Genomic DNA, 115,343 nt, shown 5'->3' with positions numbered 1-115,343 from the left:
AACAGGCTTAACTCGAGTAAATAACCTTCGTATAGGAGAAGCCATTTTTTTAGGCTGTGAGCCTTTAGAGCACGAAAATATCAAAGGCTTACATACGGATGCGGTTTCTTTGACCGCTGAAGTGATTGAATCCAAGACTAAACCGACTTTGCCTTGGGGGAGTCGGGGGTTAAATGCTTTTGGTGAAAAAGAAAGCCTTCAAGATAGAGGGGAGGTCTCACAAGCTATTGTAGCATTAGGCCGCCAAGATGTTTGTGTCAGCGGGCTTAAGGCTCCGAATGGGATTAAGATCATGTCTTCAACCAGTGATCATCTTGTCCTTGAATCCTCACAAAAACCACTATTTGTAGGGGAAAAAGTCACATTCGGTTTAGATTACAGTGCGCTCTTATCTTCTATGTCTTCACGTTATATCAATAAATATTTTAAGGCACCTAAAGGGAGAAGAAAGCAAGAAGGAACGCATAATGCTAAGAACAGCCGTAATTATTTCCGTCAGTGTCATGCTTAACGGTTGTCAGATAAGCCCAATGAAATCTAGTGGGCTTGCCGATTATAGAGCGACGGTTATCTCAAGCCAACTGCCACAAGAGTTAGGCTTAATCACACTCGTAAATGCACAGTCAGAAGGCAATAGTGTCACTCTTGTTTTCGTAAAAAAGAAAACGTTGAATATGGACAGCTTAGTAGAAAAAGTCGCCGTTAGTTTTTGTGATAACATCGAAATAAGGCCACTATTAGAGAGTGGGATCTCTTATCGAATCATTACCTTAGGAAAAAATGAGAAAGTAGAAAGCCTTAACGTCATTTCTCTAGCTAACTGCTCTAATTGAATGCTTAGCAGTCGAATGGATAAAAGCCAATACGAGTTGTTCAATGTACTCAATGACATTATTTTATTGAAGTTTGACCGTCTTACGCCTTGGGAAAAAAACTTTATCACGGACCTACACCACAAAGCTTTAACTAAGCAAGTCATTTCAACTAAACAAGAACAACTTGTGTTGAAAATTTCAATGAAAGCTTACAAGTCAAAGAAAAAAAACGCACATTCCAAGATTTAATTTAAGACTGTATATACCTAATCTGTTCAAGGTCCTCTAAACCTTGGACAGATTAGTAGTATTTGCACTTAAAGTATTGAAAATAATCAAGTGTAGAGGTGAATGGGTAACAACTTTCAGCGTAATGGCAATTGAAACACCTAAGTATTAGGTTCCTTTTCGATTAACACTCAGTACCTTCTGAAAGCAACAATGCATCTTCTAATTCAACCCCAAGATAGCGGATTGTATTATCTACCTTGGTATGACCAAGTAGTAGCTGCACCGCTCGGATATTTTTCGTTTTTGCGTAGACTAACGTCGCTTTTGTTCGCCTCATCGAGTGAGTGCCATACAAGTTAGGATCCAACCCCAGATTAGAAGCCCATCTCCTCACTAAGTATCGATAGTACGAATAGCTAATCGGTTGTTGCTTTCGCCTTTGGCTTGGGAAAAAAAATATCCGCCTTCTTAGAAGGCGGTTTTGCTTTATAACCCCCTAAAAGGGGGCGTCCGCGCTATCAGTTCTTCAATAACTGTAATTGTTGTTCATACTCTATGTCCTGCTTATATTGGTGTCGTACATATCGCCGAATGACTTCTTCATTCACACCGACCGTATCTACAAAATACCCTCTAGCCCAAAAGTGATTTCCCCATAATTTCTTACGTATATGTGGGAATCTATTGAAAAGTCGAATTGCTGTTCGGCCTTTTAAAACTCCTAACAAACTCGATACTGATAACTTGGGAGGAATAATGACAACAAGATGAACATGATCTGGTTGAACGTTTAATTCTAAAACTTCGCAGTCTTTCATATTGCACAAAATATAGATTGAACGATAAAGCTCCTTTCCTACCTTATCTTTCAAAATCTTATATCTGTACTTTGGAGTCCAAACTATATGGTATTTGCAACGCCAATAGACATGTGATGAACTTCTGTAATCGCCCATGTGGTTGTTTCCTCTTACTTGTGGTGAATAAGAGGTTACTTCTAACATGGGCACTTCTTCAGGCTATAGCCTCAAGGAACAATCACCACCGCCCTAGGCGGTGGTTTTGAGGAGCCAATAAAATTGCTGTCATGTAGCGAAGCGACATCTGAGTGCTTTGACTTGTTAGATTTCATCTCTCAAATTTTCGCAAGTATCTTGAAAAAACCCAACCCTGAGTTATCAAGCCAGTGTCTTGATATTCTACAAAAGACCAACTTTTAGATTTGCTAATCAGTCTTACAGTTTTGCCGAAATGCAGCTCGCCTATAATTGCAGAATTTATACTTCCTAATTCTCGGACATTTAGTATTGTTGCATGCACGAAGCGAAAATCTTTAAGCTCTTGGTGGCTGTAAATATCATTTGCTTCTCGAATAATTTCCTTTTTTGCAGACCGTTGGTCGAGCTGCGTATACTCCTTCCACCACTCCTCATAAATTGGGGTTGTAATATTTGCCACAATAGCGAGTATGTAGGGAAAAATAAGATATATGAATACTGTTCTGGCTCTTTCAGAAAGCCTCCCCAGCAAGCCGAATAAATGCTCTAAAAAATCGTCAGTACTAGAAAAACCCCCTTCAAGGCTAGTAATACTTTCACTAATTATCTCTGGATCAACCACATCATTTGAAACCGTAATCATCCCATGATCACTAACAGCAATCTGACTCATGAGTGTACTGGATAGGTAATCACTCAAAGGGTTTAAATATTTCTCTATTTGCTTGTGCTGCAGACTATGTGGCGTTAGGTATTTCTCCATTTGCTCTTGCAGCGCACGTTGTGGAGCCAGATATTTCTCCATCTGCTCTTGCAGCGCACGTTGTGGAGCCAGATATTTTTCCATCTGTTCTTGCAGCGCACGTTGTGGAGCCAAATATTTTTCCATCTGTTCTTTTAGCGCACGTTGTGGAGCCAGATATATCTCCATTTGCTCTTGTAGCGCACGCTGGGGCGCAAGATATTGCTCCAACTGCTCTTGAAGACGACGTTGCGGCGCCAAGAGCCTATCAATTTGTTCTTGCCACTTCCGCTGAGGTTCCAAGATTTGGTCAATTCGTTCTAGAGCAGTTTTTTTGTCTTTTTCCATTCTGAGGACTCTATACCCTAATCATTAAATCTAACAGTTTATTAGTGCGCATAAGCGTTTTTCAAGCCTATTATCTAACCCATAGGTTTTATAATCACATGATTTTAAGAATATTTATTCATATTGGAATGTGAAAACGCGCACAAAGTTAGGATAAAAATCGTCATAATTTCAATACAACTGTATGCCTGTCCAGTTTTTAAGCACTGCAAAGAATGGCAATATTTGAGTGGAATGGATGATAATTTGTAAGCGAGAAAGTCTGCGTTTGACTGCGTCACAGACAATGAGTTAACTCGTTTTGGGGTAGATCTGAGCTAGCTGGCACTTTTTGAGAAAAGTGCCACGAGTAAAATTTCAGGTCTATAAAGCCTCTGGACAAAATGCGTTTGTTATCGATGCCATTTAGCTAACCTTTGGACAAAAACAAAAGCTTGTTCGCTGCTTCGGTGAGGGCGTTCATATTTATCATTCTGATAACCTTTTTGAGCTTAAAAAACGATAGTTGGTAACTCTATGTGCAGCTTGTTAAAGCTCATGAACAACAAATTTTGGTGTTTATAAATTAATTTCTCTCGATATCAACCAATTATAATTTGCTTAAGAGGTCATCTTGATAGATTTAGAAACCTCTCTGATGTACCCCAATATAACTTGAACAGCTTCGTTTGACGCACTCGTCTCTGGAGACATCATTCTTAATGAGCAACCTAAGAAAGGTGTCATTGGTTGTCGCATCACCTGCTTATTCCAATCATTAGGAAAAGCTAGCCCAGGGACAAGCGATACTCCGTAGCCTGAAGAAACAATAGAAAACAAGGCGCCGATATCAGACACCGTTGCTTTGACGTTGAGTTCTTGATTTGACTGCTCAAAGATTTGTTGTATAAACGGCTCACAGCCAGATGAAGACATGACAAAGCCTTTGTCACATAGATCAGATAATGCTAGGTTTGTGCTTGAAGATTTCCCTCGTTCTTGAATAAGATAAAACTGATCTTCAATTAGTAACTCACTACTTTTGGCTTGCAGATTGTAGGCTATGCCAATATCAGCAATCCCACTTTTAACCCACTGCTCGACTTCCTGATCTGTCCCTATTAAGAGCTTAACTTCAATATTTGGATAATTTCGACGTGTGTGAACCAAAACTTCTGGAAGAATAGCTCGAGAGACACTATTCACTGTTGCTACTTGAATCGTGCCCGAAACAACGGTCGTCGCTAACTGTAAAATATCATTGATGGCCGAAAGAGCCACATTCGCCGATTCACTCGCACTCTTGCCTGCCGCTGTTAAGGTAACACCCCGAGCTTCCCTTACCAGAATCTGTGTATCTAGAGTACTTTCTAAAGCCTTTACAGTATGGCTAATGGCAGATTGAGTAACATGCAGTTGCTCGGCAGTGCGACTAACGCTTCCTGTATCTCTAAGTGACACCAGAACTTTAAGCATTTTTACATTGATATTATATTTTTTCATATGTACATATATTATTAGTCATTTTACTCATGTCAAGCCAATCCCGTATTCTCTAAGTTAAAACGTATTGACTTAATTTGAGGCTTATTATTATGACGTCGGCTATTCATTCTATGAACACAAAAGTATGGGGCATGCTCATTTTACTCTCCATATTATGGGGCGGCTCTTTCTTCTTTGTGGGCGTAGCGGTCTATGACCTTCCTCCATTAACCATAGTGACACTTAGAGTAGGAATTGCGGCATTTACACTATGGGGGATAGCTTTGATGCTTGGCTTACGCCCGCCAAAAAGTATAAAAGTCTGGGGGGCATTCTTAGGGATGGGATTGCTGAACAACGTTATCCCTTTTGTTCTGATTGTATGGGGGCAAACGCAGATTGCATCAGGCCTGGCCTCGATTCTGAATGCCGCAACACCGATATTCACCATAGTGGTAGCAGGAATTCTATTGCCTGATGAGCGGCCAACGCCGTTAAAACTAGTCGGTGTTGCTCTCGGCTTCGTGGGTGTAGCGGTAATGATAGGCGTACCCACGTTAGGTAGAGATAGTAATTTGTTAGCACAACTTGCCATTGTTGGCGCAGCCATATCTTATGCATTTGCGGGAGTATATGGACGTAGATTCAAATCATTGGGGGCAAACCCTGTAATTACGGCGGCAGGACAGGTAACAGCTTCAACGCTTATTTTGTTGCCGATTTCGTTATTTGTTGACGGTACTATCGATGTGAGCGAGGTACACACGAGCACATGGATAGCTATATTAGGACTTGCAGTTGCGTCCACTGCGATAGCGTATGTTCTTTATTTCGAAATTCTTGAACTTGCAGGCGCAACAAACGTATTGCTGGTCACATTACTCGTACCAGTGTCTGCTGTTCTCCTTGGCTGGCTATTTCTTAACGAATCTCTCGAACTCATTCATGTTTTGGGAATGGCATTAATAGCATTAGGATTATCTGCAATTGACGGCCGCCTGTGGCATCGTTTGAAATATATCTTGTCCTAATAAGTGACATACTATGAACAGAAGTCTTAATAGTAACTAAATCAGTCACAGCAGACGTAGCTTAATCTGACAGTTAATCAACTAAGCACATATCTATTCATTATAAATGACATATTCAAAGACAGATTAATGAAACCAGGATGAATAATCACTCTATACACAATAGGGCATTTTTGATTTTCAATATGTCACTGCACCAGAGTATTAAACGCCCAACTTTTCAGTTAGTTCTATAAAGGATGTTTCGATATTCTTACCTGAAGTGTCGATTTTAATAACTTCTGTTTTCCATTCCTCATAGTGACGGTTCTCTACTTGTTGCCAATCAGGTAGCTTTAGGCTTTCTACTTCACTTTGTCGAGCGTTGACCCTTCTTTCATGCTCATCACTATCAGAGCAACTAACTTCAATATTGACGAACCTAGTACCAACACTTTCCGCGACCTCTTGCCACTCGTTTCTCGTTAGCTCAATAGGGTTACAAGAGTCAGAAATGCAGCTAATACCAAGCTCTAAATTATCTTTAATAATTCGGTAACTTAAACGATAACCTTCCCCTTCAACTTTGAAGCAACAAAGATCTCTAAGCCCTTGCTCTACAGTATCAATGCGAACGTACATCGCCCCCATTTTCTCTGCTAACAACTTCGCCAGTGTCGATTTTCCTGTAGCTGGAAGACCCGAAAATATGTATAAAATAGGTTGATTCAATTGATTTTCGCCTTTTGCATAAATTTCTTTCTGTACAGCTATTCTCTGCATTTTACGTCCAGATAATTTTAGATTCTATACAACACCCCAATTAATAACCAACAAGTAGCATTCCAGTCTAGATATCGGACTATTCAGTAAACCATAATTTCTAGGGATGTTAAAATCGGATAACATTTGATATGGGGGATGTACATTAACAGAATGTGAATGAGTAGAAGAGCTAACTGGAAAAGGGGCAGAAACGAGCTAGACCTCCTAATGACTAACCGACGTCGAAAACAGGTTGATAATCACCACACCTGCCAGAATCAAAGCGATGCCAATGATCGCGAAGATATCGAGCTTTTGCCCGTAGACTAGCCAAGACAAAGCTGCGACTAGCACGATCCCTGCCCCACACCAAACCGCATACGCCACGCCTAAAGACATGGTTTGCACTGTGAGAGACAACAAATAAAAGGCACAACCGTAGCTAGCCAATACTGCGGCAGTGGCCGGTAAAGAAGTAAATTGCTGCGTTTTAGGTAATAGAGAAGTTGCGACAACTTCAAGCACGATGGCGAGTGACAGCATCACTGGAGGTGGGAGAGATAAAAGCATGTTTGAGTCCACAACAATAAAATACGGCGCTCAGAATATTGTAGTTTTATTTCCAATTCATGCGATTTGCAGTAAGCAATTATTATGACGTACCCTAAAAATTCTTAACCAGAAAACCCCATGAATAGGTCTAAGACGACTCATTCTCGTGCAAAATAAAAGAGCCCACTAACTCATGGTTAACAGGCTCTTTTCAATCGAGCGATAAGACGCTTATTCTTTTAAAAACAAATCCATAACGCTTAGTTTGCTGATATAGAGTCTCTTAAAATATCGCGCTTAACTTCACCTTTCAGATCCGTCAGGGTTTGTTGTTCGATATCAATCAAAAAGTGATCACTCGCTTGGCCTGTTGCGAATTTCTCAAGAATCACGAACAAGCTGCCAAAACGAGAGCGGAATACCTCGCCTACTGTATATTGGCCAAGGTCACCCAGTTCAGAGTCCACGGTGCCGTCAAACTCGGCAAGCTCGCGGCTTAGCAGTTCATATTGGCGAAGCTGTGTTTCACCAATATCACGGAATGCCAGTTCGTCTGCATTACGCAGTCGGTAGAAATCTGTCGCTAGTAGCTCACCGCTCCACTCAGCAAAATCAGCTAATTCTAGTCCTTCTAAAGAAGCCAACTTTTCAGCAACAACCTTAGCCGTCTCCCAATCGCGTTGAAACTGTTCGTAGTCATCAACACCATTTTCAACGCAAGTACCTACATCATAGCCAAGTTCATTGGCTAGCTGACAGACCGTGAAATTAGTTTCTAGCTGAGACATGATCATCATCTCTTCACCATTCATTTCCATGATCATAGCGCGCATTTCTAGCGGCCAGTCATCCGGAAGGAATCGCAGACGCGTTAGTTCACGGATATGCCAGTCGGTGAGTTCGTAGTAGCTCTCTGAATCTAGAATCTCTTTGTTCCAAATCTTAGCTTCTGCATCAGGATCTCCATTCGCAGCTTGAGTAAGGTATTCATGCTCTTCTGCATAGTGGCTAAACAGTTCGTTGTAACGTTCGACTTGATCGATCACTACGGTTTCGACTTCGATTTGGTTATCAGGGCGAATGTTCAGCAGCTTGTACGCAGGAATGTAACCCGCTAGCGATGGTGCTTGAATATTGAAGAGTGTGTGCTGTACGCCATCGATATTGAAGCTCTTCTTACCCGTATCGTTAAAGTGCATGTGGCCACCAACGTGGATATTTAGGCCAGTAGCAGCTAATGCTCGGCTGGTATTGTCATCTGGTTCACGAGCCAGTTGATGGCTTCCTTCACCAAACAAGTCTTCGATCTCTTCAGAGGCACCGTTGTAGAAGTCGGTCATTGGGAAGTGCGAGAAGGAAACAAGCGTCTTGTTCTGCTCTTTCGCCGCTTTTACCACATCAGAGATCCAATCGATCACATGTTCTTTGTGAGTCAGCATCATGTTGTAGCCAGCGCTGCTTGAACCATCGAACGTGTTTCCTTCTACAGAGCTATCAGATGAGTTTTCTTTAGGTCGATAAACATTCGCGTCGATTGCCAACAACCACAACCCTTTTACTGGCTCGACTAAATAGCTTGTATCAGGCACTTCAGAACAGCTTGAGTAACCACTCTCTTTGTAACTGCCGCCCGTACCTTCGTAACAGATCTCGTACATGCGCTTATCAAACGCCGCTTCTCCTTTAGCTAAGTCATAGCTGTAGTTAGTACGAGCTTGTTCGCTGCTGTAAGGGGTTTCAAAGTAGAGGTAATCTTGTTGAGGGTAGAAGCCGTGAGTGCCAAGGATACTCATGATCTCTTCATAGCCCCATTCACGTACTTCTTCAGTGCATATGGTTGCTAGGTTGTCGTCTTCACCGGGAATGGTTGTCCACTCTCCTTCATAGCCAACACACTCTTCTTTACCGCGGCTATAGATACGCTGATTCTTACCACCTTCGCCTAGGTAATCAGATTTACCTGCTGGGATTGTAAATGGACGCACTGGATCGTGGTTGCCTGGGGCTGCGAAAAACTCAAGGCCGTACGTGTCGCGATAGTGATCAAAAATGCTAACTAAGCCACGCATATGAATCGGCTGGCCGTCGTCACTGAAGTCACCCGGCAGGGCTACGTATTTCACGCCACGCTCAACCACATCATCAAGCGCTGCGATCATCGCAAAGTAGTTTTCATTGAACAGACGAGTAGAGTTCATCTGCGACTCCATCGTTCTGATCGTTGCATTCTTACCACTGATTGCATTCGGCAACCCTGCGAACGAGCCGTCCTGAAAATCACCGTAAACATCATGGAAATGGATATCTGGCATGAACGCAACTTGTACTGCGCTCTCTAGATTTCCGTCGTCGTCACTTGGTGAACTTGAATTACAACCAACCAGCGTGGCTGCTATCAAGCCTGACAGTACGGTCAATGTACTCTTTTTCATTTTCTCTTCCCAAAAAGTTAGAACTCAAAATTTGGCGAGGAGATTAGGTGAGAAAAATGACACTATTGTTTCTGATATCTTACAAAACGTCGCATATAGAGTGCTTATGCGACCTTGCTTCAATCCTTAAAATTCAATTAGTTAATTGACATTACAAGCATCAATGATTTCATAATATAAATCAGATGTAAGTATACAAACCATCACACATCGAGCGACCGAACATCAATGGTAGCAATGCATCCCAGCGGTTCAAGAATGTCACTCCTTTCCTAAAAGTGGCTTGTTGGTCTCAAGGTTTACGACCACTAAGTCGGGCAGACCCCCAACACCAATTATTACATATATGTAATAATAATTTTCAATTTCAGGGTATTATCAAAACTCGCACTCGCACCTATACTAGCTCCAACAAAACGAGAGAGCGGAAACAATTAAGCTCAACTACGCTTAACGGGTTGAATTTAATTGCACGGTTATCCGCAGTACTGACATATATAGGAAACATCCAATGACAATCGAAATTAAACCTGGTCAAACTCATATCAAATCAAAAGCAATGGTTGCATGGGCAGCTGGCGAGCCACTAAAAATGGAAGAAGTTGATGTACAACTTCCTAAAGCTGGTGAGGTTCTAGTTCGCATCGTTGCTACTGGTGTTTGTCACACTGACGCATTCACATTATCAGGTGACGATCCAGAAGGTATCTTCCCTTCTATTCTTGGTCACGAAGGTGGCGGTATCGTTGAGATGATCGGCGAAGGCGTTACAAGTGTTGAGATTGGCGACCACGTTATCCCACTTTACACAGCTGAATGTGGCGAATGTAAGTTCTGTAAATCTGGTAAAACTAACCTATGCCAAGCGGTTCGTGAAACGCAAGGTAAAGGCCTAATGCCAGACGGTACAAGCCGCTTCTCTATCAATGGCGAAACAATTTTCCATTACATGGGTTGCTCTACTTTCTCTGAGTACACAGTACTTCCAGAAATCTCTCTAGCGAAAGTAAGCAAAGAAGCACCACTTGAAGAAGTTTGTCTTCTAGGTTGTGGGGTAACAACGGGTATGGGCGCTGTACTGAACACAGCTAAAGTTGAAAAAGGCGACAACGTTGCTGTATTCGGCCTAGGTGGTATCGGTCTTTCTGCAATCATTGGTGCTCGTATGGCTGGTGCTGACCGCATCATCGGTGTAGATATCAACGAGAGCAAATTCGAGCTAGCAAAACAGCTTGGCGCGACTGACTGCATCAACCCAACTAAATTCGACAAGCCAATCCAAGACGTTATCGTTGAGATGACAGACGGCGGTGTTGAGTACTCGTTCGAGTGTATCGGTAACGTAAACGTGATGCGTCAAGCACTTGAGTGCTGTCACAAAGGTTGGGGCGAATCAGTAATCATTGGTGTTGCAGGTGCAGGCCAAGAGATCTCAACTCGTCCATTCCAACTAGTGACTGGTCGTGTATGGCGTGGTTCTGCTTTCGGTGGTGTTAAAGGCCGCTCTGAGCTTCCAGAAATCGTAAACCGTTACATGGCGGGTGAGTTTGGTCTTCAAGAGTTCATCACTCACACTATGGGTCTGCAAGACGTAAACGAAGCATTCGACCTAATGCACAAAGGTGAATCTATCCGTACTGTTCTACACATGGATAAGTAATTCTCCTTGGTCTCTATACTTAGGTGTCGAGACCACAGTTCTGAGTTAAACATCAGAGCGAAACTGTCTTCATCACCTCCTGCCCGGTGGGTGGTGAAACCTCTAGTTTAAGCTATAGAAAATCAAATACATTAATTCCGAAACCATCAACCTAACGGAGCACAATAGATGACAATCGAAAACATTAGCCAAGCAAAGGTTGCTGGTGGTTGGCACAAACAATACACCCACTTTTCTGCAACGCTTGACTGCAACATGCGTTTTGCGATTTTCTTGCCACCTAACGCAAGCAAAGAAAACCCAGTTCCTGTTTTGTATTGGTTATCAGGCTTAACCTGTACTGACGAAAACTTCATGCAAAAAGCCGGCGCATTCAAAGCCGCGGCTGAGCAAGGTATTGCCATTGTTGCCCCAGACACTAGCCCACGTGGTGAAGGTGTTGCCGACAATGAAAGCTACGATCTCGGCCAAGGTGCAGGCTTCTATGTAAATGCCACTCAAGCACCATGGGACAGCCATTACCATATGTACGATTACGTGGTAACAGAGCTTCCAGCCTTGATTGAGTCTTTCTTCCCTGTGACTTCAGTGAAGTCGATTTCTGGTCACAGCATGGGCGGACACGGTGCCTTAACGATTGGTATCAAGAACGAAGATAGCTACCGTTCTATCTCGGCATTCAGCCCAATCACCAACCCAATGCAATGCCCTTGGGGACAAAAAGCATTCAACCAATACTTGGGCTTAGATATTGAAGAGTGGAAACACTATGATGCCTCTGAGCTTCTCAAAACCAAAGGCACTAAGCTGCCAATGTTGGTTGACCAAGGCGAAGCGGACAACTTCCTGATTGAGCAGCTAAAACCTGAGCAATTAGTTGAAGCGGCTAAGGTAACCAATGCCGATTTAGAGCTACGTATGCAGCCAGGTTACGACCACAGCTACTACTTCATCTCTAGCTTTATTGATGAGCACATTGAGTTCCACGCTGCTTACCTAAACAAGTAAAGACACCTATTTAGCCCACACCTTGCAAAAGCGTGAGGTGCGGGCTTTTTTGTGCCTGCTGTTTGGCTTCAGCAACCTTAAACAACGATTAGCACTTTTAAACTCCCTTATACCAACACAAATAACATAACGACAAAGGTACGAATATGAGCTGGTTTTTCTTGATGATGGGCGTAATGGCTGAAGCACTTTCTCACGTTGCACTTAAAGCCACCGATGGATTTAGTTTGTCTAAACCAGTCCCAGCGTTACTGGTTATCTCAGGGCACTTGGCAGCGTTTCTATTTTTGAGCCAAGCGATGAAGGGGATGCCAGTTGGTGTCGTGCACTCTCTATGGGCAGGATTAGCGATTTTGACAGTGAGCTTAATCTCGACCTTCGTTTACAGCCAACATCTGGACACTAAAGTTTGGATTGGCATGGGGCTTGTTGCCGCAGGCGTCATGTTGATCAACCTATCACAAGGCCACGCTCACTAATTTATCCAGACGCTTTTTGATAGAAAGCGTCTGAAACATAAATTATGAACAGTGCGTCAACTTGTTCAAGTTTCCTAACAGAGTGGTGTCGCCTTCACTTATTCATACTCTTACAATCAACAAATCAAACCTGTTACCATAGCCCCATTAACATCCCCCATATTTTGAAGGTTGCTATGAAAGCAATTAAGACTCTTTTCTTCCTGATGGTTTTACTGAGCGGTCTGTTTACCGCTTGGCTGTTTATCCCGATTCCAGCGACCATGGACAAGCAAACGCTCGATGTTCCATTAACGGAACCGTTCAAGCTTGTGGCGTATCGCAGTAACCCAAATGATGCGAGCAAGCCACTCACTTATCACTACTATGTGATTTCAGATGTGGTTGGCGTGGATGACATGGACCCGTTTTTGATTACGACCGACCAGTTCGTAAAGCTTGGTGAGTTCGATGAGAACACATTTAGCCTAACGGTTAACGGCAAGATCGAAAGCTACACCAACGATTTGTGGATCAAAAAATCGGACGGCAAGCTTCAGCACTGGTACGTGAGTATTAATGCAAACTATATTCGTTAGAGTCGAATCCCAATAGACCCTACTTTAAAACTGCGCTTTGGCTTCCAAGCGCAGTTTTTGTTTCTATCTCCCCAGCTTTACAAGCAAAGCAGATCCCACGAGCCATGCAGGTGTCATAAGCTCTACAGATGTTATAAGCTCCACCTATGCTCGACTCCCAATAAATCAAAAACAATAAAGGATCACCCGTGGAATTTACGCTCGACAAATTTAACGGCATCATCATTGACCCAGCAACCGCTCCTCACGATGCTGACTCATTCAACGCCGAACTTAGCGAGATAACCCAATTTTCGAAGCAGAATAACAAAGGCATTATTTGGATTAGTCTGCCTATTTCGCTCTCACACCTCATTCCGGTAGCGACCGAACTTGGCTTTGTGTTCCACAACTGCTTAGAAGACGAGATTACGCTGATCCACAAATCCGAAATCGTCGAGTTTGTGCCTTTCATCCCGACCCACACCTTGGGTGCAGGCGCGTTGATCACCAATGAACACAACCAAGTGCTGATGATCAAAGAGCACGGCATGACAGGCTACAAACTACCTGGCGGCCACATTGAGCTTGGCGAGGGTATTGAAGAATCTGTGGTTCGAGAAACATTAGAAGAGACAGGTATCGAAGCCACGTTCGTGTCTGTGGTTGGCATGGCGACAAGACACCCCTATCAGTTCGGCAAATCAAACCTCTACTTTGTTTGCCATCTTATCGCTCAAACTCAAGAGATTGCGATTCAAGACACCGATGAAATTGCAGAAGCAAAATGGGTCGATGTGGAAGAGTTTATTAACAATGCGGAAAACTACCCGTTCAACCGCCAAATGGTTGGTTCTTTGATTGGCAAACAAGGATTAGAGCTTACCCAGCTAGAAGGCAACTACGGCCCAACTCACAAGCCAGAAATCTTCTTTTCGAAAAGCTAGAATACTTCAAATATAAAAACGCCCAACTCAGATGAATTGGGCGTTTTGCTTTTACTTTTTGTTTTTCTTAAGCCGACTGCGTTGTTCATTTTCTCTAATTCAGAAAGCTATCTTTAGAGCATGTCTATTTTAGAAAAGCCTAGTTTAGAAAAAGCCTAACGGATTGGTATCGTAGCTGATCAGCAGGTTCTTCGTGTTTTGGTAGTGATCGAGCATCATCTTGTGTGTCTCACGACCGATGCCCGACTTCTTGTAACCACCAAACGCCGCGTGTGCTGGGTAAGCGTGGTAACAGTTCACCCAAATACGCCCCGCTTCAATGTTGCGACCCATGCGATACGCGAGGTTTGCATCACGCGTCCAAACGCCAGCACCCAAGCCATATTCGGTATCGTTGGCAATTTCCAACGCTTCGGCTTCATCTTTAAACGTGGTTACCGCGATAACAGGACCGAAGATCTCTTCTTGGAACACGCGCATTTTGTTATTGCCTTCGAGCATGGTCGGTTGGATGTAGTAACCGTTACCCAGATCATCTGGCTGCTGAGCGATTTCACCACCAGTTAGCACTTTCGCGCCTTCTTGGCGACCAATTTCTAGGTAGCTCAGAATCTTATCGAACTGCTCTTGAGAAGCTTGTGCGCCAACCTGAGTGTCAGTGTCTAACGGGTTACCTTGCTTGATGGTTTGAGCGCGCTCGACCACTTTGGTAATGAACTTGTCATAGACCGATTCGTGGATCAACACACGTGATGGACAGGTACACACTTCACCTTGGTTAAAGAACGCGAGCAGCATGCCTTCGACACACTTATCTAGGTACTCATCTTCATGATCAAAAATGTCTGGGAAGTAGATGTTTGGAGACTTACCGCCCAGTTCAACGGTTGATGGAATCAAGCTTTCAGCCGCACACTTCAAGATATGGTGACCTACTTCTGTCGAGCCAGTAAACGCCAACTTAGCCAAGCGGTCACTGGTTGCTAGCGCTTGGCCTGCTTCGCTACCAAAACCATTCACGATGTTGACCACACCTGCAGGTAGAAGATCGGCGATCTTCTCCATCATCACCAAAATCGATGTCGGTGTTTGCTCGGCTGGCTTCATCACCACACAACAACCCGCAGCCAGTGCGGGTGCCAATTTCCAAGCCGCCATTAAAATTGGGAAGTTCCAAGGAATGATCTGCCCTACTACACCAATTGGCTCAGGGAAATGGTAGCTTGCTGTGTTTGAATCGAGCTCGGCTGCGCTGCCTTCTTGCGCTCGAATACAACCCGCAAAGTAACGGAAGTGATCGACAACCAAAGGAATATCTGCCGCTAAGGTTTCACGCACTGGCTTGCCGTTTTCCCACGTCTCAGCGACTGCGATCTCTTCCAGGTGTGCTTCAATGCGATCAGCAATTTTAAGCAGGATGCTCGAACGCTCTGTCACACTAGTCGCCGCCCAACTTGCACGAGCAGCATGCGCCGCATCAAGTGCCAAGCTAATGTCCGCCTCGGTTGAACGTGCTACTTGGCAATACACCTGACCATTCACTGGGGAAGTGTTATCAAAATACTCGCCGCTGACAGGCTTCACCCACTCGCCACCGATAAAATTATCGTATTGCGCTTTAAAGTTAACCACTGCGTTATCACTACCCGGCTGTGCGTAAATCATAGTTAGATCCTTCTTTGATTTTTAGTCGTTGCTCATTCGTTATTGAGCTTATGTTGTCGAGCTAGCATGGCGGCTTCCCTTGAGAAGAGATCTCGAGAGAAGAAAGCTCGTAAGAAGAGAGCCACCATGTTTATGCTTTCTGTTTAAAACACTGATACTTCGTGTTTTCTTCACAACAGTAACAACGCAAATCACACGCCAGAACTTCAAAACTTGTTGTTAATAAATTGTAAAACTATGATTACCAAACGTTTACAACCCAAAGTGAGTTGGCATTGAACGGACGTATGGAAACCACTCCAGTGTTCAACTGTTCCAAATTGGTACACCCTCACTGTTACGACATGGAACAGTCATGCACCTTCAACAAGCAAACACCTCAGATTGGCTTTCATCCTCTTGGCACCGCAGCACAGAAGCGGGTCTAAAACAGAGACGACTTCCCGAAGACATTCGCCTGCCACAATCGATTCTTAAACAGAGACGTCACCAATCTTCGAGCTTAATTCAAATAGTCGAACGTAATGCTCTACCTTTGTTTAATCAGATGTTTGCACGCACTGACAGTCGTTTGATTCTGACCGATATTGAGGGCGTCATTCTGGCAAGTTGGGGACAGGAGCGGTTTAAGGAGAAACTGACATCAATTGCACTCAGCTCAGGAGCGTGCTGGCAGGAGCAACTGAAAGGCACCAACGCGATTGGCACCGCCATTGTTGAAGCCAAGCCAGTATCTATCATTGGCGAACAACACTTCATCCACCAGCATCGATTTATCAGTTGCTCAGCAAGCCCTGTGTTCGACCATCAAGGCCAAATGGTTGGGGTGTTAGACATCACCAGTGAACAACAGCAACACGACAGCTCAGTGCAATTACTGGTTCAAAATATGGTTCAGCTTGTTGAGAACCAGCTACTGAGTCATATCCCGCAAGGTACCACTCGAATCGATCTCGCGTGTGAAAAATCGTTGTTACACAGTGGTTGGCAAGGGATAGTGATAGCGAACGAAGCTGGCGAGGTAGTGGCGCACAATCAAGTTGCCTCTCAGCTGCTGGATCAAACCTCAATCGTCGGCGAGTGCATCGACACTCTCTTCAACCGAACCTCATTAGACACGCCCTTTGTGTTTGAGAAACAGCATCTCAAACAAACAACGACCAAGCGCACGCGTTCCATTTCAGCATCGTGCGATTTGCACCATGGCGAACAACAGATAGAACACGCTTGGCAGCAAGCCAACAAGGTTATCGACAAAGGAATCAGCCTATTAATCCTAGGTGAAACAGGGGTTGGTAAAGGCGAATTTGTTAAAGCACTGCACAAGCAAAGCCAGCGTAAATCTTCACCCTTAGTAGCAGTAAATTGCGGGGCGCTACCGAAAGATCTTATCGAATCTGAACTGTTTGGTTACGCGCCGGGCGCTTTTACTGGCGCAAGCCACAAAGGATTCCAAGGCAAGATCCGCCAAGCGGATAAAGGCATTTTATTTCTAGATGAGATCGCCGACATGCCATTAGAGGCTCAGTGCCGATTGCTGCATGTCCTGCAAGACAAATCCGTGGTGCCTGTGGGTTCGAACCAAAGCTACCAAGTCGATTGTCAGATCATCGCTGCCACGCATAAAAACCTCGAGCAGTTAGTTGCAACCGGAGAGTTTCGACAAGATCTGTATTACAGACTAAACGGCTTGGCCTTCACCTTACCAAGCCTGCAACACCGACAAGATAAACACGCCTTAATCGAGCACATTCATCGTCAATACGCCGAAGACGAACAGACAATCTGCCCGAACTTAATGAGTTTGCTGTGCGCCTATTCTTGGCCGGGCAACATACGTGAATTAGACAATTTACTTAAGGTCGCCGCCCTACTCGCCGGTGACGAAGCAATACTCACGCTAGAACATGTACCTAGCCATCTTGCTCAACACCTCACGTCATTAGCGCAAGATGATCATCATAAGTTCATCACAACCAATGCTATCGAAGGTAGGCCAAAGTCCGATTTAAGAAGTACCGTTGAAGAAACCTTGCTACAAACCTATCAAGCTAACCAAGGTAATATAAGCAAGACATCGCGGATACTTGGCATCAGCCGTAATACCATTTATCGAAAGCTAAAGAGCTTGGGGATTCTTCAATAATCACCATGGACGATCCTAGCCCGCCCTTTCGTTATCAATAAATAAAATTCACTTCCAGTGAGACATTTTGCCCTCTGACTCGTAATACTTCAAAACGAACGAGGGCTCAGATGCAAACAATCAACATAGTGTGGCTAAAGCGAGATTTAAGACTCACCGACCATGCACCTTTACTACATGCTTTATCTGATAAACACCCAACGATATTGCTCTACATTTTCGAACCCATGCTGTTAAACAATGCCCACTATTCTGAGCGACATTGGCGATTTGTTTGGCAGTCACTCCAGTGTATGAACCTGTCATTGAAAGAGTACGGGCATCAGGTTTCAGTACTCCATGGTAACGCTATCGACTGCTTCGAAGCGGTTCAATCTCGTTACCACATCCAAAATGTATTCTCCCATCAAGAGGTAGGCTTAAATTGTACTTTCGATCGTGACAAGCAAATCTCTGACTGGTTTCAAGAACACAACATCCATTGGCAAGAGTCCGCTCAGGGTGCTGTCGTGAGAGGGTCAAAAGACCGAATCGGTTGGGACAAACACTGGAACAGCGTCATGCGCGCTCCCATAGCTGAAACTCAGTTGACCACAAAATCACTGCATACCCTTGATGCTGAAGAACTTGAACTCGCTATGGAACCTCCACAAGCATGGTTAACCAAAGTTAACGGCATACAAACGGGCGGAAGTGCACTGGCATGGGCAACGTTACACGACTTCTTTGAGCGCCGTGGTCGAGATTACTACCGCAGCATCTCAAGCCCAGAAGCCTCGCGACATGCCTGTACTCGCCTTTCCCCATATTTGGCTTGGGGCAACATATCGCTGCGTGAAGTTTATCAACACCTATTGGAACACTGGCACGTCGCAGGATTTCGTCGTAGCTTGATTGCTCTCTCCTCAAGACTTCATTGGCACTGTCATTTTATGCAGAAGTTTGAATCAGAATGCGAGATGGAATTTCGCTGCATCAACCACGCCTACGAAGCACTCTTACAAAAAGAAACGGTAAAAGATTCGAGACACCTTCAGGCATGGAAGATGGGGATGACAGGCGTGCCATTGGTCGATGCCTGTATGCGCTGCCTGCATCATACGGGGTACATTAATTTCCGCATGCGCTCTACGTTGGTGAGCTTTCTCACTCACCATATGAACATGGACTGGCGTGATGGTGTCACTCACTTAGCGCAGCTGTTTCTCGATTTTGAACCCGGTATTCATTACCCACAGTTTCAAATGCAAGCAGGGGTAACAGGGATAAACACTATCCGAATTTACAATCCGACCAAGCAAGCGCAAGAACACGACTCTGATGGAGACTTCATCCGAAAATGGGTGCCAGAGCTTTCAGACATTCCTACCCCACTTCTGTTTGAACCATGGAAGATGACACCCATGGAGGTGATGATGCATGATTTCGAATCTAACTCACCCTACTTAGATCCAGTGGTAGATATAGAGGCGAGCGCAAAAGAAGCACGCGTACGTTTATGGTCGTGGCGAAAACTGGCTGAGGTAAAACAAGAACGAAGCCGTATTTTGGCTCGCCATGTCAGGCCGTCGAAGAAGCAAAGCAAATCGACACGGGCGCGCTAATACAACGCGTCCCCTCTTTAAATCACTTATAAAAAGATTAGTAATTCATTAGGTTAAATAAAATTAATTGTGACCGTTGTCATATAATGAGTAATCGATACACGGTCACAAACTAGAAAAGCTGAATCGCAGCCTTAGGAAAACATCAAACTGTCCTAATTATCATGAACACTAATAAATACATAAGGTTAGCGATTGCTAAATGATGATTTTCATCTTCCTCTAAACGTTGCGACCAAAGCCAAAACTACACGTTATGCAATCCTATTTATAATTTTGATCTCCCTATTCTTTTTGTGTTCATTATTCTGAATTTTCCATTCACTTATCTTGTTTAAAATCTCTGTAAAACTACCACTATTTGGTTACAGGGATCTTATGTTTAACAGTATACGTACGCGAATTGCGGTGAGTGCAGGTGGAGCAATGGCTTTCACTCTGTTGATCGCAATGGGCATGACCACCAGCGCATTTACCGATGTGAACAAACAAGTCACTGAAAAAGTAAAGACGCAGCTGACAGACGCCACAACGACAGATTTGCAAAACACAGCCATTCAACAAGGTTTAAACATTGCCAACCAACTTGACCCTGTACTAGCAAACCTTAAGCAAGCACGCTCCATTATCGAGTTAAGTTCAGAAACCAACGCAAGCGCAGACCTTATCGTTAAACAGTTTACTGCCGCCTTGGAAGCACAAAACAAAGCTGTATTTGCGGGTTACATGGTGTGGGAGAACAAGACTTGGCCACAACAAACCGATCTGAATAACGAGATCAGCTTGGACACCGAATTAGGTTTTAACAGTCAGGGCTACCTTGCGCCTTTCTTCTCTCCAAATGATCAGAACAGCTTTGATGCCGTCGCAATGGAGAGCTTCAGCAATACCGAACTCAACAGCAACGGCGAGCGCAAAGACGACTGGCACTTAATGCCATACCAAACCGGTAAGACATTTGTGATGGAACCCTATTTCTATCCAGTTCGCGGTAAGCAAGAGCTCATCACTACCATCAGCCAACCAATCAAACAAGACGGAAAAATCATTGGCTCAATTGGCTTTGATCTGTCTTTGTTTGAGCTTCAAAGCCAAAGTGAATTGCTTGCACGTAACTTGTTTGATGGCGAAGGAAAAATCCTTATTACATCATGGAAAGGCATAACTCTCGCCAATAGCCGAGCTGGAAACATGGTGGGCAAAAGAGTCTCTTCTGAATTGGAATCCGAATGGTCGACAATTCAATCTATCGCTAAGCGAGAAGGTGCAGGCCTTGTTAATTTCGGCGGAGATGAGTACGCGATTACCGCAATTGATACGAGTGATGCACCATGGGTAGTCATGGTATCCGTTCCCAGTAGTCACCTTACAAAAAGCGTCGACGACTACACGCAATGGAGTGATGCACAGAATTCAAAAGCACTTGAAAAAGGTGTGTGGGCGGGGATCATCGCAGCTATTTTAGGTATTGCCTCAATGGCATTCATTGCCAATTCTCTGGGCAAGGTTCTAAACAATTTAGTAGAGCGTTTTAAAGATGCAGCACAAGGCGAAGGCGACTTAACTTACCGCATTGAAGTGAAAGGAAAAGATGAAACCGCTCAGCTTGCACATTGGTTCAATACCTTCCTATCTCGTATGCAAGAGATGCTACTTACCGTGATGGTAACGGCCGACCAAGTAGATAAAAACGCAACAGAAGGCCAAGCTCGTGCTGAAGTTTCACGTGACCAGTTGAACTCTCAGGTTAACGAGGTGAACTCACTTGCCACAGCCATTAATGAAATGAGTGCGACTGCGCAAGAAGTGGCAAGCTCAGCCGTTCAAGCAGCCGCGGCAGCAAGCCAAGTACAAAGCAACAGCCTTAATGGCATGACACGCATGGACAATGCCGCCAGCGCGGTAGATAGCTTGGCTGTTCAGGTCAATGACGCACAGCAACAAACGCAAAATTTAGTCGATTCGAGCACCGCTATTCAGGGTATCTTAAGCGAGATTGGTGGTATTGCAGAACAAACAAACCTACTAGCGCTTAACGCGGCGATTGAGGCTGCACGTGCGGGTGAAGCAGGACGAGGCTTTGCTGTCGTCGCAGATGAAGTACGTAACCTCGCCAATCGCACTCAAGGCTCGACAGAAGAGATTCGCTCGATGTTGGCTCGCCTAGAGCAAGAGACTCAATCTATCGTGATATTGATGGAGCAAAGCCAGAAGCAAGCGAATGACACCAAAGGCGAAACCCAAGCAGCACATCTCGCCTTGTCGGAAATCAACCAAGCGATTGAAGTGATCAACGACATGAACAATCAGATTGCTTCCGCGGCTGAAGAGCAAAGCTCAGTATCAGAAGAGATTAACCGCAATGTAGTGATCATCAATGACACCGCTGTGGAAGTGATGGGCACCATGACATCATCAGTAGCAATCAGTAATGAGCTGACAGTGAAAGCCGGAGATTTGCACGGTGAATTGAGTAAGTTTAAGCTCTCTTAACGCACGTTCAGTCTTCCATAAAAATAAGGCCGAGAAACACCATGTTTTCTAAGAAACACAATGTTTTCGGCCTCTTCATTTCTTAATTCCCGCTCAGCTCCAAACTCATCGATTGCAGTTCATCTATTAAATCTTACGGAACAAAACTAATCAGACTCTAATTCCACAAGTTGATTGAGCACTTCTTTGTCTAATACAGGATGATGCTTACTCGCAAGGATCAGCACAATATCCACTGCTGGTAACGGCGGCATATCTTCAAGGATTTTCAAATCCGGAGTCACGCTAAGCTTACCCATAGCACCAATCGCTAAACTCGCTTTAACAATTGCTCGCTGCGCTGAAGCCGTATTGCTACAAGCCAACAGTTGATAAGGCGTACCCTGCTTGGTTAAGCCATTCACAGCTGCGGCGTGGTACTTACAATCCGTTTGAAACAGAGCTAATGGAACAGGCTTGGAATCATCAAACGTATAATCAAGGCTGCTTATCCAAACGCCCACATCATGAGTGAGCCAGTATCCCTCTTCGCTGTCGGGCGCTCGGGTGACAATCGCTGCATCTAAACGGCCATCATCTAACCATTCTCTGAGCGTAATACTTGGCAGGCTGAATACTTGGATGGAACAGGTGGGTTCAGCTTGCTGCAACAGGCGAATTACTTTTGGAAGAATGGTGTCGTTATAATCTTCAGGGCAACCCAACCTCAGAGGCTGTTTGTCTTCATAACGCTTCACTTGTTTAAGCGCAGTATTGTGGAGCGCAACCAACTGCTCCGCATGAGAACGCAGCGCTAAGCCCGCTTCAGTAAGCACTAAATTACGCCCCTCTTTTTGAAAAAGGGTCACGTTAAGCTCTTCTTCTAATTTACGCATCTGCGCACTGAATGCCGACTGGGTGCGATTAATCTGTTTCGCGGCACGAGTGAAGCTACTGGTTTCCACGAACGCGAGAAAGCCTCGCAAAGCATCAATATCCATATTGAAATCACCACCCATCGTTTTTATTAATGTCTGTCATCAAAATTATCCGTTAGTGCGCCGCAATACAATCCCCTAAGCTCAAATGCATACCCACCAAACGCAAGGAAGCACCTATGCAGCTTTATATCGCAAACCAGAACTACTCAACTTGGTCACTTCGTGCATGGCTCATATTCGACCATTACAACCTCGATGCAGACATTATTAAACTCAAGCTGTTCACCTCAGATTTTTACGACACGTTAGCGAAGGTGACACCGACAGCCAAAGTCCCAACCCTAGTTGATGGTAATGTCGCGGTGTGGGATTCATTGGCGATTCTCGAATATGTTAACGATGCCTACTTGAATGGTGCGGCATGGCCAGCTTCCGTCGCAGAGCGAGCTCTCGCCCGTGCAATCTCGGCAGAAATGCACTCTGGATTTTTTAACATCAGAAATGAGTTACCAATGAACTGCCGCGCCAAAAGAAAGCTCACGCTCAGTGATGGCGCATTGAAAGACATCGCTCGCATCGACGCAATATGGTCTTCACAAATGGAACAATACCCAGAGGAATGGTTGTTCGGCGAGTGGTCAATTGCCGATGCAATGTTTGCACCTGTAGCACTGCGCGTAGAAACCTATGGCATCCAGCTTTCAGAAAAAGCCCAACAGTATCAACAACGCGTGCTCAACAGCCTATCAATACAAAAATGGCTAGCAGAGGCTAGCTTAGAAACTGATGTGGTTGAAGAAGACGAAGCGGGCGAACCTGTGTAAAACACCGCTCCCTTTCAAGGCTCACTACTCTGTGAGCCTTCCTATAAACAACAATAATGTAGTCGACTGTGATCACCGAATCACAATGTGCAGACCTGATTGTTTATATTCAAAAAAATCCAATTCGTTAAGATAAACATCATGTTACGAACCTCTATCGCATTACTCAGCGTTACCAGTTTCGCTGTATCTGCCAATGTCACCCTTCCCTCTGACGAAGACTGGATCAATCATGCTTCAGAAGGGCTTGCACCTTATTGGCTAATGCCGAGTGCTCAGGGAGAACCAATAGGCAACTTCCCCACTTTCCGCTGTGATGATGGAACATTGCTTGATGTGGCTAACGTTTGTCCTGAACTCGATAGAGGTTGGATCACTCCACACTTCGGCAAAGAGTTCACGCGTATGAAATCGCGTCAAACCTATGCCTATGGCGTGCTCTACCATCTGACCGGAGACAAACAAGCGTTAGTGCTTGCCAAGCAAGGGGCTTACTACCTTATTGAACACTTAGAAGATGAGCAAAATGGTGGCTTCATTAGCTTTACTAAAGACAGTAAAGCAGGATTGGAGTGGCAGCAGCGAACGGCTCAAGATCAAGCGTATGCACTGGTTGGATTGGCGATGTACTACTACTTAACTCAAGATAAAAAAGTAGAAGAAGCGCTCATTGCCCAACAAGCGTTTATCTTTGATAAATATCGACTTAACGACAACAGCGGTCTTGCTTGGGTACTTGCCGATGGCGAAGGTGGCACAGCCACACAACGTGAATTGGTCGCGCAACTTGATCAGATTAACGGTTACATGCTGTTAGTCGCTCCCCTACTACAAGAGCCCATCAAGACACAATGGCTTGATGACCTGAATTGGCTCACGCAAACCATGGTCGAGCACTACCACTCTGAAGATGAACAACGCTTCTACGGTGCCATTCACAGCAAAGCAGCGATGATGCCCAATGCCAATCACAACGATTTTGGACACACCATCAAAGCGTATTGGATGACTTATCTTACAGGCCAAACACTGGATAACTCCGAATGGAAAGAATTCGGTATGAATGGGATGAAGCACACCTTAGACCAAGCTCAATATCAGAAAGAGTTCGTGAGCGTATCCCAATATTTTGGCGAAGAACTTCAGAATGCATGGCAAGGACAAGAGATTACTGGATGGCAAAGCAGACCAAACACGAACTGGGCTTCGTCATGGGAGTGGGCAGAGCTCGACCAAGCCGCAATGACGGTATCGCTGGTCGATGGTTCAATGAAAGAAGTTCTGCAATACACGCTACCGACGTTTCATGATGTATGGGTTGATCACAAATATGGCGGCGTAGGGCTTGAACCCAAACGCACTAAGGCTTTCCATTGGGGCAACGGCTACCATCAGTTTGAACATGCTTTGATTGGCTATTTATATGCTCGACAAGAGGAAGGCAAGCCCGCTGTACTTCACTACGCAAGGCCAACCAATAGCGAGATGCCAATGGAGCCGTATTACTATCAAGGCGATGTAGTTAAGTTGGAGACCACTGGAGATGGCTCGCAGGCAGTCAGCTTCAATAACATTCGACCTTAGCGTGAGCTGTCTGCACTGATGAACTTGAGATGCAGGGGAATGGACAAGTTCAAAGAGCTAACACAATAGTGATATCGCAGACCAAACAAAAGCCGCTGTTAATCAGCGGCTTTCTTGGTGGAGATAAGCGGAGGTTAGTCGCCCAACCCTGTAATTGGGCTCATCGAGTGATAAACGGTTTTCACGTCACCAGTCATCGACAATGAACTCAAGTCATCAATGAAGAAACGGCTGGTCATTGTGTGCTTACCGCCATTGATAAAGATTTCGATCACTGACTTATCGACATAAACCTCGATGGTTTGCTTGGTGCTCAACCTCGGAGCTTTTCTCACCAAGCCAAACTCTTCCGCGTAAAGTTGAGACATCTTACTGCGATCAAGCATGAACTCCGTTTCTGTAGCACTGAACACGATGTTATTGCCCGCAGCATTAGCGAGCGTTAATTCAAACTCGTCCGTTTCCGTTTCAAGCTGAACCATGAAGCTGGTTGTATCCAGTTCAAGAACGCTCTCAACCACGACAGCTTCGCCTTGCAGCGCTTTCAATTCAGGTAAAGCCGACTGCACCAGATAGCCATCTTGGATGTGAAGCTCGCGTGGCAATGACAACATGCCCGCCCACTGATGTTCATTAGATGGTGTATCAATCTCAGGCAGACCAATCCAAGCAATCAGAATGCGGCGACCTTTATCATCTAAGTAAGTCTGTGGTGCATAAAAATCGAAGCCATAATCTGGCTGCGCAATATCTTGATGGTTTTCCAGTTCTACCGAATCTAGATTTAGGCGGTCGCCGACAATATAAGCCACCGAGTAGATGTTTTTGAAATCGTATGGGTTTTCGCTAGACACACCTTGTGGAGAAAACAGCATCACCGACTGGTTGTCTATTTCAAAGAAATCTGGGCATTCCCACATATAGCCAAGGTTGTTGTAACGAGTTTGAATTGGACCTTTGTGCTGCCAATTTATCAGGTCTCGGCTTCTATATAACGCCATTGAACCAGTCTCTTGAGGCGTTTGAGCCCCCACAACCATCAGGTAATCGTCGCCCTGTTTCCACACTTTTGGATCGCGGAAATGTTCTGTGTAGTGATCGTTTTCGATAACCACGCCGTGCTTTTCTATTTTGCCGTCATCAGACATCTTGGCAAAACATTGAGTTGGCACTCGCAACCAATTTTCATCGCGCTTGTTACCTGTAAAAAACAACAATGCATTGTCGTTTTCAACCAATGCACCGCCAGAGTAAACACCATGAGAGTCGTAATCTTGGTCTGGGTGTAGGCCAATGCCGTGGTCTTCGAAATGAACGAAGTCTTTAGTCGAAAGGTGGTACCAGTACTTCATACCATGAACTGGGCCAACTGGCGTCCATTGATAAAATAGATGGTGCTCACCATTAAAGAAACATAGGCCATTCGGGTCATTGAGCAGACCAAATTTAGGCGCAATATGGTAGCTCGGATAGCCAACATCTTGTTTGCGAAGATTGACCATCGCATCAATGCTGTCTTGGGAAATATCTTCTATACGACGATATCTTTGCTCTACCGTCCAGTTCGAGTTCAAACTCATACACTCCCCTCTACGGAATTCGTATTTGGAGCGTCTTTTTGAATAAACTGAGTTAGAGCCTCTTGCGTTGGAAGTGCGGTCATCGCGCCTTTTTGCGTGGTTGCCAGCGCACCGCAACCATTCGCCCACAGGATTGCAGAATCAACGACTTGTTGATTATTCCACTCTTCATGTTGAGAAAGCTTTGCCAGCAAACCGCCAACAAAAGCATCGCCTGCACCCGTGGTATCCACTGGCGTCACTGAGCGACCTGAAATCAGCACACCTTGTTTTTCAAATACCCGCCAAACGCCTTTCGCACCCTGAGTAACCAGAACAAGCGTATTGTTAAGATCTGCAATATGAGCCAAACCTTGTTCCATCGAAGTTGAATCGGTTAAGAAATCCAGTTCTTCTTCTGAGAATTTAACCACATCAGCCAATTCAACCGCTTTCATGACCACAGACTTAATTTCAGATGGGTTTTGCCACACTTCATCACGAAGGTTTGGATCGAAGCTGATGTAACCGCCCGCTGCTTTCATACGTCGGATCGCTTCGAAGGTACTGCTTCGGCTTGGTTCATTAGCCAAAGAGATTGAGCAGACGTGTAGCCACTCGTTTTTCTTAAATTCGGGAATATCTTCAACAGACATAAACTGGTCGGCACTTGGCTTAACCATAAACGTAAAACTGCGCTCGCCTTGGTCATCAAGATCAACCACCACGGTTGACGTGCGTTGTTCAGGGTCCTTCACCAAACGCTCGGTATTCACACCTTCCTTTTGCAGAGTCACTTCCATAAAAGTGCCAAACGGGTCGTTACCCACTCGGCCAAAAAATGCACTTTTGCCTAAAAGGCGAGAAATCGCTACCGCGACATTGGCTGGCGCACCGCCCGGACACTTCAATAATGTCGCGTCAGTCTCCGGAATGAGGTCGACGACGGCGTCTCCAGTTACCCAAACTTGATTCATCTTTCTTACCTTAAAACTGAAAATCATGACAACCGAAAGCAAGGTGACACTTCACGCTGTCATGTAAAAATATAAAAAGGCTAGCTAAGCCAAATCACCTAGCTAGCACCCCAAAGCTTAGGAAATGAAGTGAAAAGGGGGGCTTCACTTCTAGGGAGAAACGTTAAGCTGTTGCTTTAATGTTTTGCTTGCTGCTCTCACGTAGACCTAATACAACGGTCAGCGCAAATGCAGTTACGAACGCGATAATCATACCTACCACGTAGTAGCCAATTTTTTCTGGCGATATTGAGATGATGCCAGGAATACCCGCGGCACCCAGTGCTTGTGCTTTCACATTGAACATGGTGATAAATGCGCTTGAAACCGCAGCAGCACAAACCGCAGCAATGAATGGGTAGCGAAGCTTCAAGTTCACACCGAACATTGCAGGTTCAGTAATACCAAGCAAACCGGTCACACCAGAAGGAATCGCGATACCTTTCATTTTCTTATCTTTACTCATGAAACCAACCGCCAGTGCCGCTGCACCTTGAGACACGTTAGACATCGCCGCGATAGGGAAGATGAACGTACCGCCAGTCGTTGCGATATCCGCAAGCAGCTGAGTTTCAATAGCAATAAAACTATGGTGCATACCAGTAATAACGAATGGTGCATAAATCAAACCAAACACCGCACCACCGATGAAGCCAGCACTGTTGTATAGCCAGTTGAGACCGTCACCCAGTAGGAAACCGATATCACGTGTAAATGGACCCACAACCGTGAATGTCAGTAGGCCAGTCACGAAAATAGCCAGTAGCGGCGTTAGCAAGTTATCCAGAACCGAAGGAATAACTTTACGTAGGCCAAGCTCAACTTTCGCTAGAATAAACGCAGAAACAAGAACGGGCAGTACTGAACCTTGATAACCCACTTTCTCAATTTCGAAACCTAAAATGTTCCAAACTGGAATGCTGCCCGACACTGATGCGCCACCGAAGCCCCAGCCGTTAAGCAAGTCTGGGTGAACCATCAACATACCTAAAGCCGCGCCAAGGTATGGGTTACCACCAAACTTCTTACTCGCTGAAAATGCTAATAAAATAGGTAAGTACACAAAAGGAGCATTAGCAAATGTATTGATCATGTTTGCTAAGTCGGTCAAACCCGGATTAGCGTCGATTAAAGATTTGCCATCAATGAACAAGCCTTGAGCCGTCAATAGGTTGTAGATACCCATCAACAAACCACCAGCAACAATCGCCGGAATGATTGGTACAAAAATATCAGACAGGCCTTTCACCGCGCGTTGCAGGATATTTTGATTGTCAGCTCCTGCAGACGCTACATCGTTGGTCGACATTTCCGTCATTTCAGTCAGCTTAGCCAACTCAGCATAAACTTGGTTAACGATGCCTGAACCAAAGATGATCTGATATTGACCTGCTACTTTAAACTGGCCCTTAACCCCTTCTAGGTTATCAATCGCCTGTTCATCAATTTTATCTTGGTCTGCGACTGCAAGACGCAGACGAGTCGCACAGTGTGCAAGTGCGGTGATATTACTTTTACCACCTAATAGAGAAAGCAGCTCTTTTGCTATTTTTGGATAATTCATTACATACCCCATTGGATTATCATTTGAGCCTTTGAATTTTCGGGAACGTTTGCAAAACAAATTTTTGCCTAGAAATAACAAATGATCAAAGATAAGTGCTCAATACTGTGAGAGTGATCTTCAAATTATCTCCCTAGGATCAGAAGACAGGGTTAAAATCTCCTTATAACAGGTAAATTTGATGCTCTGTTTGCAAACAATCCCAAAACTAAAATTACAATTGGATAATGAATAATGGCTAGTCTTCATGATGTCGCTCGTCTCGCTGGAGTTTCCAAGTCGACGGTCTCAAGAGTAATCAACGATGAGTATGGCGTAAAAGACGCGACCAAGGTGAAGGTGCGTAAAGCGGTTGAAGAGTGTGGCTACCTCCCAAACCAAGTCGCTAAAGACTTAAAGTCTCAGAAAACCAACCTAGTTGGCGTGATTGTTCCTAGGGTTTCTTCCCACGCCACATCTCAAGGTGTCGATGGTTTAACCGCCGTCTTAGAGCAAGCGGGCAAGCATGTTTTATTAGCCAGCACACACCAAACACACCATAAAGAACTTGAATATATTCAGATATTTAACCAAAAGCGCGTTGAAGGCATCATCCTGTACGCGACCCACCTCGATAACAAATTAGTCAAAGCCATTCAAAGCTCTGCTGTGCCGGTGGTATTGGTGGGTCAAGACGGGTCAATGTTTAACATCCCAAGCATTGTGCACGACGACACTCGCGTAGGGTTTGAAGCGGGTAATCGCTTCATCGCGAAAGGTTGTAAGCATATGGGATTCATCGGCGTGCAAGGCGATGATATTGCGGTTGATAAGATGAGATCGGAAGGCTTCGCTCAATCGCTTCAATTTAACGACCTCACACTGCAATTTCACGCCCGTGGCGACTTCACCATAGAGTCAGGTTACCAACTGGCTAAACAGTCTCTAAAAGAGCACACCAAGCTCGATGGCCTGTTCTGCGCAACTGACCGTATCGCAATCGGTGCGATTAGAGCCATTCAAGAAGCTGGCCTCGTTCCAGGAAAGGATGTCTTGGTACTCGGCGTGGGTGACGATGAACTTGCTTCAGTATGCACACCAACGCTATCTACGTTTAACTATGCGTTTGATAAAGCGGGAGAAAATGGAGCCAAGCTGCTGCTCGACCGTATTGAGAAAAAAGGCTTTGAAATGAGCAAGGTGGTGTTGACCTTCACCACTATTGACCGAGAGTCTTGTTAGCGATTTATCTCAGAGGTTTAGTTATCCCAAGATGAAAAAATGCCAACCTTCGAGTTGAAACGATAAGGTTGGCATTTGATGATGCGACTATCACATCATGAGTAACACTCTCTATCTAAACGATATATCAGGCAATTAGAACCAAGTTTCCATTTGCAGTGCAAACAGAACCTCGCCGCCCTCTCCCATCGTTGCAGCATCAGCTTCAGTACTGATCGAGTAACCATTCAGGTCTTCACTCCAATCCACATAGCTCACAGCGAAACGCAGTTCTGGTCGGTCAAAGAAACCAGTGCTAGTTGAAAGCTTCAGTGTTGGTGCCACTGTCGCTTTGTAGAAACCGCCGCTCGCTTGCTCTGTCGAGTTGTCTAAATCCATGTATTGCAATGAACCTTCGTAAACCATCTCAAAGTTCTCTGTGAACTCTTGAGCTAATCGAACGTTTAAAGAAGCCCATGTGAACTCGTCATTCTTCTTCAAACGGTCTTGGCTATGCTCTGCCATTAATGCAGGTGCTAAGCGCCAGTTGTCGCCAATGCGAGTGACACCGTAGCTAAACAGACGAACGGCTTTTGCGTCATCCAGTAGGTCACCATTTGAACCGATGCCTTTTAGCTCTGCACCCAAGCCGCTACCCATTAACATGCCCGTTTTAGAGAAGCCTTCGCTCAGACCAAAGAAGTTGTCTCCATGGTACGCAAACATTGCGTGTACACCGCTTTCAGCTGCGCCATTTAAGCGACTATCGTTGTCTGCTGAGGTCATACCGCTCAACATCACTTGCCATTGGCCAATGCGGTTATTCATGGTTGCAATGTAGTTTTCTACATCTGTTGATGAGCTATCAATCTCGCCAAAATCTCGGCCATAAATAGAGAAATTCGCTTTCCAGTTGTCGCTCACCTGAACATCGTAAACGCCCGCACCAGTACCTGATAAGAAGACAATATCCGAATCGAAAAAGTGAATATCAAAGTTGTCGCGATCGAATCGTTTACCCGCCCAAAACGTTGCGTCAGAAAACGCTTCAGATTCAGAGAACATGCTCAAGCGGCTCAGTTCTGAATACACTTGTCGTACATTCAACTGGCTTTCACTGGCTGTCCATTCATTATTTGTTTCAGTACTGTCGGCTAACATGATACGAAACAAGGCACTAGAACCATCATCCGCAAAACGCTTATGAATCAAGTTAGCTTCAACGTAATGATCATCTTCCACACCAAGTCGTCCAATAGGCGCACCAATCGCACCCGCCGCTGTCATGTAAGGACCAGTACCTGTCGCGCCGTTTAGGTCATCGTTGATCAATAACCCAGAGCGTGCATAGCCGTGAAACTCAAACGAAGAAGCCTTTTCATTGGCTTCGGTAGAAACCTGCTCCGTTTGTGCAACTCTTTGTTCTAATTCATTAATACGTTGCTCTAATGCTGCAACGTCTTCACTTGCTAATACCGATGTAGTCATTAGCCCCATTGTTACAGCAACCGCTAAAGTGTGTAGTTTCATTCTTATGTTCTCACGTTAATTGTCTTGGATTGCTTGCAAACGTTCCCAAAATAATTCGTAAGCGCATTTCGGCTTATACTTTTGATGTACAAGCTCTATATCGAAGAAGAAATAGAAATCAGTCGTGTTGATTACTTCACTTTTGTATCTGGGTGGATGATAGATCGATACTTTCGGGAACGTTACCGAAAATGCATAATTCTGATAACTTTGTCACAAGTGAAATTGATTAATGGGCGAAAAATAGTGTATCGCGCACATTGCTCAACGAATAAAAACGAGCCTATGATTGAGCTTAAGCGTATTAAAGTCTTCCATTGAAGCGAAGGTAACCATTAAGTGAGCATCAATTAGGAAAAACAGAGGCAAAGCCTGAGATGAAGTTTCAGGCTTTTTAAATGCAGAGCATTCTCACCAACAGTGGGAATGTTTTCGAAGTCAGGTTAGCTTTTCTGGCCGTGGTTGAAAAGGCATAAATTCGTTGATGCCGCTACTTTCTTTTACCCTGTTCAACTAACTTCTCATTCCATGCCGTATTACCGTCTCGCTTCGAGACATCATACTCTGCACAGAACTGAGATATGGTCATGTTGTTGTCGCCGGTCGCTAATTTTAGTGCCAGCTGAACTTGTTGAAGCTTGCTTTGCAGACGCAGGATCTGACCTGCATTTGGGCTTTTCTCTTTGGCATACTTTAAGGCTGCATGTTTACGCTCTGCCGCCCCAGCTCTACGATCCGCTTCTGATAACAGATACTTTAGTTGCGCGACACTCTTGCCCTTCTTAAAAGCTGGGTCAAGTAACTCAACGCATTCATCAAAAGATGGATCTATAACGTAGGGATCAACTTTATGAGCTTGTTGCCGCATCCACTCTAGTGCGAGTTCTTCATCTGACATATTCGAATCTTTACCAAAGAAATAGCCGTATATGGTATCGCTCAATAGCAAACCGCTGCAATAGTAAATTGAATGAGTTCGCACCTTTTTAGTCGGAAGCTTGTGCCTATGACTATCAAACATCAGTTATCAAACATTAATTCTAAACCGTCTGTTCTCAGCCACAGCTCAACCCAGAGATGCTTCCCCATTCAATTCATCAACTGACAACGATTAGCGCATCAGAAACAGCTCTTCGTGGTAGTGCTTTTCAATATCAAATTGATAGGTGTCTAATTCTTTTTTCAGCGATGTTGAGAACAACTCTGGCCCGCAGAAATACATCTCGTATTCGTTGAGGTCACCGCATTGATTGACAATTCTTCCGGCATTCAGTCGCGGTGAATGTAAGGTATCTATCACGGTTAACTTCACACCAACCTCGTGTGCCAAGTGCCCCAACTCATCGATTAATTGCTTATCAACACCGCGAGTACAGTAAAACAGTTCGATGCGCGGATGATCTTGCTCTGTTTTGAGCGCTTCAAGCGTAGCAAAGAACGAAGCTATCCCGACACCACCCGCAATCCAAATTTGAGGCTTGCTTAGATCAAAATCAAGTCGACCATAAGGCCCTTCAACCGTAACCGCATCGCCCGCTGTCACTCGATCATAAAGGCCATTGGTAAAATCACCCAACTCTTTGATCAAGAAACGCAGCTCTGAATCTTTACAGCCAGACACAATGGTAAACGGATGCGGGTCTTCATTACCGAAACGCAAGTAAGCGAACTGCCCTGCTTTGTGGCCTTGCCAAGATGCATCCGGCTTTAACACCAGCTCCATCACTTCAGCCTGTGGAAAATAGCGAGTCGAAGTGATAGTCGCTGAGTGACGATTACGACGCCCTACCAAACCCAATAAACTGTAAATCGCGGCGATAGATCCAACCAAAGCAAATGCCACTGTTAGGTAATAAATCGGCTCTCCCCAATACGCTCGTTTAAGCAGTATTACCGAGTGAAAAGCGATAAACAGGTACGCGACCGACATCAGGCGATGTGACAACTTGAACGGTTTGTATTTCACCGCTGCCCATAGTGACGCCACAAGTAGAACGAGTAATAAGTAAAAACCCCACTCGCCGATGCTTTGCGCAATACCGCGCAGTTCATTGACCCACAATTCCCAGCCAGTCAGCACCGCTTGTGTCCCTGAACCATCGTGTCGAACAGGCTTATCCAATACGCCAGACGTCACCAGTGATTTAGGGATTTGGTACCACAACCAGTGCGTGACACCCATCGCTACACCACCGATACCAAGCCATTTATGGACTCGATACGCTTTATCCATACCTTTGAGCCAATTCTCGACCATAGGCAAACGCATCGCCAAAACCATGGTGATGGATATTAACATCAGAGACAAAATACCTGAGTACTGAATCATGGCTGAACGCCATTCAAAGACATCGCTTGAAGCGAATAATTGCGGTTCCATCGCAAACCAAAAGGCTGACATTGTGGCAATCATTGCCCAAATGATATTGCGGACTGTTTTCATTTTTTAACACTCTTAAAGACGACATCATTACTTTAGCTTGCGTGATGTCAAGCGACGTCAACATGCGTAAAACTATGCAAAGACACACGCTCAGCTGATCGTTAGAGGGTGCTTACGCGTAAATAAAATTTGGTTAGTGAACAAGTCTTAGAAAACAAAAAAATGGGAAGAAAAGAAGATATGAAGGACCTCACCCTGTCAAAACAAGACCTCCATGCAATGGACCAGCGCCATCGTACTCGCTTGATCAATTCTTTGTCTGGATTCAAAAGCGCCAATCTCATTAGCACATGCGATAACCAAGGGGTCACAAACTTAGCTGTGATAAGTTCAGTGGTTCACCTAGGGTCGCACCCGCCGCTGTTTGGCTTTATCGTGCGTCCCAGCAAACGCCGTCGCCACACGTTAGAGAACATCCTTGAAACCAAGCACTTCACTATTAATAGCATCGGTGCGGACTTCGTTAAAAAGGCACACCAAACCTCAGCACGCTACCCAAAGTCAGTATCCGAATTCGAGGCGGTGGGTCTTACACCTTATTATGACGATGATTTTCCGGCGCCATTCGTTTTAGAAAGCAGTTTGAACATCGGGTTGGCTTTCAAAGAACAGCTCACAATCGAGAGCAATCAAACCCAAATGCTGATTGGAGAAGTCATTACCATTCATGCACCTAAAAGCGCAGTGATGCCAGATGGCTACTTGGATTTGGAAGCGTTAGATACCGTCACCGTATCGGGGCTAGACAGCTACCACGTGACCCAGAGACTGCATCGATTAAGTTATGCCAAACCCGATGAACCTTTGTTTCCGCTAACCCGCGAAGGCGACCCAACATCGTGGTAAATCTTTAAAGCAAAACTCGACTCATTTTGTTCGGCAATTGGCTGTGAAAAATGGTAAGTTTCTCAGCTCAACTTGTGTGCCTTACAAGATGGCGGCACAGCTTCTAAATACTCACTTTGCACCCTGCTCCAAGGACTCCTTTGAAGTTAACCCACTTTAAATACAAGACGCGCAAAGGCCCAGACTATCGCCATGGTGATCAGGTGTCTTTCATGGACATCAAACAAACCTTCGGTATGGGCAGCATTCGTGTGGGCGCTTGGGTAACCAAAGAAGAGAAAGACTTAGCCGCGAACTTGATATTCGACTCTTTAGCAGACCTGGCTTATATCTTGGCTTTACCACCAGAAGCGATAGGCCTGCGTGGCACATTAGGTTTAGCGTTCGGTAGTGGTGGCAGAAAAGGCGTGCAAGCACACTACGCGCCTAACCAACGTGAATTAGCACTCGCCAAGAACGCAGGTGCTGGCGCGCTTGCCCATGAATTTTGGCATGCGTTTGACCACTATATTGCCGAAAAAGCGTTTGAGATTGGCGATACCTCTGGCCCACGAAAACACATCTTATTTGCCACTGACTGTTGGCTGCACGATAGAAAGGTGCGACCTCACCCATTAAACGAGAGTTTGATGTCGCTGTTCGACGCCACACTACTCAGTGAGAATAACTTGGACAAACACGATTATGTGGCTCGAAGCGTGATTGCCGACAAAGCAACCTCTGCCCGTTACTTCTCATTGCCAACAGAGATGATGGCTCGCGCTTTTGAATCTGCGATTGAATCCTGCTCAGATATCGAAAACGCGTATCTCGTTGACGGTACGACAAAGCCTGATATGTTCCCTCTCTATCCAGATCTCACACATCGAGAAGAAATCTACAATGCGATGCAGGGGTATTTTGCACCGTTAGGCCGATCTTTGAGTAAATAAGGCTTAGGGTTGCACATGACGCCTTCCTTACAACCAAGGCTAAACCAGCATCCCGAACTGGATATATAGAAACGATAACCAAAATAAACTAATTCATTTTCAAAATCTGAGCGTTTGGTCGACATACCAAACGGCTGTAGAGTGAAATCATCACCACTTACTTGACCGCAAGACGAATAACCTCTCTGGCTGAGTCTTTCTCCGGCCTGGTCAAACACACCATAGACATGACCAAGATGGTTAGTCATGTAGTAGATATTTTGCTTACTCTGCTGGCGCATTAACAAGCCAGCGACACCGCCTTTTAGCAAAAGGCAAGACCTGACCCTACTATCCTGTGTTTGCCCTATAGCAAAAAGCAAAAACTGCCCCCTTTATCTTGTGTTTCTTAAAGGCAAGTATTCGAACTCTACCTTACTTCAAATTGAGCAATCATCAATGTTGGTTTTTATTAAAGGCATTGGGTAATTAAATACTCCTTTATCGTCGACGACCATGAGCGCTTCAAGAGTATTCACATCAGAAAAGTAGTGAATTTTGGAATTATACTCAATTAAGTATATCTTTTTTCCTCGAATTTCTTCTTCTAGCCTAATCCACGATCGTTTCTCTTCCGGCATTTGACTCATATTCTTTCCAAATGCAATCGTAGCACCCAGAGACTTCTTATCTAAATACATAAATGCATATGACCGTTCATTCTTCGAAAGCAATAGCCAATCACTCGATATTATATAGCAAGTGTCATCATCTAATATGACATCCTGACTAACTAACCTCTTTAATTTTAGGAAAAAACCTTTCCTCTTCCGTCGGCCAAACTAAAAGTAACTAAATGACTAATTAAAATGAAGAGAGTTAAAGATACTAGTTTTTTATTCATAAAAGCTCACCGACAACATACCCTGTAGCTAAATCAACTTGACTACCTGGCAGCGGTCCCGTCACGCTTGTACCTGGTACAGATTTTGCCGCGTTGTAAGTAGCTGAAGCTGCTTTCTTATAATGGCTCTGCATATCATCACAGTACTGTCTAGCCTTCTATGGGATAAGTATGCCTTCTCTCTCTCTGAATTAAGCAACAAAACCAATAACTAACCTCATTAGCATTTCTTGGAAACAAAGACCTATTAATTAATAATTCAATAGCATATCAATGTAAAATTAGGACTCTGACTGAATATGCTACTACTTTTTTTAAGAGTCATATAACTCCTATCAATTTCGCACGCTGGTAGCGCATAACCAGAAATTTTCTCACCATTTGTAATCCCCTTAAACCTGCATACATTGTTTGATTCAGCGCCATTTGCAAGTTTAATTGTTGGTTTACAATAAACCTCCATAATTTCAAACTCTTTTATCTCCGTCGAACCACTCCCTACTAGAGTCAATTGGAACATCATAAAAACCAGTACGAACGCGGTCACTGCAACTAACATCATTTTAATTTGGGTTTTCAGATTATTTCTCACATACAACTCCTTTGACCAATCGACTATACACATCAACTCCCACACATAGTGGCCTCGATGGTGGAAACAATGTACTAGCCATGTCCGCTACCGTTTGTGTATACCCAGCAGTATCACATGCTTTTTTCTTAGCTTTTTTTTCACCTTTTTCAATACTGTCTTTTACCTCTTGCGGGTAATAATCCTCTGTAGGCCTATTGGGTATATATGGTATTGGGAATGCTTGCTTGCCATCCGGATCCACATACCCTAACGGGTCACCATCCACATACGCATAAAGGTTAATCCCGCCTTGCTCTTGCAGTGGGTCGCGGTTTAGCCAGCGGCCCAAGTTGGGCATATAGAAGCGATAACCAAAGTAAACCAACCCACTGGTAAAATCTGAGCGTTTGGTCGACATACCAAACGGCTGTAGAGTGAAATCATCACCACTTACTTGACCGTAAGGCGAATAACCTCGCTGGCTGAGTCTTTCGCCTGCTTGCTCAAACACACCATAGACATGACCGAGATGGTTAGTCATGTAATAGATATTTTGCTGGCTCTGCTGAAGCATTAATAACCCAGCGACACCGCCTTTTCTATATGGTCGCTACAGCTACCACCTTATTTACTACAATTTCTAGTTGTGGTTGTACGAAAGTAACATCACATAATAATTCAGAGACAAAGCCTTTTGTCTTAAAGCAAAAACAAGGCATCACTCTATTCAATGTCTTTCAATATAAGCCATGAATAAATAGGCCAAGCAATGCATGAAATCACTAAATACTGTAGTGGGATAGATATAAAGTTAACAAATGGTATGCCGAGCAAAACCAAATTATCATTTGTAAATTCAATATACAAAAAGTCATAAATAAAGTTGTAAGTTGCTTCTACAAATGACAACATCATTGCAACTTGAATGAATTGATTAAATTTCATTTACATAATTCCTAATTAAATAAATGCACAGAAATACTCTGCATGATTTCATTCTTGGTTTGAAGTTCCTACTCAAACTCATATGCTCTAATTTAATTTCAGTCCTTCAATATAATATATTTAATGAAAATTCAATATCACAAGATACTTCTCTTAAAACTTGAAACTAAACTAAACTAAACTAAACTAAACTAATAACAATACTGCCTAATACTTAGTATCCACGCGGTTTTCCTAAGCCTTTCCAGATATCATACAACTGATGAGGCGAACCATTTCATTAGACCTGACCTTATTATTTACTTTTACTCCCAAGCACTAACAGGATCACATAGCTCCAACGGAATAAAAAAACACCTCATTTCAAGAAACCCCTTTAATGATTCTGATTCGCTATCTGATATTTCTTCATAAAAGAGATTTAAATATTCTTCCTTATAATCTAATCCTTTATGATAGTTGTTTTTATAATTCTCCATATACGCATATAAAGCAGGCTTATTTCCATGATCAATTATTTCCTCTAAACATGTTAAATCATAATTACCACTATTTGAAAATTTCCCACTAATAATAGCATCACAATATAAAACTTTATACTGTAGTTGCTCCTTATCCTTCACTTTATTTAATAACTTATCAGATTTATCATATAACCAATTTCGGCTAGGATAGTGCATATATGAGCGCGCAAGTAATAACTTACTTTGATCATCATCTATGGTATCCACTGCCATTTCTAAATAACAATCAATTTTCTTATAGTTAATCTCACCTATATTCCCCAACATCCCATAAAAATAGCAGTCCGTTAGTTTTTTATACCCTTTATGAACACCGTTATCGGCATTTTCTTTTAAAACCTCACACTCCTTTACTATGTCAATCATTTCCACTTCCCTTTCTTTCGATAGTATATCGAATGACAACAATGACGAAATAGACACTAAAAAAACAATTATGTAATTAACAATTACTTTCATTTAATAACTCCATTCACAATATATTCCACATGATTGATATCTAAAATATTCAAACACTGTTTCCTGCGCCTCAGATTTGGATTTTTTTGCAGAAAAAACTATTTTAACTAGTTTTTTATTCGTAGCGTCACATGAAGCTTTGCTTTGCGGATTACTACTTTCTGGTTCTATTAGAAGACTTTCTATCCACAAGTTTCTCATATTCTCAACACAATCATGTACACACTGGCTGTTCGTTTGGGTTGAGTAAACTGCGTGGTCCCATGGATTGGGATTTACCGGTCTGCCCTTTATTTTTCCATCCGAATCTACATACCCTAACGGGTCACCATTTACATACGCATAGAGGTTTATCCCGCCTTGCTCTTGCAGTGGGTCGCGGTTAAGCCAACGGCCTAAGTTGGGCATGTAAAAGCGATAACCAAAGTAAACTATACCACTGGTAAAATCGCTGCGTTTGGTCGACATACCAAACGGCTGTAGAGTGAAACCATCACCACTTATTTGCCCGTAAGGCGAATAACCTCGCTGGCTGAGTCTTTCGCCAGCCTGGTTAAACACACCATAGACGTGACCAAGATGGTTAGTCATGTAGTAGATATTTTGCTGGCTCTGCTGACGCATTAATAAGCCAGCGACACCGCCTTTTCTATCTGGTCGCCATACATTGTTTGCTAATACGTTGTTCTCGCTGTCACGCTCTTGCAGCTCAATAAGGCCTAAGCGAACAAAGCGTTTCTCTAAGGTTTTAATATTGCTTTCAAAACGCTGATACACTCTTAGAAAATGATCGTGACCATACTCAAATCGTTCCTCAATCTGAGTGCCACTTTTCTCAAAACGAATCGCGGTCAGTCTGTTCTCAGCATCATAGTCTGTGACAAATGGAATCTAATTTGGTAAAAGGCCTCGAATCAAATTCCCATCAGCATCGTAACCAAAAGCGTCGCTGTTGCCATCTCAAGAGGAAATTTGGTTAAGCATAGTACCAATTCGCCAATATAAAAGATGCAAATACGAGCAATGCAGAGTACTTATTATACCTGTCATAAAAGGAAGCAAAAAACCAAGTGCGCATACTAAAGATATTAGTAAACTACCTATTTCATCAACGATATAATCATTGTTATACCCCATCAATACTGTTAAGTGAAAAACAAAATTAACTAGACAAAAAAGTCTAAATAACAACCACATATTGTTCATAAATAATAACCAAAAAAGACAACAGTGAAATAAGAAATGACCAGTTAATGGTTAGTCGCAACCTTTCCCTAATCAAAAGCCCTTGTTCATTCAAAAACTCTTTTTTACTAAACAGCATTGTGAAGTCTCTAGGGCCAACTTTACCTTTGTCAGTTCTAAACATTTTTAAAATAAGTGGGGAAAGAAACAGTCCAACTCCACATATAAAGGATGACAATGGAAAAACAAAGCGAAAAATTTCTAAAACACTCAACTTGTTGTTACTCCTATCTTAAAAAACCGTATACACTTACTCTCTTTTCTGTGGAAAATTAAATCGAAAAAAGCAAGACTTCACTCCAGGTTCATACATATCTAGAGACAACGATTTTCACCCTCCCGTAAAACCAAAAATTCAGAATCTTTATATCTATAGTAACAAAAAAAATTTATACTGTACTTTTATAGATCTAGTAATTCATCTAAACAAACCCTAACGTCTTTATATAGAGCACCATTTTTGATAGTTAATTCACTTGTTCTAAACTTTTCCCGTTTCAACTATTGAGCCCCGGGAGTCCTTCTGAGTAATCAGTATTATACTTCGACCCTTTTTATCAAAAAACCTGCCTGAGACTTTAATACTCTCCCCTGAGCTCTCTAAAAATATAAAATCTGACTCAAATTTCATATCATATTCTGATGCTATAGATTTACACTTTTTTAAAATGCCGTTTTTTTATTCTTCAATTGACATTTCGCTTTCATCAATACTGACTAACTCTTTCTTCCATATTTCTGAAGACTCGAGTCCTTCAGAGTCAAAGCTAACTTTCCATGAATACTCGTCCATAGGTATAATTATATTAATTATACCCCCATATGCGTACTCTATAGTAAATGTCTTCATCTTATAATAAACAAGTTAATTCATGAATATTCATGCGTTCCAACATAGATTCTTTATTTACCCTGCCTATATCTATTACTCAAACGGGTATAGATCTACATCTAAACTAGCACCAATGTTACTAATCCAATTAATATATTTCCTTTCAAAGGTTAGTGGCGGTGCATCGTCGCTGTAAATCGAAAGTGACACTTGAATATACACGTCTCCTCTGTCAGACAACAATCGAATCAAATGTTCTCTATCTACAGTTCTCGTGAACAAGCTTTCAAGGTGATCTTCAATTGTTGAAGAAGAATCGACTTCGGACTTTATTGTACAGCCATTATCTTCCTCAACTATTGAACCTAATTTCCTGCTATCACCAACATCCCAGAGCTCATCAAAGCTCATTCCAACCTGCCCTGAAATATCTTTAGAAGAAACACTCTCACTCACAATACTTAATCTTGCATAAACTCTCATATTTTCCTCACAAGTTATAAATATTGAAACCAGTAAACTCTCCAGGACCATTACCCTTCTTTGGCTTAACAAAAATGTTTCCGTCTCTATCTTTGAATAAATCGTTGAGGGATTGAGTTCATTGAGCTTACAAAATGCAAGCGTTGACAATGAACTCGATTCAGACTGCTCGATGAGCGTTTGCCATTCTTGATTAGTGTGTCGTTTTCCCATTTCAAATCTCCTCATGGTCGGAGACTTGATCTTATTCTTCGCGCTAGGCGATTAGAATGCGGGGTTTATGACGCGCTTACAAAGGACAAACTCCACTTCCATTCCAATCTATTTCGTTAAGATATTCAAACAAAGTCCTCTCTGCGTAGATCGAACCATTATTAACATCTAGATGAAAAACATGATAACAACCCAAATTTTCAATATCTAAAATAGCGTTTTCGTCATTATTATTAGAAGTTATAACAACCCCATTAAGGCCAAAATCAGGGAATATTCCTTCAATTTCCCTTGTTAAACCTGCACTATTTTTAAAAACAAATGGATAATTAAAATTAATTCCATTTCTTTCGGAAAAGTTTATGCATAATTTTCTTGCTGCATTAAATAATTGGAATATTTCCTGGATATTTTCACTTTGAGTCTCACACTCTACTTTATAAACTTCTAAATCTAAAAAACCAGACTCATCAAAACTAAGTAGCCAATACTTATCTCCCATTGTAATTTTCACTGATATCCATGATGAGCACTTATAACTAATTTCATATTTAATATTTTCAACATCTAATTTATTCAAAAATTCAAATAAGTTCATATTTTCCATCCATGCTTTTTCAACCACTTTTTAGTCTTATTAGAAAACTTGGGATCAGAATCTTTTGGTTCACCGTCTTGATTTAATGCTCCTCCTTTAGTTCCATGAGCATGCCACTGAGAACCTGGCTGACCATGGGGTGGATCAATTCTATCAATTTCACATGGGCCTTGTCCTTTGCGTTTCTTATTTCTAGCTCTCTTCGGTCCTTCTTCATCTTCCTCATTGCTATTTTGCCAACTCGGCCAATCAGGTAAGTTAGGTATTTCGCAACCGCCAAGAGCCCTGCATACCACATAACTTACAGGAATAGCAACTGCAGGGTGAAGCATTGCTACTGCGAATCTGCCATCCGGATCCACATACCAAACGGCTGTAGAGTGAAATCATCGCCACTTACTTGCCCGTAAGGCGAATAACCTCTCTGGCTGAGTCTTTCACCAGTCTAGTCAAACACAACATAGGCTTGCCCCCTCCTTTATCTATGAAAGGCCTAACCTCATTAAAAATAGCAATAGCTGAATTTATAAAATAATATTTCAAGTTAAATAATTAAAATTTTTCTAGCATTTTTTTCTCTTCAAAAACTGAAACATCATACATCTCAGAGCAGTATTCTAGAAAGTTAAATAATACCTCTTTTTGTTCGTTACTTAGAAAATGAAAGTCATAGCTTTCACTAGAACCAGAATCTTGAATATAAAGCAATAAAAATGGCATCATTTTCTCATGTCCACTACGTTGTTTTATTATATATTTACACAAAGATGATAACAGCCATTTCATGCCTTCGTTACTTACACATAAATACTCATCATAATATTCAGCTAGATTATTAACATCACTATCCAATACCCCTACAGGTATTCTGTCACTAATCATCTTTCTGATAATATTAGTTTTCCCGACGGCAAAAAATACGTCTACATCTGGACACCGAACATCTGGAAAAGCTTTGTTAAAACGTCTATTAAGCTCACCTTTGTCAATATAACCCCAATACTCCACAATCTATTCCCCTCAAAATCATTGACATTCCATAACTTCTCTAGCTCGTTCACAGTCTTCTGCTAACCTATTATACTTTTTCGCCCTTCTCTGAGCTTCTTTGATAGCTTGTGTGTGTCTTCCTGGCCAAAATTTTTCATCCCACTGCGCTCTAAGGTGGGCACACATATTAGCTTGGTGTGCCTCATTTCTGTAATCTTGGCACTCATCACCAGAAGGAGGAAGTTTGGGACCACAGGAATTTTTATAATAGTCATACATTACACTTGCTTCGCGTTCATCTACCCAACCATTTTCCGGACTAGCATTCGTCATTGTGTTTGTTGGCGGAAATATCGGCAAAACCGGTGGAGGAATAACCATCGCTAAACGCCCATCCGGATCAATATAACCTAATGGATCACCATCCACATACGCATAGAGGTTAATCCCGCCTTGCTCTTGCAGTGGGTCGCGGTTTAGCCAGCGGCCCAAGTTTGGCATATAGAAGCGATAACCAAAATAAACTAATCCACTTTCAAAATCTGAGCGTTTGGTCGACATACCAAACGGCTGTAGAGTGAAACCATCACCACTTACTTGCCCGTATGGCGAATAACCTCGTTGGCTGAGTCTTTCGCCTGCTTGGTCAAACACACCATAGACATGACCGAGATGGTTAGTCATGTAATAGATATTTTGCTGGCTCTGCTGACGCATTAATAACCCAGCGACACCGCCTTTTCTATCTGGTCGCCATAGACACCACCTTATTTTGCAATCATTTCAGTTGTTGCTCGAAAGGTCATCACCTACTTTTTTGAGACTAGGCCTTTTGTCCTATTTCAAATGACAAAACCTGGCCAAGTCAAATCATTGCGTTTATTTCCGTAGTTTTGAAGCATCGGGGTTACATGCTTCTTCATCGATCAAAGTTGGGTAATAATCTTTTTTATCTTCAAGCCCATAAAACATAGTTCCATGGATACCTTGAACATCGCACTTGCGTACTCTTCGACCCCACAAATTCTTTAGAGCCTGTTTAACAACTAAATTGTCCGAATCAATATCTTCTATAAAAGCAATGTTCGTATTGGCAGGAAACAACAATGAAAACTCCTCGTCCGTTGCCGAAAAAATATCATATGTTGCATTAATTGCGTCATCTATAATCTGTATGTTCTTCATTTTCTCACTTTTCCTCCTGGGTATACATTACGATATCGACCGCGCCTTTGACCCGGTTGCTTGGGCGTCTGCACATCCCAATGGTCTCCACCATGGTCAGCTTTTCCCCCTGTAGGAACCCAGACCTCCCCTATATGATCTTCCCAACCTTTCCCTGACCCGTTTGGGTTTTTTACCCGTCCACTAGGATCGCAGTTTTTAGGAGGCTTCTTGGGAGGGATAAAGCCGTCGTCTTCTCCTGGCTTTCCAGGAGCAGGAAACTCACTTTCACCAGACTCATTCCAGTCACAGAGATCGGTAAGTACGCATAGTGCCACTCCTGCAGTCGCACCTACAACACCACCGACTACTGCACCAGGAGGACCAGCTAAAAGCCCACCAGCTACTGCACCAACTGCCATAGGTGAACGCCCATCCGGATCTACATACCCTAACGGGTCACCATTTACATACGCATAGAGGTTAATCCCGCCTTGCTCTTGCAGTGGGTCGCGGTTTAGCCAGCGGCCCAAGTTTGGCATATAGAAGCGATAACCAAAATAAACTAATCCACTTTCAAAATCTGAGCGTTTGGTCGACATACCAAACGGCTGTAGAGTGAAACCATCACCACTTATTTGTCCGTAAGGCGAATAACCTCGCTGACTGAGTCTTTCGCCAGCCTGGTCAAACACACCATAGACGTGACCAAGATGGTTAGTCATGTAGTAGATATTTTGCTGGCTCTGCTGACGCATTAATAACCCAGCGACACCGCCTTTTCTATCTGGTCGCCATATATTGTTTGCTAATACGTTGTTCTCGCTGTCACGCTCTTGAAGCTCAATCAGGCCTAAGCGAACAAAGCGTTTCTCTAAGGTTTTAATATTGCTTTCAAAACGCTGATACACTCTTAGAAAATGATCGTGACCATACTCAAATCGTTCCTCAATCTGAGTGCCACTTTTCTCAAAACGAATCGCGGTCAGTCTGTTTTCAGCGTCATAGTCTGCTTCAAAAGGAGTCTCACCTGGCAATAAGCCTTGTACTAAGTTTCCATCAGCATCATAAACAAAAGCGCTACTGTCGCCATCCCACGAGGAAATTTGGTTAAGCGAATTGTACGTGGCTTGTGTTTGTGGGCGCTCTAGAAGGAGCGGTTCGTTAGACTCTAATTGGGTGAGTTTACCTGCAACGTCAAAACCGAAAACAAACTTGCCGATTGTATTCACGCCTTTTCGGTATTCGAGCTTGGAGAGATCGCCAATATTGTCAAAGCTCAACACTTGCTTGATGCCATTGGGGTAAGTTAAGTCAGCCGAAACATTATCAGGCGAATCATCGTAGGTGAGTTCAAAGACCTGTTCCAGTGCCGAAACTTGCTTTAGTCGACCCAGAGCGTCGTACTTGTACTCACCGTAGTTATCTCCATCCAACATCAATGAAGAGAATCGATTCAGCTTATCAAACCCAAGTTCAATGGTATCGTTGTCCCAAGGGCCATCAATGCTCTCAACTTTACCGTCCGAGAAATAAGAATATTGTGTCAGACCTTGGCCATCAGAGACTGATACCAGCTCTCCTAACGAATTATATTGATAGGAAACTTCTGGTGTAGCGTCGCCATAACTTACACGAGTCAGTTGGTTATTTTCATTGTAATGAAAAGACTTTGTAACGCCTCGAGCATTAGTGGTGCTGTTGATATAACCTTGCTGGTAATCAATTTTTAGCGCGCTGCCATCTGCGTAACGCTTCGTTGTAAGCTGACCCACGGCGCTATATTCAAATTCTGTTTTATTTTGATTGGCGTCAATTAAAGCCGTAGTGCGTCCTGCCGCATCTCGTTTTAACCGTGTAACGCCCAACATAGGGTCAATAACCGCTACCAGTTGCTTTGCTGAATTATATTGATATTGGTAAGTTCGACCTCCCGGAAGGGTTTCGCTCTCTACAAGACGAGGACAACTCCCATAAACAATCTCAGTATCACGATTTCCCTCTCCGCTGACATGAGTGAGTTGGTTAATTCGGTCATAACGATACTGCGTGGCGTTACCATGTATATCAATAACTTGTGTTACGCGCCCTAGCTCATCATATTGATATGACGCCAGCGCCTTACCCTGACTAACAATCGAGTCGAGTCGCCCAGATGAATAACCAAAGTCGACAACGTTACCGTCAGCAGCCGTTACTTGTAATAACTGCCCTTGGTCGTTGTATTTATAGCGAGTTTTAACACCGTTTAAATTAGTAGCACCAATCAGTAAGTTATTTTGGCTGTATTCAAAACCCTTTTCGCCTGTCGGCGTGACAGCTTTAATTAAGTTTTGACGATCATCGTAAACATAGATCGTGCTGTTATTGAGCGTATCAGTAAACTCCACAACTTTACCAAACGAGTTATTGCGATACTTTACGGAATTACCATCTGAATAAACAGTTTTGGATAGATTACGATTTTGATCGTATTCGAAACGAGTCCATGTACCATCCGGTCTAGTAACCTGTTGAACACGAGAATAACCTTTGGAGAACCGCTGATAGTCATAGACAGTTTTAGGAACGTCGGGTTGGTCATTGTTAACATTAACATCCACGTAATTGATGTAGTGCTCTGGTGAGATGTACCACGCTTTGCCTGTTTCTGAGTTGTAGAAAAACTCCTCTTTATAACCCAGCGGATTTATCGCAGTCACTCGGCTACTCATTCCCATTGGGTCACCAGGTGCTGGATATTCATCTACCCGATTTGAATCAGCGTTGCCTAGCTCAACAATAAATTGGGTTTGTCCCTTAGCATCAGTGATTGACGAGATTATCCCCATCTCATCATAAGTGATATCTGCGGAGTACCCTTGCATGTCCTCAAGCGAGATTAATTCACCTTTCTGGTTATAGTTGAAATGAGCTTGATACCCCGTCGGGCCTTTCACCGAGACAATTTGCTTGGCCTGGTTATAACTAAAAGTCAGAGATTGATCTAATGCGTTAGTCACACTCGTCAACTGGTCGTCTTGGTAAGCAAACTTAAGTGCGTTACCGCTTTGATCGACCGTGGAACTTAATCGGTAATCGCCACTTTCCACGTGAGTGAACGTTTTGTAACTGCCGTCAACGTAAGTCGCCTTAATCACGCCATCTTCAACACTCAACCGAGGCAGCAAAGTCGCTTCTCCTGACAGAAGCGATTGTGAATTTAAAACATAGTTAGTACCAATTTGTTGGTATTCATCGACGCGTCCTGTTCCCGCAAACAGAACTAGCGAATTAGATTCATTCGGTTGGGTTATATAGTCACTGTAACTATGGGACCATCGAGAACCAACCGAATTATTTGTATTTTCTTTTCCAAGCGCATTGTAAGTTAATGTGAATTCAATATTAGGTCCATACGCCGAATCAAACCAGATTGGCGTATCTTGAACAACGAGGTTGAGATTATTGAAGTCAAAGTGCCATATTGGTGCTCCTCTCGAAGAATGGCAATCATCTCCTGATTCCCCCCCTTTTTGAGCTTGACCTTGACCTTGACCTTGTTCGTATGAACTATTTGGCCCTAAAGGGCCTGTAGGTGGTTCAACAGCAGGCGCACACGACTGCAGTAACGCTAACAATACGATTGCAAGCGCGACAAAAATTGCCAAAAGCATCTAAGTTTCCTTAATCGGATTTATGGGTTTAACGGAGTTTCAATTAGAAGGCTTTCTGCCGAGAGTAACGCATCTAACTTATTGGTAGCTTTGTTCATTATCAAAGGACCCAATCTGAATTCGAAATCGTAGTGCATAGCAAGTGACGACTCAGGTCCACTCGACACCTTCGACCTACGATTTATTAATTCTTCATCCGTAAGCGCTCGGTTCCAGAGTTGCACGTTGTCAATCTGAGCATTTACAGGATAAGCCCCCCCAAATGTAATAGGCTCCGTACTCTGCCCGCTAAAACGAATATTCGATAAGGTCCCGACTAACTGACCATCAATATATGCTTGAGCGTTAGGGGCTTGGTATCGAAGAGTAAAGTGATACCATTGTTCACTATTTAAACTAGCACTATTATTTCGACTTTCATCACCAACGCCGTAACTCAAATCACCGTTTTTATTTAAACCAATGTAAAAACGATGTTTATTATTGTCATCAGAACCAACGTACTGTAGTAGCCCCTTAAGTTGGTTAAACTTGATATCAAACATTAATGTTTTGTCTTCAGAATTAGGATAAACCCCCGTTATAACGTGGCTATTTTTGTCACCATCCAATTGCAGTACACCACTCGATATAGATATACCTTGCTCTCCTTGAGCCAACTTTACTGCTTTGTACCAATCAGTAAATGAGTACCAATTGGTGATACCATCACTATTGCTATCTTTGTTGCCATCCCTAACACGCAAAGCGCTCCCTTCTTCAAGCTCAAACCCATCGAACATGCTATCCCCATCTATATCTGGATCGCATGCAGAGACAAGTATTTCTAATTCTTGTCGATCGGATAATCCATCGTGATCGGTATCGTTTGTTGTGGCATCAACACACATTTTCGCTTCAACGTAATCCGGGATAGTATCTAAGTCAGTGTCATTGACTTGATGACTTTCAAGCTCAATATCATCGACCAACTTTAGGTCGAATTGATCATTGGCGTGATTTTTTACCCATTCTCCTTTCACAGACGAAAAGTCATAAGACGCGATTAAACCCTCGATATGCTCCTTAGGATGCAGCGCCATGAAGCGGTGGAGTTCTGGTTCAGACAAGGCTCTGTCCCATATCTGCACGTTATCAATAAGGCCAGTGTAAAAATCAGAAGCCATTCCCGACTTATTCAAAGCGCCCAACCAAAGTGCATGTTCGAAGGGAGCAGAAATCGTCGACCAAGAACGTATTGTTTCTTTTGTTAATTGTCCATTGAGGTATAGTTGAATATGATCATCATTTACGACTAACGCGATGTGGTTCCAATCATCCGTCGAGTATTCCGCCTCTCTAAAAGAATAACCACTCGATTTGTCTTCACCCCATGCGAACTTCTTCTGCGCATACTGAATTCCAACGTAATAATGCTGGTCGGCAGTTTCACTTACACCGGATAACTGTGATTCTTCACTGGTTGATTTAAACCAATACATTAAGGTTGAATCACCGTTTTCTGGGAAGAAAGACGTAATTGCATAACCTTTACTCGCCGACAAGGCGCCAAATTCGACCACTGTTTCAGGCAATTGCTCTGTTTGTATCTTTCGATATTCATCCCAGTTGGAAATACCGTTGCCATTGCTGTCAAAATTAGCATCAGTAATCAAGCCATCACTACCGTGAGAACGTTCAAAGTCATCCGTCAAACCATCATTATCACTGTCAGGATCGCAAGGGTTAGTAATCAAAATGAATGGTTTGCCCACTGAGAGTTCATCACCATCATTAACGCCATCACCGTCGCTATCAGCCGTTAACCCATCAGTACAAAAAGCTAACTCTAATCGGTTAACAAGGCCATCGCCGTCAGTATCTTCGTCTGTTGGCTCAGCAACTAAGTAAGCGCCTTGCGTTAATTTGAGATCGTATCGTCCTGTTGCTTTATTTTTCACCCAATCACCTTGGGAGTGAGTAAAGTCATACCATGCAGCAAGATTGCTATCCGAAGCTTTGGGCGCAGTAAACATATACTGGTAAATTTCAGTTGCGTTTAATGACCGCTCCCAAATACCAACATTATCAAGTAACCCCTTCATATGTTCTTTAGAGAAGCCTACATCATTAACGGCCCCAAGGTAGGTGGCCCACACATTCGGTAAGTCTGCGCGCGATGGGTATTTTTCATCTACGAGTTGCCCGTTAAAGTATAATTTTGCTTTTCCTTGATTTGACAAGACGAGAGCTAAATGTGCCCATTCATCCGAATTAAGTTTTGTGGCAGTATATGATGTGCTGCGCTCGTCACCATATTTTACTTTATCGTATGAAAAACCAAGTTTATGAGTATCCATGTTTCCTGATCTTTGCTCTTTACTTGGCTGATACTTAACCCAAAACATCAACGTCATGTCATGTGACAACGAGAAGTGATTGGTAATTGCGTACCCATTGTTATCCGTTAACTGCAAAGAACGTGAGGATTCAATGATGTCGTCTTGTGACAACTGTTCAACTTGATGCTGGGCATACGCTTCCCAAAGGCTCAAATTGGGATGATTTACAGAACTTTTCCCTGCGTTACTCTGAAGCGGATCACTGTTTTGTTCTAACTCAAAATCATCCGGAATATTATCCCTATCACTGTCCCATAAACAGGGGTCTGTAATTGTTAAATATTGGGAATTGACCCCATATTCTTGACCATCCAATAGACCATCACCGTCTGTGTCAGCTTGGGTTTCATCTAAACAGCTTGCAAGTTCTAACTTGTCATCCAACCCATCCTTATCTAAATCAACAAAAGGGCGCTCTGCTGAAATTTTTGCGCCATGAACGAGCTTCAGATCGTACAAATTAGTCACTTCATTCTTGACCCAACCATTTTTAGTGTCGTCAAAGCGATACAACCATTCTAGGGTACTGTCTGACTCAGGATTCGGCGACGTTATCATAAAACGGCGGACTTCTTCACGTGTGAGTTCACGTTGCCACTTCATGACGTTATCCAATTTACCATTCATATGTCGCCTAGCTAATCCTTCAAAATTGGCCGCGCCTAAGAAAAAGGGATAAGCAATCGACGTTAGAGTGTTCTTACTTAGCAGTGCTTGTTGTCCATTGACATAAAGCGTTGTGAACTCACCACCAATAGTCAATGCGATATGATTCCACTGCTCATTAACTAAGTCATGGTCATAAGCTTGCTCACCATACTTCTTAGTCCTATACATAACACCGTACATACTTTGGCCCAACGCTAGTGATGAGCTACTGTTCACATCCGTCACACCAGAAAGTGATTGATCGTAAACAAAAAGTTTTTCATTGGGTTTGTACCAAAACATAATAGTGACTGGGTGAGATGCCGGGTAGTAACCTGTAATGGCGTACCCTTTTGAACCTTCGACGTCGAATACTCCCGGCACGGTTTGCTCGCTGGCAGATTGAAATGCATCACTGCGGTTTATATATTCAACATACCTATCCCAGTTTGGCTTATTAACTTCAGCATCAATAAGATGGCCATCGGCTAATGTAGGGTTCATACCATTGCTAATTTCAAACGCATCATCAATACCATCATTGTCAGTATCAGAGGAGCAAGGGTTAGTGGTGAACTTTTGGCCATTGATAAGAAAACCTTGATTGAGTTCGTCACCATCATTAAGGCCGTCACCATCACTGTCTAACACTCCAGGATCAGTACAATAAGTCGCTTCAAACTCGTCGCTTAACCCATCTCTGTCACTGTCGTTAGTTTGCTCAGATTCAATGATATGTGCACCCTTCACCAATTTCAGATCATATTTCCCATTTGCCCTATTTTTAACCCAAGCACCAAGATGATTTGAGAAGTCGTACCAAGCGACAAGGTTTTCGTTAGTGCTATCAGGACGCTTACGCATGTAATTGATTATATCCTTTTGGTTAAGAGCCTTATTCCAAAGCTGAATATCATCAACTTGACCATTTTGATGTTTCACATCCAAGCCTTTGTAATTAACCGCGCCAAACCAAAGTGTATAAGAGGACTCAAAATTTTTATTTCGTTTATCAATAATTTGCTCTAATTGCCCGTTAACAAAAAACTTTTGGGTACTTTGAGAGATAACAATCGCCAAGTGGATCCATTGACCTGATTTGATCGTAATATCTGATTGAAGTTCTTGATAATTTGAACGAACTAGCGGTTTATCATTTCCACTAATACCCAGGTAACTGCCTTTATACATCTCAGTTTGTACACCACTAAATTGATCTAAACCCTGCTTGCTTGGCTTAAACCAATACATCAATGTAGTTTCGTCGGCGTTCTTCTCTCGTTGAATATCAGAAATTGCATAACCTAAACTGTTCGACAGGTTCAACTCACCATCTAAGTGTTGCACTTTTTTGTCTTGATCTAATAGGCGACTCACACTCTCTTCGGCATAGGTTTCCCAGTTGGCAATCTCTTTATCATTTAATACATCAAGGTCATGTTTTGTTGGATCCATACCATTGTCTTGCTCAAATTTGTCATCAATACCATCGTTATCGGTATCACTAATACAAGGGTCTGTGGATTTTAAAGGTGCCAAGGGTGTCAGTTCATTTTTATCTAAAATTCCATCCTCATCACTATCACTGTTATATACGTCCAAGCATTTCCCTAATTCAAAAGCATCAGAAAGGCCATCGCCATCACTGTCTCGCTCTTTGTCTTCTGGTTTTAAGCGAGTAACGTCAGTCAACTTGAGATCAAAGCGACCACTCACTTGATTCATTACCCAGTCACCGCGTGATGTAGAAAAATCATAGGATGCAACAAGCCCTTGAATGTTTACTTGAGGTGCTTCGGTCATGTAACGACGAACCTGATGTTGCTCTAGGGTTTGATTCCAAATCTGCACGTTATCAAGAATGCCATTCATGAAATATTTCGGCTGACTCGAATCATTCAATGCTCCGATCCATATCGCGAGTATCTCTTTTCTATTAAACCAAGTTGGCACACGACTCGAGTAAGCTAAATTTCCATCAAGATAAACTTGAGTGGTATAAGTGTTAGAATCCCAAACGAAAGCAAAATGATGCCAATTATCAAGAGTAATATTTGGGTTGACTCTCCCAGGATAAAAAGAAGTATTAATAATTCCTTTTATGGTGTTATTGAAACCGATTCCTAATTTTGTTTGGTGCCACCCTTTACCGTCAAATCCAGAATATTGTTCGGATTTATCCTTAGGTTTAAACCAGTACATTAAGGAAAAGTCTTCTTTATTATTCGACAATCCAGAAATAGCATAAGTATTGCTGCCTGTTACATCGAAGTGCCTATCTTCTTCAATAACCTGAACCTCACTGTCTCTCTTTTCAACGTAAGAAACATACTTTTGCCAATAACTGATCTTTGAACCTAAGTTACTTTTCAGCGCATCGTTCAGCGCCGGGTTCATTGAGTGGTGATATTCAAAGCCATCTGCGATACCATCGTTGTCAGTGTCGGCATTGCATGGATTGGAAGTCACATCTAACGATGAGCCAATACCTAGCTCTTCACCGTCAGGAATACCATCCGCATCACTGTCTGAGTTATGACTATCACTACACAAAGCACTCTCGAATATATCAGGTATACCGTCACTATCTGAGTCGATATAGTTTTCTTCAAGCTTCAACTTCGCTCCAGCTACTAGCTTCAGGTCAAACTTATTCGTTACTCTATTTTTGACCCACTCGCCGCGGCTTTCATTAAAGTCGTAAAAGCCAAGTAAGTTATTACTTGTCACTTTGTCGAGACTAAACATGCTTTTTGCGACATCTTGTTGTGATAGCGCTACATTCCAAACACTAAGATTATCGATCACCCCCTCAATACTTTCTGGTTGCCAAGCTCGCTTGTGATGACGAGTACCAATCCAAAGGGCATATTGGCTGGCTTCTTTAAATGCCAAAGATCTCATCGTGTGTTTTAATTGACCATTAATATATATTTCTGCCACAGAGCTTGAATAGACCAAGGCGACATGCGTCCAATCCTCATCCTCAATCTTCACTTTACTTAACGTGACAGCTTTATTTCCAACACCGAACGTGACACTATTTTCTTGATCAATACCGGCATAGAACCGACGACCACTATCATCGTCACTACCCATTGTCTGTTGTTCGTGACTTTCAGCGTGTTTAACCCAGTAAGTCATACTCATCGCTTCACTACCTGGAGCAAACCCAGAAATTGCATAACCATTGGTATTTCTTACATCTAACAATCTGCGTTCGGATACAACTTTCAGTTGCTGTTGCTCATGTTTCTTCGCAATCCAATCAACATAAAGCGACCAGTTATCTCCTCGATAGCTATCAACCACCATTGGATCACTGCCAGCTTCAACTTCATACGCGTCTTCGATTCCATCAAAATCACTATCTTGTAAGCAAGGAAGTGAGGTCATAATTATTGATTCACCAAAACGTATTTCTTGACTATCTAAAAGGCCATCATTATCAGAATCAGGGGTTTGCGAAGACATGCATAGCTTGTCTTCGATGTGATCGGGCAATTGGTCTCGATCACTATCTAGTGCAGAGAAAGTATAAATTGGACTTTTGGAGTTAGCGCCTTTCCCATCATGCGCGACAACGTTCCAATATCTAGAATGGCTATCTGAAATATGAGACAAATCCAACTTTAGTGAAGTAGTTGTGATACCAGTTTTAAATTGACGTAATTTTCCTGGTTCATCGCCAAACCAAAAATCGTAATAGGAAGCGCCTTTAATTGGTAACCAAGTAAAAGTAATGGATTGTGACAAGTTTCTTATCGAATAATTATCTGGAGCAGTCAGTGTGATAGGATTAAGGTCTGAAGAAAACTCGCCTTTGCTTATACTTAGACGATTACCAAGAGCATCAACAGCATAATAGTTAAATTCATTATCGGCTTTTTCATTGATTAATTCTCCACGTAGATTGTATTTATATTCCACTTGACTTGCGTTAACGTAGAAAAAACCAAGTAAGAGATATAATACCAACGTCTTTAATGAGATATTAATAAAAGTCACGAATAAAACTCAGGTTAAAATAATCATTATTAAATGCTATTTAAAAACCTCACGAAATCCCAATTAATTTAATTTATATAGTTATAACTGTTAATTATAATCGAATCATCAACGTTATAGTTATCGAAAGTTAATTACAAATCAAACAGCGAGCAGTAGTTTATTGTTCTTTCTATAAGATAAATCACTAATACCTGACTTACGCTTCAAAACTGTTTATAGTCGACACAAACTTCAACATACATGATTCAGAGGCAGTAATGATCCGTTGGCCATCTTTAGTAAAACTCGACGGCGATGATGAGCTTATTTACGTCGCATCCGAGAACGATTTTCAGGCAGAATGCTCAGACATGATCTTGGGTGAAGATGATTACCTCATCGATTCTGAAGGTGACAGCTACGCACTTCAATCGAGCGCAAATCAATTGTCTCTAGCAAAACGACCTGAGCAGTATTCAGTAGAAAGCGTGACTAAGCTGATACGAAATCATGAGTTCCAAAAAGCCGAAGTGTGCTTGATGAAGATTCACTTCCTAACGATTGAAGAAGCGATTCAGTCGCTGGCTTTTGAGCCACGGTAATATCGCTTTAGATTCGAATCAAAACTTCTATACAGTACAAACAAAAACAGCGCCAATTTAGGCGCTGTTTTTCATTTCACTTCGTTAACAGATTAAGCGATAAAAATCTGAGCCAGTGCGTAACCTAAGCAACATGCGCCGACGACACCGATTAAACCCACCGACATGAATGAGTGGTTGAAGTACCACTTACCAATCTTAGTGGTACCAGACACATCGAAGTTCACGGTTGCGATGTCAGATGGGTAGTTCGGGATAAAGAAGTAGCCGTACACCGCTGGCATCAAACCGATCAGCAAGGCTGGATCTAAACCTAGACCAAGGCCAACAGGTAACATCATACGTGCCGTTGCGGCTTGCGAGTTCACCACAACCGATACGATGAATAGCGCCAGTGCGAACGTCCATGGGTAGTTCGTTACCATTTCCACGATGCCAGATTTGAACTGAGGCATTGCGTATTGGAAGTAAGTATCCGACATCCAAGCGATACCGAAGATAGCGATCGCTGCCACCATACCGGATTTGAATACCACACCATTTGGCACATCACGTGGGTCAGTTTTGGTCGCCAGCAAGATGATACCGCCGAAACAGAGCATCATCATTTGGATGATCACCGACATCTTGATTGGCTTGTCGCCGTCTACGATGGTTCTGATCTCTGGCACCATCGCCACAATAACAATCACCACAATCGACAATAGGAAAATCAAGACTGCATTACGCGCTGAGCTTGGAAGCACTTCATCCAAAGACGTTGCAGTAGTGTTTTCAATACGCTTTTTCCACTCAGGATCTTTCAAGCGCTCTTGATAATCAGGATCATCGTTCAGTTCTTTACCGCGTTTCAAACTGTACAAAGAAAGTAACAACGTACCGAACAAGGTGGCAGGCACCGTCACCAATAAAATCGAAAGCAAAGTGATAGAGTGTTGAATATCTGAAAGTTGCGCTAAGTAATAAACGACAGCCGCCGAGATTGGCGATGCGGTAATCGCAAGTTGAGATGCAACAGAAGCCGCTGCCATCGGGCGCTCAGGACGAATCCCGTTCTTCAATGCCACATCACCGATGATAGGCATAATTGAATACACCGCGTGGCCAGTACCCAATAGGAACGTCATCGAATAAGTCACAAACGGAGCTATCAGAGTGACGCGTTTCGGATTCTTTCTTAGCACCCTTTCCGCCACTTGCAGCATGTATTTTAAGCCACCAGCCGCTTCGAGGATCGAAGCACAGGTTACCACCGCGAGAATGATCAGCATTACGGTGACAGGTGGCGATGTTGGCGGCATCTTGAAGATAAAGACCTCAATCACCAAACCAATACCAGAAACAACCCCTAAACCAATACCGCCATATCGAGAACCGATATAGAGAACGACAAGTAAAAATAGAAACTCAAAATACAACATAAGCAACCCTGCTAAAAATGTGGACTAGGGATATTTTGTCTGTATGTTCAATACTTTACTTATTGGTATGTCACACAATTATTGAGCGCTTTAATGGATTGTTTTTTATAAGATTAGGGTCACGATAACAGGCGATTAAGTATCGAAAATGTAATTTTTCATTCAAGTGAAACTCCAGGATTGTTATGCATTCTGATGTTCATTGTTTCTTTTAGAACGCCTGAATCTATAAAATTTAAATATCATAACTAAACGCTATCACCCACTCAGAAGCCCATAACGAATTGCGCCTGCTCCCTTAAAATTTTGTAATACAATTATCGCTGTTTTACTGAACTCTAACTCGCCTATCCCAAAACACTGTGTCAAAATACCCGCCCTTACGATGACAACACATTAAGAACCACAGATATGAATTTTCAAGCTGCTATTTTTGATATGGATGGACTGCTGCTCGACACCGAGCGACTTTGTATGCAGGTATTTGAAGAAGCATGTCACGCGCAAGGTGTTCCGTTTTTGCAGGATGTTTACCTAGGCATCATTGGCTGTAACGCAAAAACCATCGAACAGATTTTTCGAAATGGCTACGGTGAAAACCTAGACTACCCAGCTCTGAATAACGAATGGCGCACGCGCTACAGTGCGATTGTTAAAAACCAAGCAATCCCAGTAAAAGATGGCGTGATTGAGCTGCTTGAATGGCTAAAGTCGAATGACATTCCAATCGCGGTGGCAACTTCCACTCAGCTAGATATCGCAAAGAAGAAGCTTGAGCTAGCAGGCCTAGATTCTTACTTCACTTCACTAAGCACAGGCTGCGAAGTGACTCACGGCAAGCCTCACCCAGAGATTTACTTGCTGGCGGCTGAGCGCCTAGGTGTTGCGCCTGAAACTTGCTTGGCGTTTGAAGATTCAAACAATGGTATTCGCGCTTCTATGGCAGCCAACATGATCAGCTTCCAGATCCCTGATTTAGTAGAACCATGTGACGAAGTAAAAGCGCTTGGACACACCATCAGCCCTTCTCTGCATGATGTGCTAGCACAGCTTCAACAAGCTGCAGCTTAAGCTCTCACTACCGTTGATAATGCTTTTATCTGTCTCGTCCTAAAATACGTAGACAAGCCTCTCTATTAAGCCGACTCACAGAGTCGGTTTTTTTGTTGCTATTCCTTTTATAAAAGATAAAAACTCGCGCTTGAAACTGTTACAGTCGATGTGAAATAAATGCTAGGTGATCAACAAGATTGCTAACGTCTACATATGGAGAAAGAGACGCGTGAAGGAAAAGTTTGAAGACCAACTGCTTGATTTTGCACAACGAGAAATGACACAAGATGCCGCGCACGACATTAGCCACATTAAGCGCGTCATCAAAACCGCTAAGGCTTTGTGTGTACAAGAACAGGCTAAACTTGAAGTCGTTTTACCCGCCGCTTATCTTCATGATTGCTTCACCTTTCCTAAGAACCATCCAGACAGAGCCCAAAGCTCGCAAGTGGCAGCAGACAAAGCGATCTCTTTCCTCAAATCTATCGACTATCCCGCGTCCTATCTGGATGAGATCCATCATGCCATTGTCACGCACAGCTACAGCGCCAACATCACACCAGAAACCTTGGAAGCGCAAATAGTCCAAGATGCTGATCGCCTTGATTCTCTCGGTGCAATTGGTATTGCTCGCTGCCTGTACGTAGGTCAAAGCTTTAACGCTGAGCTTTACAACCACGAAGACCCGTTCGCGACGCAACGTAACTTGGATGACAAGCATTACAGCGTCGACCACTTCTACGTGAAGCTATTTAAGCTCGCTGAAACTATGAATACAGAATCCGCTAAGTTAGAAGCCAACAAGCGTACTGACTACATGCGTGGCTTTCTTGAGCAGTTGGGTGCGGAAGTTTAGCGGCTTAGAAAAAGAGACACACGATAAGGAAGAGACAAGGATATGGAAATAAACCGCTTTAAAGCATCCGATGCCGACGAGATCGTCACTTGGTTCACATCCCTAGAAGACTACGTACTGTGGGGAGGACGAACCTTTGGTTGGCCGTTAGAAGCCGCCTCCATCATCGAACGCTCTCAAGAGTCACATGTCGAGCTTTACACATTCTCCACGTCTAGCACTAACTCGAATGCCAATGACTTGCTCGGTTTTATGGAGTTTCAACGTATGTCAGACAGTGAACTTCGCTTTTGCCGAGTTGCAATTCACCCAAACCAACGAGGCAAAGGGCTTGGGCAATCCATGATAGAAAGTGCATTAGAAGCGGCGAAACAAATCCCTGATGTCACCACCATCAGCTTGGCAGTCTTTCAGCAGAATATCGGGGCAAAACGTTGCTACGACAAAGCGGGCTTTCAAGTGGTCGACAAAGAGCCAAAGTTCAAAGAATTCAATGGCAAAACCTGGCCTCTATATCAAATGGAATTAAAGCTCAGCTAGCATGCTTTACTCGGCTCGATCGTCTTAATTAACAGACTTACTTTAGTTAACAGAATCGTTTTAATTGCCAGATTTGACCCCATATCATTAAACATTGGCTACACACTCAAGATACACAAATGTAATTTGGAACCTTCAATGACCCAAGAAAAATTCGACACCATTTATCAACGTGCCGCTCACCGTAAAGGCGGCGCAGCAGAGCTCGAAAAGATTGTTCGTGCACCTCTTTCACAAGCCGAGTTATCACAAATTACCGACGACCGTTGGTTGGCAGCCTTTACAGAAAAGGTATTCCAGTGTGGTATTTCGTGGAATGTAGTGAGGAAGAAATGGCCGCAATTTGAAGAAGTGTTCTTTGAGTTCGACATCGAAAAAATGCTGATGCTGCCGAATGAGATGTGGGAGCAGAAAGCACAAGATCCACGCATTATTCGCCACCTCACTAAAGTGATGACCATCCCTGCCAACGCAATGATGATCCACAATGCCAAGCGTGAAGCCGATTCATTCTCACAAATGGTTGCCGACTGGCCATCAGAACGCATTACAGAACTTTGGGATTACCTGAAGAAACACGGTAAGCGATTAGGTGGTAACACAGGTGCTTACACCTTGCGCCAGATGGGCAAAGACACATTCATCTTATCTTCTGACGTAGAAGCGCACTTGCGCAGTACAGATGTGGTTGATAGCGGCCGGAACACTAAGCGCGCACAAGTTGCGGCAAGTAAGGCTTTCAACGAGTGGCAGCAACAGTCAGGTCGTACCCTGAGCGAAATAAGCCAGATCGTCGCCTACAGCTGTGGCGATAATCGCGTCTAGTTTAAGAAGAATGGCTTAAAGCTTTAGATTGCACACAGTTCCCTGCAAACTAAATGTTATAAGTCATTAACAAATAAGCGTGCATCGCACTTTCATCCAGTGGCATTGTATAGATAAATGTATACAATATAGAGTAACACTCATGAATTATTCTCGACCAACCCAACTCGACTAAACAAGGGCCCTTATCTCTATGACAGCTCTCAAAAATTCTGTCTCCAAAGGTGTAAAAACAAAAGTAACAGGCCAGACTCAAGACGATGTTGTTTACTGCCATATCTTCGACGCGATACTAGAACAAAGGCTGCCACCAGCCACCAAATTAAGCGAAGAAGCGTTAGCAGAAATATTTGGCGTTAGCCGCACTATCATTCGCCGTGCCTTATTGCGTCTCTCTTTAGAACAAGTTGTGGTGATCCGTCCAAACCGAGGTGCCATGATTGCTGCGCCAACGGTAGACGAAGCCAAACAGATATTTAAAGCGCGTGAAGTGATGGAGCTTGCTATCACCGAACTTGCAGTGAAAAACGCAACCAAAGCTCAGATCGAAGAGTGTAGAAAATTGGTCGCGAAAGAGAACTGTGCCTTTGACCAAGGTGACTACGGCTCTGGCTTACGTTTGTCTGGTGAGTTCCACATCAAACTGGCAGAGATGGCAGAAAACGCACCACTGCTTGCCTTCCAGCGCAGCCTAGTGTCGCAAACCTCACTGCTGATCGCTCAATACGAAACAGGTAATCACTCGAACTGTTCTTTGGATGAACACGAAGGATTGCTTGATGCGATTGAGTCTGGCGATGAAGAGCAAGCCGTCGAGTTGATGAAAGAACACTTGAGCCACATTCGTTCTAAGCTCAACCTGGACAGCAGCACCGCATCGAGCGACCTGCATGTTGTGTTCTCAGATTTGCTTAAGAACAAATCATAACGAGTTGACCATTCCAATCCAGCTCTAACAACGTTCTTTTAACAACCTTTTGTTAACAAGACGGGAGAGAAGTAAGCCTCTGCGTTTACTTCTCTTTTTATGTTCTCCCCATAATGATAGACGCGAAGATCGACTCATTTCACCTCAAAACACTCTCTATTCTGGCCTAAATAGCGCTCTTAGCTTCTACAGTATTTGCTCCGCCAATGCCAAAATTCTTGTCTTTATTTTGTATACATAGCCATTAATTCATTCACACCACAAACTCAACACTTCCAATTTAAATCCCAATAAAACAAACAACTACAACCAAAATAAAATTGTATACAATCCATCAAAGTGCAATGTTGTTGCATTTTTGTAAATAAATAGTTGACCACAGGGTCAGGATGGATAATTATTGACCTAGAAGTCAAAAAGAATACACATGGAACAATGTCGATTTACAAGGAGGTCTCTTGATTACTTTTTTGCTCAATCAGGAAATAAGACGTGAAGACAATCTGTCGCCGAATATGACAGTGCTCAACTACCTTCGTACCAAGGTTAATAAAACTGGTACCAAAGAAGGTTGTGGGTCCGGTGACTGTGGCGCATGTACCGTCGTTTTAGGTGAAGTGGTTAATGGACAGCTGCAATACCGCTCGGTGAACTCTTGCCTTACGTTCGTTTCAGCGCTGCATGGCAAGCAACTGATCACAGTAGAAGATCTACAAAACCGAGATAAGTCACTGCACCCTGTACAAAAAGCGGTGGTTGATTTTCACGGTTCACAGTGTGGTTACTGCACGCCGGGCTTCATCATGTCGATGTTTGCGCTAGGCAAGAACAAACCCGATGCGAGCAAAGAAGATGTCATGGAATCATTGGCGGGTAACTTATGTCGCTGTACGGGCTACCGACCAATTGTTGATGCTGCAATGTCGCTTTCAACAGACCAACCTTTGATCGACCAGTTCGCTGAACTTGAACGCAACACCATCAAGAAGCTAGAAGATATTCAAGACACCGAAGCCAACTTACGCCTTGGTCACCTCACCGCTTTTTCCCCGAAAAGCACGGATGAGTTGGCCAAGCTTTTTCAAGCGCATCCGAACGCTAAGCTGGTTGCTGGCGGCACGGATTTAGCACTGGAAGTGACGCAATTCCATCGCGAGATTGAAACACTGATCAGCGTAAACCTTGTCGAAGACATGAAGGTATGCGAAGAAACTGACACCGATTTAATCATTGGTGCCAACCTGCCTATCAGTGATTCATACGCACTGCTGAAAAAACACTACCCAGATTTTGGTGAACTGCTACACCGCTTTGCTTCACTGCAAGTGCGTAACCAAGGCACCATCGGCGGTAATGTTGCGAATGCTTCACCTATCGGTGACACCCCTCCTCTGCTGATTGCCCTTAACGCAAAGATCAAACTTCGTTGCGGTGATGAGTCACGCACCATGCCGATCGAAGATTACTTCATCAGCTACAAAGTGACGGCCCAGAAAGAGAGTGAATTCATCGAACATATCATCATTCCTAAGCCAACTAACGACAGCTTCCGAGCTTACAAGCTGTCTAAACGTTTAGACGATGACATCTCTGCGGTATGTGGTGCGTTCGATATTCAAATTGAAGACGGCAAGGTTTCTTACGCTCGTATCGCCTTTGGTGGTATGGCTGCAACGCCTAAGCGCGCGGCGCGTTGTGAAAACACGTTATTAGGCAAACCGTGGACAGACGCTAATATTAAGTTAGCGATGCAGGAACTGTATAACGACTTTGAGCCGCTATCCGATTTCCGTGCAAGCCAAGAATACCGTTCATTGTCGGCAGCAAATATGTTGCGTCGCTACTTCATTGAACAGCAGAACAAAAACAACCAAATCGAAACAAGGGTAACGTCTTATGTCTAATTCAAATTCCTCTGTTCACAAGAGCAATGCGATGACCCACGAAGAGATGGTTACCATTGCAAAACAAGACCTAAAAACTGGCGTAGGCAAAAGCGTTAAACACGACAGTGCAGCCAAGCAAGTCACGGGCGAAGCGGTATACATTGACGACCGCCTAGAGTTCCCAAATCAGCTGCACGTTTACGCTCGCCTGAGCACTCAAGCGCACGCCAACATCACCAAGATAGATTTATCACCGTGTTACGAATTTGAAGGCGTGGCTATTGCCATTCAAGCCAAAGACGTTCCGGGTGAACTGGATATCGGTGCGATACTTCCAGGTGACCCACTGCTTGCTGACGGCAAGGTTGAATACTACGGCCAACCGGTAATTGCGGTAGCAGCAAACGATCTAGAAACCGCACGCAAAGCCGCGCACGCAGCCATTATTGAATACGAAGAGCTACCAGCGATTCTTGATGTAAAAGAAGCGCTAGCAAAAGAGCACTTCGTAACAGAAAGCCACACTCAACAGCGTGGTGACTCGAAAGCCGCACTGGCAAAAGCAAAACACGTGATCTCTGGCGACCTAGAGATCGGCGGACAAGAACACTTCTACCTAGAAACCCAAATCAGTAGCGTAATGCCAACCGAAGACGGCGGCATGATCGTCTACACCTCGACTCAAAACCCAACCGAAGTTCAAAAACTGGTTGCGGAAGTGATTGGCGTTCCGATGCACAAAGTGGTGATTGATATGCGTCGTATGGGTGGTGGTTTCGGTGGTAAAGAGACTCAAGCAGCCTCTCCAGCCTGTATGGCTGCGGTGATTTCCCACCTTACAGGCCGACCTACCAAAATGCGTCTGCTGCGTAATGAAGACATGCAGCAAACCGGTAAACGCCACCCGTTCTACAATCAATACACAGTCGGTTTTGACGACAATGGTGTGATTCAAGGTGCAGACATTACCGTTGCAGGTAACTGTGGTTACTCACCAGACTTATCAAGCTCTATCGTCGACCGTGCAATGTTCCACTCAGACAACGCTTACTACTTAGGCGATGCAACTGTGGTTGGTCATCGATGCAAAACCAACACAGCATCGAACACTGCGTATCGTGGCTTTGGTGGCCCGCAAGGCATGATGACTATCGAACACATCATGGATGAGATTGCGCGTTACCTGAAAAAAGATCCTTTGGAAGTACGTAAGGCGAACTACTACGGCGAAGAAGGCCGTAACGTAACCCATTACTACCAAACCGTTGAAGACAACTTTTTACCTGAGATAACCGAACAGCTTGAACGCAGCAGTGACTATCACGCACGTCGTAAAGAAATCGCTGAGTTCAACAAGCAAAGCCCTATCTTGAAGAAAGGCCTAGCGATCACACCTGTGAAATTCGGCATCTCGTTTACTGCGACTTTCTTAAACCAAGCAGGTGCGCTCATCCATATCTACACCGATGGCAGTATTCATTTGAATCACGGTGGTACGGAAATGGGGCAAGGCTTGAACATCAAAGTGGCACAAATCGTTGCACAGGAGTTCCAAGTCGATGTCGAACGTATCCAGATCACCGCTACAAACACAGACAAAGTTCCGAACACATCACCAACCGCAGCCTCATCGGGCGCCGACCTCAACGGTAAGGCCGCGCAAAACGCCGCAATAACCATTAAGCAGCGCCTGATAGACTTCGCTTCTTCGCACTTCAAAGTGTGGCCTGAGGAGGTGGTGTTTAAGAACGGTATGGTGCAGATCCGCGATGAAATCATGACGTTCAACTCGTTTGTTGAACTGGCTTGGTTTAATCAAATCTCGCTATCGAGCACTGGCTTCTACCGCACTCCAAAGATCTATTACGATCACGAGAAAGCGCGCGGCCGCCCGTTCTATTACTACGCATACGGCGCATCTTGTTCAGAAGTCATCATCGATACCCTAACTGGCGAAAACAAGATTCTTCGAGTTGATATTCTGCATGACGTGGGCGCTTCATTGAACCCAGCAATTGATCTCGGCCAAGTCGAAGGTGGTTTTGTGCAAGGTGTCGGTTGGTTAACAACGGAGGAGTTGGTTTGGAACCAACAAGGCCGCTTAATGACCAATGGCCCGGCGAGTTACAAGATCCCTGCGATTGCTGATATGCCGATTGATTTCAGAACGCACCTTTTGGAAAACCGCAGCAACCCAGAGGACACAGTATTCAACTCGAAAGCCGTGGGTGAACCACCTTTCATGTTAGGTATGTCGGTATGGAGCGCACTGAAAGATGCGATTAGCTATGTCGCTGTCGATGGTGCGATTCCTAAGCTCAACACACCTGCAACGCCAGAACGCATTCTGATGGCGATACAGGAAGTCACTGAAACGGCTCCGACTTCGGTCGATGCACAATCAGAAACGGCTTAGGGCGTAATGAACAGCTAGGGAAGCATAAAAGGGATTTAGGAGGACATATGTTTAAGGATAATTGGATTCACGAACTGGCAAAACTGGAAGAGAACTACGAGCCATGTGTGATGGTGACAGTGCTTGAAGACAGAGGCTCAGTGCCGCGCGATGCGGGTACCAAGATGCTTGTCACTCGTGACCGAATCATCGCTACGATTGGTGGTGGTCACCTTGAACATGTGGCCACTAAAATGGCGCGCGAAATGCTGATTGCCAGCGAAAAATCACTCAAAGTGGAACGCTTCAACCTAGGTGCTCGTTTAGGCCAATGTTGTGGTGGTATGGCTACATTGAGCTTTGAACCAATAGGCACTCAACAGAATCACCTTGTGCTGTTTGGCGCTGGCCACGTTGCCAAAGCGCTGCTGCACATTGTTGCGACCCTACCCTTCCGTGTGACCTGGATTGATGAACGTGAAGAAGTGTTCCCTGAAACGCTACCGCACGGTGTGAAAAAGCTTGTCTCAGACGATCCAGTCGGAGAAGTGAAACACATGCCGCCGAACAGCTATTACCTTGTGATGACGCATAACCACCAGCTTGATTTCGACTTAACTAAAGCCATTATCGACCGTGAAGACAGCCGTTACTTCGGCATGATCGGCTCGCTCACTAAGCGTAAGAAGTTCGACTTCCGCTTAGAGCAACGTGGCTACAGCCAAGAACAAATCGAAACCATGATTTGCCCGATTGGTATTAGCGCTGTGAATGGCAAACATCCTGCCGAAATTGCGGTATCGGTTGCGGGTGAACTGATCGCACACTATCAAGGCCAAGCGCTTGAACAAAAGCGCCCAACCAAACAATATCGAAATCAGGATTTGACCGATCAACACAGTCAACCAAGCGATGTAGGCGAACCACCATTGGAAGAGAAGATCGCCTAATACAAGTCGCAAAGCTTCAGTGGCCATAACGTCGCTGAAGTCATTAAAAGGAAGTAAACATGACAACGCAACGCAAAGCTTATCGCGCCAGTATTTTACACAGCGTAGCCGACCCAAAAGACGTCGGTATCGATGAGTCTTACGACTATTTTGAAGACGGTGTTTTAGTGGTTGAGAATGGCCACATCGTCGATTTAGGCCATGCCGATGACGTATTGGCACGTCAGCCTAAAACACTCGAAGTAAAAGAATACAAAGACAAACTGATCACCTCTGGTTTTATTGATACGCACATCCACTACCCTCAAACGGGGATGATCGCGTCTTACGGTGAGCAGCTACTTGATTGGTTAGAGAACTACACCTTCCCAGAAGAGAAACGTTTCAAAAACCCAGTCTACGCGCACAAAGTGGCGAAGCTATTTCTAGACGAACTGGCGAGCAACGGCACCACGACAGCACTCGTGTTCGGCACCGTACACAAAGAGTCAGTCAACGTGTTCTTTGAAGAAGCTGAGAAACGTAACCTACGTATGATCGCAGGTAAGGTTTTGATGGATCGCAATGCGCCCGATTACCTCACCGACACTCCTGAATCTGGCTATGAAGATTCAAAAGAACTCATCGAGAAATGGCATAATCGCGGTCGCTTACACTACGCAGTAACGCCACGTTTTGCACCAACCAGTACGCCAGAACAGTTGGCGACGGTTGGTAAGCTATTAGAAGAATACCCTGATGTGTACATGCACACCCACCTTTCTGAAAACAAGAAAGAGATCGACTGGGTTCTAGAATTGTTCCCAGAACGCGACAGCTATTTAGATGTGTATGACCACTATGGCTTGCTGCATAAGCGTTCAGTATTTGCACACGGTATTCACCTATCAGACTGCGAATGCAAACGCCTAGCGGATACCGATTCTGCAATCGCCTTCTGCCCTACTTCCAACCTGTTTTTGGGCTCTGGCTTATTTAAGCTACCAAAAATGGAAGAGCACGGTATTCGTGTTGGAATGGGAACAGACGTTGGCGCTGGTACCAGCTTCTCGATTCTGCAAACCATGAGCGAAGCGTACAAAATCATGCAGCTTCAACAAGAGAAACTTCACCCTGCTAAATCGCTGTTTTTGGCAACTTTAGGTGGCGCACGCTCTCTGCATTTAGAAGATAAAATCGGTAACTTAGAAGTAGGCAAAGAAGCCGACTTCGTGGTACTGGATCTGCACGCGACACAACTGATGCGCTTCAGAATGGAACAAGCGACCAAGCTTGAAGAAAAACTCTTTGTACTAATGAGCTTGGGTGACGACAGAACCGTCAGCGAGACTTACATCTACGGTGAGAAAGCCTACGACGTGAATTTCAAAGATTACAAAAAGCTCGTTAGCTAGACTGAAAACCGAGTAACAATCGCTAGACAGCGGCAGCCGTCGTTAATTAAAAATCCGTCCAGATTTATCTAGCCTTGAAAGACCAGTTTCTGATGCCACTGGTCTTTTTTGTGCTTCATTCAAAGAAATATAAATTAACCGTTCACAAACAACGATCTTCGGTGACGCCAAGTCATTATATTGATAGGTTAATGTTTATACATTTCAACTTCATACTTCACTTTAGCGTCTCTCTAAAACATTCGTTTCTCAGCTAAATGGAAGCACTCAATCTAGAAAGGAATTCTATGTTCGAACAGGTCGTCAGCATTCTGTTTCCCGTTTTTGCACTCGCCAGTGCTGGCTTTGGTGTTTGCATCGCTGACTACTATGCCGCTCGACACCGAACAGTTGCCACTCATCTCCGCCTCTTTGGTCGCGGTATTAGTGCCAGCTTTGTTGATGATTCCGATCTGTAAGCTGTTTAAGCTCAACTTCAAAGCTTGGGCGCCGCCACACATGTTCCGCAACAGTGGCAACCTCGCTATTCCCCTGTTCACCTATACCTTTGGCGAGAGTGCGTTAGCTCCTGCGGTATTACTATTTGTGGTATCGGCGTGTGTGCACATTAGTGTTGGTTTGGCGCTACTAAGCGAAGGTAATCCGATCAAGCAGATCCTCAAAATGCCAACATTCTTAGCCGCCGCATTAGCGATGACGTTGAACCTGTCTGGCATTGCGGTGTGGAACCCAATCTACGAAGCCACTTCGCTGCTTGGGCAAGCGGCCGTCCCTATCATGCTGCTATCGCTGGGTTCGCAAATGGTCAACTTAAGGCTAAGCGGATTAAAAGTCGGCTTGTTGTGCACCGCTCAATCGCTGTTTACTGGCGCCATCGCCTTTACCATCATCTACTTCTTTATTCCGTTGCCAACGCTGCACCTACAAATGATGGTGCTGTTCACCATGCTGCCACCTGCCGTGATGAACTACCTGTTCGCAGAAAGGTTCAATGTAGAGCCACCTAAAGTTGCGTCTATGGTGTTGTTCGGCAATTTCCTGAGCGTGGTTACCTTGCCTATCTTGCTGTCGTTCGCGCTGTCTTTGTCGTCTTAAAGAACCACGAACCTCTCGGATGGACGACCTTTAAAACTTAGCCAATCAATAAAAAGGGAGCGCAACTTAGTAAAGTCGGCGCTCCCTTTTCAGACTATATTTTCTATTTATCTTAGGCTGTATTTCTCTCTGTAAGCACTTCCTTGAAAGCAAACATGCCATTGAGTGCTGAAGGGAATCCCACATAGACCGACATCTGCAATATCACTTCTTTGATCTCTTCCTCGCTGCAGCCGACATTAAGCGCTGCATTCAAATGCACCTTAAGCTGAGGCGCACAATTGCCAAGTGCAGTGAGAGCGGCGACGGTCGCAATCTCTCGCGATTTCAAATCCAAACCGGGGCGTGAATAGATATCACCAAAGGGATATTCGATCGTATATTTAGCAAGATCAGGGCAGATATCTTGCAGGCTTTCAATAACCTTTTGCCCTGCTTCTCCATCGATATGATTCAGTCTTTCTAAGCCAGTTTCAAAACGTGATTGCTTCATGGAAATGTTCCTGTTTTTAGGGTTACAGGAACACCTTACAAGTTAGAGTCGACTCTAAGTCAACGGACTTTTCCATCTCGATACAAACTAATTTTTTGCTCTAAGGCTGCCAAGTGCTTTTGTTGTTCCTCGATATGCTCTCGCAGATTCTGTTGATGTTGTTCAAGTAACGCTTGGCGCTGTGAGGCCGATTCTGGCCCTAACTCCCTCAGCTTTGCGTATTCTAGAATCTCATCCAGTGGCATTGCGGTGTCTTTCAAGCGCTTCACAAACTCAATCCAGGTAACGTCTTTCGATGTATAGACTCGATGGCCGCTGCTGTTTCGTTGAATATTTTTCAGCAAGCCGATTTTTTCATAGTAGCGAAGCGTATGGGCAGACAAATCCACCAACCGAGAAAACTCACTCACATTCATTACTTCACCTCTCTATATAATTACTGAGAAACCAAACTACGCGCATTTATCTAATTTGAGCTCTGCGGTGACTTTCGTCAAACGCAACGCAATTGCGAAACAGACTAAGTAAGGGCTCACATACCAGAAGATGCTTTCTAGTGGCTGCTTCACCTGCGCTTCTCTGGTTTTAATGTATTGGTTCTTCTGTTTTTCATACTGACTTAGCATGCCGCTCACCCACACGGCGTCGCTTTCCACCAGCGACACGCTAGGCGCAGGCACCGTGAAGTCGGCGGCGTTGGGCAACAGAGTGAAATCGACATCTTTAAAAGTGATAGCTGTATTCAAATACCACAAGCACGCCTCGTGGTGCTGTCCGTGAGAGTCTAAAGATGGCTGACCTGTACAGATGTCGCTTCTTAATTTATCCAAAGAGAACTGCTGAATCGACTCTAAAATAGTGACTGCTCTGGTTTGTTCAGTCTCAACCCAATCACCGGCTACCGATGCCCGAATTTCAGACACTGCACCTAGCATGCCGATACCCGCGAGCAGCGGCCACAAATAGTCCATCAATTTCCATTTTCGTCGGCTCAAGTTGAATCCACACCAAATTGGAATATGTAAGAGGAGCGTTAGCCCAAGGGATAGCAAAACGAAATTCAAGGAGCTAGAGAGCATGAGTTCGCTATCGAAGAAGTGCTTCATAATGAGTTACTTGCCTGTATGACAAAGAGTAATTTGATACTAGGTTCGATATTAGAAAAGAGTGTAAGAGGAAAGTAAAAACAGCACCAAGAATTGGCGTTGGCGCTGTTTATTTGAGCATGTAATTACCGAGACAAAGCTTACTTTGGAATTATTCGATAGTACTGAAATCTAGATTTCTAGGTACCGCCACACTAACCACCTGAGTGCCTGCGATTAAATCATGCAAGCAGCGTCTATTTTTGCGGAAAACAAACAGGTAATTAAGAATCGATATAAACTGACCAATAACAGGAATATAAACAAAGATGCTCATAGGTAAGATTCGTTTGATCACTATGTTGAACAGTCCTATTTGCTTACCGTCCATATCAACAATCGCAATTTCCATTACATTTTTCCCGATCGTTTGTCCCTTTTTTTGCAGTAAGTAGCCATGACACAATAGGAACACCACCCAGCCATAAATAAACATCATTATTTGTTCGTGTAGTTCAACGGCTCCATTAGAAACTGCTCGATCGAACAAATTGGTATATAAAGCAACTGGAATCATAGCAGCCGCATAAATGAGGCCATCGATAACAAACGCCCAAAAGCGAGACCATCGAGATGCGAGTACAACTGTGTGTGTATTTTCTATTACTTCAGACATGTCCTTTCCTAAGGTAAAAATGGTTATAAGCGTAGGAGAATGGATTTCAGGTAGCGGCTGGTTGATTTACTGAGAAACAAATCTTGAAACTAGTCGGAAAGAAAATATTTTGTGTTCAATAGATAAACCAAACTTTATAAAATCACAAGAAACATATCATAAACAAATAAATTCATATTTGAGTTGGTTTGTTTATGTGAGCTTTATTGCGTAAATACAAGCTATTGAAACGTATTGAAGGAAATTTAAGAGGGTAAATCTTCAGAAGCTCGTTGTCTTTGCTTAACACTCTGTATTAATAAGACTTTTGTTAATTAAAAAATGAGATGTTAGGGGTACAGTTGTTATTTCAGCCCCAATACATGCTCAATGAAATCCGCTTTCTTTTCACGGTACTCTTCTTGCGGCCAACCTTCACAAGACACTTTGAGGGCATTGTATTGCTCAACTAAGGCAGGGGTTGCACGTAGCTTGTCGCGAAACGTTAGAAAGCATTCAAACTCAGAACCATTGGCGACTACTTGCAACGCCACATCATCAGAAGATGTAGATTCCAACATACAAAGTTCGGGTGTTCTTAAGGTATCGAGTTTCTCTTTAAAGCCGAGTGTTGTTAGCCTCCCTATAACATCCTCAAGTTCGCCAAGCTCAACACCTACGGAGATATCCAAGTCGCCTTTAGATACTGCCGATGGAATCGAAGAGGCGCCGACATGCTCGACTCTCGTATTAGGTATCAGCTTTCTGATGTCACGCTCATATCGAGCAAACTTCTCATGACAAGCAGTTTGGTATTGTTCAGCAGGGTAGAACTTCATACTTACTCACTTCTATGGCTGGCTCTGAGCATTAAAAACTATTGAACACACCGATAGCTAACAGAAATAGCGCGATGCTAATTACTCCGATATAAGAGATTCTGGTTCGTTCTTTTTCAGTTGGAATCAATGAAGGGAAGCGCCCTAAAGTGAATACCTTACAGACTATCCAGCCAGAACCGTAACCAATAAATTCAATCACTAGCGACTGAAACATATATCTGAAGAACGCGCTTAACGCCCTAAAATACGCGACTATCACCTCTTCCATTTTCTGTCCTAATTAAAGTCAATTTGGAACAAAAAATGCCACGGGTAGAGATTCATATCAAGTACCTTATACGGAACTACATATGCATACAGTCTTTCAAACGAACACCGTACATCTCATTTAGATCGCTACAATATTTTGGTATACGCTTTTGAGAAAGCACTCGGTATTCCTCAAGTTCATCGATGGGTTCATATGATGAAACATGTTCTTCAACTTCATTCTCCGTTTCAGTCCTTGGTAAAATTAAAGGTGTAGTTGGGTTATTACAGACCACGCTTTCACAAATGGTATCTTGGGAATGGTTAAACTCTTCGGCATCCAAAAAATCAGAGGTCGTTGCAAGAGTAATAGGGGTTAGAAGTAAAAGATTAAGAGGAAGAAAGTTGGTAAATCTCAAATTGTTCATCACTTAAATTAATAACAAAAAATCAAGTGATAATTATTATCAATAAAGAGAGCAATGTATAGAATTTACTGACAGGTCAGAGGTTTCATAAATATCTGAACCTCCGAATAAACGATTAGGACAAGGGGGAAAATCGCCAATATGAATGATTAACACGTGAACTAGGGCTAATACACAACTAAAGATAGTCACTCACTACCGACATGCAATGACTCACTGACTCTTCTTTCTCGCCAACAGGCGCAACATGGTGAATTGCAGCTTCGGCATGTGCTTGGTCTGCTAGTTTACTGATAACCCATGCTGCTAGATATTTGGATGACAAGCAGCCACCCGCTGTAGCAATGTTACCTTTCGCATAAAACGGCTGATCCAACACAGTCACGCCGGATTCAATTACCCATGGTTTCGTTGTTAAATCAGTACAGGCTGGAACTTGATTCAGCAATCCCAATACCGACATTAACAAAGTCCCTGAACATTGACCGCCAATCAATTGTGTTTGTGGATTAAGGCTTAACCTTGAGAGTAATTTAGAGTCTTGGGCAATATCGCGGGTCAACATGCCACTACCGAACAACACCGCATCAGCAGTATTGGCAAATTCCAGAGGTTGCTGAGATTGAATTGTGACCCCATTCATTGAAGTCACTGATTCTGTGGGGCTAGTGATCTGCACATTCCAGCTAAACTCTTTCATTCGATTCAAAATACCCGCTGCGATGAAAGAATCTAGCTCATTGAATCCATCAAATGTTAGTACGGCAATATCCATATTTATCCTTACCTCTTTGAATAATCGAAATTTCAGTTCAAGTATTATATGTACACTAACCCTGAACTGAACATATCAGCCTAAGAGATTACCATCATGCAGTCGCTTTCTTACGCCTATTGCGGTAACTTTTCAAAGCGCCAGTCAACCAATTCTTCTGATGTAAATTATTCACAAACCATTCAATGAATGCTTCTGAGTATCTATGTCGTCCATCTAACTCATAATGGTAATTTGAACATTTGGAGTTCTGAATTTTATTTTTCTTAACAACCGCTTGAAATGAGTGGCTTGTAATATTTACATACTCTTGTTTTGCGTTGATTTCTTCAATGGCCGTTTTCTGGTGATACGGATGAGTGATATCTGGGCCTTTGGTCTCTCGAATGATGATTGCTTTCTCACCGCCGTCACTCAGGGAGAGCGATAAATCACTTTCTGACGATTTTTTAGTCAATGCCAATTTGTAATCTATAGATATAGAAAATTCATCTGAATCACACTCTTTCGCAATTTCAGTAAATTTCGTCAAAAAACTTTTAACTTGGCAAGCGGTAAGCTCTCCATAAGTTTCTTTAATTACCGCAGTTTCAGGCTCAAATCCATCAACAATAAGACTAAGTAAACCCACACTTTGACCAGCTAGTGGGCTATTACCCATTAGTAATTTATACCGTTTTTGATAGTTAAGAACCGTTGCTTGAAATAAACGCGATAGTTGAGGTTGTAACTCTGGAATTAAAAGATGAATAGCCTGATCACGCAAATCTATTAAGGTTTCCAAATTCTTAAATACATTGTCAGAAGGGTCCATTAGCTTAGATATAGCTTCACGAATGCTAATGCTAAAGTCGCCATCTTTAAAAATGCTTGATGCTCCGTCTCTTTTAGCCAATTCCGATTTCAACATAAGCTCCCAAGCGTTCACCATCATAATCGTAAATGCTTCTACACGATTACCTAATGTGGGCCGGTTATATACCTCCAAAGCTAAAGTAAAAGCATCATGACTTCTTTTAATGAGCTGATTTGAGAGCACTTCATCAGGTGACTTTCCTTGAGTATTTTGACTCTGAGACATCAATAAGAAAAACTGGTCATTTGATAGTTGCGTGATACCGCTACATTTCCAAAGTGAGCGACTTACTTTAGTAACATACTTACCTTTTAATTTTTCATTAAAATACTTATTCACCGAGTTAACACTGTAGCCAACCGATTCAGCAACTTCTCTTGCAGTAAATTCGGATCCATTTTCTTCAAGCGTTCGGAGTTCATCCAGTAACTGAAGAAGCATACCTTTTCTAACCATCTCTATTTTCCCTTCGGAAAGCACATGTTCACAATGACTTATGTTTATTTCTAATCACAACACAGCTTTGATATAGCCAAACTGTTGATAAAACACTTTAATTCACATATGCATATAGAGTCACTAACTGAATGATAAATCTGCATTACCTTTGTCCAAAAACAAAAAGCCCCGGTTATAGGAACCGGGGAAACAGGGTGGGATGAGTTTGGCGCGTGCCCGTAAACCAAACTCTCCCCAAGCCTCACCTAAGACTCATGCTCTTAGGTAAAGGATGCTGAGTACTGTTATTGCAAAGTACGGTTATTGAAGCGTCGCGCCTTGCTCTACCCAAGTGCCGATAAGTGCGCGTTCTTCATCAGTCATTTGAGTCATGTTACCGAGCGGCATTACCTTGGTTGTTACGGTTTGAGCAACAATCCTTGGGACGTTGGCTTTAATCTCTTCTGGCGTATCAAACATCACACCACCTGGCGCAGCAGCAAAAGCGGCGTGGCTAGGCGTTGATGAGTGACACACAGAGCAACGCTCTTGAATGACTTTGTTGATGGTTTCAAAACTGACGCCTGCGCTAACAGATTGCGTTGCGTGTGCTGGAGCCTGTTTAGCATCAGTCGTTGCCGAAGCGGTACTGCTCGCAGCAAATTCTTCTGGAGCCGATTCTGTCGCGCTCACTTGCGCTTCTTGAACCACTGGCGCTTGCACAACCGGAGACATCTGTTTTTTCGCGTAAGGTGAGGTAACAAACGCAAGCGTAATCATACCCAGAGCCGCGACTGGCACTGTCCATGCGAACTTCTGACTGCCATGACGTGTATTGAAATAGTGACGCACCAAGATACTGAAGATCGCTAAGCCTGCAAGGATCAGCCAGTTATATTCCGAGCCATAAGTGCTTGGGAAGTGGTTACTGATCATGATGAACAGCACTGGCAGTGTCATGTAGTTGTTGTGACGAGAGCGCAGTAGACCTTTCGCAGGCAGTGCTGGATCCGGTTCGCGTTTCTCTTCAATCGCTTTCACCAAGTTGCGCTGTGCAGGCATAATAACGCGGAATACGTTACCCACCATGATGGTACCAATGATGGCACCCACGTGGATATAAGCACCACGGCCACTGAACACTTGGGTTAGGCCATATGTCGCGGCAACGAGCAACACAAACAGCACAACGCCAAGCAGTACTGGGGTTTTGCCTAATGGCGAGTCACACAATAAATCGTAGATAAACCAACCAGCAACGAATGAACCAATACCAATCGCGATTGCGGTTGTTGAATCAAGGCCAGAGCCCGGTGCAATCAGGTAGATTTCAGCGTTAAGGTAGTAAACCACACCCAGTAGACACACACCGGTAATCCACGTGAAGTAGGCTTCCCATTTGAACCAGTGCAGGTGCTCTGGCATTTCTGGTGGCGCGAGTTTGTACTTCTCTAGGTGATAAATACCACCGCCGTGAATCGCCCATAGGTCGCCTGAAAGGCCCGTTTTAGGGTTAACTCGGTTAAGGTTGTTCTCTAACCAAACAAAGTAAAATGATGCGCCTATCCACGCAACACCAACAATCATGTGAATCCAGCGAATCGCTAAATTCAACCACTCTGTAATATGCGGATCCATAATAAACTCCTGTATCACAACGCTTTAACTAAGCGTTGCTCTTCCTTGTTGTCTTCCGTTGGCAAGTCTTCCAAATGCAATGCCACTCGATCGTTCTCGAAATAAACTTCATCACAGTTGTGTCCTTCTCCGCCTCTATCGACGATCAAGAACTGGTCTTGATCGGTGAGCGCGAGAACTGGGTGATGCCACACCCCTTTGTGATAGTTCACTCCTTGACGGCCGTTGCTCAAGAAAGCTCGGCTATTGGCTAACGTTGGGTTATCGCCTTTTGGTGCAACAACAATTAAATAGGGTTGACCAAGTAATGGAACGAATGCCTGAGAGCCAAGTGGATGACGCTCTAACATTTCGATGGTCAGTGGGTAGCTCAACGGTGTGGCTTGGAAGATGCTGATGATCGCTTCTCCGTCTTGGTCTTGCACATCCGTTGTCGCTAGCTTGTGGTAGCGACGTGTTGATCCACTGTTGATCATGAAGAAATCACTATTATCGGACTCGATAACATCGCCAAACTCAGCAAAAGCTTGCTTGGTTAACGGTTCGATAGATAAACGACGTATTCCATTACTCATACTCATTTCCTTACCTATTTCGCTTTCGTACCAAATAGACGCAAACGGCTAATACCACCATCTGGGAATATGTTTGCACGTACGTGGGTAATCTCACCAAGGTCGTTTACCTCAGAAATGAATTCGTGAATCTCGTGTGCTTGCAGCTTTTGTGCTGGCAAGAGTTCACGCCAGAATAGGCTTTGTGTTTCCACTTGGTCGTCGGTGCCACCTTTCACGTAAGCCGCTTGGATTGAGCAGCTGTCTGGGTAGTTACCTTTGAAGTGAGCTGTGTCCACTACGATACGTTCGATGTTACCTGGGTGGCCTAATGCCACGATTACCCAGTCGTTACCCGGTGTACGACGACGAGCTGTTTCCCAGCCATCACCCATGTTTTCACCGCGGCCTGGGCCTAAGATGTTGGCTTTGTTGCCGTAGTGCTCATCGCTACATGCGAGTGCTCGGCCACCGTGTTCAACGGCTGCTAGGTCGACTTGTTGCTGAGAATCTATTGCGTCCCAATCCACGCTTGGTCGGCCATAAACACGTAGGCGTGCGACACCGCCGTCTGGGTAGATGTTCAAACGTAGGTGCGTAAATACTTGGTCGCTTTCGATGTCTTCAAGATGATGATGATCACCCTGTAGTGCCATTGAAGGCAGAATTTCTTGCCACTCTGTTGAGTCTGTTGGCTCACCTTGTGGTGAATAACACGCGTCAATTGATGCCGAAGGTGGGAAGTTACCTGTGAAGAATGAGGTATCAATATCAACGCCAGCAATGGTGCCAGCTAGGCCAAGGCGAACGACACAGTAGTCGTAACCTTCGCCGCGTTTGCGTCTGCTTTCCCAACCGTCCATCCACTTGCCGTTGTCGTCATATAAGTCGTCTTTCCACTCGGGCGCTGCGTGGCTGAGTAGACGGCTTTTATCCGCGAAAAAATCGTCGGTTGCAAAGATAGCTTCTGCGCCGAGTTTTTCGTCTGCAAGGTTTATGTACTGTTCAAATTTATGGGTCATGTCCGTGTAATCCTATGAAATTAATCAAGTAATAATAAAATGAGAACTTAGTGGCTTATGTTTTTACAAATCAAACCTTTAGCGCACTAAGACTGGGCTGAGATAGCTGTTAACTCCGTTAACTTACATATCCCAGAGACGAAACATTGCGATCTTATTGATCTCTTGAATCGCCGTAGCAAACTCAGTTTCACTATCATTTCCTAATCGCATCTCGAACGACTCAAGAATTTGGTAACGATTGGCTCCCTTCACCGCCATGATAAAAGGGAAATTGAAGCGACTTTTGTAGCTGTTGTTGTAAGAAGTGAATTTTTCAAATTCTTCGGCGCTGCATTGGTCGATGCCCGCCCCCGCTTGTTCTTTGGTCGACGACTCGGTGAGTTCGCCGTTTACTGCTGCTCTGCCCGCTAAATCTGGGTGAGCATTGATCAAAGCCAACTGTTTGCCTTGATCGGCATTTAACAAGGTCGATGCCATTTTCAGATGAAGGTTCTCGATATGATCATCTTCGGCATTCAAACCTTGGTCATACACCGCTTCAGCAACCCATGGGCTGTGTTCGTACACATCAGCAAAGTGCGCGACAAAGGTATCGCGGCTCATGGTTGTTGGTTGGCAAGATCGAAATTCAGTCACGTTAAGCCTCCTTGCTGTTCGTTCTAATTTTGTTGTTCGTTGTATGGGTGATGTTGGTGCCAGTGGTTCGCGATATCGATTCGACGACATAACCACACGCTGTCGTGCTGTTTTACGTAATCTAAGAAACGTCTTAATGCAGCAATACGACCGGGGCGACCAATCAGACGACAATGCAGCCCAACCGACATCATTTTCGGTGCGGTTTCGCCTTCCATATAAAGGGTGTCAAAAGTGTCTTTTAAATATTGGAAGAACTGCTCACCCGAGTTGAAACCTTGCGCGGTTGAGAAGCGCATATCGTTGACATCGAGTGTGTATGGGATCACCAGTTGTGGATGGCCGGTTTCGGTGTGCCAATAAGGCAGGTCATCGTCATAGGCATCTGAGTCATAAAGGAAGCCACCTTCTTCTGCAACTAAACGACGAGTATTTGGCCCCGTTCGACCGGTATACCAACCTTGTGGGCGCTGACCGGTCACTTGTTGGATGATCTCGATCGCTTTGGTCATGTGGTCGCGCTCTTCTGACTCATCAATGTATTGATAGTCTATCCAGCGATAACCGTGGCTACAGATTTCGTGACCCGCTTCGACCATGGCTTTCGCTACGTCTGGGTGACGCTCGATAGCCATAGCGACCGCAAATACAGTCAGTGGGATTTCATATTCATCGAACAAGCCAAGAACACGCCACACACCCGCTCGGCTACCATATTCATAGATGGATTCCATGCTGATGTGACGTTCGCCCTTGATCGGCTGTGCTGACGGGATCTCTGAGAGAAAGGCTTCAGATTCGTCGTCTCCATGTAACAAACAACGCTCACCGCCCTCTTCATAGTTCAATACAAAAGAAACCGCGACGCGCGCATTACCTGGCCATTGAGGGTTTGGAGGGTTAGCTCCGTAACCGATCAAATTTCTTGAATAATCCTTATTCATCCAAGTACTCCTAACATAAGTGGTTGGCTTAGCCGCTGTTTAGCTGGTTCATCAATATGATTCTGCTATTGGTGATTCCGCTATTGGTTATTTCAAAACCGAGCAACCTTACCCCTGTACATTTATTGTATACAATTATTTATCTCAATGTAAAGATTTTGTTATTCAAGTTAAATTTAGATACTTTCATAATTTAAAAACAACAACTTAATAAGCAATAACCTCACCCAAAAACGATAATCAGGATCTATAAAGTCAGAGAAAAAGACACAGAAGTTAACATTTTCCCAACAATTCGCTTTACTAATTGTGTACAGTTCGTACATAGTTAGTGATAACAAAGTGACCAGTTGCACTCTTTTGCAAGGTCGATATGGACAAACAAACCACGGAACAGAGGAGCGCCAAAAGCGCTATTAAAGGACTATGGGAAGACTAACAACACACGTATTAGACACTACTCACGGCTTACCGGGCGCAGAGATCAAGGTAGAGCTTTATAAGGTAAACGAAGACTCAACAGAAAAGCTGGCGACCGTGCTCACCAACTCAGATGGACGAACCGATGCGCCGATTCTGGCTGGGAATGAATTCCGACCGGGGAAATATCAATTGGTGTTCTATGTAGCCGATTACTACAAAAGCAAAGGTGTCGAATTGGATGGTGTACCTTTCCTAGACGATGTGGTTATTCGTTTCGGCTTGGATGATCCCGATGCGCACTACCACGTTCCACTTTTAGTCTCACCATACAGTTTCTCGACTTATCGGGGCAGTTAGTCCTGACGCTTAGAATCCCGATCTAGGCTCAACCACTAAACAATAAACAGATTCATGCGTGATGTGTGCACCCCAAAAGGTGTGCACTCACTAAACACGCTCATATAAAAATACTAACAACGTTATTAGTTAGAAGTTGATGACTAGAGAACAGATAACTAGAGAAATAACGGCTAGGAAAAACCTTAAAACTTAATATTGAAATCTCGCTGTATTCAATAAATGGATCACAACATAAAAGGACTTGCAGACATGAGTGAGAGTAAAACAGAAATACTCAACCAAGATGCGGACAACGGAATTTTAGAGAAACTCTTTAAGATTAAGGCACACGGAAGCAGCGTAAAAAATGAGTTAGTCGGCGGTGTCACCACCTTCGCGACCATGGCTTATATCATCTTCGTTAACCCACAAATCATGGCCGCTTCAGGCATGGATGCAGGGGCAGTATTTGTCGCTACCTGTATTGGTGCCGCGATTGGTTGTTTGTTAATGGGCTTATTTGCTAACTGGCCTGTCGGCCTTGCTCCGGGCATGGGCTTGAACGCCTTCTTCTCGTTCACAGTAGTAAGCGAAATGGGCTACAGCTGGGAAGTGGCGCTAGGTGCGGTGTTTATCTCCGGTATCTTGTTTGTCGGGATGAGTTTCTACAAAGTCCGCCAATGGATCATCGAGAGTATTCCTGAGAGCTTGCGCTATTCCATGACTGCGGGTGTTGGTCTGTTCTTAGGTCTAATTGGATTAAAAACAGCGGGTATCGTCGTCGAAAACCCAGCAACTTTGGTTTCACTGGGTGATTTCACCAAACCAGAAGCTCTGCTTGCTGCTATCGCATTCTTGATCATTGCGGTTCTGAGTGAACGTAAAGTATTTGGCGCGGTACTTATCGGTATTTTGAGTGTAACGCTAGTCGGCATGATGCTTGGCCTAGTTCACTACGATGGCTTCTTCGCTGCACCACCAAGCCTAGCACCAACCTTTATGGCAATGGATATCGCAGGCGCACTGAACGTATCGATGATCAGCGTTATCTTGGCTTTCCTTTTTGTAAACATGTTCGATACCGCGGGTACATTAATGGGCGTGGCTGAGCGTGCAAATCTGACCAATCCTGAAACGGGTAAGATTGAAGGTCTGAGCAAAGCACTGAAAGCCGACAGTATTTCAAGCGTGGCAGGTGCGTGTGTGGGTTGTCCGCCAGTAACCAGTTATGTAGAGAGTGCCGCTGGTGTTGCAGCAGGCGCACGAACAGGCCTCTCAGCAATTGTGGTTGGTGTATTGTTCTTAGCGGCAATTTTCCTATCACCGCTTGCAGGTATGATCCCAGCTTACGCTACGTCTGGTGCTCTTATTTACGTCGCATTCGTGATGATGAGCAGCATGCAGCACGTCGATTGGAAAGACTTTACTAACGGCGCACCAGCCGCGATTACCGCACTGATGATGCCGCTGACCTTCTCTATCGCTAATGGTATTGCACTGGGTTTCATTACCTACACCGTGCTTAAACTGGCGACAGGTAAAACCAAAGATGTGTCTATCTCGATGTACTTCCTAGCGGTTATCTTTATCGCCAAGCTAGTGTTCATCGGTTAACCATCAAACGCAACTATCGCTTGGCCTGTTCGCAGGCCGAGCTATCAAAAAACAGGTTACAACATCATTTTTAAGAAAAAGCTAATTGTGCTAATCAGCGGAACACACAAGCAACCCGTTACTTTAGCGCACCTTTTTTATGACCCTACGCAGTTTGTAGAAGTCATTATTTGACCGCCAATCGTCTGTAAACGGAAACGCAGGCAGAGGAATATCAAATGAAACTTCTGTACACCCTTAATGAAAGACCGCCTCATGGGCTAACCCTTCTACTCGCTTTACAGCACATGCTCGCCTCGATTGGTGGCATCGTCGCTGTCCCTCTTATTGTCGGCGCCTCCATCGGCCTACCCAACACAGAGATCGTTTCACTGATCAATGCAGCGCTATTGGCGTCTGGTATTGTGACTGTCGCGCAATGTCTTGGCTTTGGCCCTGTTGGCATTCGATTGCCCGTTGTTATGGGTTCGAGCTTTGCCTTTTTAGGTGTGGCTATTTCGATCGGTAACGAAGGTGGTGTCGCCGCCATTATGGGCTCGGCGCTTATCGGCTCGTTTGTGGTCATTGGTGCCAGCTTCTACATGGACAAGGTTCGAAAGCTGTTCCCAACCGTGGTAAGTGGTGTTGTGGTTACCTTAATCGGCTTAACCATTTTACCGGTTGCCATGAACTGGGTTGGCGATTCTCCTGCCAACACGGAACAATTCGCCACGCTACCTAAACTGTTTCTCGCACTGGTCTCTTTGGGGATAGTGATTGGCGTATCGGTTTACTGTAAAGGCGCGGTTGCGGCCTCCGCTATCGTGATTGGCCTAGCAGGCGGTTACATTGTGGCGCTGTCACTCGGTATGGTCGACCTTGAACAAATAAGTTCTGCGGCTTGGGTCGGTGGTCCTGAACCTTTCAAATACGGCTTTACCTTTTCTGCCAGTGCCATCATCAGCATGAGCTTGGTGTACATCGTGGTTATCGCGGAAGCGACAGGCGACTTCATGGCGCTTGGCAACAACTGTCAAACCCAAGTCAGCGGTAAAGATCTAAAACGTGGATTACTGGGTGATGGCCTTGGTAGTACCTTATCTTCGATTTTAACAGCGATGCCACTAGCGTCATTCAGCCAAAACGTCGGTATTGTAGGTATCACAGGTGTGGCAAGTCGCTATGTAGTGGCTGCAACAGGTGGCTTGCTGATTTTAGGTGGTTTATTCCCGAAATTAGCTGCTATTGCCGTCACGATTCCTAAACCCGTATTAGGCGGCGTGGGTTTTGTCATGTTCGGAATGATTGCCTACGCGGGTATCCGCATGTTGATCAAAGCCGCAGACACCAAGCGAAATGCCTTGGTAATCTGTGTAGGTTTAGCGTCTGGCTTAGCCGTCACCTTCGAGCCAAGACTGCTGCAACACTTGCCACATGATTTGGCGAACTTCCTGCACTCTGGCATTACGACTGGCACCATCATGACGGTTGTTCTTAACCTTGTGTTACCAAAATCATCAAAAGCTGAAGAACAAGAAGCGTTGGCCGAGAGCCAAGCGCAAGTTGAGCTAGAAATGAAAGAACAGGCTGAAGAAGAACTACACTCAGACGAGCAATTAGAGATTCAACAAGCAAGTACAGAAACAGATGTTCAAGCGGCATCAAAAAACCCTGAGCCCAAAACGAACTAGCTGATTCTCGAACTAACGTAAAACCGATTTTCACAGAATCAGGGAATGATTAGAACATTGAACGTTTTAACGCCCCTGATTCGAATTTATCTATCAACAGCAAATACCAATAAAGACCCTCTTCCCTGAAAAGGCTGAGATGGCTAAGGACTACTATGAATGGAAACCATCTGGATTAAGAATCCTCTCGCAATCTACACTGGCTCACTCGCTGATGCAGAAGGCGGTATTGTCATTAAAGGTAATACAATCATTGAGCTGGTTGGCAAACACAAAGAGCCGACCTTACCCGTAGATTACAGCGTTGACGCCTCTCGTCATGTTGTGACTCCTGGACTTATCAATGCGCACCACCACTTCTATCAAACCCTAACGCGTGCCTACCCCGGCGCACTCAATAAAGAACTCTTCCATTGGCTGCAAAGCCTCTACCCGGTTTGGGCCAACCTCGATTCTGAGATGATGAGCCTAGCTACAGAGCTAGCATTGGTTGAGCTGATGATGTCGGGCTGTACTACCGCATCCGATCACCATTACTTGCTACCAAACGGGCTAGAACATGCCATCGATTTGCAAGTCGAGGCGGCAGAGAAGCTAGGCGTGAGAGCGATATTTACGCGTGGCTCAATGAGCTTAGGGGAAGATGAAGGTGGGCTACCTCCAAGACACACCATTCAAACCGAACAAACCATCATTGATGACAGCCAACGCTTGATTCGTGATTACCACCAGCGTGATGAAGGGGCGATGATTCAAATCGCGCTCGCGCCTTGTTCGCCATTCTCGGTCACCACGGATCTGATGAAAGAGACCGCCAAGATCAGTGAGCGTGAGAACGTGATGATGCACACCCACCTATGCGAAACGCTCGATGAAGAAGACTTCTGTATCGAGAAGTTTGGCCTACGCCCTGTCGATTATCTGGAAGATGTGGGCTGGCTGAATGAACGCACTTGGCTCGCTCATGGTATTCACTTCAACCCAGAAGAAATCAAACGGTTGGGCAAAGCGGGCATTGGTATCAGTCACTGCCCAACTTCCAATATGATGTTGGCTTCCGGTATTTGTAAGAACAACGACCTTGAAGCGGCTGGCGTTAAGGTCGGACTGGGTGTTGATGGTTCAGCTTCAAACGACGGCTCTAATATGATTGCCGAAGTTCGCATGGCGATGTACCTACAACGCCTGCAATATGGCTCTGCTAATGTTTCACACTTCGACGCATTGCGCTGGGCAACCTCAGGATCTGCCGCCGCAATGGGCAGAACCGACATTGGTACGCTAGAGGTCGGTAAACAAGCCGACATCGCGATGTTCAAACTGGATGACATTCGCTTCTCTGGCAGCCACGATCCACTGGCAGCACTATTGCTCTGCGGCGCTCAACAAGCGGATAAGCTGATGGTGGCCGGAAAATGGCGAGTTAACGATGGAGCAGTGATTGGCGTAGACATGGAGCAGTTGATGCACCGCCACCATGCGGCTGCGATGAAGCTAGGTAAGTTGGCAATGAATAATAACTAACGCCAATGCTTGTCCATCAAGCAGTGTATATCTCACGATGATGGGCAAGCTTCCTTAATGCTGTTAATACAAATTCACTCCTGACTATTAAATACGCCATCCTATTGGTTGATCGCCTCCTAAATACCCAATCAACCTCCACCCTATAATTAATATCTCTAATTTAATCATTACTAATTTAAATTCAGCTAATTTAATTAAAGCTAAATATTAAACCTCTTATTTATTTGGCACAGGTCAAATTTAAAACGCTCGTTCTAATTATATAAACATCAATTCAATCAACAGATTTAGTAATAATCACAACAATTATGATAATTACATTTCTATCACTTAACTCATTGGTGAATAGAATGAAAATCTCCGACGCCTTTCTAGATATAGCCTGAAGAAAGAACAGAAACTAATGATTTAAATATCACCAAATTAAATAGATCAACAATCAAACAATACGGATCCGAATATGTGATCTAAATAGAACTTTTCATTATAAATTTACTATAGATTGACCAAATCTTATAAAAACAAAAAGCACATTAATGGAGAGTGCATTTAAATACCCACAACATAATTACAACAATAACAATATAAAGAATTCAATAAGCCCGCATAAATATATAGAAATACCATTTTCATGGTAGGGGGACTTATTGTCTCTAAAAAAGCTAATAACAAATCTAACAGGGATAAAACATGAAAAAAATCACACGAACACTCGTATTATCTTCGATCTCGATTGGGCTACTTTCCTCTTTTGCTTTCACTTCTCAAGCAGCGCCAATTCAAGTTAATCAAGCGTCAGCCGAACAGAATATTCCTCAAATCACCTACGATACGATCATCGGTGAAAATGGCGTCTTTATCGATCTAGAAACCGACAATTTCATCCTCAAGCAGCAAGAGTGGTACCAAATCCAAGCTTATGTAGAGGGAGCACTGGCACTGCCCGTAACAGAAACCAGTATGAAATCGGCTTTTAGCATTCCTAACGACATTCCTTTCTCTAACTTCCAAGCCTTAGTTCAGCAATACTCAAATATCCATGACACCGCTTTCTACTGGAAAAAAGACCTGTACCCAAGCATCGTTAACCTATCACTAAGCCTGGCTAACTACGCGCAAATCAAAGACTACATGCTTAATCCTTTGAGCGACGCCCTTAATGAGATGTTGGCAAAGGCATTCTCACCGTTACCAGAAGATATTGAAGCCGTTGAACGCAACCGAAAAATGGCGATTGCTTACCTGAAAAGCCTGCAAAACTTTTCATTGAGATACCAGCAAGAGGTGTCCGATGTGGGTGATAACTTGTTGGACTTTTCTGCGCAACTAGACACGCAAAAGCTGCAACTTGAAGTGTTAGAAGGCACACATAACGGCTATCTAACGGATGATGGCAGTGCACTTCAACAGCAAGTAAACGACATCAATGCCCGAATCGCGCAGCTCAACAGAGACTACACTCACTACGTCACAGTTGCCTCTACCGCCGTGACCTACGCGTGGTTCCCTTTGGTTGCTGTTCCAATCATGGGTGTCTACGGAGATAAAGCAGAGAAAGCACGTAAGCTTCGCAATGAACTGCAAAATGAAGTTAAAGATTTAGAAGAACAATTGTCTTACACACAAAAGGTATATAACTCTTACCATCGCTCTTCAGAAAGCATTGATCTTATATCTCAGCAAATTGAAGATGCTATCCCACATATTAATAAGCTGAAGTTAAATTGGCAGAAAATGAATACCGACTTCACATCACTGCTTGCAGCATTGGATGAAGCTCAAAACAATGCCGACATCATGAAAGACGACGCAATGCTTGGTGCTATCGGTGCATTAGCCAATACATCGGTTGCAGAAATGAACTGGAATAACATCAGCGAGAAAGCTAAGGCATTTGCAAATAATGCTTATATTCAAGAAATGGAGTAGTCCATAACCATCGACAAATAGCTCGGCAAAGCGACGCCTCGCTATAAGTTAAAGCAGCAAGACCAATAAAAACAAAATAACAACAGAACACCACGCCTTATGAAAAATAAGGTGTTGGTTTCTGCTACCCAAAATTTGGCTAATACTCATTTCGACAGGACATTAATATGAGAATTCTACCGATTATTATTTCTCTTTCATTATCTCCACAAGCTTTTGCTAGTGACTGGCTAGAGCTTAATAACTTGCCTAATTCCACCGAATACCCAACTTGGGTTCAATCTGCTTATTCCGATGTCGATGTTCTCTCTCGATCTACATCTGATCTCCACATCAACCTCAGTGACTGGATTGCGGAGCAGAACCTCTACGTGACTAAACCCTCAAAGATCGTCGTTTTCGCCGATACCATTGAGATTCCAGAAAACTTCAACTTGGTAGTGAATAACCAAAACATTCTCATATTTGCCCGTAAAATTGTCGGTCAAGGTGCCCCGACGTTCGTTCTCGGGCAACAAGGCGCGGCAGCATCAGTGACTGTGATTGCAGGAGAGATCGAAACTCCGATTAATGTCCTCGCCTTCCAAAACGATGGCAGCATCACACGAGATGCCCTTTCTGCAGAAGACGGCGATGGAACCTCTGTGGTACTAGCAGGTGAACACTACCGCAGAACCACCATCGACTCGAACATTACAGGGCAAATGAAACTGGCAACCACCCCTTTTACCGACATTGTTAACCGCTCTTTTGATATGGCTGCCAGCTTATTCGACAACAACCCAGAGCTTAGCCTCGAACTGATTAACTGGATTGAGCAGAGTTTGCGTCACGCAGGCTCAGTGGTGGAAGATGACCCTATCCTTTCAGACCTGTACCTTCAAACCGTTGCCTTGAAACAGTTCATTAGTTTCAGCACTAAAGAGAGCAACTATGTGCCTTATCTCGACAAGGTGCTCTACCAAGGCAAATACGAAACGTACCTGAATGCAATGATCGCGTATCAAGCGCAGTGGGATATCATTCAAGACAGAAGTACAGTGATCGAAGACAAGATTGAAGCTGCGAAGTTAGCACTCGCTAACGTTGAAGACGTTCTCAGAGCGCAAGACTCGATCATCACTCAAACCCAATCTAACATAGACAAAATAGGCGACAGCCTGACCGAAATCGACAGCCAATACAAAGCTCAGGAGCTTGTGACACTGAGTGCAAGAACCACTTACTTGGTCGGCGTGGAAAACTGGAAAACTCAGCAAGAGCTCAATGCAGCGTTGGCTATCTTCAAAGCCATCGCAGAGATAGGCAGTGCCGTCAGCGGCATGTTCACGGGAAATCTATCTGGTGTGAACGACCTCACCGAGCAGTTGGCTAAAACGCCAGAAGCACTGGATAAAGCGAAAAATTTAGTCACCAATATCAAATCAGTCACGGGGATCATTGATAGCGTTACCAAGACCATTTCGGGCATCGCACAACTCACCGCCGATGTGAAATCGACCATCAAACTTCATAAAATCTCTGAAGCGATGGATGGCTTTGACTTTAATATTCCGACTTTGAATGAGAGCAATCTTGCTTGGGACCTGATGATCACAGAGATCCGCAGTAATTTAAGACTTGCTGATACCTTGGGAATTAAAGGTGCGAGACAATACTTAGTCGAACTTGAAAAACAGGTGCTATTAGGCAAAGCAATTAACATCACTCAGCTTAATTTTGCACAAGAGCAATCTAAACTCGTCGACCTTTTATTGACCAAAAACGTCACCTCTAATCAACAGCAAAGGTTGAGTGACGCCATTGAGGGTTATCAGGTAGACAGCGAAAGTTTCGACTCCATCGAGCGTGAGCTGTCGCGAGTGCTAATGCACTTCAAACGACCAATGTACGTGGCTTTGTCTAACTATGTTCAGGCATACGAATACTGGGCGTTGAAACCAAGTGAGATCACACCTTCGCTGAATAAAAGTTACTTGGACTACCAGTTTGACCTTGCGTCCATAGAAAGTGAGTATGTGAATGCACTCTCTTCATTCCAGCCAGCACCACAAGACTTCACTATCGACAACTACACCATCTCTAGCCCAGAGCAACTCGATAGCTTCGCAACTACTGGCGAGTTGAACTTCACTATTCCATTAGGGCAAGCACAACTATGTTCATTCGACCGAGTCAGACTCTCTACCGTGCGTGTGTTCTTAGAAGGGGAAAACTTACCTTATGGCAAGCAGCTCAACCTTGGAATATCGAGTTCAGGTAACTATGCCGACCGCTATCAGGATCAGGATTACCAATTCAGTTCAAACCCGGTCTCACGAGCGTTTTACTACCGCTTGGATGATCCAACCACCAATGACGTTAGCATCATCACAGATGGCGCAGTGGCGAATAAATTCGAATATGCGTATTTCCAGCCAACTCCATTCTCGACATGGAATGTCAACCTCAACAACTTTGATGAGGCAGACCAAACCAACAACCAATACCTAAAAGATGTCGAACAAATTAGGGTTGAGTTCTTAGGCAGTGGTATCCCGAATGGCAACAGTTGTTCTAACTGATGTGAGGAATAGCCAAGCTATCTCATAACCATAAAAAAGGCCGACATGATGTCGGCCTTACTTATTCATCCACTCTGTTCGAGTTTTGGAATCAAGTTATGTCCTAATCCATCAAACTCTTAGACTTAATCGCTTTCTTAGAAAGCTCTTTGGCAAAGGCTTTGATATCAGTTTCAAACTCATCAACGCTTTGGCGGATTTCATCCAGCTGAACGGTCTGCATCACGCGGTTCTCCATTACGATTTGACCGTTAACGATGGTCGTGTCGATATTGCTTGGGTTCGCTTGGTAAACCAAGGTCGCGTATGGGTCGTAATTTGGCATCATGTTCGCCGATTGTGTCTCTACAATCACGATATCCGCTTTCTTACCTGCCTCAAGAGAACCGATTTGGTCTTCCATGTGTAGGGCTTTTGCGCCACCTAATGTCGCCATATCAATCACCTGTTCAGGAATCATGATGGTGCGGTCAGAATGCTTTAAACGTTGCATATTTGCTGCGTAGCTTAGTGTACGCATGATATCGACTTGGTTTGAACTCATCGGGCCGTCTGTTCCCAAACCAATACGCATATCAGCACGGTACATCTCCCACGCAGGTGCGATACCCGTTGCGCCCTTGGCATTAGCCATTGGGTTATATGAGATGCCAGCATTGGCTTGTTTCAGAAGTTTCTGGTCGTTCTCTGAAAGGTGGATACCGTGCGCAATCACCACACGCTCAACGAGCACGCCAATTTCGTCCATGTATTCGACAGGTGATGTCGCTTTGGTTTCGTCTTTGATGCGCTTTTCTTCATTCGGGAATTCAGCAACGTGAATCAACACGGGTACATCGTATTGAGCAGACAGCTTATTGATTTCTTGCAGCTTATCTTTGCTCACGGTGTACACCGCGTGTGGTGCATACGCGGGAGTGATTAGCTCATCGTTTTTGTATTGCTCAATAAAGCCCTTGGCATACTCGATGCCGCCGTAAGGTTCTTTGGCATCAACCACAGGGAATTTAATCACGGTTTCACCGAGCACGGCGCGCAGGCCGACTTCTTTGGTCGCCTTTGCCATTTCATCCATGTGGTAATACATGTCGGCGTAAGTTGTCACACCACTTTGCGCTAATTCGATGCTGCCTAGCTTAGTCGCGTTGTAAATCAGTTCACGGCTAAGCTTTTCGGCTTCTAACGGGAAGAAGTAAGCAAACAGACGATTCGAAATGCCCTCTTCACCCAAACCACGAAACGCAATCATAGGTAGATGGTTGTGAGCATTGACCATGCCCGGCATAACAATCCCGTCTTGAGCATCAATCACCTTTTCAGCGCGATATTGAGTAATTAAATCCTCGTTACCAACAGCGATAATCTGATCGTTTTTCACGACGACAACACCATCTTCAATCACATCCATTTCTGAATTAATCGTCAGTATCTGTCCATTTTTGATGATCAGATCAGCGTTGTATGTTTGAGTCGCGACTGTCGAACCGCAACCTGCCAACAGAACTGCGCTGATGGTGCATGCCAAGCTTTTAAGCGTCATTGCTAAACCTATATGTTGTGCGTGTAATATTGTTAGAAGCTTCACTTTGGTGTTCTGAGCTCTTCACTCTTAAAACCAGTAAGTGTCGCTAATTTTTGCGACACTATACCCTTATCTTTAAATAAAATGGCATACCTAATCGAGCCAAATCCAATATAAATGAGTTATTGCACAACGGGTCACAAAACCGCGCTTCATGACTCTTTGACGTTTAACCTGCTCGCTACGTGCAAACTGTCCTTCGTTTTCGAAACTGAGCCTTTAGAAAAGAACAACGCATACATGGCAGGGATCACCAACAGCACAACGGGTAATGAGAACAACAGACCATAGCCCAGCGTGAGCGACATTGGCCCCATAAACACATCTGTACCACCTAACCCGTAGGCGAGAGGTAACAAGCCTGCCACTGTGGTCAGCGATGTCATAACAATCGGGCGCAGACGACTGACTGCCGCTTGAGTTACGGCATCAATCGCGTTCAAACCTTCGATTCTTAACTCGTTGATTCGGTTAATCAGCACCAAGGAGTTATTGACCACAACGCCCGTCATCCCAAGTACGCCAATCAATCCAAACAGAGACATCGGCTGCATGTGAACCACGAGCGCCATCAACGAAGCCATAATCGCAAATGGGATAACCGCCATAATGAGCAGTGGTTGCAGTAATGAGTTGAACATTACCGCCAATACAAAGTAGATCGCCACCATAGCTGCAGGGAACACCACCATAAAGCCACTCATTGTCTCGTTAGTACTTTCCGCCTCACCGCCTACGTTAATCGTCACGCTTGATGGGTATCGACCGGTAAGCTCTGTGACTAGCTCATCGGCTAATGCGACAGGACTAATGCTCTCGTCAGATAAGGCAGCGGATACCGTAACTTCACGCTCACCATTGTAGTGCTTAATCAGGCGCGGGATTTCTATCTGCTCGACCATAGCCAAGCGACTCAATGGTACTTGTTGCCCGTCGGCGGTGTAAATCTTGGTGGTTTTCAGCTTTTCAAGGTCGCGAAATTCCTCATCTAATACCACACGAATATCGACTTCTTGATCGCCAAGCCAAGTGGATGTCACGCTGTTACCATCAAAGCCAACACGCAGCGCGTTCGATAGATCACTCACCGTGAGGTTGTATTTCGCGAGCCAGTGATATTGAGGAACAATGTTCAACTGAGGATCTTTCAGTGCCTCACTGTGATTAATGCTGGTCACGCCTTTATAGTCTTCTAGCCAATCCATCACTAGCTCAACGGTTTGATTACGTCCACTCTCCGTTCCACCGAGCACACGAACTTCAACCGGGTCACCTGGAGGTGGGCCGCCCGCGTCAATTGAGAACTTGATAAACATGTCTTCAGACAGACCTGCCAACTCTTCGTTAAGTGCCGTGATAATCTGTTCGGCTGAACGGGTGCGCTGGTCAAAATTTGTCAGGTTAATAATGCCCTGCGATACGGGAGATGAGTAAACCAATTCGTAGCTAACCAGTTCCGTTTCTGGCAGAGATTCAATCGCTTGTTCGATAGCTTGGTGAGCATCTCGCACCTTCAATAATGGCGTACCCGCTTTCACTTCGGTGTACACATCGATGTATTTTCCCGCCTCAGTAGGGAAGATATCCACTTTCAACGAAGAGACTAAATAGCCAGAAGCTACAAACCCAACAATAGCCACTGCAATCACTGATTTCTTGTAGTTCAGTGCAATCTTCAGCAGTGAGCGATAGCGGTTTGAAACCCATTCAAAACGGTCTTTGTCTTCGACTTTTTTCGTGGTCTCTTTCGCTGAAGATAAGTGTGCAGGCAACGTTAACGTACATTCAATGAACGAGAACACGAGCGCTGCGATTACGGTAATCGGGATCACCGCGACTGCTTTACCCATGGTGCCCGGAATGAACATCATCGGGATAAACACCAAGGCCGTTGTCACTAGGCTTGCCATCAATGGCTTGATTACTTTTAAAGTCCCCGACACCGCAGCATCGACACCCTTTTTACCTGCTTCCTTTTCTTGGAAAATACTTTCGGCGATGATCACTGAATCGTCGACGATAATACCGATCACCAAGAGCAATGCTGCCAATGTGATGCTGTCTAAATTCAGCCCCATAATTGGCAGAACCATCATCACACCGAACACACAAAATGGGATAGAAACCGATACCCAGAAAGCGACACGACGCTGCAGGATCATGCTCAAGATAAGCAGAACCAACACCAAGCCTATCGCACCATTGGTTGCCACGATAGAGAACTTCTCACCCATGTCTTTGCCGAGATCCAGGCTCGTTTGGAAAATGAATTGATCGCCAATGCGCTCGCTCTCTTTGTCCAATAAAGCCTTAATGCTATCGATGGTCGCAATCACATCCGCGCTACCACTGTTGGTGATAGAGAAAATCACCGCAGGTTTCCCGCTCATCACCGGGTCTTCGGTAGCTCGTGCAAAAGTATCGATAACGGTCGCCACATCAGACACACGGACAACTTGGCCGGAATCTAATGCCTTAATCACGATATTAGACACATCCCCCGTAGACTCGACTTTGGTCATGGTGACGATCTTCTGTTCTTGGCTCCATGACTCTACAAATCCGCCCGACTGTGACAGGTTATGCTGCTCGATCGCAGTGCTAATATCATCAAAGGCAACTTGATAACGACGTGCTTTTTCGGGGTCGACCTCAACCCAGAACTCTCGTTCGTTAAAGCCGGACATCGTAATAGAACCGACGCCACCAAGGTTATTGATCTTCTTTTCTAATTGATAAGCATAGTGCTGCAAAGATGCGCTATCTGAGTTGCTATCCGCTAGGCTCACGCCAAAGTGATACACATCCAAAGAAGAGGTTTTCTGCTGAGTCACAACCGGCGGCGAATCTATGTCTTTCGGCAGGTTCCCGACTCGATCTACTGCTTGCTGTATATCTCGCAAGATCACGGCGGCGTCTTCACCGGGCAAATACTCAACCTCGATACGAGATCGCCCTTCTGAAGATTCTGACGAAAAATAGGCAATGCCATCGACGGAACGAAGTTCTTTCTCTATAGGATTGGTGATGTTCAATTCAATGTCTTGGGCTGTTGCGCCGAGATAACTGGTTTCGATTTCCGCCGTGTCCATCGCAACATCTGGGTACTCTTGCAAATTGAGCTGCATTAACGACATAGCACCCGTTAGCAACACCATAACCGTGATGATACGAGCCAAAAACTGACGATTCGCGAAGTATGCTAAGAAGTTCATCGTTACTGCCCTTTAGCTTCGTTTGATGCTGTTTGATCCAATGCGACTTGCGCGGTTGTCATGCTATGAATGGAAAGATCTGTCGAAGCGTAAACCGACATGCCCGGCTTAAACTCGTGACCTTGGTTAGTGATCTCGACCAATACTGGGTAGGTCAAACTTTGCATCTCAACGCCAATGCGCTGCACTTTTGCTTCCATCTTGAATTCTGGATTGGTTTCAGACCACACCACCACTTCTTGGCCAACGCTGAAATGCTTTAAGTCATACTCACTCGCCATGAACGACAGAGTCACCTTGTCGATGTTGACCACTTCATAGAGCAAATCCCCCTCGCTCACCCAAGCCCCAGATTGCGTGGGTTTGTTGGAGATATAGCCCGAAATTAGGGATTCAATCTGAGTGTTTTCTAGGTCCACTTGAGACTGTTGATAATCAATTTGAGCGACAGAAACCGCGGCTTTGGCGCTTAGAAACTCTGCGCGCGCCGTATCTAGTTCCCCAACTGACAAGCTGTTCTTCTTAATGAGTGCTTGATAGCGATTGTAGGTTGCTTTTCGTAGCGCAAGATCCGCCTCGGCAAGCGCTAGATTGGCTTTAGCCTTATTGACACTAAACTTAAAATCATCGGCTTTAATCTGAGCCAATATTTGTTGTTGGTTTACGGCATCACCCACTTCAAGGTTATTCATCTCTACAACACCGGGCACTTCTGCCACAACGCTGTGTTTGTTCAATCCTTGAACGTGACCGATTAGCTCGGTTGCTTGAGCCATTGATATTTGAGTTATTGAGACCCCAAGAAGTGCTGCAAGCGCGATAATTTTAGTTTTCATAATTCAACCCTCACCTATTGATGTGAGCTATTGTTGAATTCGCTTTGTCGAATTAAAGTCGAAGTGGATTCGACATTGAAAAATAATCGGATGACGCTGTATTTTTGTGCGCAACACTATCAATTAGACATAAATTCGACATAATTTTGGATAGGCTACATTTTTACTGACCGTAGAGTTTTAGGTGGGAACGAGAGATGCTTGAGCGCAGTCGTATTTTGGTTGTTGAAGACAATATCGAACTTCAAGGCATTATTGCCGACTTCTTAGAGGTTAAAGAGGCTGTCGCGGATTTTGCTTCCGATGGCGAACAAGGCTTCAATCTAGCAATGCAAAACGACTTCGATGCGATTGTCTTAGATGTCATGCTGCCTAAACTTGATGGAATGCAAGTAGCTTCAAAACTACGTCAAAATGGCATAACGACACCAATTTTGATGCTAACTGCGTTGAATGGCCAAGAAGACCTGTTAAGTAGCTTTGATTCAGGTGCCGACGATTTCGTTACCAAACCTTTTCAGTTTCCTGAGTTAGAAGCTCGCCTATCAGCATTGATCAAACGCAATAAAGGCTTAGTCGCGAAAAAGACACTGAGCTTTGGTGAAGTGATTATTGATGAAAAAACGCATACCGCTTCAAGAAGTGGTCAAACGCTAACCCTTACACCTATCTTGTTCCAAATTCTGAGAGAGTTAGTCAAAGCTCAAGGCGGGGTTGTATCTCGCGAGAGCCTAATCTACATGCTTTGGGGCGATGACATTCCAGACAAAGATGTACTCCGCAGCCATATCTACCTGCTGCGAAATGTACTCGACAAACCCTTCGATTTTCCAATACTCAAGACCATTCCAAAGCACGGATTTCAGTTGCTCTCGTCTGCTAGTGAGCCTCAACAAAGATGAAGATACGAACCAAACTGGGCAACTCAATCGAAGATGTAAGAATCCGTACCATGCGTACCTTTTCTGTCATCGCTCTGGTCTCATCATGCATCGTATTTTTCGTGTTCTCGCTGCGGTTGGTTTGGCAGGAAGAAGCTCAAATCGAAAATCACCTCAAGTCATTTAAGGGTGTAGCACAACAGTTCTATCACCAGTTATCGCCAACTGGCAGTCTCAAGCTGTCGGACAACGTGACGGTTTATTATGGTAAAGCAGACTTTACCGACCAACTCAAAAAGCTACCACCAATGGCGTTGGAAACGGTCGATCGTCAACGCTTTGAGATTAGACTTTCTGAAGAACATATTATTATTCCCGGTGTGCTCGTTTACCACTTTGCCTTTGAAGACCAAGGGAAAACCATTCCGACTTACATCACCATCAGCTCATTTGATATGGACCTGTGGGACGACAGTTGGGGTGTATTGATGGCGATTTCGACTCTGTTGATGCTCGGGCTGATCATAGTACTGCGGGTTACCCTCAAGCGAGTGTTTGACCAGTTAATGGCGCCGATTTCAGATCTCAGTACTCAACTCAGTAAACATGAATCTGATAACTTCAAAGTACCTGACCGCACGATTGATGAGCTGCAGATGCTCACCTCTCACCTCAACAGCTATTCAAAAATGAAAGACCGGCTTGCCAAGCAAGAGATGATGTTTGCCAAATACGCGAGTCATGAATTAAAAACACCGATAGCGATTGTGATTGGCGCTGCCGAACTGCAAGCTATGAAGCCTGATGATCCTATATTCCAAACTAAGCAACGCGATCGTATTTTAGGCGCAGCCAATGGGATGAGTAACACGGTCGAGGTACTGCTCAATATTGTGAAACAAGAGAACTCTTCAACCGAAAAAACGTTAACGGCCATCAACGCTACGTCCATCGACTTATCGAAATACCAAGCGATGTTATCCACTGGCGTTGAGCTGGTGTTAAACGTTGAGCCAGACACCACGCTCAACATGCCCTTGCCTCTAGTGAACATGGTGCTGAAGAACTACATTGAAAACGCGATCCGATTTACCACGCAAGGTAAAATCACAGTATCCATCAACTCAAACACGATTTCAGTTTCGGATACTGGCACAGGCTTAAGTGATGATACAAAAACAGAACACGGTCTAGGTTTAATCATCGTCAAACGTATCGGAGACAGCTACGGCTGGACATCCACACTGATAGATAATGCGCATTCAGACGCAACATCAACAAGTTCTGGCTGCACTGCGACCTTTGCTAGAAGTGATGTGTAAAGCTGTATCTAAGCGACTATTACAAGAAACAGCGTATACAAAAAAGGACATCGAGTGATGTCCTTTTGAATGAATCTGATGAATCAGCTTTCCGCCTTTCCTTTCACACCGCAACCTTTAATCACTAGCTGAGTGATGAACTCCGCGGCATCGGCATAGTCTTTATCATCGAGCTTATCTTTCTGCATCACGCTGCAAATCTGCCAGCCAAAATCGGCGTAGGTTTGGGTTGCCGCCCAGATGGTAAACATCAGGTGATGAGCAGGAACGTCATCCATTAAGCCTTGTGCTGACCAGGTGGAGAACTTATCGAGGATCATCTGCGATTGGTTATACAGCTCATCGCCTATCTCTTTTGGCAACACTTTAGCACCGGACATCACTTCATTGGCAAATACCTTAGAAGCGTGTGGATGGTCGCGAGAGATGATCAATTTGGTTTGAATATATTGAGACAAGGCTTCAACGGGATCACTCAGCTCTTCAATCGGGCGAGACGCTTCAAGTAACGGCTGCGTAACGGTTTCTAGAACGGCATTGTAGAGTTTGTCTTTCGAGCTGAAATAGTAGAATACGTTAGGCTTGGGAATGTCGGCCGCTTTTGCGATATCGGCCATTTTTGTTGCGGCATAACCATGAGTGGCGAATTGTTCACACGCGACCTCGATGATTAAATCTTGATTCTTTTGTCTGATCCTAGACATAGTACTTCCTTTACAGCTCATTACTCAAACCATAGTAATCAACGTGCTTCATTAGTCCAGAAGTTAATCTCAGAACTCGAGGTCACCGCATTGATAGCAATAAAATGGTCGCTCTTATGTGCAGAACAGCGACCATTCAACCGTGTGTTTTCTAGCGGGTCAGCTTAGAGAATCAATATCGCACGGAAGTCATTTACGTTAGTGAGTGTAGGCCCAGTCGTCAGTAACACGCTCGTTTGCTTAAAAAAGTCATAACTATTATTCGCCTCTAGATAATCATCGGCTTTCAATGACAAGCGCGTGCCTTCTTGCCATGTTTGTGGAGTTATCCATGCCCCAGCATTGTCTTCCACACCGTCAATACCATCGGTATCAGCGGCCAAAGCGAATATGTTTTCCTGTCCTTTTAGCTCGTTATACAAGCTCAACAAGAACTCACAATTACGTCCCCCACGACCATTGCCTTTAACCGTTACCGTGGTTTCACCGCCAGAAAGCAGTACACAAGGGGTCTCGAATGGATGCTTATTATTAGCGACTTGCTTGGCCAATGCAGCGTGAACTTTCGCCACTTCTCTCGCCTCTCCCTCAATGCAATCACTCAGCACATAAGCGGGAATACCCAAACCTTCGGCTTCTGCAGCGGCAGCTTCCAATGCTGACATCGGGGTCGCGATAATATGATGCTCGGCGTTCTTCCAACAGACGTCATCTGGCTTAACGGTTTCTGATTCTGGATTATTCAACCATTCAAATGCCGAGTGTGGTGTTTCTATTTGGTAGCGTTCTAAGATTGCCATCGCATCAAAACGCGTGGTGGTGTCCGGTACGGTTGGACCAGATGCAATCACACTGACCTCATCACCCGGTACATCCGAAATCGCCAATGACACCACTCTTGCTGGGTAGGCTGCTTTTGCCAATCGACCGCCCTTAATCGAAGACAGATGCTTGCGAACACAGTTCATCTCATCAATGGCGGCACCCGACTTAAGCAGCGCCTTATTGATTTGTTGCTTCTCTGCCAAACTGATGTCGCCACCGGGCAAGCTAAGTAATGCAGAACCGCCTCCTGACAAGAGACATATCACCGTGTCGTCTTCACTGAGGTTACTCACCAATTCCAACATTCGGTGGCTAACTTCCAATCCCATCGCATCCGGAACGGGATGCGCCGCTTCGATCACCTTAATGTGTTCGCAAGGTGCGGTGTGTTCGTAGCGGGTCACGACTAAACCTTCAAGGTCACGCAGTGCAAGATCTTGCTGTTGCTTAACTTGCCAGACGGCTTCTAATTCAGCGGCCATCGATGCTGCCGCTTTCCCAGCCCCAATAACGACGGTTCGCCCAGCTTGATTAGCCGAGCGATAAAATATGTCTTGAGGAAGAAAAGGTTCGATGTGATTTTTGGGTAGTGCCTGATTTACAGCACTTGAGAAAAGGGTTTGCAGAAACTGCTTAGCATCAATGTCCATCAGCCACTCCTTAGTTGACGGAGAAAAAAAGAACCCCAATACAAGGCGAAAGGGTGCCTGCTAAGATCAAGTTGGAAAGGAACAACTTCAACCTTTGCCTCGTATCGGGAACGCGTATAAAAGGAGACGAAACTACGCGATTTATAAACAAACTGTTTGAAACTAGGGGCTAACTTCTCGAAGCTCGCCCTGATTCATTGGTTTTGGTTTCAGCAAAAACGATAAACCAATTATTGAGACGGATTACTCGTTAAGGATTAGCGAATTGAGTGATCAGAACGCTTCTCTATCGCCTGAATCAGCGCAGAGTGGTCCCAACCTTCACCGCCCATTTCGGCGCACTCGCCAAACAACTCTTGAGCGTTAGCCGTATTCGGTAGTGCGACACCTAAGTCTTGTGCGCCCGTGAGCGCTAGGTTGAGATCTTTTTGATGAAGCGAGATTCTAAAGCCCGGGTCAAAGGTGCCTTCAACCATTCGCTCGCCATGCACTTCAAGGATCTTAGAGTTGGCAAAGCCACCTAATAGTGCCTGACGAACTCGCGCAGGATCAGCGCCGGCTTTTGATGCAAACACCAGTGCTTCAGAGACTGCTTCAATGTTTAGTGCAACGATGATCTGGTTGGCAACCTTACAAGTTTGACCGGCTCCGTTATCACCCACCAGCGTGATGTTCTTACCCATGATTTCAAACAGTGGGCGTGCTTTATCAAAGGCATCTTGCTCGCCACCCACCATAATGGTCAGTGCAGCATTGATCGCGCCCACTTCACCACCTGAAACTGGAGCATCGAGGTATGAAGCACCGCCTTCATTGATACGTGCTGCAATGGCTTTGGTCGCGATTGGCGAGATTGAACTCATATCGATAACCAGCTTGCCCGTTGCACCACCTGCAGTAAGACCTTGCTCGACACCGTTATCACCAAACAGGACGTCTTCCACTTGAGGCGTGTTTGGCACCATAAGAATGATGACATCCGCTTGCTCTGCGGCTTCGGCTGGGGAATGACAAACCGTTGCGCCAGCTGCAACAAGATCGGCTGGTGCTGCGTTGAAGTGATCCGAAAGAATCAATTCATGACCCGCTTTTTGAAGGTTACTTGCCATAGGTTTACCCATGATGCCAGTTCCGATAAATGCAATTTTAGACATGTTGTTCTCCTTAACGTTTGAGGGTTACCAGACGCAATTAACGGTACTGGTTTAGCCAACCAAGGCCTTCTGTCGTTGTCGTTTTCGGTTTGTATTCGCAGCCAACCCAGCCTTGATAACCAAGCTCATCAAGGTAGTTCAGTACGAATGGATAATTGATTTCTCCCGTACCCGGCTCGTGTCGACCCGGATTATCCGCCAGCTGCACGTGAGCGATTTGGCCAATGTTCTGCTGCATGGTTGGCGTAAGGTCGCCTTCCATAATCTGCATGTGATAGATATCGTATTGGATAGAAAGGTTATCGCTTGCCACCTCTTTGATAATGGTTTTCGCTTGCTCCGTGGTGTTTAGGAAAAAGCCCGGAATATCGCGCGTGTTAATCGCTTCAATCACTAGGCTAATACCTTCTGTAGCTAGAGCATTTGCGGCATAGTGAAGGTTAATCAAAAAGGTCGCCTGAGCGTCTTGCGGAGTGACACCTTGTGGGACAATACCCGCCAAGCAGTTCACCTGTTTACAACCCAGTTTCTTGGCGTAGGCTATCGCTTTAGGTACGCCTGCTTGAAACTCTTCAACGCGTGCAGGGTCAACCGCGATACCACGGTCGCCAGCGTCCCAATCCCCTGCCGGCAAGTTAAATAGCACTTGCTCTAAATTATTAGCATCAAGCTTTTGTTTAATCTCATCCGCATCAAAGGCATATGGGAAAAGGTATTCGACGCCTTGAAAACCTGCCTCTGCGGCGGCTTCAAAGCGATCCATAAAATCAACTTCCGTGAATAACATTGACAAGTTTGCTGCAAATTTTGCCATGACTCTGTCCTTATTCTTTATTTTTGAAAATTTGGTTATTTGTAGTAAAGCCTCGCTCTATTGGAGGCTTTCCGTAGAGCTCAATCTCGCTCTACGGATACACATTACTTCGTGATTACTTATACGCTAGCGCGGTTGGCGCATCGCCGCGGCTTTCGGCAAGTGGTTCAAATTCGTTGATAGCGTTGATCTCTACGCCCATAGAAATATTGGTAACGCGCTCCAAAATCAGCTCAACCACCACAGGCACTTTGTGCTTGTTCATTAGCTCTTTGGCTTGCTCAAACGCTGCTGCAATTTGGTCTGGTTCACGAACTCGAATCGCCTTACAACCTAAGCCTTCAACAACCGCTACATGGTCAACACCGTAGCCTTCAAGCTCTGGTGCATTCTGGTTATCAAATGCAAGTTGCACACAGTAATCGATATCAAACTGACGCTGCGCTTGACGAATCAAGCCTAGGTAGGAGTTGTTCACCAGTACATGGATGTATGGCAGGTTGAATTGAGCACCTACAGCTAGCTCTTCAATCATAAATTGGAAGTCGTAGTCACCGGAGATAGCGACGATATCGCGATCAGGATCCGCAGCTCGAACACCCAATGCAGCGGGTGTTGTCCAGCCAAGCGGGCCAGCCTGACCACAGTTGATCCAATGTCGAGGCTTGTACACGTGAAGGAACTGCGCCGCGGCAATCTGCGATAAACCAATGGTGCTGACGTAGCAAGTATCACGACCAAATGCTTTGTTCATCTCTTCATAAACGCGCATCGGTTTCATCGGTGCTTCATCGAAATTGGTTTTACGTAGCATGGTCGACTTGCGCTCCTGACACTCACCTACCCAGCCACTTCGGTTTGGTAATTTACCTGCATCGCGCCACTCTTTAGCGACTTCAACCATGAGCTCAAGTGCCGATTTTGCGTCTGAAACAATGCCTAAATCAGGGCAGAACACGCGACCAATTTGAGTAGGTTCAATATCGACATGGACAAACTTACGACCTTCCGTGTAAACATCGACAGAGCCGGTGTGACGGTTAGCCCAACGGTTACCAACGCCAAATACAAAGTCAGAGTTCAGCATGGTTTCATTACCGTAACGGTGAGAGGTTTGTAGACCCACCATGCCCGCCATCAATTCATGATCATCCGGGATAGAACCCCACCCCATCAAAGTTGGAATTACTGGTACACCTGTGATCTCAGCAAACTGCTGCAGCAGCTCAGATGCACCTGCGTTGATAACACCACCACCTGAGACAATCAGAGGTTTTTCAGCTTGTGCCATCATGGTGAGTGCTTTCTCAACCTGTTCGCGAGTCGCTTTTGGTTTGTATGGTTCAAGCGGCTCGTAGGTATCAATATCGAACTCAATTTCGGCTAACTGTACATCTAGAGGTAGGTCAATCAGTACAGGGCCAGGACGTCCTGAACGCATCAAATGAAAGGCCTTTTGAAAAGCGCGTGGCACTTGAGCTGGCTCCAGTACCGTGGTTGCCCACTTAGTAACAGGCTTGGCAATGGATTCGATGTCGACCGCTTGAAAGTCTTCTTTATGAAGGCGAGCACGTGGAGCCTGACCAGTAATACATAGGATAGGGATCGAGTCAGCCGATGCCGAATAAAGACCTGTGATCATATCCGTCCCTGCTGGACCTGAAGTACCAATACACACACCAATATTATCTTGATTCGTACGTGTGTAGCCTTCAGCCATGTGTGAGGCACCCTCTACATGTCGAGCTAAGACGTGATCGATCCCTCCGAGTTTTTTCATTGCTGCGTACATTGGGTTTATTGCTGCGCCGGGAACACCAAATGCGATGTCTACTCCTTCACGTTTAAGCACTTCAACCGCTGCTTCAATCGCTTTCATAATTGCCATTCGAACCTCCAGTCCAGATTGTATACAATTAGATTAACTTTTGTGTACTATGAATCATCCTCAGCATTTATCAAGCCCAATTTGAAACAATTTTGTTACATCAACCTATCCTATTGAACAGCAAACAAGCCTGAAAACCTTACAATTCATTACTTTACATAAAATATCTTTACGTAAAAATAAATCACAAAAAGATCAAATGATAAATAAATGTTAAATACCATTTGCTTGTTTACAATTTCTACAATATAAATACCGTTAAAAAGAACGTTTTGTATACAAAATGACATCATATTGTGTAAAGGAGACAAGCAATGATGAATGACGAGAAAGAAAGAGAAGAAACACTGTGTATGCAGGTACTTGGGAATATGGACAACCCCGAGTACAAAGAGATCTTGTCTACAGATGCATTGAAATTCTTAGAAGCTATCGTTAACAAGTTTGGAGAGCGCCGTCATGCCCTGCTAAATGATCGCGACATCAAACAAGCTCAATACGATAACGGTGAGTTACCCAATTTTAGAAAGGACACTGTCTCTATTCGTCAGAATAAAGAGTGGAAAGTAGCAACACCGCCGCCAGAATTGCTGGATCGCCGAGTAGAGATCACCGGACCTATCGAGAGAAAGATGGTGATCAACGCATTAAATTCAGGCGCGAAAGTCTTCATGTGTTGCTTTGAGGATGCGTCTTCCCCAACTTGGGCCAACATGGTCGAAGGGCAAATTAACTTAAGAGATGCCAATTTAGGCACCATCAGCTATTTTGATGAGAAGAAACAAAAGAACTACCAGCTAAACAGCGACCCTGCGTTGTTAATCGCTCGCCCTCGTGGAATCCATCTACCTGAACAATCGATTCAATTCAACAATCAACCTATCGCGGGTTGTCTGATGGACTTTGCGCTGTACTTTTTCCACAACTATCAATCACGTGCGCAGCAAGGCTTAGGCGTTTACTACTACATTCCCAAGCTAGAGAGTATGGAAGAAGCACAATGGTGGGACGACATTTTCAGTTTCACCGAGAACTATTTCAACGTAGCAAAAGGTACCATCCGTGCGACCGTATTGATTGAAACTCTGCCAGCCGTCTTCCAAATGGAAGAGATCTTGTACGCCATGCGTGATCATATCGTTGCGATGAACTGCGGCCGTTGGGACTACATCTTCAGCTACATCAAAACTCTGAAAAATCATAAAGATCGTATCCTGCCTGACCGTCACGGAATCGGCATGGATCAAGAGTTTCTGAACGCTTACAGCCAGCTGCTGGTTCGTACTTGTCACGCTCGCGGTGCACTGGCGATGGGGGGCATGTCTGCCTTCATTCCAGCAAAAGATCCACAAGAGATGGAGCGTGTGACCGCCAAGGTTATTGAAGACAAACAAAGAGAATCTCAGAACGGACACGATGGCACATGGGTCGCTCACCCTGCTCTAGTTGATTTAGCGATGTCGATCTTCGACAAGCACCTTGATGGCAAAGTGAATCAAATGGATTTCCAAAGCCCTGAACACACCATCAATGCCGACACCTTACTTAAACCATGTGAAGGCAGCCGCGACGAAGCCGGCGTGCGTAAGAATATCCGTATTGCGCTGTATTACATTGAGGCTTGGATCCAAGGCTACGGCTGTGTACCTATTTACGGATTGATGGAAGATGCCGCCACCGCGGAGATCTCAAGAGCCAACATTTGGCAATGGATCCATCATGGCGTCACGCTAGATGACAGCCAAACCTTTACCAAACAACTGTTCCACTCTTGGCTGTACCAAGAGCTAGACACAATAAAACACGAAGTCGGTGACTCGCGCTACGCAGCAGGTCGATTTGAAGAGACAGCCGATCTTTTCTATCAACTTTCTACAGCCGAAGAGTTCGCTGCCTTCCTAACTTTACCCAGCTATGGGCTATTACAAGAGTCCAGTTAGGACTCTTTTACCAAGCTGAATCAGCCAGTGATATTCACCAACAAGAGTAATGATTGACTGACTTTGCTTGGTACACAGCCCCTTGAAAAACTAGGAGATAACATGGGAAGTTTGACTCTACAACAAGCGTTAACCATCATCGATGGCACCTTAAAAGCAGGAAACAAGATCCACACAGAACCTTTGACGGTCGCCGTCTTAGACAGTGGTGGCAAGCTGATTTCTCTGCAACGTCAAGATGGCTCCAGCATGATGCGACCAGACATCGCGATTGCGAAAGCCTGGGGCGCACTCGCATTAGGGTGCTCCTCTAGAAAACTCGCCCAAGATGCTGACAATAGGCCAGCATTTATCTCCGCCGTAAACGTACTCGCACACGGAAACATGGTGCCTGTACCAGGGGGCTTACTGATTCGAGACAAGGATAAAACGGTACTCGGAGCCATTGGCGTCAGCGGTGATATCTCGGACATCGATGAAAGCTGCGCCATCAACGGAATTGGCTGCGCAGAACTGTTTAGCGACGAGATGCTGCAAGCTTAAGTCCAGTCAATAAAGGGACTTACAAAAGAGAAACCGAAGCCTTGAGCTTCGGTTTTTTATTCATAAGTTGCGCCAACAACACGAACGAATAAACTTTAATTGGATTAAGACTACTAACGAACAAGAACCATTAAGCGCGTCCATTTAACGTCTTGCTTCAACTTGTTAGACAACCAGTAATCAACACTAAACGACCCTGCGCCCAGTACCGCTAACGCCAGATACCCACCAGCAACTGAGACGTTTTTGTAGAAATGAATCATTTGACCCGACGAACTTGGGTCGAAGTGAAACATAACACCGGAAACCAAAGAGAAAAACGCAATCGACAACGCAGTAAAGCGAGTCATAAATCCAGCTAGAATCGCAAGTCCACCACCGAGTTCAAGCAAGATAACCAAAGGCAACAAGTAAGCGCTCACGCCTTGAGATGCCATGTATCCAGCAGTTCCTTCATAGCTAAATAGCTTTCCCCAACCTGCTTGAATAAACAAGTAACCCAATAAAATACGAGCGAAAAAAGTCAGTGTGTCGTTCAATCGGGTGTTCATAATTCTAAGCCTTGATAAGTTTCATTGCCGATAGGTTATTCGACTTAGCATTAAGATGATAACGAGAAAAATAGAACAACTTGTTTGAAATTTTAGTAGACATACTCGCATACAAATTACTGACTGATTCCGAAGATTGAACAACCTCAATGCTGTTACCATTGCCTTAAATTCATTGAAACTCTTGCCCCATATTTATTGATTTTATGAAGACTCTGAAGAAGACACTGCCGCTCGACACCTTACAAATATTGGATGTTCTACAACGTGAGGGAACTTATTCATCAGCCTCTGCACACCTCAATCGTTCCGTTTCTGCATTGAGTTATCAGATTCAAAAATTGGAAGACGAACTTGGGATATTGATCTTAGATAGGTCAGGACACAGAGCCGTGTTTACTCAGGTAGGACAAATATTGGTGGAAAATGGTCGACAGTTGCTGGCAGGATCAGATGAGCTCATAAACCAAATACAACGTTTTTCCAGTGGTTGGGAAAGTGAACTGTTTGTGTCCTATGACGGCATTATCGGGCAAGACATTGCGTTGTCGTTAATCGCTGATATGGCAACAGAATGCAGCACGCAACTGTATGTGCAAGAGGATATTTTGTCGGGAGGTTGGGAAGCATTAATCTCAGGAAAAGCAGATATTCTTATCTCATCGATGCCCAATATCGAGTTACCGAATACCGTCAACAGTAAAACCATCGGCAGTGTAGAAATGATCTGGGTAGCCGCAAAAAATGCCCCCATTTTAAACGAGCTAAATCCGCTCAGTGAATCTACACGACGTGAGCACACAATCATCGCAGTGGCCGATACCGCTAAGTCAGCGCCTAAAGTCACCAAAAACATTTTACTAAACCAAAAAACCAGTACGGTCAGTTCAATGACTAGTAAGCTGACGGCAATTCAACGTAACCTTGGCATTGGCACTCTACCTAAACAACTTATAACCGCCGAGTTAGAAGCTAGAAGCTTAGTGGAAATTGGCCACGCGAGAACCGTTGATATCGTGCTTGCGTGGCAAATAGGCAACATGGGGAAGGCAAAAACACTCGCTCTGAAAAAGTTAGAAAAGTGCTGGAGAGCATCGACTCAAACTCACTAAACCGATCCTATCCGGACACTCCGAAAATCTATTTATCTCGTCCAATAAATCGGCTTTGTTGGACACTCTCACCTTGTGGCGTAATTGCTTCAAATCGGTATACCCTCGGGATATTACCCTTGTAGAAAAATGCTTGCCCTCTCTCTGATGTTTCTGTCACTTGTTGTCCACGAATATTGGTGGTGACCTGCGCATTAGGGACACGTTCTCCATCTTGATAAACCGTAACGACAACGCCGTTGGTTTGTTCGCTGATCGACATTTTCAACTCTGCATGGGATGCAAATGAGATTGCAAGTAGTGCTGCGCTAAGGGCTATTTTAAGTTTCACTTTAGTGTTCTCTGTATTGTGGGAATACGAGAAATATACGGATGGGGGCTTTCTATTGATAACGGGAAGTATTAAATAAGATGTCCTAAAATATTGAATTACATCGATGGGACTTGTTCGGTTTTCTCGCTCAGTTCTGATCCCAAATAACCGATACTAAATAACGCAACACCAAATTGAAGCCACAAAAAAACCGAAGCTCATCACTTCGGTTTTCAAATCAAATGAAGCTCGTTCAGTTCACTAAGTTCAGTAAACCGATTCAACCAGTGATTACTCGTAAGCACTCAACCACGTTTTTAAAAGTTGATTGGTGTTTTTCTTCTGGCTAGCAGATAAAGACTTAACCAACTTTTTCTGCATCTCGACATGTTCAGTCATCATCTCATCGATCAGAACTAGGCCATCTTTGGTCAGCTTAACACTCACGCTTCGTCGGTCTTCTTTACTGTGCTCTCGGCTAATTAGCCCTTTGGCTTCAAGCTTATCAAGACGATTGGTCATCGCACCTGATGTCAGCATCATTGACCCAATCAGCTCTGAGGGAGTCAGTCGGTATGGCTTTCCAGAGCGTCGTAAGGTCGCTAATACATCAAACTCACCCAACTTCATGTCGTACTTTTTATGCAGGTCGGCAACTTGCGTTTCCATATACTTGGCAATACGCATGATTCGGCCCATCATTGCCATAGGCTCAGTTTCTAATTCGGGCTTTTCCTTTGCCCATTGCTCTACAACGCGGTCGATAGCATCCATTTGCAATCTAGCTCCGTTATTAGTCTGATTACTTTAAACTAGTTTAACATAAAGATACTTTACAACCACTAGTTCTCAGTATACAGTTCACACAATAGTTATCTTAACGTAAAGATATTTTAGATGAACATATTATTAGCAATGATTCCCGCGTTCTTTTGGGGAACAACTTATGCAGTGACGCAATTTACGCTACAGGAGTGGCCACCACTATTACTAGGTGCTTTGCGTGCATTACCTGCTGGTTTGTTATTGCTAGCGGTAAAGCCAACACTGCCTAAAAAAGGCGAGTGGCAAATCATTTTCACTTTAGGCCTGATCAACATCGCGACCTTCTTTGGTTTGATCTTCGTGATGGCATTAACCCTGCCTTCAGCGATTTCGGGCGTAGGTATGATCTCTGTACCAGTGTTCGCAATGATCTTCCATTGGGTGGTGAAAAAGCAGCGTCCGCATTTGATTCAAGCGCTTTCTGGTATTGGCTTGATCACCTTAGCTTGGATTCTATTCAACCCAAGTCAAATCGCCTTAAACCCTATCGGTTTAGGCGCAATGTTTGCCGCGATCATGTGTATTGTTATCGGCAGCAGCATTACCAAATCACTGGGTAATCGTATGCACTGGTGGAAGGTACTCACATGGCAGCTAATTTTGGGCGGTACAATTTTATCTGTCGCTTCTGGCGTTCATGCCTTCATCGACCCACAACCCTATGTTAACGCTGTGACTCATTTCGACACACGTAATGCGATGGGCTTGGTTTGGGTGATTGGGCTAAATACGGCACTTGGTTACGGCATGTATGTGTGGTTGCTGCAACGTATGTCTGTGGTTGATTTCACCTTCGGTGGCATCGCTAACCCAGTAGCAGGTATCGTGACAGGTATGGTGTTAATGGGCGAATCCTTCACTGCGGTTCAATATTCGCTGATGACAGGCATGATCGTGATGTCACTGCTACCACAACTGATTCTTGCAATAAGACAAACCAAAACGGTCAAACCCGTTACGCAATAAAAATCTAGATTACGACTCATAAGCCCGCAAAATGCGGGCTTTGTTTTATCTACAAACTATTTATTACAGTGCATCCACGCAGTTCTGCGATCGTCTTTTTACCCTTTCACTTTGTTCCTCGCTTTGAAGCTCATTTTTGAGCCTGCCACATATCAGATATGTTTTTTCGACTAGCATAAAGTAAGTGCATCGAAACGAAACTGAAAGGTGACATCATGATTAAGTCGAAGCTAAAAGCACTTGTGTTGGCGAGCAGTCTCTTTATCTCACATCAAGTACTGGCGACGGAAAACTACAATACAGATATCCCGCCGAGCATTATGACGGCAGATACAGTACAAACCAGCATTGGTGAGCTGAACTTTAAAGATGGTGCGCCAACGGCTGAAACAGCGCAAAAACTATACGACAATTTAGATACACTTCGCTCAACAGAAGTGTTCCTCAATGCAATTCCAATGGCTTCGGTTGAAGAACTGCGTGTAGGCCATGCCGAAATTGGTTCAACATCGTCAAACCAAGTAGTCGTGTTTGATAACCTGATGGATTCGAATCCGCTATTTCTAACCGGTAACACCGACACGGTTTACGCTTCTGTTTTCCTAGACTTGGAGAAAGATGGCCCAACCGTCATTGAAGTACCTGAGAGTATGGGGCCAACTACGGTGAACGATGCGTTCTTCCGCTTTGTGACTGACCTAGGCATCGTAGGACCAGATAAAGGCAAAGGCGGTAAATACCTGATTTTACCTCCAGGTTATGCAGGCGAAGTGCCTGAAGGTTACTTTGTTTCACAATCCACCAGCTATACCAACTGGTTTATCGCTCGCGGATTTCTGAAAGATGGTAAAACCGATGCGGCAGTGAAAGCATATAAAGAGAAACTAAAAATCTACCCATTAGCGAAGAAAGATGACCAACCAGAAATGGAGTTCATCTCGGGGAGTGGCAAATCGTTTAACACTATTCATGCGAACGATGAGCACTTCTACTCAGAAATTAAAACCGTGTTAGACAAAGAACCGGTGTCATTCATCGACCATGAACTGCGTGGACTGATGTCGAGCATTGGTATTCAAAAGAACAAACCTTTTGCACCCGATGAGCGCATGCAGAAGCTGATGAAAGACGGCGTCGCGATTGGTAACGCAACGGCAAGATCTCTGTACTTCCAGCCAAGAGACAAGAAGGCTTACATTTATGAAGACCGTTTATGGAAGACTGCATTTATTGGTGACGATTACCAATGGCTTGTTGACCAAGGTGAAGGCGGACGCAACCTAGATGCTCGTTCTTACTTCTTCTATGTTGCAACGGTGAATACCCCAGCTATGTCGCTCAAGCTGATAGAAAAAGGCTCTAAATACGCGCTGCTTGACCAAGCGAAAGACGGTGAATATTTTGATGGCGGTAAGCACTATAAATTGAACATCCCAGCGAATGTTCCGGCTAAGAACTTCTGGTCAATTGTAGCTTACGACACACAAACGCGTTCAGAGCTACAAACCAGTCAGCCGCTGCCAAGCAAGAACAACCAGCGTGATGATTTTATTGAAAATGAAGATGGCTCGGTTGATTTGTACTTTGGTCCAACAGCACCTGAAGGCAAAGAAGCGAACTGGATTGAGACGGTACCAGGTAAAGGTTGGTTCACGATTCTAAGACTCTACGGCCCTCAAGAAGCTTGGTATGACCAAACATGGAAGCCAAGTGACATTGAAGAAGTTAAGCTGTAACACTCAGTAGTCTCAATTAGACAGTAACTAAAACGCGCCAGTATCGGCGCGTTTTTTTGTTGTTGTCATCTATAAAATCAATAGCTTTCTAAGCTCTCACTTAAGATCTGTTCAATACGCTTCACTATAGGGTACTGATAACAAGCACGGTGATACTGAATACCTACATCAAAAGTCACCGCTTCTCCGTTGAATAAAACAGGTCGTTTGCTCAGTCCAATTGGGATTGAAGCCAAATCCATATCAAAGCCAACGTAGACATAATGGCTGACTTGAACACATTCCAGCGCGGAGGATACCGAGGCAACAGTCAGTTTTTTCTGCAATACCAAGCCTGTGCGCTTTTTTAGACGTTCGTAATAGGAGTTAGCATCCAGTGACCCCATCGAAACGCGCACCGTATCAAAGCTCTCTAGTTGGTTAAGGTCAATGGCTTCGTTTTTCGCTAAAGGGTGGGTATCCGCTACATAAGCAAACAATTCCAACGAACCCACTTTGCGCTCAACAATACGGTCATTGAGTTCATTGGGGTAGCCCGACACACCAATCGCTAAGGTGCCAGCTTTAGGGAATTCAACGCCATCTAAAGACCAGTCCATCATTGAAATTTTGGGCTTTGACTCCTCATTAGTAAGCCCCTGCAACAGAGGAACCGTAAACAGTGTGCTCAGCGGGTTGGCGGCGTGAAAAACATATTCGATGTTCGAATCGTTACCGATAAACGACTGCGATATTTGCTGCGCTTGCTCTAGCTTTTCCAGCGGTTCTTTTACCACTAGCATCAATTGCGTGGTGAATAAGGTCGGCGTATAAACACCTTTGGTCGCAATGAATAACTCATTAGCAAACAAATCTCGACAATCCGAAAGATGACGATTAAACGTGGCACGACTGATATCCAGAATATGGCATACCTTCGCCTGAGATTGTTGCTCATAAAGCAGGTCCAAAAATCGATACAGATTTAAGTCGATTGTGTTTTTCAAATGCCCTACCTCATTTCCATGCTATGTCGGCCTTTGTTCAGTATGAACGTGAACCAAATAAACTTTAAACACTTAATACGATAACTTTGCTGCTAATAACGATTTTATCTAAAAGAGGGCATTCGGGAGCAGAGCAAATAAGTGTATTCCTCAGCTCTATTTGGCCAAAACTGAGGATCCCGTCGAGCAGTTGCAAACGGCTGGGTTGCTTTCAACCCTTCTTCACTTAATTGGTCAATTCTTAAACTAAGATTAAACCTCACAAAGAATAATGACTTTATGAAAATATCAATTGGTGAAAATATTTACTTTTAAACAGTTATATTGGAGATTTAATTTCTACATTTCATTTCAATTAGAGACAAAAAGACAAACTTTTTCTCCGACGACCTCCTTATACTGTGCCACGTCATTAAGGCGCTACAAGCCTATGATTTAAAATAATTATTAATGAGTAGTCACCATGAATTCGAAGTCGCTAACTATCTTGCTTTTTGTCTCTGTTTGCTTAATTTGGGGAACCACTTGGTTCGCTATGGAAGTGGCATTGCATTCTATCCCACCAATTTTTGCTACTGGACTGCGCTTTTTACTTGCAGCCCCTCTGCTTGCAGTATTAGCAAAAGCCTTCAATCAACCTTTGCTGTTCCCTAAGGGCAAGCGTCAATGGCTGCTTATTGTGGCACTGATGTATTTTGCGATTCCGTTCACTTTGATGATCTATGGTGAGCAATACATCTCTTCTGGTTTGGCATCGATCATCTTCGCTAACATGCCTGTTGCTGTGATGCTGATGTCGGGTTTGTTCCTTGGCCTGCGCTTAGCGAAGCATCAAATATTCGGCCTAGTTACTGCGGTTATCAGCCTGTGCTTAATTCTTGGTAACGAAATGCAAATGGGTGGTGATGACTACTTTATCGGTACGGTTTGCCTGGGGCTTGCGGTTGCGATTCACGCGGTAATGTACGTGTTAGTTCAAAAACACTGTAAAGACATCGAGGTACTGACTTACAACGCTGTGCCAAGCTTTATTGCTGCGATTTTCTTGTTTGCTGTGTCGGCTGTTGGTGAGAACGTGAACGTAGAATCTTTCACTTGGGATTCTATCTCAGCGGTTGTGTATCTAGGTTTTGTAGCGAGTGTCGGCGGTATTGTGGCTTACTTCAAACTAGGTCAGGTTTCGACACCGTTCCAAGCATCCATTTGTTTCCTTATCTTCCCAGTGGTTGCGCTGCTAATCTCTTGCTACATCAACGGTGAGGTGCTATCTGAACAGTCTCTGCTTATGATGATCCCTCTACTTTGTGGCATCTTGCTAACTAAAGCACCGAAGAGCATCTTCAAGCTACGTTCAACGCTTAAAACGGCAAGCAGTAACTAAGCAGCTAAGTAGCTAAGTAGCTAAACAACTAAGAACTAAGGTAAGCCGTATCCAAACTGCCCCAGAAGCTCACAATCCGCTTCTGGGGTTTTGTTTAGCTCAAATACTCCTTCACAATCTACTGCCCCTTTACAGCCAGCCCCTTCTCGTATCGAATCGCTCACCAAGCGAATGACTTAAACATCGCGATCAACTACATTAGACTCAGCCATTATTGCCAGCTCTGGTTAGTACACTAGTTATCTCTCCACAAAGGAATGTCATGAGTAATCCCATCAAACACATGCGTCTTGTCAAAGGTCAACCTTGTCGCGTGACAGAACTGTCTAATAGTGATGATGCGTTCTTAGAGCCGCACAGACATGAATACTGGGAGTTAGTATGGTGCGTAGATAACCATGGCAGTCAGAGCATTGATTTCGTTGACTACGACAATAAGATCGGCCGTATTTTCACCATTGCACCGGGCCAAGTACACCGCTCGGAGCTAGTCGGAGAAAATGCTCGTTTACTGGTATTCACCCCTGGTTTTGTTAAAACCAACCATCGCAACACTCAGCTAGTCGACACA

The 115,343-nt window shown here is 44.3% G+C and carries 95 protein-coding genes and 2 pseudogenes (2 of these 97 only partly in view); 43 read left to right on the top strand and 54 right to left on the bottom strand.

Annotation, left to right across the window (positions count from 1 at the left end):
- The 3 genes in view from L0992_22515 to L0992_22505 are tightly spaced (each overlapping or abutting the next) and all read left to right on the top strand, a layout consistent with a single transcriptional unit that may run on beyond the window.
- Positions 1–511 carry the final stretch of an alanine/ornithine racemase family PLP-dependent enzyme gene (locus L0992_22515; protein XGB69167.1) on the top strand. 626 nt of this gene lie to the left of the window's left edge, so the window shows 511 of its 1,137 coding nt (coding positions 627–1,137); its start codon lies beyond the left edge, outside the window; its stop codon occupies positions 509–511.
- Positions 468–833, top strand: coding sequence for a GspS/AspS pilotin family protein (locus tag L0992_22510; protein XGB69166.1), 366 nt, complete (start codon positions 468–470; stop codon positions 831–833). The genes L0992_22515 and L0992_22510 overlap by 44 nt, the downstream gene beginning before the upstream one ends.
- Entirely contained in the window at positions 834–1,064 is a 231-nt protein-coding gene (locus L0992_22505) for a hypothetical protein (protein ID XGB69165.1), read from the top strand.
- Positions 1,065–1,227: 163 nt separating this feature from the next.
- Here the strand turns inward: L0992_22505 and L0992_22500 are convergent.
- From L0992_22500 to L0992_22485, 4 genes and pseudogenes are all read right to left on the bottom strand, one after another.
- Positions 1,228–1,497, bottom strand: a pseudogene (locus L0992_22500) (tyrosine-type recombinase/integrase).
- Positions 1,498–1,564: 67 nt separating this feature from the next.
- The gene (gene tnpA, locus L0992_22495; protein XGB70410.1) at positions 1,565–2,002 is read right to left on the bottom strand and encodes an IS200/IS605 family transposase; all 438 of its coding nucleotides are present in this window, start codon (positions 2,000–2,002) and stop codon (positions 1,565–1,567) included.
- A gap of 172 nt (positions 2,003–2,174) precedes the next feature.
- Positions 2,175–3,134 (bottom strand): hypothetical protein, encoded by a 960-nt coding sequence (locus tag L0992_22490; GenBank protein ID XGB69164.1) that lies wholly within the window; start codon positions 3,132–3,134, stop codon positions 2,175–2,177.
- 600 nt (positions 3,135–3,734) lie between these two features.
- Positions 3,735–4,616: a LysR family transcriptional regulator gene (locus L0992_22485; GenBank protein ID XGB69163.1), complete on the bottom strand. Its 882-nt coding sequence runs from the start codon at positions 4,614–4,616 to the stop codon at positions 3,735–3,737.
- 92 nt (positions 4,617–4,708) lie between these two features.
- Between L0992_22485 and L0992_22480 the strand changes: the two genes are divergently transcribed.
- The gene (locus L0992_22480) at positions 4,709–5,629 is read left to right on the top strand and encodes a DMT family transporter (protein XGB69162.1); all 921 of its coding nucleotides are present in this window, start codon (positions 4,709–4,711) and stop codon (positions 5,627–5,629) included.
- A 204-nt stretch (positions 5,630–5,833) separates the two neighbouring features.
- Here L0992_22480 and L0992_22475 read toward each other — a convergent pair whose 3' ends face one another.
- From L0992_22475 to L0992_22465, 3 genes are all read right to left on the bottom strand, one after another.
- Positions 5,834–6,340 (bottom strand): AAA family ATPase, encoded by a 507-nt coding sequence (locus L0992_22475; GenBank protein ID XGB70409.1) that lies wholly within the window; start codon positions 6,338–6,340, stop codon positions 5,834–5,836.
- Between the two features lie 258 nt (positions 6,341–6,598).
- Positions 6,599–6,943 (bottom strand): SMR family transporter, encoded by a 345-nt coding sequence (locus L0992_22470; GenBank protein XGB69161.1) that lies wholly within the window; start codon positions 6,941–6,943, stop codon positions 6,599–6,601.
- A gap of 242 nt (positions 6,944–7,185) precedes the next feature.
- On the bottom strand, positions 7,186–9,357 hold the full coding sequence (locus L0992_22465) for a metallophosphoesterase (GenBank protein ID XGB69160.1): 2,172 nt from the start codon (positions 9,355–9,357) through the stop codon (positions 7,186–7,188).
- A gap of 511 nt (positions 9,358–9,868) precedes the next feature.
- Here L0992_22465 and L0992_22460 point away from each other — a divergent pair.
- The 5 genes from L0992_22460 to L0992_22440 all read left to right on the top strand — a co-directional run bounded on the left by L0992_22460 (position 9,869) and on the right by L0992_22440 (position 14,008).
- Positions 9,869–11,017, top strand: coding sequence for an S-(hydroxymethyl)glutathione dehydrogenase/class III alcohol dehydrogenase (locus L0992_22460; GenBank protein ID XGB69159.1), 1,149 nt, complete (start codon positions 9,869–9,871; stop codon positions 11,015–11,017).
- A 168-nt stretch (positions 11,018–11,185) separates the two neighbouring features.
- Positions 11,186–12,025 carry an S-formylglutathione hydrolase gene (fghA, locus tag L0992_22455; protein XGB69158.1) on the top strand — a complete coding sequence of 280 codons (840 nt, stop codon included), beginning with the start codon at positions 11,186–11,188 and terminating at the stop codon, positions 12,023–12,025.
- Between the two features lie 146 nt (positions 12,026–12,171).
- Positions 12,172–12,504, top strand: coding sequence for a multidrug efflux SMR transporter (locus L0992_22450; protein XGB69157.1), 333 nt, complete (start codon positions 12,172–12,174; stop codon positions 12,502–12,504).
- 176 nt (positions 12,505–12,680) lie between these two features.
- The gene (locus L0992_22445) at positions 12,681–13,082 is read left to right on the top strand and encodes a hypothetical protein (GenBank protein ID XGB69156.1); all 402 of its coding nucleotides are present in this window, start codon (positions 12,681–12,683) and stop codon (positions 13,080–13,082) included.
- A gap of 188 nt (positions 13,083–13,270) precedes the next feature.
- Positions 13,271–14,008, top strand: a complete 738-nt coding sequence (locus tag L0992_22440) for an NUDIX domain-containing protein (GenBank protein XGB69155.1) — start codon at positions 13,271–13,273, stop codon at positions 14,006–14,008.
- A 144-nt stretch (positions 14,009–14,152) separates the two neighbouring features.
- Here the strand turns inward: L0992_22440 and L0992_22435 are convergent, their stop codons facing one another.
- Positions 14,153–15,673: an aldehyde dehydrogenase gene (locus tag L0992_22435; protein ID XGB69154.1), complete on the bottom strand. Its 1,521-nt coding sequence runs from the start codon at positions 15,671–15,673 to the stop codon at positions 14,153–14,155.
- Between the two features lie 355 nt (positions 15,674–16,028).
- On the opposite strand from L0992_22435, the gene L0992_22430 reads away from it, so the two are divergent.
- From L0992_22430 to L0992_22420, 3 genes are all read left to right on the top strand, one after another.
- On the top strand, positions 16,029–17,819 hold the full coding sequence (locus L0992_22430; protein ID XGB69153.1) for a sigma-54-dependent Fis family transcriptional regulator: 1,791 nt from the start codon (positions 16,029–16,031) through the stop codon (positions 17,817–17,819).
- A 110-nt stretch (positions 17,820–17,929) separates the two neighbouring features.
- A complete protein-coding gene (locus L0992_22425) occupies positions 17,930–19,423 on the top strand; it encodes a DNA photolyase family protein (protein XGB69152.1) in 1,494 nt (497 codons plus the stop codon).
- Between the two features lie 378 nt (positions 19,424–19,801).
- Positions 19,802–21,916: a methyl-accepting chemotaxis protein gene (locus L0992_22420; GenBank protein XGB69151.1), complete on the top strand. Its 2,115-nt coding sequence runs from the start codon at positions 19,802–19,804 to the stop codon at positions 21,914–21,916.
- Positions 21,917–22,062: 146 nt separating this feature from the next.
- Here L0992_22420 and L0992_22415 read toward each other — a convergent pair whose 3' ends face one another.
- On the bottom strand, positions 22,063–22,914 hold the full coding sequence (locus L0992_22415; protein XGB69150.1) for a LysR family transcriptional regulator: 852 nt from the start codon (positions 22,912–22,914) through the stop codon (positions 22,063–22,065).
- Between the two features lie 98 nt (positions 22,915–23,012).
- Between L0992_22415 and L0992_22410 the strand changes: the two genes are divergently transcribed.
- Both L0992_22410 and L0992_22405 read left to right on the top strand, forming a co-directional pair.
- Positions 23,013–23,660 (top strand): glutathione S-transferase family protein, encoded by a 648-nt coding sequence (locus L0992_22410; GenBank protein ID XGB69149.1) that lies wholly within the window; start codon positions 23,013–23,015, stop codon positions 23,658–23,660.
- A 141-nt stretch (positions 23,661–23,801) separates the two neighbouring features.
- Positions 23,802–25,244 (top strand): N-acylglucosamine 2-epimerase, encoded by a 1,443-nt coding sequence (locus L0992_22405; protein ID XGB69148.1) that lies wholly within the window; start codon positions 23,802–23,804, stop codon positions 25,242–25,244.
- A 134-nt stretch (positions 25,245–25,378) separates the two neighbouring features.
- Here the strand turns inward: L0992_22405 and L0992_22400 are convergent, their stop codons facing one another.
- The 3 genes from L0992_22400 to L0992_22390 all read right to left on the bottom strand — a co-directional run bounded on the left by L0992_22400 (position 25,379) and on the right by L0992_22390 (position 29,383).
- Entirely contained in the window at positions 25,379–26,824 is a 1,446-nt protein-coding gene (locus L0992_22400; GenBank protein XGB69147.1) for a sucrose-6-phosphate hydrolase, read from the bottom strand.
- Complete coding sequence (locus L0992_22395; GenBank protein XGB69146.1) at positions 26,821–27,780, bottom strand: aminoimidazole riboside kinase; 960 nt, start codon at positions 27,778–27,780, stop codon at positions 26,821–26,823. Before L0992_22395 ends, L0992_22400 begins: the two co-directional genes overlap by 4 nt.
- Positions 27,781–27,943: 163 nt before the next feature.
- Entirely contained in the window at positions 27,944–29,383 is a 1,440-nt protein-coding gene (locus L0992_22390; protein ID XGB69145.1) for a sucrose-specific PTS transporter subunit IIBC, read from the bottom strand.
- A gap of 234 nt (positions 29,384–29,617) precedes the next feature.
- On the opposite strand from L0992_22390, the gene L0992_22385 reads away from it, so the two are divergent.
- Complete coding sequence (locus L0992_22385; GenBank protein ID XGB69144.1) at positions 29,618–30,604, top strand: LacI family transcriptional regulator; 987 nt, start codon at positions 29,618–29,620, stop codon at positions 30,602–30,604.
- A gap of 135 nt (positions 30,605–30,739) precedes the next feature.
- On the opposite strand, the gene L0992_22380 is transcribed toward L0992_22385, so the two are convergent.
- The 3 genes from L0992_22380 to L0992_22370 form a co-directional block, all read right to left on the bottom strand.
- Positions 30,740–32,113, bottom strand: coding sequence for a carbohydrate porin (locus L0992_22380; GenBank protein XGB69143.1), 1,374 nt, complete (start codon positions 32,111–32,113; stop codon positions 30,740–30,742).
- 490 nt (positions 32,114–32,603) lie between these two features.
- Positions 32,604–33,011, bottom strand: a complete 408-nt coding sequence (locus L0992_22375) for a hypothetical protein (GenBank protein ID XGB69142.1) — start codon at positions 33,009–33,011, stop codon at positions 32,604–32,606.
- Positions 33,012–33,224: 213 nt separating this feature from the next.
- The gene (locus tag L0992_22370; GenBank protein XGB69141.1) at positions 33,225–34,556 is read right to left on the bottom strand and encodes a ferric reductase-like transmembrane domain-containing protein; all 1,332 of its coding nucleotides are present in this window, start codon (positions 34,554–34,556) and stop codon (positions 33,225–33,227) included.
- 180 nt (positions 34,557–34,736) lie between these two features.
- Between L0992_22370 and L0992_22365 the strand changes: the two genes are divergently transcribed.
- The gene (locus L0992_22365; protein XGB70408.1) at positions 34,737–35,402 is read left to right on the top strand and encodes a flavin reductase; all 666 of its coding nucleotides are present in this window, start codon (positions 34,737–34,739) and stop codon (positions 35,400–35,402) included.
- A 140-nt stretch (positions 35,403–35,542) separates the two neighbouring features.
- Positions 35,543–36,334, top strand: coding sequence for a hypothetical protein (locus tag L0992_22360; protein XGB69140.1), 792 nt, complete (start codon positions 35,543–35,545; stop codon positions 36,332–36,334).
- Between the two features lie 1,464 nt (positions 36,335–37,798).
- Here the strand turns inward: L0992_22360 and L0992_22355 are convergent.
- The 12 genes from L0992_22355 to L0992_22300 form a co-directional block, all read right to left on the bottom strand.
- A complete protein-coding gene (locus L0992_22355) occupies positions 37,799–38,332 on the bottom strand; it encodes an RHS repeat-associated core domain-containing protein (protein XGB69139.1) in 534 nt (177 codons plus the stop codon).
- Between the two features lie 182 nt (positions 38,333–38,514).
- On the bottom strand, positions 38,515–38,736 hold the full coding sequence (locus L0992_22350) for a hypothetical protein (GenBank protein XGB69138.1): 222 nt from the start codon (positions 38,734–38,736) through the stop codon (positions 38,515–38,517).
- A gap of 305 nt (positions 38,737–39,041) precedes the next feature.
- Positions 39,042–39,719: a hypothetical protein gene (locus L0992_22345; protein XGB69137.1), complete on the bottom strand. Its 678-nt coding sequence runs from the start codon at positions 39,717–39,719 to the stop codon at positions 39,042–39,044.
- The gene (locus L0992_22340) at positions 39,720–40,496 is read right to left on the bottom strand and encodes an RHS repeat-associated core domain-containing protein (GenBank protein XGB69136.1); all 777 of its coding nucleotides are present in this window, start codon (positions 40,494–40,496) and stop codon (positions 39,720–39,722) included.
- A gap of 1,393 nt (positions 40,497–41,889) precedes the next feature.
- Positions 41,890–42,492: a DUF4279 domain-containing protein gene (locus tag L0992_22335; GenBank protein XGB69135.1), complete on the bottom strand. Its 603-nt coding sequence runs from the start codon at positions 42,490–42,492 to the stop codon at positions 41,890–41,892.
- Between the two features lie 76 nt (positions 42,493–42,568).
- Positions 42,569–43,117: a hypothetical protein gene (locus L0992_22330; GenBank protein XGB69134.1), complete on the bottom strand. Its 549-nt coding sequence runs from the start codon at positions 43,115–43,117 to the stop codon at positions 42,569–42,571.
- A complete protein-coding gene (locus L0992_22325; GenBank protein XGB69133.1) occupies positions 43,087–43,422 on the bottom strand; it encodes a hypothetical protein in 336 nt (111 codons plus the stop codon). The genes L0992_22330 and L0992_22325 overlap by 31 nt, the downstream gene beginning before the upstream one ends.
- 220 nt (positions 43,423–43,642) lie before the next feature.
- Positions 43,643–44,098 (bottom strand): hypothetical protein, encoded by a 456-nt coding sequence (locus tag L0992_22320; GenBank protein ID XGB69132.1) that lies wholly within the window; start codon positions 44,096–44,098, stop codon positions 43,643–43,645.
- 18 nt (positions 44,099–44,116) lie between these two features.
- A complete protein-coding gene (locus tag L0992_22315) occupies positions 44,117–44,797 on the bottom strand; it encodes an RHS repeat-associated core domain-containing protein (protein XGB69131.1) in 681 nt (226 codons plus the stop codon).
- A gap of 162 nt (positions 44,798–44,959) precedes the next feature.
- Positions 44,960–45,265 (bottom strand): hypothetical protein, encoded by a 306-nt coding sequence (locus L0992_22310; GenBank protein XGB69130.1) that lies wholly within the window; start codon positions 45,263–45,265, stop codon positions 44,960–44,962.
- On the bottom strand, positions 45,262–48,900 hold the full coding sequence (locus tag L0992_22305; GenBank protein XGB69129.1) for an RHS repeat protein: 3,639 nt from the start codon (positions 48,898–48,900) through the stop codon (positions 45,262–45,264). Before L0992_22305 ends, L0992_22310 begins: the two co-directional genes overlap by 4 nt.
- Before the next feature lie 20 nt (positions 48,901–48,920).
- On the bottom strand, positions 48,921–55,859 hold the full coding sequence (locus tag L0992_22300) for a LamG domain-containing protein (protein XGB69128.1): 6,939 nt from the start codon (positions 55,857–55,859) through the stop codon (positions 48,921–48,923).
- Positions 55,860–56,197: 338 nt separating this feature from the next.
- Here L0992_22300 and L0992_22295 point away from each other — a divergent pair, with 338 nt between their 5' ends.
- The gene (locus L0992_22295; protein ID XGB69127.1) at positions 56,198–56,521 is read left to right on the top strand and encodes a DUF4144 domain-containing protein; all 324 of its coding nucleotides are present in this window, start codon (positions 56,198–56,200) and stop codon (positions 56,519–56,521) included.
- A 92-nt stretch (positions 56,522–56,613) separates the two neighbouring features.
- On the opposite strand, the gene L0992_22290 is transcribed toward L0992_22295, so the two are convergent.
- A complete protein-coding gene (locus L0992_22290) occupies positions 56,614–57,942 on the bottom strand; it encodes an anaerobic C4-dicarboxylate transporter (GenBank protein XGB69126.1) in 1,329 nt (442 codons plus the stop codon).
- A gap of 411 nt (positions 57,943–58,353) precedes the next feature.
- Between L0992_22290 and L0992_22285 the strand changes: the two genes are divergently transcribed.
- The 10 genes and pseudogenes from L0992_22285 (at position 58,354) to L0992_22240 (ending at position 69,864) form a co-directional block, all read left to right on the top strand.
- Positions 58,354–59,013, top strand: a complete 660-nt coding sequence (locus L0992_22285; protein ID XGB69125.1) for an HAD family phosphatase — start codon at positions 58,354–58,356, stop codon at positions 59,011–59,013.
- 211 nt (positions 59,014–59,224) lie between these two features.
- A complete protein-coding gene (locus L0992_22280) occupies positions 59,225–59,851 on the top strand; it encodes an HD domain-containing protein (protein XGB69124.1) in 627 nt (208 codons plus the stop codon).
- A 42-nt stretch (positions 59,852–59,893) separates the two neighbouring features.
- Positions 59,894–60,391: a GNAT family N-acetyltransferase gene (locus L0992_22275; protein ID XGB69123.1), complete on the top strand. Its 498-nt coding sequence runs from the start codon at positions 59,894–59,896 to the stop codon at positions 60,389–60,391.
- Between the two features lie 138 nt (positions 60,392–60,529).
- On the top strand, positions 60,530–61,216 hold the full coding sequence (locus tag L0992_22270) for a DNA-3-methyladenine glycosylase I (protein ID XGB69122.1): 687 nt from the start codon (positions 60,530–60,532) through the stop codon (positions 61,214–61,216).
- 193 nt (positions 61,217–61,409) lie between these two features.
- Positions 61,410–62,144 (top strand): GntR family transcriptional regulator, encoded by a 735-nt coding sequence (locus L0992_22265; GenBank protein XGB69121.1) that lies wholly within the window; start codon positions 61,410–61,412, stop codon positions 62,142–62,144.
- Positions 62,145–62,659: 515 nt separating this feature from the next.
- On the top strand, positions 62,660–64,048 hold the full coding sequence (gene xdhA, locus L0992_22260) for a xanthine dehydrogenase small subunit (GenBank protein ID XGB70407.1): 1,389 nt from the start codon (positions 62,660–62,662) through the stop codon (positions 64,046–64,048).
- Positions 64,041–66,446, top strand: coding sequence for a xanthine dehydrogenase molybdopterin binding subunit (gene xdhB, locus L0992_22255; GenBank protein XGB69120.1), 2,406 nt, complete (start codon positions 64,041–64,043; stop codon positions 66,444–66,446). Before xdhA ends, xdhB begins: the two co-directional genes overlap by 8 nt.
- Positions 66,447–66,493: 47 nt before the next feature.
- Entirely contained in the window at positions 66,494–67,375 is an 882-nt protein-coding gene (xdhC, locus tag L0992_22250; protein ID XGB69119.1) for a xanthine dehydrogenase accessory protein XdhC, read from the top strand.
- 59 nt (positions 67,376–67,434) lie between these two features.
- A complete protein-coding gene (guaD, locus tag L0992_22245; protein ID XGB69118.1) occupies positions 67,435–68,769 on the top strand; it encodes a guanine deaminase in 1,335 nt (444 codons plus the stop codon).
- 287 nt (positions 68,770–69,056) lie between these two features.
- Positions 69,057–69,864, top strand: a pseudogene (locus L0992_22240) (AEC family transporter).
- Between the two features lie 112 nt (positions 69,865–69,976).
- On the opposite strand, the gene L0992_22235 reads toward L0992_22240, so the two are convergent.
- The 14 genes from L0992_22235 to puuE form a co-directional block, all read right to left on the bottom strand.
- Positions 69,977–70,357, bottom strand: a complete 381-nt coding sequence (locus L0992_22235; GenBank protein ID XGB69117.1) for a carboxymuconolactone decarboxylase family protein — start codon at positions 70,355–70,357, stop codon at positions 69,977–69,979.
- A 59-nt stretch (positions 70,358–70,416) separates the two neighbouring features.
- Positions 70,417–70,773 (bottom strand): MerR family transcriptional regulator, encoded by a 357-nt coding sequence (locus L0992_22230; protein ID XGB69116.1) that lies wholly within the window; start codon positions 70,771–70,773, stop codon positions 70,417–70,419.
- 36 nt (positions 70,774–70,809) lie between these two features.
- Complete coding sequence (locus L0992_22225; GenBank protein ID XGB69115.1) at positions 70,810–71,328, bottom strand: hypothetical protein; 519 nt, start codon at positions 71,326–71,328, stop codon at positions 70,810–70,812.
- Between the two features lie 286 nt (positions 71,329–71,614).
- The gene (locus L0992_22220) at positions 71,615–72,118 is read right to left on the bottom strand and encodes an RDD family protein (GenBank protein XGB69114.1); all 504 of its coding nucleotides are present in this window, start codon (positions 72,116–72,118) and stop codon (positions 71,615–71,617) included.
- Between the two features lie 344 nt (positions 72,119–72,462).
- Complete coding sequence (locus L0992_22215; protein ID XGB69113.1) at positions 72,463–72,936, bottom strand: GrpB family protein; 474 nt, start codon at positions 72,934–72,936, stop codon at positions 72,463–72,465.
- A 31-nt stretch (positions 72,937–72,967) separates the two neighbouring features.
- The gene (locus L0992_22210; protein XGB69112.1) at positions 72,968–73,207 is read right to left on the bottom strand and encodes a hypothetical protein; all 240 of its coding nucleotides are present in this window, start codon (positions 73,205–73,207) and stop codon (positions 72,968–72,970) included.
- A 76-nt stretch (positions 73,208–73,283) separates the two neighbouring features.
- Entirely contained in the window at positions 73,284–73,607 is a 324-nt protein-coding gene (locus L0992_22205) for a hypothetical protein (protein XGB69111.1), read from the bottom strand.
- A 187-nt stretch (positions 73,608–73,794) separates the two neighbouring features.
- Positions 73,795–74,391, bottom strand: coding sequence for a DJ-1/PfpI family protein (locus L0992_22200; protein XGB69110.1), 597 nt, complete (start codon positions 74,389–74,391; stop codon positions 73,795–73,797).
- 94 nt (positions 74,392–74,485) lie between these two features.
- Entirely contained in the window at positions 74,486–75,703 is a 1,218-nt protein-coding gene (locus L0992_22195; GenBank protein XGB69109.1) for a DUF3644 domain-containing protein, read from the bottom strand.
- A 303-nt stretch (positions 75,704–76,006) separates the two neighbouring features.
- Entirely contained in the window at positions 76,007–77,323 is a 1,317-nt protein-coding gene (locus tag L0992_22190; GenBank protein XGB69108.1) for a urate hydroxylase PuuD, read from the bottom strand.
- A gap of 14 nt (positions 77,324–77,337) precedes the next feature.
- Positions 77,338–77,898 carry an ureidoglycolate lyase gene (locus L0992_22185; GenBank protein XGB69107.1) on the bottom strand — a complete coding sequence of 187 codons (561 nt, stop codon included), beginning with the start codon at positions 77,896–77,898 and terminating at the stop codon, positions 77,338–77,340.
- A gap of 14 nt (positions 77,899–77,912) precedes the next feature.
- Complete coding sequence (alc, locus tag L0992_22180; protein XGB69106.1) at positions 77,913–78,899, bottom strand: allantoicase; 987 nt, start codon at positions 78,897–78,899, stop codon at positions 77,913–77,915.
- A gap of 123 nt (positions 78,900–79,022) precedes the next feature.
- On the bottom strand, positions 79,023–79,538 hold the full coding sequence (gene uraD, locus L0992_22175; GenBank protein ID XGB69105.1) for a 2-oxo-4-hydroxy-4-carboxy-5-ureidoimidazoline decarboxylase: 516 nt from the start codon (positions 79,536–79,538) through the stop codon (positions 79,023–79,025).
- 23 nt (positions 79,539–79,561) lie between these two features.
- Positions 79,562–80,482 (bottom strand): allantoinase PuuE, encoded by a 921-nt coding sequence (gene puuE / locus L0992_22170; GenBank protein XGB69104.1) that lies wholly within the window; start codon positions 80,480–80,482, stop codon positions 79,562–79,564.
- Positions 80,483–80,908: 426 nt separating this feature from the next.
- On the opposite strand from puuE, the gene uraH reads away from it, so the two are divergent.
- The 6 genes from uraH (at position 80,909) to L0992_22140 (ending at position 90,548) form a co-directional block, all read left to right on the top strand.
- The gene (gene uraH, locus L0992_22165; GenBank protein ID XGB69103.1) at positions 80,909–81,262 is read left to right on the top strand and encodes a hydroxyisourate hydrolase; all 354 of its coding nucleotides are present in this window, start codon (positions 80,909–80,911) and stop codon (positions 81,260–81,262) included.
- Between the two features lie 252 nt (positions 81,263–81,514).
- A complete protein-coding gene (locus L0992_22160; GenBank protein XGB69102.1) occupies positions 81,515–82,858 on the top strand; it encodes an NCS2 family permease in 1,344 nt (447 codons plus the stop codon).
- Positions 82,859–83,076: 218 nt separating this feature from the next.
- A complete protein-coding gene (locus tag L0992_22155) occupies positions 83,077–84,528 on the top strand; it encodes a purine permease (GenBank protein ID XGB69101.1) in 1,452 nt (483 codons plus the stop codon).
- Positions 84,529–84,687: 159 nt separating this feature from the next.
- Positions 84,688–86,052 (top strand): 8-oxoguanine deaminase, encoded by a 1,365-nt coding sequence (locus tag L0992_22150; protein XGB69100.1) that lies wholly within the window; start codon positions 84,688–84,690, stop codon positions 86,050–86,052.
- Between the two features lie 693 nt (positions 86,053–86,745).
- A complete protein-coding gene (locus tag L0992_22145; GenBank protein XGB69099.1) occupies positions 86,746–87,984 on the top strand; it encodes an alpha-xenorhabdolysin family binary toxin subunit A in 1,239 nt (412 codons plus the stop codon).
- Positions 87,985–88,151: 167 nt separating this feature from the next.
- Positions 88,152–90,548, top strand: a complete 2,397-nt coding sequence (locus L0992_22140; protein XGB69098.1) for a hypothetical protein — start codon at positions 88,152–88,154, stop codon at positions 90,546–90,548.
- Positions 90,549–90,651: 103 nt separating this feature from the next.
- On the opposite strand, the gene L0992_22135 is transcribed toward L0992_22140, so the two are convergent.
- From L0992_22135 to L0992_22125, 3 genes are all read right to left on the bottom strand, one after another.
- Complete coding sequence (locus L0992_22135) at positions 90,652–92,088, bottom strand: amidohydrolase (GenBank protein XGB69097.1); 1,437 nt, start codon at positions 92,086–92,088, stop codon at positions 90,652–90,654.
- Positions 92,089–92,282: 194 nt separating this feature from the next.
- Positions 92,283–95,345: an efflux RND transporter permease subunit gene (locus L0992_22130; protein ID XGB69096.1), complete on the bottom strand. Its 3,063-nt coding sequence runs from the start codon at positions 95,343–95,345 to the stop codon at positions 92,283–92,285.
- A gap of 2 nt (positions 95,346–95,347) precedes the next feature.
- Complete coding sequence (locus tag L0992_22125; GenBank protein XGB69095.1) at positions 95,348–96,181, bottom strand: efflux RND transporter periplasmic adaptor subunit; 834 nt, start codon at positions 96,179–96,181, stop codon at positions 95,348–95,350.
- Between the two features lie 197 nt (positions 96,182–96,378).
- On the opposite strand from L0992_22125, the gene L0992_22120 reads away from it, so the two are divergent.
- The gene (locus L0992_22120) at positions 96,379–97,083 is read left to right on the top strand and encodes a response regulator transcription factor (protein ID XGB69094.1); all 705 of its coding nucleotides are present in this window, start codon (positions 96,379–96,381) and stop codon (positions 97,081–97,083) included.
- A 50-nt stretch (positions 97,084–97,133) separates the two neighbouring features.
- Positions 97,134–98,384, top strand: a complete 1,251-nt coding sequence (locus L0992_22115) for a HAMP domain-containing histidine kinase (protein ID XGB70406.1) — start codon at positions 97,134–97,136, stop codon at positions 98,382–98,384.
- A gap of 83 nt (positions 98,385–98,467) precedes the next feature.
- On the opposite strand, the gene L0992_22110 is transcribed toward L0992_22115, so the two are convergent.
- The 5 genes from L0992_22110 to gcl form a co-directional block, all read right to left on the bottom strand.
- On the bottom strand, positions 98,468–99,088 hold the full coding sequence (locus tag L0992_22110; protein ID XGB69093.1) for a TetR/AcrR family transcriptional regulator: 621 nt from the start codon (positions 99,086–99,088) through the stop codon (positions 98,468–98,470).
- A gap of 164 nt (positions 99,089–99,252) precedes the next feature.
- Entirely contained in the window at positions 99,253–100,563 is a 1,311-nt protein-coding gene (locus L0992_22105; GenBank protein XGB69092.1) for a glycerate kinase, read from the bottom strand.
- 257 nt (positions 100,564–100,820) lie between these two features.
- Positions 100,821–101,717, bottom strand: coding sequence for a 2-hydroxy-3-oxopropionate reductase (locus L0992_22100; protein XGB69091.1), 897 nt, complete (start codon positions 101,715–101,717; stop codon positions 100,821–100,823).
- Positions 101,718–101,754: 37 nt separating this feature from the next.
- Positions 101,755–102,531: a hydroxypyruvate isomerase gene (gene hyi / locus L0992_22095; protein ID XGB69090.1), complete on the bottom strand. Its 777-nt coding sequence runs from the start codon at positions 102,529–102,531 to the stop codon at positions 101,755–101,757.
- Between the two features lie 115 nt (positions 102,532–102,646).
- The gene (gene gcl / locus L0992_22090; protein XGB69089.1) at positions 102,647–104,419 is read right to left on the bottom strand and encodes a glyoxylate carboligase; all 1,773 of its coding nucleotides are present in this window, start codon (positions 104,417–104,419) and stop codon (positions 102,647–102,649) included.
- Between the two features lie 314 nt (positions 104,420–104,733).
- On the opposite strand from gcl, the gene aceB reads away from it, so the two are divergent.
- Positions 104,734–106,359, top strand: a complete 1,626-nt coding sequence (gene aceB, locus L0992_22085) for a malate synthase A (protein ID XGB69088.1) — start codon at positions 104,734–104,736, stop codon at positions 106,357–106,359.
- Between the two features lie 102 nt (positions 106,360–106,461).
- Positions 106,462–106,902 carry a heme-binding protein gene (locus L0992_22080; GenBank protein ID XGB69087.1) on the top strand — a complete coding sequence of 147 codons (441 nt, stop codon included), beginning with the start codon at positions 106,462–106,464 and terminating at the stop codon, positions 106,900–106,902.
- A gap of 113 nt (positions 106,903–107,015) precedes the next feature.
- Here the strand turns inward: L0992_22080 and L0992_22075 are convergent, their stop codons facing one another.
- Positions 107,016–107,453: a DoxX family protein gene (locus L0992_22075; GenBank protein XGB69086.1), complete on the bottom strand. Its 438-nt coding sequence runs from the start codon at positions 107,451–107,453 to the stop codon at positions 107,016–107,018.
- 206 nt (positions 107,454–107,659) lie between these two features.
- Here L0992_22075 and L0992_22070 point away from each other — a divergent pair, with 206 nt between their 5' ends.
- Complete coding sequence (locus L0992_22070) at positions 107,660–108,565, top strand: LysR family transcriptional regulator (GenBank protein XGB69085.1); 906 nt, start codon at positions 107,660–107,662, stop codon at positions 108,563–108,565.
- A 28-nt stretch (positions 108,566–108,593) separates the two neighbouring features.
- Here L0992_22070 and L0992_22065 read toward each other — a convergent pair whose 3' ends face one another.
- Together L0992_22065 and L0992_22060 are read right to left on the bottom strand one after the other, a co-directional pair.
- Positions 108,594–108,896, bottom strand: a complete 303-nt coding sequence (locus L0992_22065) for a hypothetical protein (GenBank protein ID XGB69084.1) — start codon at positions 108,894–108,896, stop codon at positions 108,594–108,596.
- A 273-nt stretch (positions 108,897–109,169) separates the two neighbouring features.
- Positions 109,170–109,652, bottom strand: coding sequence for a MarR family transcriptional regulator (locus tag L0992_22060; protein ID XGB69083.1), 483 nt, complete (start codon positions 109,650–109,652; stop codon positions 109,170–109,172).
- 123 nt (positions 109,653–109,775) lie between these two features.
- Here L0992_22060 and L0992_22055 point away from each other — a divergent pair, with 123 nt between their 5' ends.
- Positions 109,776–110,669, top strand: a complete 894-nt coding sequence (locus L0992_22055; GenBank protein XGB69082.1) for a DMT family transporter — start codon at positions 109,776–109,778, stop codon at positions 110,667–110,669.
- 215 nt (positions 110,670–110,884) lie between these two features.
- Positions 110,885–112,405 (top strand): DUF1254 domain-containing protein, encoded by a 1,521-nt coding sequence (locus L0992_22050; protein XGB69081.1) that lies wholly within the window; start codon positions 110,885–110,887, stop codon positions 112,403–112,405.
- 77 nt (positions 112,406–112,482) lie between these two features.
- On the opposite strand, the gene L0992_22045 is transcribed toward L0992_22050, so the two are convergent.
- Positions 112,483–113,391, bottom strand: a complete 909-nt coding sequence (locus L0992_22045; GenBank protein ID XGB69080.1) for a LysR family transcriptional regulator — start codon at positions 113,389–113,391, stop codon at positions 112,483–112,485.
- 463 nt (positions 113,392–113,854) lie between these two features.
- On the opposite strand from L0992_22045, the gene L0992_22040 reads away from it, so the two are divergent.
- Positions 113,855–114,772, top strand: a complete 918-nt coding sequence (locus L0992_22040) for a DMT family transporter (GenBank protein ID XGB69079.1) — start codon at positions 113,855–113,857, stop codon at positions 114,770–114,772.
- 262 nt (positions 114,773–115,034) lie between these two features.
- Positions 115,035–115,343, top strand: the start of a protein-coding gene (locus L0992_22035) for a helix-turn-helix domain-containing protein (GenBank protein ID XGB69078.1). 534 nt of this gene lie beyond the right edge of the window; the window shows 309 of its 843 coding nt (coding positions 1–309); it begins with the start codon at positions 115,035–115,037; its stop codon lies off the right edge, out of view.

Origin of the sequence: Vibrio pomeroyi (genome assembly GCA_041879425.1) — a bacterium.
Classification (GTDB): domain Bacteria; phylum Pseudomonadota; class Gammaproteobacteria; order Enterobacterales; family Vibrionaceae; genus Vibrio; species Vibrio pomeroyi_A.
Note: the sequence above shows the minus strand (reverse complement) of the source record. Positions and strands in the feature narration are given on the sequence as shown.

Coding starts and splice junctions, on each gene's coding strand:
- L0992_22510 (XGB69166.1), top strand. CDS start 468: ATGCTAAGAACAGCCGTAATTATTTCCGTCAGTGTCATGCTTAACGGT.
- L0992_22505 (XGB69165.1), top strand. CDS start 834: ATGCTTAGCAGTCGAATGGATAAAAGCCAATACGAGTTGTTCAATGTA.
- tnpA (XGB70410.1), bottom strand. CDS start 2,002: ATGGGCGATTACAGAAGTTCATCACATGTCTATTGGCGTTGCAAATAC.
- L0992_22490 (XGB69164.1), bottom strand. CDS start 3,134: ATGGAAAAAGACAAAAAAACTGCTCTAGAACGAATTGACCAAATCTTG.
- L0992_22485 (XGB69163.1), bottom strand. CDS start 4,616: ATGAAAAAATATAATATCAATGTAAAAATGCTTAAAGTTCTGGTGTCA.
- L0992_22480 (XGB69162.1), top strand. CDS start 4,709: ATGACGTCGGCTATTCATTCTATGAACACAAAAGTATGGGGCATGCTC.
- L0992_22470 (XGB69161.1), bottom strand. CDS start 6,943: ATGCTTTTATCTCTCCCACCTCCAGTGATGCTGTCACTCGCCATCGTG.
- L0992_22465 (XGB69160.1), bottom strand. CDS start 9,357: ATGAAAAAGAGTACATTGACCGTACTGTCAGGCTTGATAGCAGCCACG.
- L0992_22460 (XGB69159.1), top strand. CDS start 9,869: ATGACAATCGAAATTAAACCTGGTCAAACTCATATCAAATCAAAAGCA.
- fghA (XGB69158.1), top strand. CDS start 11,186: ATGACAATCGAAAACATTAGCCAAGCAAAGGTTGCTGGTGGTTGGCAC.
- L0992_22450 (XGB69157.1), top strand. CDS start 12,172: ATGAGCTGGTTTTTCTTGATGATGGGCGTAATGGCTGAAGCACTTTCT.
- L0992_22445 (XGB69156.1), top strand. CDS start 12,681: ATGAAAGCAATTAAGACTCTTTTCTTCCTGATGGTTTTACTGAGCGGT.
- L0992_22435 (XGB69154.1), bottom strand. CDS start 15,673: ATGATTTACGCACAGCCGGGTAGTGATAACGCAGTGGTTAACTTTAAA.
- L0992_22430 (XGB69153.1), top strand. CDS start 16,029: ATGCACCTTCAACAAGCAAACACCTCAGATTGGCTTTCATCCTCTTGG.
- L0992_22425 (XGB69152.1), top strand. CDS start 17,930: ATGCAAACAATCAACATAGTGTGGCTAAAGCGAGATTTAAGACTCACC.
- L0992_22420 (XGB69151.1), top strand. CDS start 19,802: ATGTTTAACAGTATACGTACGCGAATTGCGGTGAGTGCAGGTGGAGCA.
- L0992_22415 (XGB69150.1), bottom strand. CDS start 22,914: ATGGGTGGTGATTTCAATATGGATATTGATGCTTTGCGAGGCTTTCTC.
- L0992_22410 (XGB69149.1), top strand. CDS start 23,013: ATGCAGCTTTATATCGCAAACCAGAACTACTCAACTTGGTCACTTCGT.
- L0992_22405 (XGB69148.1), top strand. CDS start 23,802: ATGTTACGAACCTCTATCGCATTACTCAGCGTTACCAGTTTCGCTGTA.
- L0992_22400 (XGB69147.1), bottom strand. CDS start 26,824: ATGAGTTTGAACTCGAACTGGACGGTAGAGCAAAGATATCGTCGTATA.
- L0992_22395 (XGB69146.1), bottom strand. CDS start 27,780: ATGAATCAAGTTTGGGTAACTGGAGACGCCGTCGTCGACCTCATTCCG.
- L0992_22390 (XGB69145.1), bottom strand. CDS start 29,383: ATGAATTATCCAAAAATAGCAAAAGAGCTGCTTTCTCTATTAGGTGGT.
- L0992_22385 (XGB69144.1), top strand. CDS start 29,618: ATGGCTAGTCTTCATGATGTCGCTCGTCTCGCTGGAGTTTCCAAGTCG.
- L0992_22380 (XGB69143.1), bottom strand. CDS start 32,113: ATGAAACTACACACTTTAGCGGTTGCTGTAACAATGGGGCTAATGACT.
- L0992_22375 (XGB69142.1), bottom strand. CDS start 33,011: ATGTCAGATGAAGAACTCGCACTAGAGTGGATGCGGCAACAAGCTCAT.
- L0992_22370 (XGB69141.1), bottom strand. CDS start 34,556: ATGAAAACAGTCCGCAATATCATTTGGGCAATGATTGCCACAATGTCA.
- L0992_22365 (XGB70408.1), top strand. CDS start 34,737: ATGAAGGACCTCACCCTGTCAAAACAAGACCTCCATGCAATGGACCAG.
- L0992_22355 (XGB69139.1), bottom strand. CDS start 38,332: ATGACTAACCATCTCGGTCATGTCTATGGTGTGTTTGAGCAAGCAGGC.
- L0992_22350 (XGB69138.1), bottom strand. CDS start 38,736: ATGAAATTTAATCAATTCATTCAAGTTGCAATGATGTTGTCATTTGTA.
- L0992_22345 (XGB69137.1), bottom strand. CDS start 39,719: ATGAAAGTAATTGTTAATTACATAATTGTTTTTTTAGTGTCTATTTCG.
- L0992_22335 (XGB69135.1), bottom strand. CDS start 42,492: ATGGGAAAACGACACACTAATCAAGAATGGCAAACGCTCATCGAGCAG.
- L0992_22325 (XGB69133.1), bottom strand. CDS start 43,422: ATGCTTCACCCTGCAGTTGCTATTCCTGTAAGTTATGTGGTATGCAGG.
- L0992_22315 (XGB69131.1), bottom strand. CDS start 44,797: ATGCGTCAGCAGAGCCAGCAAAATATCTATTACATGACTAACCATCTC.
- L0992_22310 (XGB69130.1), bottom strand. CDS start 45,265: ATGAAGAACATACAGATTATAGATGACGCAATTAATGCAACATATGAT.
- L0992_22305 (XGB69129.1), bottom strand. CDS start 48,900: ATGCTTTTGGCAATTTTTGTCGCGCTTGCAATCGTATTGTTAGCGTTA.
- L0992_22295 (XGB69127.1), top strand. CDS start 56,198: ATGATCCGTTGGCCATCTTTAGTAAAACTCGACGGCGATGATGAGCTT.
- L0992_22290 (XGB69126.1), bottom strand. CDS start 57,942: ATGTTGTATTTTGAGTTTCTATTTTTACTTGTCGTTCTCTATATCGGT.
- L0992_22285 (XGB69125.1), top strand. CDS start 58,354: ATGAATTTTCAAGCTGCTATTTTTGATATGGATGGACTGCTGCTCGAC.
- L0992_22275 (XGB69123.1), top strand. CDS start 59,894: ATGGAAATAAACCGCTTTAAAGCATCCGATGCCGACGAGATCGTCACT.
- L0992_22270 (XGB69122.1), top strand. CDS start 60,530: ATGACCCAAGAAAAATTCGACACCATTTATCAACGTGCCGCTCACCGT.
- L0992_22265 (XGB69121.1), top strand. CDS start 61,410: ATGACAGCTCTCAAAAATTCTGTCTCCAAAGGTGTAAAAACAAAAGTA.
- xdhA (XGB70407.1), top strand. CDS start 62,660: ATGACAGTGCTCAACTACCTTCGTACCAAGGTTAATAAAACTGGTACC.
- xdhB (XGB69120.1), top strand. CDS start 64,041: ATGTCTAATTCAAATTCCTCTGTTCACAAGAGCAATGCGATGACCCAC.
- xdhC (XGB69119.1), top strand. CDS start 66,494: ATGTTTAAGGATAATTGGATTCACGAACTGGCAAAACTGGAAGAGAAC.
- guaD (XGB69118.1), top strand. CDS start 67,435: ATGACAACGCAACGCAAAGCTTATCGCGCCAGTATTTTACACAGCGTA.
- L0992_22235 (XGB69117.1), bottom strand. CDS start 70,357: ATGAAGCAATCACGTTTTGAAACTGGCTTAGAAAGACTGAATCATATC.
- L0992_22230 (XGB69116.1), bottom strand. CDS start 70,773: ATGAATGTGAGTGAGTTTTCTCGGTTGGTGGATTTGTCTGCCCATACG.
- L0992_22225 (XGB69115.1), bottom strand. CDS start 71,328: ATGGACTATTTGTGGCCGCTGCTCGCGGGTATCGGCATGCTAGGTGCA.
- L0992_22220 (XGB69114.1), bottom strand. CDS start 72,118: ATGTCTGAAGTAATAGAAAATACACACACAGTTGTACTCGCATCTCGA.
- L0992_22215 (XGB69113.1), bottom strand. CDS start 72,936: ATGAAGTTCTACCCTGCTGAACAATACCAAACTGCTTGTCATGAGAAG.
- L0992_22210 (XGB69112.1), bottom strand. CDS start 73,207: ATGGAAGAGGTGATAGTCGCGTATTTTAGGGCGTTAAGCGCGTTCTTC.
- L0992_22200 (XGB69110.1), bottom strand. CDS start 74,391: ATGGATATTGCCGTACTAACATTTGATGGATTCAATGAGCTAGATTCT.
- L0992_22195 (XGB69109.1), bottom strand. CDS start 75,703: ATGGTTAGAAAAGGTATGCTTCTTCAGTTACTGGATGAACTCCGAACG.
- L0992_22190 (XGB69108.1), bottom strand. CDS start 77,323: ATGGATCCGCATATTACAGAGTGGTTGAATTTAGCGATTCGCTGGATT.
- L0992_22185 (XGB69107.1), bottom strand. CDS start 77,898: ATGAGTAATGGAATACGTCGTTTATCTATCGAACCGTTAACCAAGCAA.
- alc (XGB69106.1), bottom strand. CDS start 78,899: ATGACCCATAAATTTGAACAGTACATAAACCTTGCAGACGAAAAACTC.
- puuE (XGB69104.1), bottom strand. CDS start 80,482: ATGAATAAGGATTATTCAAGAAATTTGATCGGTTACGGAGCTAACCCT.
- uraH (XGB69103.1), top strand. CDS start 80,909: ATGGGAAGACTAACAACACACGTATTAGACACTACTCACGGCTTACCG.
- L0992_22160 (XGB69102.1), top strand. CDS start 81,515: ATGAGTGAGAGTAAAACAGAAATACTCAACCAAGATGCGGACAACGGA.
- L0992_22155 (XGB69101.1), top strand. CDS start 83,077: ATGAAACTTCTGTACACCCTTAATGAAAGACCGCCTCATGGGCTAACC.
- L0992_22150 (XGB69100.1), top strand. CDS start 84,688: ATGGAAACCATCTGGATTAAGAATCCTCTCGCAATCTACACTGGCTCA.
- L0992_22145 (XGB69099.1), top strand. CDS start 86,746: ATGAAAAAAATCACACGAACACTCGTATTATCTTCGATCTCGATTGGG.
- L0992_22140 (XGB69098.1), top strand. CDS start 88,152: ATGAGAATTCTACCGATTATTATTTCTCTTTCATTATCTCCACAAGCT.
- L0992_22135 (XGB69097.1), bottom strand. CDS start 92,088: ATGACGCTTAAAAGCTTGGCATGCACCATCAGCGCAGTTCTGTTGGCA.
- L0992_22130 (XGB69096.1), bottom strand. CDS start 95,345: ATGAACTTCTTAGCATACTTCGCGAATCGTCAGTTTTTGGCTCGTATC.
- L0992_22125 (XGB69095.1), bottom strand. CDS start 96,181: ATGAAAACTAAAATTATCGCGCTTGCAGCACTTCTTGGGGTCTCAATA.
- L0992_22120 (XGB69094.1), top strand. CDS start 96,379: ATGCTTGAGCGCAGTCGTATTTTGGTTGTTGAAGACAATATCGAACTT.
- L0992_22115 (XGB70406.1), top strand. CDS start 97,134: ATGCGTACCTTTTCTGTCATCGCTCTGGTCTCATCATGCATCGTATTT.
- L0992_22110 (XGB69093.1), bottom strand. CDS start 99,088: ATGTCTAGGATCAGACAAAAGAATCAAGATTTAATCATCGAGGTCGCG.
- L0992_22105 (XGB69092.1), bottom strand. CDS start 100,563: ATGGACATTGATGCTAAGCAGTTTCTGCAAACCCTTTTCTCAAGTGCT.
- L0992_22100 (XGB69091.1), bottom strand. CDS start 101,717: ATGTCTAAAATTGCATTTATCGGAACTGGCATCATGGGTAAACCTATG.
- hyi (XGB69090.1), bottom strand. CDS start 102,531: ATGGCAAAATTTGCAGCAAACTTGTCAATGTTATTCACGGAAGTTGAT.
- gcl (XGB69089.1), bottom strand. CDS start 104,419: ATGGCAATTATGAAAGCGATTGAAGCAGCGGTTGAAGTGCTTAAACGT.
- aceB (XGB69088.1), top strand. CDS start 104,734: ATGATGAATGACGAGAAAGAAAGAGAAGAAACACTGTGTATGCAGGTA.
- L0992_22080 (XGB69087.1), top strand. CDS start 106,462: ATGGGAAGTTTGACTCTACAACAAGCGTTAACCATCATCGATGGCACC.
- L0992_22075 (XGB69086.1), bottom strand. CDS start 107,453: ATGAACACCCGATTGAACGACACACTGACTTTTTTCGCTCGTATTTTA.
- L0992_22070 (XGB69085.1), top strand. CDS start 107,660: ATGAAGACTCTGAAGAAGACACTGCCGCTCGACACCTTACAAATATTG.
- L0992_22060 (XGB69083.1), bottom strand. CDS start 109,652: ATGGATGCTATCGACCGCGTTGTAGAGCAATGGGCAAAGGAAAAGCCC.
- L0992_22055 (XGB69082.1), top strand. CDS start 109,776: ATGAACATATTATTAGCAATGATTCCCGCGTTCTTTTGGGGAACAACT.
- L0992_22050 (XGB69081.1), top strand. CDS start 110,885: ATGATTAAGTCGAAGCTAAAAGCACTTGTGTTGGCGAGCAGTCTCTTT.
- L0992_22040 (XGB69079.1), top strand. CDS start 113,855: ATGAATTCGAAGTCGCTAACTATCTTGCTTTTTGTCTCTGTTTGCTTA.